The 114,399-nt window shown below is 70.2% G+C and carries 100 protein-coding genes, 2 rRNA genes and 2 pseudogenes (2 of these 104 cut by a window edge); 43 read left to right on the forward strand and 61 right to left on the reverse strand.

Annotated elements, in window-relative coordinates:
• The 7 genes from C8E96_RS27110 to kdd form a co-directional block, all read right to left on the reverse strand.
• Nucleotides 1-804 carry the 5' portion of an AMP-binding protein gene (locus C8E96_RS27110; protein ID WP_091369897.1) on the reverse strand. The gene continues 1,293 nt to the left of window position 1, outside the view, so only the first 804 of its 2,097 coding nucleotides appear in the window; its start codon is at nt 802-804; its stop codon lies off the left edge, out of view.
• Between the two features lie 254 nt (nt 805-1,058).
• The gene (locus C8E96_RS27115; protein ID WP_091369900.1) at nt 1,059-3,134 is read right to left on the reverse strand and encodes an AMP-binding protein; all 2,076 of its coding nucleotides are present in this window, start codon (nt 3,132-3,134) and stop codon (nt 1,059-1,061) included.
• 130 nt (nt 3,135-3,264) lie between these two features.
• Entirely contained in the window at nt 3,265-3,651 is a 387-nt protein-coding gene (kal, locus tag C8E96_RS27120; RefSeq protein ID WP_091369901.1) for a 3-aminobutyryl-CoA ammonia lyase, read from the reverse strand.
• Complete coding sequence (kamE, locus tag C8E96_RS27125; protein ID WP_228769648.1) at nt 3,648-4,430, reverse strand: lysine 5,6-aminomutase subunit beta; 783 nt, start codon at nt 4,428-4,430, stop codon at nt 3,648-3,650. Before kamE ends, kal begins: the two co-directional genes overlap by 4 nt.
• Entirely contained in the window at nt 4,427-6,013 is a 1,587-nt protein-coding gene (kamD, locus tag C8E96_RS27130) for a lysine 5,6-aminomutase subunit alpha (protein ID WP_176926714.1), read from the reverse strand. Before kamD ends, kamE begins: the two co-directional genes overlap by 4 nt.
• Complete coding sequence (locus C8E96_RS27135) at nt 6,010-7,617, reverse strand: amidohydrolase (RefSeq protein WP_091369903.1); 1,608 nt, start codon at nt 7,615-7,617, stop codon at nt 6,010-6,012. Before C8E96_RS27135 ends, kamD begins: the two co-directional genes overlap by 4 nt.
• Before the next feature lie 2 nt (nt 7,618-7,619).
• Nucleotides 7,620-8,657, reverse strand: coding sequence for an L-erythro-3,5-diaminohexanoate dehydrogenase (gene kdd / locus C8E96_RS27140; RefSeq protein ID WP_228769649.1), 1,038 nt, complete (start codon nt 8,655-8,657; stop codon nt 7,620-7,622).
• A 78-nt stretch (nt 8,658-8,735) separates the two neighbouring features.
• Between kdd and C8E96_RS27145 the strand changes: the two genes are divergently transcribed.
• The 5 genes from C8E96_RS27145 to C8E96_RS27165 all read left to right on the forward strand — a co-directional run bounded on the left by C8E96_RS27145 (nt 8,736) and on the right by C8E96_RS27165 (nt 14,408).
• Complete coding sequence (locus C8E96_RS27145; protein ID WP_228769650.1) at nt 8,736-10,181, forward strand: KamA family radical SAM protein; 1,446 nt, start codon at nt 8,736-8,738, stop codon at nt 10,179-10,181.
• Between the two features lie 61 nt (nt 10,182-10,242).
• On the forward strand, nt 10,243-10,581 hold the full coding sequence (locus C8E96_RS27150) for a hypothetical protein (protein WP_091369907.1): 339 nt from the start codon (nt 10,243-10,245) through the stop codon (nt 10,579-10,581).
• 131 nt (nt 10,582-10,712) lie between these two features.
• Complete coding sequence (locus tag C8E96_RS27155; RefSeq protein ID WP_228769651.1) at nt 10,713-12,149, forward strand: S28 family serine protease; 1,437 nt, start codon at nt 10,713-10,715, stop codon at nt 12,147-12,149.
• A 341-nt stretch (nt 12,150-12,490) separates the two neighbouring features.
• Complete coding sequence (locus C8E96_RS27160; RefSeq protein ID WP_133794815.1) at nt 12,491-13,405, forward strand: hypothetical protein; 915 nt, start codon at nt 12,491-12,493, stop codon at nt 13,403-13,405.
• 28 nt (nt 13,406-13,433) lie between these two features.
• Nucleotides 13,434-14,408, forward strand: a complete 975-nt coding sequence (locus tag C8E96_RS27165; RefSeq protein ID WP_133794817.1) for a hypothetical protein — start codon at nt 13,434-13,436, stop codon at nt 14,406-14,408.
• 9 nt (nt 14,409-14,417) lie between these two features.
• On the opposite strand, the gene C8E96_RS27170 is transcribed toward C8E96_RS27165, so the two are convergent.
• Nucleotides 14,418-14,825: a winged helix-turn-helix transcriptional regulator gene (locus tag C8E96_RS27170; RefSeq protein ID WP_091369916.1), complete on the reverse strand. Its 408-nt coding sequence runs from the start codon at nt 14,823-14,825 to the stop codon at nt 14,418-14,420.
• 107 nt (nt 14,826-14,932) lie between these two features.
• Between C8E96_RS27170 and C8E96_RS27175 the strand changes: the two genes are divergently transcribed.
• Complete coding sequence (locus C8E96_RS27175) at nt 14,933-15,835, forward strand: alcohol dehydrogenase catalytic domain-containing protein (protein ID WP_091369918.1); 903 nt, start codon at nt 14,933-14,935, stop codon at nt 15,833-15,835.
• 51 nt (nt 15,836-15,886) lie between these two features.
• Here the strand turns inward: C8E96_RS27175 and C8E96_RS27180 are convergent, their stop codons facing one another.
• Nucleotides 15,887-16,351: a MarR family winged helix-turn-helix transcriptional regulator gene (locus C8E96_RS27180; protein ID WP_228769652.1), complete on the reverse strand. Its 465-nt coding sequence runs from the start codon at nt 16,349-16,351 to the stop codon at nt 15,887-15,889.
• A complete protein-coding gene (locus C8E96_RS27185) occupies nt 16,348-16,968 on the reverse strand; it encodes a DJ-1/PfpI family protein (RefSeq protein ID WP_091369921.1) in 621 nt (206 codons plus the stop codon). The genes C8E96_RS27180 and C8E96_RS27185 overlap by 4 nt, the downstream gene beginning before the upstream one ends.
• 63 nt (nt 16,969-17,031) lie before the next feature.
• Here C8E96_RS27185 and C8E96_RS27190 point away from each other — a divergent pair, with 63 nt between their 5' ends.
• The 3 genes from C8E96_RS27190 (at nt 17,032) to C8E96_RS27200 (ending at nt 19,357) form a co-directional block, all read left to right on the forward strand.
• Entirely contained in the window at nt 17,032-18,081 is a 1,050-nt protein-coding gene (locus C8E96_RS27190; RefSeq protein ID WP_091369923.1) for a GDSL-type esterase/lipase family protein, read from the forward strand.
• Nucleotides 18,082-18,116: 35 nt separating this feature from the next.
• Entirely contained in the window at nt 18,117-18,620 is a 504-nt protein-coding gene (locus tag C8E96_RS27195) for a hypothetical protein (protein ID WP_091369925.1), read from the forward strand.
• Between the two features lie 287 nt (nt 18,621-18,907).
• Complete coding sequence (locus tag C8E96_RS27200; RefSeq protein ID WP_091369927.1) at nt 18,908-19,357, forward strand: GNAT family N-acetyltransferase; 450 nt, start codon at nt 18,908-18,910, stop codon at nt 19,355-19,357.
• Here C8E96_RS27200 and C8E96_RS27205 read toward each other — a convergent pair.
• The 4 genes from C8E96_RS27205 to C8E96_RS27220 form a co-directional block, all read right to left on the reverse strand.
• The gene (locus C8E96_RS27205; protein ID WP_091369930.1) at nt 19,343-19,801 is read right to left on the reverse strand and encodes an Lrp/AsnC family transcriptional regulator; all 459 of its coding nucleotides are present in this window, start codon (nt 19,799-19,801) and stop codon (nt 19,343-19,345) included. The two genes, C8E96_RS27200 and C8E96_RS27205, sit on opposite strands and share 15 nt — an antisense overlap.
• On the reverse strand, nt 19,798-20,928 hold the full coding sequence (locus tag C8E96_RS27210; protein WP_091369932.1) for a M24 family metallopeptidase: 1,131 nt from the start codon (nt 20,926-20,928) through the stop codon (nt 19,798-19,800). The genes C8E96_RS27205 and C8E96_RS27210 overlap by 4 nt, the downstream gene beginning before the upstream one ends.
• Nucleotides 20,929-20,999: 71 nt before the next feature.
• The gene (locus C8E96_RS27215) at nt 21,000-22,256 is read right to left on the reverse strand and encodes an MFS transporter (RefSeq protein ID WP_091369934.1); all 1,257 of its coding nucleotides are present in this window, start codon (nt 22,254-22,256) and stop codon (nt 21,000-21,002) included.
• The gene (locus tag C8E96_RS27220) at nt 22,253-22,819 is read right to left on the reverse strand and encodes an ArsR/SmtB family transcription factor (protein WP_091369936.1); all 567 of its coding nucleotides are present in this window, start codon (nt 22,817-22,819) and stop codon (nt 22,253-22,255) included. Before C8E96_RS27220 ends, C8E96_RS27215 begins: the two co-directional genes overlap by 4 nt.
• Before the next feature lie 73 nt (nt 22,820-22,892).
• Between C8E96_RS27220 and C8E96_RS27225 the strand changes: the two genes are divergently transcribed.
• Nucleotides 22,893-23,825: a 5'-3' exonuclease gene (locus C8E96_RS27225; protein ID WP_091370225.1), complete on the forward strand. Its 933-nt coding sequence runs from the start codon at nt 22,893-22,895 to the stop codon at nt 23,823-23,825.
• Here the strand turns inward: C8E96_RS27225 and C8E96_RS27230 are convergent.
• The 9 genes from C8E96_RS27230 to C8E96_RS27270 form a co-directional block, all read right to left on the reverse strand.
• Nucleotides 23,809-24,402 carry a class I SAM-dependent methyltransferase gene (locus C8E96_RS27230; protein WP_091369938.1) on the reverse strand — a complete coding sequence of 198 codons (594 nt, stop codon included), beginning with the start codon at nt 24,400-24,402 and terminating at the stop codon, nt 23,809-23,811. The genes C8E96_RS27225 and C8E96_RS27230 overlap by 17 nt on opposite strands.
• A gap of 135 nt (nt 24,403-24,537) precedes the next feature.
• The gene (locus tag C8E96_RS27235) at nt 24,538-25,233 is read right to left on the reverse strand and encodes a DUF4333 domain-containing protein (RefSeq protein WP_091369940.1); all 696 of its coding nucleotides are present in this window, start codon (nt 25,231-25,233) and stop codon (nt 24,538-24,540) included.
• An 861-nt stretch (nt 25,234-26,094) separates the two neighbouring features.
• Nucleotides 26,095-28,869: a DEAD/DEAH box helicase gene (locus tag C8E96_RS27240; RefSeq protein ID WP_091369942.1), complete on the reverse strand. Its 2,775-nt coding sequence runs from the start codon at nt 28,867-28,869 to the stop codon at nt 26,095-26,097.
• Nucleotides 28,870-28,934: 65 nt separating this feature from the next.
• Nucleotides 28,935-29,819, reverse strand: a complete 885-nt coding sequence (locus C8E96_RS27245; RefSeq protein WP_091369944.1) for a diacylglycerol/lipid kinase family protein — start codon at nt 29,817-29,819, stop codon at nt 28,935-28,937.
• Between the two features lie 35 nt (nt 29,820-29,854).
• On the reverse strand, nt 29,855-30,730 hold the full coding sequence (tatC, locus tag C8E96_RS27250; RefSeq protein ID WP_091369946.1) for a twin-arginine translocase subunit TatC: 876 nt from the start codon (nt 30,728-30,730) through the stop codon (nt 29,855-29,857).
• Nucleotides 30,731-30,831: 101 nt separating this feature from the next.
• Entirely contained in the window at nt 30,832-31,134 is a 303-nt protein-coding gene (gene tatA, locus C8E96_RS27255; RefSeq protein ID WP_091369948.1) for a Sec-independent protein translocase subunit TatA, read from the reverse strand.
• A 15-nt stretch (nt 31,135-31,149) separates the two neighbouring features.
• Nucleotides 31,150-31,380: a bacteriophage holin gene (locus C8E96_RS27260; protein WP_091369950.1), complete on the reverse strand. Its 231-nt coding sequence runs from the start codon at nt 31,378-31,380 to the stop codon at nt 31,150-31,152.
• Nucleotides 31,381-31,431: 51 nt separating this feature from the next.
• A complete protein-coding gene (locus tag C8E96_RS27265; RefSeq protein WP_091369952.1) occupies nt 31,432-32,406 on the reverse strand; it encodes a helix-turn-helix transcriptional regulator in 975 nt (324 codons plus the stop codon).
• Nucleotides 32,403-33,380 (reverse strand): helix-turn-helix transcriptional regulator, encoded by a 978-nt coding sequence (locus tag C8E96_RS27270; protein WP_091369954.1) that lies wholly within the window; start codon nt 33,378-33,380, stop codon nt 32,403-32,405. The genes C8E96_RS27265 and C8E96_RS27270 overlap by 4 nt, the downstream gene beginning before the upstream one ends.
• Before the next feature lie 207 nt (nt 33,381-33,587).
• Between C8E96_RS27270 and C8E96_RS27275 the strand changes: the two genes are divergently transcribed.
• The gene (locus tag C8E96_RS27275) at nt 33,588-34,028 is read left to right on the forward strand and encodes a carboxymuconolactone decarboxylase family protein (RefSeq protein ID WP_091369956.1); all 441 of its coding nucleotides are present in this window, start codon (nt 33,588-33,590) and stop codon (nt 34,026-34,028) included.
• Between the two features lie 10 nt (nt 34,029-34,038).
• Nucleotides 34,039-34,905 (forward strand): RNA polymerase sigma factor SigJ, encoded by an 867-nt coding sequence (gene sigJ / locus C8E96_RS27280; protein ID WP_091369958.1) that lies wholly within the window; start codon nt 34,039-34,041, stop codon nt 34,903-34,905.
• Here the strand turns inward: sigJ and C8E96_RS27285 are convergent.
• The 3 genes from C8E96_RS27285 to pafA are packed head-to-tail and all read right to left on the reverse strand — an operon-like array spanning nt 34,898 to nt 37,606.
• Nucleotides 34,898-35,590 carry a hypothetical protein gene (locus C8E96_RS27285; RefSeq protein WP_133794821.1) on the reverse strand — a complete coding sequence of 231 codons (693 nt, stop codon included), beginning with the start codon at nt 35,588-35,590 and terminating at the stop codon, nt 34,898-34,900. The two genes, sigJ and C8E96_RS27285, sit on opposite strands and share 8 nt — an antisense overlap.
• Nucleotides 35,591-35,642: 52 nt before the next feature.
• Nucleotides 35,643-36,206 carry a GNAT family N-acetyltransferase gene (locus C8E96_RS27290; protein WP_091370227.1) on the reverse strand — a complete coding sequence of 188 codons (564 nt, stop codon included), beginning with the start codon at nt 36,204-36,206 and terminating at the stop codon, nt 35,643-35,645.
• A gap of 41 nt (nt 36,207-36,247) precedes the next feature.
• Complete coding sequence (gene pafA, locus C8E96_RS27295) at nt 36,248-37,606, reverse strand: Pup--protein ligase (RefSeq protein WP_091369960.1); 1,359 nt, start codon at nt 37,604-37,606, stop codon at nt 36,248-36,250.
• A 147-nt stretch (nt 37,607-37,753) separates the two neighbouring features.
• On the opposite strand from pafA, the gene C8E96_RS27300 reads away from it, so the two are divergent.
• Nucleotides 37,754-39,241, forward strand: a complete 1,488-nt coding sequence (locus tag C8E96_RS27300) for a bifunctional phosphatase PAP2/diacylglycerol kinase family protein (RefSeq protein ID WP_091369962.1) — start codon at nt 37,754-37,756, stop codon at nt 39,239-39,241.
• A 10-nt stretch (nt 39,242-39,251) separates the two neighbouring features.
• On the forward strand, nt 39,252-40,079 hold the full coding sequence (locus tag C8E96_RS27305; RefSeq protein WP_091369963.1) for an MOSC domain-containing protein: 828 nt from the start codon (nt 39,252-39,254) through the stop codon (nt 40,077-40,079).
• Here the strand turns inward: C8E96_RS27305 and C8E96_RS27310 are convergent.
• The 6 genes from C8E96_RS27310 to dop form a co-directional block, all read right to left on the reverse strand.
• On the reverse strand, nt 40,076-41,062 hold the full coding sequence (locus tag C8E96_RS27310; protein WP_091369965.1) for a LysR family transcriptional regulator: 987 nt from the start codon (nt 41,060-41,062) through the stop codon (nt 40,076-40,078). The genes C8E96_RS27305 and C8E96_RS27310 overlap by 4 nt on opposite strands.
• A gap of 200 nt (nt 41,063-41,262) precedes the next feature.
• Nucleotides 41,263-44,202, reverse strand: coding sequence for a S8 family serine peptidase (locus C8E96_RS34435; RefSeq protein WP_166658136.1), 2,940 nt, complete (start codon nt 44,200-44,202; stop codon nt 41,263-41,265).
• 541 nt (nt 44,203-44,743) lie between these two features.
• The gene (gene prcA / locus C8E96_RS27320; protein WP_091369969.1) at nt 44,744-45,529 is read right to left on the reverse strand and encodes a proteasome subunit alpha; all 786 of its coding nucleotides are present in this window, start codon (nt 45,527-45,529) and stop codon (nt 44,744-44,746) included.
• Nucleotides 45,530-45,560: 31 nt separating this feature from the next.
• Nucleotides 45,561-46,418, reverse strand: a complete 858-nt coding sequence (prcB, locus tag C8E96_RS27325; RefSeq protein WP_091369971.1) for a proteasome subunit beta — start codon at nt 46,416-46,418, stop codon at nt 45,561-45,563.
• Between the two features lie 61 nt (nt 46,419-46,479).
• Nucleotides 46,480-46,674, reverse strand: coding sequence for a ubiquitin-like protein Pup (locus C8E96_RS27330; RefSeq protein WP_091369973.1), 195 nt, complete (start codon nt 46,672-46,674; stop codon nt 46,480-46,482).
• Between the two features lie 81 nt (nt 46,675-46,755).
• Nucleotides 46,756-48,261, reverse strand: a complete 1,506-nt coding sequence (gene dop / locus C8E96_RS27335; RefSeq protein ID WP_091369975.1) for a depupylase/deamidase Dop — start codon at nt 48,259-48,261, stop codon at nt 46,756-46,758.
• A gap of 84 nt (nt 48,262-48,345) precedes the next feature.
• Between dop and C8E96_RS27340 the strand changes: the two genes are divergently transcribed.
• Complete coding sequence (locus C8E96_RS27340; protein WP_091369977.1) at nt 48,346-48,855, forward strand: NUDIX hydrolase; 510 nt, start codon at nt 48,346-48,348, stop codon at nt 48,853-48,855.
• Here the strand turns inward: C8E96_RS27340 and C8E96_RS27345 are convergent.
• From C8E96_RS27345 to arc, 3 genes are all read right to left on the reverse strand, one after another.
• Complete coding sequence (locus tag C8E96_RS27345) at nt 48,852-49,535, reverse strand: hypothetical protein (RefSeq protein ID WP_133794823.1); 684 nt, start codon at nt 49,533-49,535, stop codon at nt 48,852-48,854. The two genes, C8E96_RS27340 and C8E96_RS27345, sit on opposite strands and share 4 nt — an antisense overlap.
• A 123-nt stretch (nt 49,536-49,658) precedes the next feature.
• Nucleotides 49,659-50,552 carry an aldo/keto reductase gene (locus C8E96_RS27350; RefSeq protein WP_091369981.1) on the reverse strand — a complete coding sequence of 298 codons (894 nt, stop codon included), beginning with the start codon at nt 50,550-50,552 and terminating at the stop codon, nt 49,659-49,661.
• Nucleotides 50,553-50,624: 72 nt separating this feature from the next.
• Entirely contained in the window at nt 50,625-52,463 is a 1,839-nt protein-coding gene (gene arc, locus C8E96_RS27355; RefSeq protein ID WP_091369982.1) for a proteasome ATPase, read from the reverse strand.
• 464 nt (nt 52,464-52,927) lie between these two features.
• Here arc and C8E96_RS27360 point away from each other — a divergent pair, with 464 nt between their 5' ends.
• Together C8E96_RS27360 and C8E96_RS33565 are read left to right on the forward strand one after the other, a co-directional pair.
• Nucleotides 52,928-53,587, forward strand: coding sequence for a flagellar basal body-associated FliL family protein (locus C8E96_RS27360; protein ID WP_091369985.1), 660 nt, complete (start codon nt 52,928-52,930; stop codon nt 53,585-53,587).
• 87 nt (nt 53,588-53,674) lie between these two features.
• Nucleotides 53,675-54,463 (forward strand): flagellar basal body-associated FliL family protein, encoded by a 789-nt coding sequence (locus C8E96_RS33565; RefSeq protein ID WP_091369987.1) that lies wholly within the window; start codon nt 53,675-53,677, stop codon nt 54,461-54,463.
• 63 nt (nt 54,464-54,526) lie between these two features.
• Here C8E96_RS33565 and C8E96_RS27370 read toward each other — a convergent pair whose 3' ends face one another.
• A complete protein-coding gene (locus tag C8E96_RS27370; RefSeq protein WP_091369989.1) occupies nt 54,527-55,360 on the reverse strand; it encodes a tRNA (adenine-N1)-methyltransferase in 834 nt (277 codons plus the stop codon).
• Between the two features lie 65 nt (nt 55,361-55,425).
• Nucleotides 55,426-56,550: a site-2 protease family protein gene (locus tag C8E96_RS27375; RefSeq protein WP_091369991.1), complete on the reverse strand. Its 1,125-nt coding sequence runs from the start codon at nt 56,548-56,550 to the stop codon at nt 55,426-55,428.
• A 125-nt stretch (nt 56,551-56,675) separates the two neighbouring features.
• Between C8E96_RS27375 and C8E96_RS27380 the strand changes: the two genes are divergently transcribed.
• Both C8E96_RS27380 and C8E96_RS27385 read left to right on the forward strand, forming a co-directional pair.
• A complete protein-coding gene (locus tag C8E96_RS27380) occupies nt 56,676-57,572 on the forward strand; it encodes a RecB family exonuclease (protein WP_091369994.1) in 897 nt (298 codons plus the stop codon).
• A 348-nt stretch (nt 57,573-57,920) separates the two neighbouring features.
• On the forward strand, nt 57,921-58,691 hold the full coding sequence (locus tag C8E96_RS27385) for a thioesterase family protein (protein ID WP_091369996.1): 771 nt from the start codon (nt 57,921-57,923) through the stop codon (nt 58,689-58,691).
• Here C8E96_RS27385 and hisG read toward each other — a convergent pair.
• The 3 genes from hisG to C8E96_RS27400 are packed head-to-tail and all read right to left on the reverse strand — an operon-like array spanning nt 58,688 to nt 60,315.
• Nucleotides 58,688-59,533, reverse strand: a complete 846-nt coding sequence (hisG, locus tag C8E96_RS27390) for an ATP phosphoribosyltransferase (RefSeq protein WP_091369998.1) — start codon at nt 59,531-59,533, stop codon at nt 58,688-58,690. The two genes, C8E96_RS27385 and hisG, sit on opposite strands and share 4 nt — an antisense overlap.
• A 42-nt stretch (nt 59,534-59,575) precedes the next feature.
• Nucleotides 59,576-59,839, reverse strand: coding sequence for a phosphoribosyl-ATP diphosphatase (locus tag C8E96_RS27395; protein ID WP_091370230.1), 264 nt, complete (start codon nt 59,837-59,839; stop codon nt 59,576-59,578).
• 53 nt (nt 59,840-59,892) lie between these two features.
• Entirely contained in the window at nt 59,893-60,315 is a 423-nt protein-coding gene (locus C8E96_RS27400) for a DUF3995 domain-containing protein (protein WP_091370001.1), read from the reverse strand.
• Nucleotides 60,316-60,377: 62 nt separating this feature from the next.
• Here C8E96_RS27400 and C8E96_RS34440 point away from each other — a divergent pair.
• Nucleotides 60,378-60,536, forward strand: a pseudogene (locus C8E96_RS34440) (TetR family transcriptional regulator); the annotation flags it as partial.
• Nucleotides 60,537-60,927: 391 nt separating this feature from the next.
• On the opposite strand, the gene C8E96_RS27410 reads toward C8E96_RS34440, so the two are convergent.
• Together C8E96_RS27410 and metH are read right to left on the reverse strand one after the other, a co-directional pair.
• Entirely contained in the window at nt 60,928-61,614 is a 687-nt protein-coding gene (locus tag C8E96_RS27410; RefSeq protein ID WP_228769653.1) for an HAD family hydrolase, read from the reverse strand.
• A gap of 11 nt (nt 61,615-61,625) precedes the next feature.
• The gene (gene metH / locus C8E96_RS27415; protein WP_091370004.1) at nt 61,626-65,171 is read right to left on the reverse strand and encodes a methionine synthase; all 3,546 of its coding nucleotides are present in this window, start codon (nt 65,169-65,171) and stop codon (nt 61,626-61,628) included.
• Nucleotides 65,172-65,244: 73 nt separating this feature from the next.
• Between metH and C8E96_RS27420 the strand changes: the two genes are divergently transcribed.
• Together C8E96_RS27420 and C8E96_RS27425 are read left to right on the forward strand one after the other, a co-directional pair.
• Nucleotides 65,245-66,147 (forward strand): PAC2 family protein, encoded by a 903-nt coding sequence (locus tag C8E96_RS27420; protein WP_091370006.1) that lies wholly within the window; start codon nt 65,245-65,247, stop codon nt 66,145-66,147.
• Nucleotides 66,148-66,426: 279 nt separating this feature from the next.
• The gene (locus C8E96_RS27425; RefSeq protein WP_091370234.1) at nt 66,427-67,542 is read left to right on the forward strand and encodes an MFS transporter; all 1,116 of its coding nucleotides are present in this window, start codon (nt 66,427-66,429) and stop codon (nt 67,540-67,542) included.
• Nucleotides 67,543-67,894: 352 nt separating this feature from the next.
• Here C8E96_RS27425 and mshC read toward each other — a convergent pair whose 3' ends face one another.
• A complete protein-coding gene (gene mshC, locus C8E96_RS27430; RefSeq protein ID WP_091370008.1) occupies nt 67,895-69,133 on the reverse strand; it encodes a cysteine--1-D-myo-inosityl 2-amino-2-deoxy-alpha-D-glucopyranoside ligase in 1,239 nt (412 codons plus the stop codon).
• 151 nt (nt 69,134-69,284) lie between these two features.
• Between mshC and C8E96_RS27435 the strand changes: the two genes are divergently transcribed.
• Entirely contained in the window at nt 69,285-70,481 is a 1,197-nt protein-coding gene (locus C8E96_RS27435) for a S8 family peptidase (RefSeq protein ID WP_091370010.1), read from the forward strand.
• The gene (locus tag C8E96_RS27440) at nt 70,478-70,735 is read left to right on the forward strand and encodes a hypothetical protein (RefSeq protein WP_091370012.1); all 258 of its coding nucleotides are present in this window, start codon (nt 70,478-70,480) and stop codon (nt 70,733-70,735) included. Before C8E96_RS27435 ends, C8E96_RS27440 begins: the two co-directional genes overlap by 4 nt.
• Here the strand turns inward: C8E96_RS27440 and C8E96_RS27445 are convergent.
• Together C8E96_RS27445 and C8E96_RS27450 are read right to left on the reverse strand one after the other, a co-directional pair.
• A complete protein-coding gene (locus tag C8E96_RS27445; protein ID WP_091370236.1) occupies nt 70,729-71,523 on the reverse strand; it encodes an ion transporter in 795 nt (264 codons plus the stop codon). The genes C8E96_RS27440 and C8E96_RS27445 overlap by 7 nt on opposite strands.
• A gap of 66 nt (nt 71,524-71,589) precedes the next feature.
• The gene (locus C8E96_RS27450) at nt 71,590-72,294 is read right to left on the reverse strand and encodes a flavodoxin family protein (protein WP_091370014.1); all 705 of its coding nucleotides are present in this window, start codon (nt 72,292-72,294) and stop codon (nt 71,590-71,592) included.
• A 255-nt stretch (nt 72,295-72,549) separates the two neighbouring features.
• On the opposite strand from C8E96_RS27450, the gene C8E96_RS27455 reads away from it, so the two are divergent.
• Nucleotides 72,550-73,455 (forward strand): sensor histidine kinase, encoded by a 906-nt coding sequence (locus tag C8E96_RS27455; RefSeq protein WP_091370017.1) that lies wholly within the window; start codon nt 72,550-72,552, stop codon nt 73,453-73,455.
• A 361-nt stretch (nt 73,456-73,816) separates the two neighbouring features.
• Here the strand turns inward: C8E96_RS27455 and C8E96_RS27460 are convergent, their stop codons facing one another.
• The 5 genes from C8E96_RS27460 to hrpA form a co-directional block, all read right to left on the reverse strand.
• Nucleotides 73,817-74,593, reverse strand: a complete 777-nt coding sequence (locus C8E96_RS27460) for an enoyl-CoA hydratase/isomerase family protein (protein ID WP_091370019.1) — start codon at nt 74,591-74,593, stop codon at nt 73,817-73,819.
• Complete coding sequence (locus C8E96_RS27465) at nt 74,590-75,948, reverse strand: hypothetical protein (RefSeq protein WP_091370021.1); 1,359 nt, start codon at nt 75,946-75,948, stop codon at nt 74,590-74,592. The genes C8E96_RS27460 and C8E96_RS27465 overlap by 4 nt, the downstream gene beginning before the upstream one ends.
• Nucleotides 75,945-77,381 (reverse strand): nSTAND1 domain-containing NTPase, encoded by a 1,437-nt coding sequence (locus C8E96_RS27470; protein WP_228769654.1) that lies wholly within the window; start codon nt 77,379-77,381, stop codon nt 75,945-75,947. Before C8E96_RS27470 ends, C8E96_RS27465 begins: the two co-directional genes overlap by 4 nt.
• Nucleotides 77,378-79,450 carry a CHAT domain-containing protein gene (locus C8E96_RS27475; protein ID WP_228769655.1) on the reverse strand — a complete coding sequence of 691 codons (2,073 nt, stop codon included), beginning with the start codon at nt 79,448-79,450 and terminating at the stop codon, nt 77,378-77,380. The genes C8E96_RS27470 and C8E96_RS27475 overlap by 4 nt, the downstream gene beginning before the upstream one ends.
• A 124-nt stretch (nt 79,451-79,574) precedes the next feature.
• Nucleotides 79,575-83,483, reverse strand: a complete 3,909-nt coding sequence (hrpA, locus tag C8E96_RS27480) for an ATP-dependent RNA helicase HrpA (RefSeq protein WP_091370023.1) — start codon at nt 83,481-83,483, stop codon at nt 79,575-79,577.
• 119 nt (nt 83,484-83,602) lie between these two features.
• On the opposite strand from hrpA, the gene C8E96_RS27485 reads away from it, so the two are divergent.
• The 8 genes from C8E96_RS27485 (at nt 83,603) to C8E96_RS27520 (ending at nt 92,520) form a co-directional block, all read left to right on the forward strand.
• Nucleotides 83,603-84,286: a response regulator transcription factor gene (locus C8E96_RS27485; protein ID WP_176926715.1), complete on the forward strand. Its 684-nt coding sequence runs from the start codon at nt 83,603-83,605 to the stop codon at nt 84,284-84,286.
• Nucleotides 84,283-85,323: a HAMP domain-containing sensor histidine kinase gene (locus C8E96_RS27490; RefSeq protein WP_091370027.1), complete on the forward strand. Its 1,041-nt coding sequence runs from the start codon at nt 84,283-84,285 to the stop codon at nt 85,321-85,323. Before C8E96_RS27485 ends, C8E96_RS27490 begins: the two co-directional genes overlap by 4 nt.
• Nucleotides 85,324-85,397: 74 nt before the next feature.
• On the forward strand, nt 85,398-87,107 hold the full coding sequence (locus C8E96_RS27495) for a DUF4153 domain-containing protein (RefSeq protein WP_091370029.1): 1,710 nt from the start codon (nt 85,398-85,400) through the stop codon (nt 87,105-87,107).
• Between the two features lie 50 nt (nt 87,108-87,157).
• Nucleotides 87,158-87,802 (forward strand): biliverdin-producing heme oxygenase, encoded by a 645-nt coding sequence (locus C8E96_RS27500; RefSeq protein ID WP_091370031.1) that lies wholly within the window; start codon nt 87,158-87,160, stop codon nt 87,800-87,802.
• Between the two features lie 72 nt (nt 87,803-87,874).
• Nucleotides 87,875-88,330, forward strand: coding sequence for a DUF6319 family protein (locus C8E96_RS27505; protein WP_091370033.1), 456 nt, complete (start codon nt 87,875-87,877; stop codon nt 88,328-88,330).
• A 220-nt stretch (nt 88,331-88,550) separates the two neighbouring features.
• Nucleotides 88,551-90,056 carry an FG-GAP-like repeat-containing protein gene (locus C8E96_RS27510; RefSeq protein WP_091370035.1) on the forward strand — a complete coding sequence of 502 codons (1,506 nt, stop codon included), beginning with the start codon at nt 88,551-88,553 and terminating at the stop codon, nt 90,054-90,056.
• A 320-nt stretch (nt 90,057-90,376) separates the two neighbouring features.
• Complete coding sequence (locus tag C8E96_RS27515) at nt 90,377-91,870, forward strand: SDR family oxidoreductase (RefSeq protein WP_091370037.1); 1,494 nt, start codon at nt 90,377-90,379, stop codon at nt 91,868-91,870.
• Nucleotides 91,871-91,938: 68 nt separating this feature from the next.
• Complete coding sequence (locus C8E96_RS27520) at nt 91,939-92,520, forward strand: hypothetical protein (RefSeq protein ID WP_133794825.1); 582 nt, start codon at nt 91,939-91,941, stop codon at nt 92,518-92,520.
• Nucleotide 92,521: 1 nt separating this feature from the next.
• Here C8E96_RS27520 and C8E96_RS27525 read toward each other — a convergent pair whose 3' ends face one another.
• Genes C8E96_RS27525 through C8E96_RS27535 form a run of 3 tightly spaced genes read right to left on the reverse strand, consistent with a single transcriptional unit; the run spans nt 92,522 to nt 95,710 of the window.
• Entirely contained in the window at nt 92,522-92,965 is a 444-nt protein-coding gene (locus C8E96_RS27525) for a response regulator (RefSeq protein ID WP_091370041.1), read from the reverse strand.
• The gene (locus C8E96_RS27530; RefSeq protein WP_091370043.1) at nt 92,958-94,535 is read right to left on the reverse strand and encodes a sensor histidine kinase; all 1,578 of its coding nucleotides are present in this window, start codon (nt 94,533-94,535) and stop codon (nt 92,958-92,960) included. Before C8E96_RS27530 ends, C8E96_RS27525 begins: the two co-directional genes overlap by 8 nt.
• A 2-nt stretch (nt 94,536-94,537) precedes the next feature.
• Complete coding sequence (locus tag C8E96_RS27535; protein ID WP_267463816.1) at nt 94,538-95,710, reverse strand: PP2C family protein-serine/threonine phosphatase; 1,173 nt, start codon at nt 95,708-95,710, stop codon at nt 94,538-94,540.
• A 129-nt stretch (nt 95,711-95,839) separates the two neighbouring features.
• Between C8E96_RS27535 and C8E96_RS27540 the strand changes: the two genes are divergently transcribed.
• Entirely contained in the window at nt 95,840-96,607 is a 768-nt protein-coding gene (locus C8E96_RS27540; protein ID WP_091370045.1) for an LmeA family phospholipid-binding protein, read from the forward strand.
• On the opposite strand, the gene C8E96_RS27545 is transcribed toward C8E96_RS27540, so the two are convergent.
• Genes C8E96_RS27545 through C8E96_RS27560 form a run of 4 tightly spaced genes read right to left on the reverse strand, consistent with a single transcriptional unit; the run spans nt 96,604 to nt 100,490 of the window.
• The gene (locus tag C8E96_RS27545) at nt 96,604-97,161 is read right to left on the reverse strand and encodes a GTP-binding protein (protein WP_091370047.1); all 558 of its coding nucleotides are present in this window, start codon (nt 97,159-97,161) and stop codon (nt 96,604-96,606) included. The two genes, C8E96_RS27540 and C8E96_RS27545, sit on opposite strands and share 4 nt — an antisense overlap.
• Nucleotides 97,162-97,173: 12 nt before the next feature.
• On the reverse strand, nt 97,174-97,545 hold the full coding sequence (locus tag C8E96_RS27550) for a DUF742 domain-containing protein (protein ID WP_091370049.1): 372 nt from the start codon (nt 97,543-97,545) through the stop codon (nt 97,174-97,176).
• Nucleotides 97,545-97,979, reverse strand: a complete 435-nt coding sequence (locus tag C8E96_RS27555) for a roadblock/LC7 domain-containing protein (protein WP_091370050.1) — start codon at nt 97,977-97,979, stop codon at nt 97,545-97,547. The genes C8E96_RS27550 and C8E96_RS27555 overlap by 1 nt, the downstream gene beginning before the upstream one ends.
• A gap of 24 nt (nt 97,980-98,003) precedes the next feature.
• The gene (locus tag C8E96_RS27560) at nt 98,004-100,490 is read right to left on the reverse strand and encodes a sensor histidine kinase (RefSeq protein ID WP_091370051.1); all 2,487 of its coding nucleotides are present in this window, start codon (nt 100,488-100,490) and stop codon (nt 98,004-98,006) included.
• A gap of 538 nt (nt 100,491-101,028) precedes the next feature.
• Here C8E96_RS27560 and C8E96_RS27565 point away from each other — a divergent pair.
• Complete coding sequence (locus tag C8E96_RS27565; RefSeq protein WP_091370052.1) at nt 101,029-102,879, forward strand: DNA/RNA non-specific endonuclease; 1,851 nt, start codon at nt 101,029-101,031, stop codon at nt 102,877-102,879.
• Here C8E96_RS27565 and C8E96_RS27570 read toward each other — a convergent pair.
• Both C8E96_RS27570 and C8E96_RS27575 read right to left on the reverse strand, forming a co-directional pair.
• Complete coding sequence (locus C8E96_RS27570; RefSeq protein WP_091370053.1) at nt 102,872-103,258, reverse strand: TIGR03618 family F420-dependent PPOX class oxidoreductase; 387 nt, start codon at nt 103,256-103,258, stop codon at nt 102,872-102,874. The two genes, C8E96_RS27565 and C8E96_RS27570, sit on opposite strands and share 8 nt — an antisense overlap.
• A gap of 13 nt (nt 103,259-103,271) precedes the next feature.
• Complete coding sequence (locus tag C8E96_RS27575; protein ID WP_091370054.1) at nt 103,272-104,195, reverse strand: sporulation protein; 924 nt, start codon at nt 104,193-104,195, stop codon at nt 103,272-103,274.
• A gap of 145 nt (nt 104,196-104,340) precedes the next feature.
• Here C8E96_RS27575 and C8E96_RS27580 point away from each other — a divergent pair, with 145 nt between their 5' ends.
• From C8E96_RS27580 to C8E96_RS34680, 8 genes and pseudogenes are all read left to right on the forward strand, one after another.
• A complete protein-coding gene (locus C8E96_RS27580) occupies nt 104,341-105,621 on the forward strand; it encodes a type III PLP-dependent enzyme domain-containing protein (protein ID WP_091370055.1) in 1,281 nt (426 codons plus the stop codon).
• Nucleotides 105,622-105,841: 220 nt separating this feature from the next.
• On the forward strand, nt 105,842-107,128 hold the full coding sequence (locus tag C8E96_RS27585; protein WP_091370056.1) for a sugar ABC transporter substrate-binding protein: 1,287 nt from the start codon (nt 105,842-105,844) through the stop codon (nt 107,126-107,128).
• A gap of 7 nt (nt 107,129-107,135) precedes the next feature.
• The gene (locus tag C8E96_RS27590) at nt 107,136-108,101 is read left to right on the forward strand and encodes a carbohydrate ABC transporter permease (protein WP_091370057.1); all 966 of its coding nucleotides are present in this window, start codon (nt 107,136-107,138) and stop codon (nt 108,099-108,101) included.
• Nucleotides 108,102-108,929: a carbohydrate ABC transporter permease gene (locus C8E96_RS27595; protein ID WP_091370058.1), complete on the forward strand. Its 828-nt coding sequence runs from the start codon at nt 108,102-108,104 to the stop codon at nt 108,927-108,929.
• The gene (locus C8E96_RS27600) at nt 108,929-110,404 is read left to right on the forward strand and encodes a glycoside hydrolase family 3 N-terminal domain-containing protein (protein WP_091370059.1); all 1,476 of its coding nucleotides are present in this window, start codon (nt 108,929-108,931) and stop codon (nt 110,402-110,404) included. Before C8E96_RS27595 ends, C8E96_RS27600 begins: the two co-directional genes overlap by 1 nt.
• A 116-nt stretch (nt 110,405-110,520) precedes the next feature.
• On the forward strand, nt 110,521-112,137 hold the full coding sequence (locus C8E96_RS27605; RefSeq protein ID WP_091370060.1) for a glycosyl hydrolase family 18 protein: 1,617 nt from the start codon (nt 110,521-110,523) through the stop codon (nt 112,135-112,137).
• A gap of 253 nt (nt 112,138-112,390) precedes the next feature.
• Nucleotides 112,391-113,203: pseudogene (locus tag C8E96_RS34510) on the forward strand (S1 family peptidase); the annotation flags it as partial.
• A 132-nt stretch (nt 113,204-113,335) separates the two neighbouring features.
• On the forward strand, nt 113,336-113,578 hold the full coding sequence (locus tag C8E96_RS34680) for a proprotein convertase P-domain-containing protein (RefSeq protein ID WP_407642685.1): 243 nt from the start codon (nt 113,336-113,338) through the stop codon (nt 113,576-113,578).
• Nucleotides 113,579-113,636: 58 nt separating this feature from the next.
• Here the strand turns inward: C8E96_RS34680 and rrf are convergent.
• Nucleotides 113,637-113,753: ribosomal RNA gene (gene rrf / locus C8E96_RS27615) — 5S ribosomal RNA — on the reverse strand.
• A gap of 107 nt (nt 113,754-113,860) precedes the next feature.
• Nucleotides 113,861-114,399: ribosomal RNA gene (locus C8E96_RS27620) — 23S ribosomal RNA — on the reverse strand (it continues 2,570 nt past the right edge of the window).

Genomic DNA, 114,399 nt, shown 5'->3' on the forward strand with positions numbered 1-114,399 from the left:
CTTGCCGCAGGCGATGGCGGACTCGACGATGCCCGCGTGGTTGCGGCACATCACCGCGACCCGGCGGCCGGACCGCACCCCGTACCCGGCCAGGCCGTGGGCCAGTTTCGTGGTGCGCCGGTCGATCTCGTCGAAGGTCAGCTCGCCGCGTTCGTCGATGATCGCGGACGCGCCCGGGGCGCCGCCCGCCGCGGCGAGGTAGCCGCCGACGATGGTCGGCCCCCAGCGCAGCAGCGCCCGCAGCTGGCGAAAGGACCGGTCCGGGCGACTGAGGGCGAACACCCCGGCGCGGATGAGGATGCGGGCGACCGTGGGCAGGGACTGGCCGCGGGCGGCCTGGTCGATGCGCGACGGCGAGCTGGTGACGGCCCGCCCGGCGAGGTGGTGGTCCACCATCGCCAGCGCGCGGCGCACCCGCCTGCGCACCCACATGCCGGTGACGACGGTGCCGGTGGTGAGCCCATCGGGTAGCGACAGGGTCACCCGGACCAGGGTGCGGCCGTGGTCGGCCGCTTCGAGTCGGATCGCCAGGTGCCCGCCCGCCCAGTGCGGGCTGACCAGCACGAGGTGTTCGGGGGGTCGGCGGACCAGGATCTCGACCTCGTCGGGGACCGGCTTGGCACCGTCGACGCTGAACATGACCTGGTACCGGGCGCGGCGACCGCCGTTGGCGGTGCCGACGCGGTCGGCGGCGGCGACCACGTCCGCGAATCGCGGATACAGCGCGGGCTCGCTGATGATGCCCCAGACCTGGTCCGGTGAATGGTCAAGCGTGTGCTCGATTTCGATGAGCTCGGTCGACAATGACCCTCCGTCATGCGCCTGCGCGATTCCTCGCTGCTACCACCTGCGTGTTTCCGGTAGTTATCAGCGGAGCGTCACCCGACACAAGCAGCGACTCGGCCATTCGGCCCAGTACTGATCACCGCCACCCTATTGGCGTAACCAGCGGTCCGAATGGCCGCTCGGGAGTTGTCACGCGCGACACAAACCGGCGGCGCGCGGTTGTCAGTTTCGCCGCCTACGGTGCGTGATTATCGCAGGCGGCGGCCCGGGCCTCAGGCGGTCAGGTCCTGATCGACGAGGAGCCGCTTGACAACCTTGCCGGTGGCGTTGCGGGGCACCCGCCGGACGAAGAACACGTCCCTGGGCACCGAGAACCGCTCCAGGTGGTCGTGCACGTAGTGCCGCACGTCGGTCGCGTCGAGCCGGGCCCCCGGCCGCAGCGCCACATACGCGACGAACCGCTGGCCGAACTCCCGGTCGGGCACCCCGACCACGGCCGCGTCGTCGACCTCGGCGAGCCCCATCAGCAGTTCCTCCACCGGCCGCGGGAAGACGTTCTCGCCGCCGGAGATGATCATGTCGTCGTCTCGGCCGCAGACGAACAGCCGGTCGTCCGCGTCGAGGTAGCCCCGGTCGCCGGTGACCATGAGGTCGGAGTGCATCTCGTTGCGGCTCCCGTTGGTGTAGCCCTCGAACAGCATCTCGTTGCCCACGCAGATGCTCCCGACGGCGCCGGGCGGCAGCGGCTTGCCGGACGGGTCGAGGATGCCCACGCGGGTGCCGACGGGGCACCGGCCCGCGGTGGTGGGGGCGGCGCGCAGGTCGGCCGGGTCGGCGATGCTCGCCCAGGAGACCTCGGTGGAGCCGTAGAAGTTGTAGAGGATGTCGCCGAAGGTGTCCATGAACTGGGTGACGAACGAGCCAGACATGGCCGAGCCGCTGCTGGCGACCACGCGCAGCGAGGACGTGTCGTAGCGGGCCCGGACGCGGGCGGGCAGGTCGAGGATGCGCTGCAGCATGATCGGCACGGCGAACATCGACGTGCAGCCCAGTTCGGCGATGGCACGCAGCGCGGACTCGGGGTCGAACCGGCGCTGCAGCACGAGCGTGGCCTGCAGCGGCATGCCCAGCTGCACCGCGGCCAGGCCCCAGGTGTGGAACAGCGGCGCCGGGATCAGCATCTTCTCGTGGAAGCGCAGCGGGATGCGCGAGTACACCGACGCGGCGGCGCTGAGCCCGGGCGGGTTGCGGCGGCGCGCGCCCTTGGGGACACCCGTGGTGCCCGACGTCATGACGATGATCTTGCTGGGTGTCGCGGGCGGGCGCGGCGGGGTCGACGCAGCGTCCTGGGTGATGGTGTCGGTGCTGACCTGCCCGGGCGCCGCGCTCCAGGTGGAGATCCACGGCAGCGAGGCGGGCAGGTTGTGGAACAGCGGGCCGAACTCGTCGTCGGCGAGCAGCGCGATCGGGCGGTGCACGTCGACGAGGTCGGCGATCTGGTCGGCGGAAAGCCCGGTGTTGACCATGAGCACGTCGGCGCCCAGCTTGCCGCAGGCGATGACCGCCTCGACGATCCCCGCGTGGTTGCGGCACATCAGCGCGACCCGGCGCCCGGGCCGGACCCCGTACTCGGCCAGGCCGTTGGCCAGCCGGGTGGTGCGCCGGTCGATCTCGTCGAAGCTCAGCTCGCCGCGCTCGTCGATGATCGCCGGGTGGTCGGGATTGGCCGCGGCGGCGGCCCGGTAGCCCCCGGCGAAGGTGGGGCCCCAGCGGGCCAGCGCGTTGAGCTGGCGGACCAGCCGGTCCGGCCTTCCAGGGGTGAACACCCCGGCGCGCGCCAGCGTGAGGGCGACGTTGAGCGCGGACTGGCTGCGGGAGGACTGGTCGATCCGCGTCGGCGAGCTGGTGACGGCCCGCCCCGCGAGGTGGTGGTCGATCACCGACAGGGCCTTGCGGACCCGTCTGCGCACCCAGGAGTTCGTCAGCACGGTCCCGGCGGTGATGCCCTCGGGGAGCGAGAGCATCACCTGCACGAGCGTGCGGCCGCGGGAGGCCGGTTCGAGACGGACAGTGAGGTGCCCGCCTTCCCAGCGCGGGCTGACGAGCACCAGGTGCTCGTGTGGGCGGTGGACGAGGATCTCCACCTCGTCGAGGACCGGCTTGGCCGAGCCCACGCTGAACCGCACCCGGAACTTCGCCCCGCGGCCCGGCGGGGTGGCGCCGAAGCGCTCGACCGCCGCGACCTCACGGGCGAAGCGCGGGTACAGCTCCAGATCACTCAGGACATCCCAGACTTGCTCGGGCGAATGATCGAGAGTCAGGTCCACCTCGACGAGCTCGGTCGGCATGGTCCTCCGTCATCACCCGACCTGAGCGACCCAGGCCACAACTGACAAGTGTGGGACCGGTTGTTATCAGCGAACGACTATTCGGCGCAAGCAACCGTTCATCCATTCGGCCCAAACACGTCAGTTTCTGTCACTGTCCGGGCACGACCACGGTGCCTTTCGCGCGCGTCGCCACAATCGGCGGATCGAGGACCTCGGCGGCCGAGTCGCCCCGCTCCGGCGCCGCCCGGCACACCACGCGGACCTCGAAGTCGAGGTCACGGGACCGGGTGCCGATCCGGGTGAGCGTCGCGGTCGCCTCGACGACGTCGCCCGCGCGGATCGGCGCGAGGAACTCGACCGCGTTGTAGCCCGCGAAGAGACCTTCGTCACCATCGGTGCGGATGCACATCTCGGTGGCCACGTCGCCGAAGAGCCCGAGGCCGTACGCGCCGTCGACGAGGCTGCCGCCGTAGTGGGCGTGCGAGTGCGGCACGTAGTTCCGGTGGGTGACGGTGAAGCCGACCTCGCGGGTCATGCGTGGTGTTCCTTTCGCTCGGAGATGGCGTGCACCAGGTAGCTGGCGACCTCGCCGGGGGTGGTGCCGCGGCCGAAGACGCGGTCGACGCCGAGTTCGGCGGCCATCAGCGGGTCGAAGCGGGGTCCGCCCGCGATGAGCAGCGGGCAGCGCTCCCCCATCGCCTCGCGGAACGCCGCCGACATCTCCTGGGTGTTGAGGATGTGCGCGTCACGCTGGGTGACGACCTGGGAGATCAGGACGGCGTCGGCCTTGTCGGCGCGGGCGGCCTTGACCAGTTCGGGGATGGACACCTGGGCGCCGAGGTTCACCACGCGCAGCTCGCGGTAGTACTCCAGGCCCTTCTCGCCGGCAAAGCCCTTGATGTTGAGGATCGCGTCGATGCCGACGGTGTGCGCGTCGGTGCCGATGCAGGCGCCGACGACGACCATCTTGCGTCGGAGGGTCTTCTTGATCGCCGAGTTGACGTCGCTGGGCGGGAGCAGTGGGTACTCGCGTTCGACGACCTTGACCGCGTCGAGGTCGACGATGTGCTGCACGGAGCCGTAGACGACGAAGAAGGTGAAGTCCTCGCCGATGGGGTGGCTGTGCACCACCATCGCCGGGTCCATGCCCATCTTGTTGGCCAGCTGCTGGGCGGCGCCGTCGGCGCGGGGGCCGAACGGGATGGGCAGGGTGAACGACATCTGCGCCATGCCGTCGCCGGTCGTGTCGCCGTAGGGGCGCACGTACCGCTTGGTCTTAGGTGTCGCGACCTTGGGATCTTCCGTCGTGGTCACTTGGTCGCTCCCTCGTCGAGCAGGGTGGTGGCGGGGTTGACGTAGCCGTCGGCCTTCTCGATGACGCCGTCGGCGCCCTTGCCCTTGTCGGCGGGCCGCTTCATCAGACCGAACGTGCCGTCGGCGATGGCGTTGAGCAGCCCGTCGTCGACGATCCGGTCCAGCAGGTCGACGGCCTCGCCGAGGACCTGGTGGGCGCGCTTGACGATCAGGCCGTCCGGGGCGGGCCGGAAGTCCTCGCGGAGGCTGCCCGCCGCGTCGAGGACATAGCGGACGTTGGCAAGGGCGAGGTCGCGGTCGGACAGGAACGGCGTCACGACGGCCTCGGTCATCATCCCGACCAACAGGATCGACTGACCGGTGAGCACCCCCGCGAGGTTGAAGAACCCGTCGAGGAGGTAGCCGTTGAAGACGTCGCCGGTCATGTGCTTGGTCGGCGGCATCCACTTGAGCGGCGCGTCGGGGAACAGTTCCCGGGCGAGCAGCGCGTGGGCGAGTTCGAGGCGGAACGAGTCGGGGACCTTCGGGTTGATCTCGAAGGCGTGCCCGAGGCCGAGGAGCTCGTCGGGCAGCCCGGCCTCGTGCGCGAAGTGCTCGTTGAGCAGCTGCGAGACGGTGACGGTGTGCGCGGCGTCGACGGCGTCGGCGGTGGTGAGGTAGTTGTCCTCGCCGGTGTTGATGATGATCCCGGCGCGCGCGTGGACCTGGCGGGAGAACCGCTGGTCGACGAAGGTGCGGATCGGGTTGATGTCGCGGAAGAGGATTCCGTACATCGAGTCGTTGAGCATCATGTCGAGCCGTTCCAGGCCCGCGAGCACCGCGATCTCGGGCATGCACAGGCCGGAGGCGTAGTTGGTGAGCCGCACGTAGCGGCCGACCTCCTTGGACACCTCGTCCAGCGCGGCCCGCATGATGCGGAAGTTCTCCTGGGTGGCGTAGGTGCCCGCGAACCCGTGGTGGGTGGCGCCTTCGGGCACGTAGTCCAGCAGCGACTGCCCGGTGGAGCGGATGACGGCGATGATGTCGGCGCCGGCGCGGGCGGCGTTGGCGGCCTGCACGACGTCCTCGTCGATGTCGCCGGTCGCCACGATCAGGTAGATCCAGGGGCGCCGCGGCGGGTCGCCGAGCTTGGTGACGAGCTTGTCGCGGTTGGCGCGGTTGCGGTCGACCGTGCGCAGGCCCTTGGCGACGGCGACCCGGGCGGCCTTGGCCGCCGAGGTGGCGGCGCGGCCGGTGGGGATCGTGAACTGGATCTGCCCGGCGGCGGTGGCCTCGGCCAGTTCGGTAAGGCTGCCGAGGTCGTGTTCGCGCAGCGCGTGGAACACCGGCAGCGTCACGCCGTGTTCGAGGCCGCAGTGCTCGCGGACGGTGTCGACGACCCGGTTGACCCAGGGCACGTCACCGGCGCGGTGGGTGGTGTCGGCCCCGGTGATCCCGGCCAGGCGCAGGGTCGCGCGTTCGACGGCGACCGTGGTGTGGGCGCGCGCGAGGTCGATGACCGGCGCGGCGGCCTTGGCGGCCAGGCCGCGCGCGGTGGCGACGACCTTGGGGTCAAGGTCCAGCAGGGCCTGAGTCTGGCTCACTGGTGGTGCTCCTCGCGGTGGTGGATTGTGCGACCGCGTAGGACGGTGCGCAGACAGACGGGAAGTTCGGCGCCGGGGTGCAGCGGCGGCAGGGCGGGCACGCGCGAACGCGGGTCCGTCGACCAGCGCTGCACGCGGGAGTCGGGGGTGGCGGTGACGAGTTCGGGGGCGTCCCAGATGGCGTAGGTGGCGGGGGCGCCGGGCTGCAGGGTCCCGGTGATCCCGTCGTCGACGCCCGCCGCGCGCCAGCCGCCCTTGGTGTGGGCGGTGAACGCGGCGCGGGCGGAGAGCCCGTGGCCGTCGGTGCGGTGGTGCACGGCGGCTTGGACGGTGGCCCAGGGGTCAACGCGGGTGACGGGGGCGTCGGAGCCCAGGGCGAGGATCACCCCTGCCGCGGCGAGCCGGGAGAACGGGTTGAGCGTGGTGCCGCGCTCGCCGAGCCGCTCGGTGTACATGCCGTCCGGTCCACCCCAGGCGGCGTCGAACAGGGGCTGCACGGAGGCGACGACACCCCATTGGCCGAGGCGCTCGGCCTGCTCGGCGGTGACCATCTCTAGGTGTTCGAGGCGGTGCCGGGAGCCGGCGAGGACTTCGCGGCCCACTGTCTTCTCGGCGATCGCGAAGCCGTCGATCACCTCGGCGACGGCGCTGTCGCCGATGACGTGGAACCCGGCCTGGATGCCCGCCTCGGTGCAGATCCGCAGGTGCTCGGCGATGGCGGGCGCGTCGAGGTAGAGCGCGCCGGTGGTGTCGGGGGCGTCGGTGTACGGGTGGCACAGGGCGGCGGTGCGGGAGCCGATGGCGCCGTCGACGAACAGGTCGCCCGCCAGGCCGCGCGCGCCGAGCCGGGCGGCGAGGTCTGCGGTCCCGCGCTCACCCCAGTAGCCGACGACCTCGGGACCGTCGTCGGTGCGGGCGAGGAGGTCGGCGAAGTCGTCGGTGCCCGAGATGTCGGGACCGGCGCACTCGTGGACCGACGCGATGCCCATGGACGCCGCGTGGCGCAGGAACGCGGTCTGCGCCTCGGCTCGCTGGGCCGGGGTGATCGCGGCTAGGGCGGCCCGGCGGACCCGGTGGTGGGCGTCGCGGCTGAGCGGGCCATCCTCGCTGAACCCGTCAGCGCCGCGCGCGTGCTCTAGCAGCGCCGAGGACACCAGCGCGGAGTGCACGTCGATGCGCGAGAGGTACACGGGCGCGCCCTGCGCGGCGGCGTCGAGTTCGGCGCGCGTGGGGTGTCGCTTTTCGGGCCAGGTCGTCTCGTCCCACCCGTGCCCCCAGACCAGCGCGGTGCCGGTGCGCTGGACGTGGGCGCGGACGGCGTCGAGACAGTCGGTGAGCGACGCGCACCCGGTCAGGTCCAGCCCCGTGCGCAGCAGCCCCGCCGAGGTGGCGTGCACGTGGGCGTCGACGAACGCGGGCGCGACGAAACCGCCGTCGAGTTCGACGGTCTCGTCGGCGCCTTCGTACATCGTGCGGCCGACGGAGTCCTGGCCGAGCCACACCACGACGCCGTCCTCGACGGCCATGGCGGTGGCGTGCGGGTCGGCCGGGGAGTGGATCTTTCCGCCGGTCAGCAGGGTGGTCCGGGGGTGCGCGGTCGTCATGGTCAAGCAGTCTGCCGTTCGCGCGACTCGAACAGGGCGCGCACCCCGGGCTCGGCGCGCAGCAGGTCGAGGGCGAACTCGGCGTGACCAGGCACGTAGCCGTTGCCGATGAGCATCCGCACGTCCGCGGCAAGCCCTTCGGCGCCGAGCGCGGCGGCGGCGAACGACGTGGCCATGGAGAAGAAGATGACCGTGCCGCCCTGGGCGGTGGCGAGGACGGCGCCGTGCTCGCAGCCGGGGACGTCGACGCACACCACGGTCACGTCGACGGGGGTGCCGACCGCTTCGGCGACGGCGAGCGGGTCACGGGCGTCGGCGATGACGACCTCGTCGGCCAGGCCCGCCGCACGCACGGCCTCGGCTTCGCGCTCGGTCGGGACGAGAGCGACGACGCGGCCCGCACCGGCGCGGCGCGCGGCGACCAGGGACAGCGAGCCGGACTTGCCGCCGCCGCCGAACACGCAGACCGACGCGCCTTCACCGGCGTCACGGACGACCCGGTCGGTCAAGGCGGGCGCGCCGCAGACGTCGAGCACGGACAGCGCGAGACCGTCGGGCAGGTCGTCGGGCAGGACCGCGGCGATGGAGCGGCCGAAGAGGACCGCGGTGCCGGTGCACGGGACCTGCTCGCCCTCGCCGTCCCAGCCTGCCAGGCCGTCGGTGATGCGCAGCGGGGTCAGGGTGAGCGAGACGAGGGTGGCGATCCGGTCGCCGACCTTGAGTCCCAGCGGTGAGTCGGGGCCGACCGCGGCGACGGTGCCCAGCAGCATGCCGCCGGACCCGGTGACCGGGTTCTGCATCTTGCCGCGCGCCTCGACGATGGCCAGGACGGCGGCGCGGACCGCTTCGCCAGTGCCGTGTTCTTCCCGGAGTTGCCGGTAGGAGGCGGCGTCGAGGTTGAGCGTCTCGACGGCGACGACGACCTCGTCGGCGCGCGGTGTCGGGTCGGGGTCGAGCCGTTGTGCCTGCTGGGGCAGCACCCCGGCCGGTTCGAGCACGCGGTGCAGCCCGTAGGGGGACACAGGGCGGGCTTCCGTCAAGGCGACCTCCGTAAGATTTACGTCGTTCGAGTCGTATGGCAGCATATCTTTACGCCACCCGAACGGCGAGGAGCACATATGACTGCCCTGCGTGTTGCAGAGCTGAAGCCGGAGACCCCGGCGACGACGGTGTCCGACGCGGTCCACCACGCCGGTGAACAGCCTTATGAGTACGTCCGGCGCGAGCTGGTCGAACCGGATTGGCGGCGGTTCCCAGGCTGGAAGACGGTCACCGAGGCCCAGTGGCGCGACGCCCAGTGGCAGCGGGTGAACTGCGTGAAGAACGCGCTGCAGCTGCGCAAGGTCGTCGGCGACCTGTTGTCGGAGTCGTTCTACGAGGAACTGGCCGCCGACCAGCAGCAGCTGGCGACGATGTCGATGCTGCTGCCGCCGCAGATGCTCAACACGATGGCGCCCACGGCGGAGACCACGACGCCGGAGTTCACCGAGGCGTTCTTCGCCGACCCGGTGCGCCGATACATGCTGCCCGTGCGGTCCGACCGCGACCCGCAGTGGCCGTCGCACCCGCACTCGGAGCGCGACTCGCTGCACGAGGCGGAGATGTGGGTGGTGGAGGGGCTGACCCACCGCTACCCGACGAAGGTCCTCGCGGAGATGCTCTCGACGTGCCCGCAGTACTGCGGCCACTGCACCCGGATGGACCTGGTCGGCAACTCCACCCCGCAGGTGGAGAAGCACAAGCTGACGTTGAAGCCGGTCGACCGCTACGACCAGATGATCGACTACCTCAAGCGCACCCCCGGTGTGCGGGACGTGGTCGTCTCCGGCGGCGACGTGGCGAACGTGCCGTGGAAGCAGCTCGAGCTGTTCCTGATGCGGCTGCTCGACATCGAGACCGTCCGTGACATCCGCCTCGCCACCAAGGCGCTCGCGGGGCTGCCGCAGCACTGGCTGCAGCCCAGCGTCGTCGAGGGCTTGGAGCGGGTGGCCCGCACGGCGGCCCGGCGCGGGGTGAACCTGGCGATCCACACCCACGTCAACCACGTGCAGTCGGTGACCCCGCTGGTGGCGGAGGCGGCGCGCACGGCGCTGGAGGTCGGCGTCCGCGACGTCCGCAACCAGGGTGTGCTGATGCGCGGGGTCAACGCGACCCCGGAAGCACTGCTGGACCTGTGCTTCGCGCTGCAGGGCGAGGCGAACATCCTGCCGTACTACTTCTACATGTGCGACATGATCCCCAACGCCGAACACTGGCGGGTCGCGGTGTGGGAAGCGCAGGAACTGCAGCACGCGATCATGGGCTACCTCCCCGGCTACGCCACCCCGCGGATCATCTGCGACGTGCCGTATGTGGGTAAGCGCTGGGTCCACCAACTCGCCGAATACGACCGCGAGCTGGGCATCTCGTACTGGACCAAGAACTACCGGGCGGGCACCGAGCGCATGGAGGCCGAGGAAGCCGCCGCGATCCTCAGCCGCCGCTACCCGTACTACGACCCCATCTCCACCCTCGGCGCCACGGGACAGCAGTTCTGGCGGGACAACCCGGAGCACCAGGCGTGAGCAGGCGCGCCCCGACCAGGTGAGGTCTGGTCGGGGCGCGCCCCGGGCCTAGGCTGATCGCGTGGAGCTGAGCGAACGCGAGTACTTCGCCGCCGTGGGAACGCGGCCGGGAATGTATGTGAGCCGTCCGTCCTTCCTGACGCTCAGCGCTTTCGTCACGGGATACGGCGAGTGCGCGGCCCGGCACGGGGCCGGCGCCCTGGACGGCTGGCGGGAGTGGCTGATCGCCCGCAGCGGCAAGCAGGATTCGCCCTCCATTTGGTGGGCCCTGGTGCTGGACATCGCCTTCCCCAATGGCTGGACCGATCCATCGGACCTCGGCCCGGCGGACGAAGCCCACGCCGTCGAAGCGTTGTTCGAACTGCTCGACGAGTTCCTGGCCCGCGTGAACACGGCCTGAGCCTGCCGAACGGACCGGGTCAATCGTCGGATGATCCTGCCGCACCTCTTTCGCTTGGCGACCCAGTGCGCAAGACTCGCGCAAACCTGCCGCCGAATCACGCGGCGAGATGACAAGAAGGAGATCAGGGCGTGCTCATCCGTAGAAGTCGGACGCTCGCGGCCACGTTGGTGGCGGCGGCGGCCATGGGTCTGATCGCGACCGGGGTCTCCCCCGTGACCGCGGCGCCCGTGGCGCAGAGCGCGGACATCGCCGATCAGCTTCGGGCGATCCCCGGGCTGACCGTGGTGTCCGAATCCGCTACCCCGCCCGCCGGGTACCGGTTCTTCATGCTCACCTACAACCAGCCGGTGGACCACCGCGACCCCTCGGGCCAGCGGTTCGAGCAGCGGTTCCAGCTGCTGCACAAGGCCACCGACCGGCCGATGATCCTGCACACCACCGGCTACAACATGCCGGCGAACGCGTTCCGCTCCGAGCCGACGCGGCTCGTCGACGGCAACCAGATCTCGGTGGAGCAGCGGTTCTTCAGCCCGAGCCGCCCGGACCCGGCCGACTGGGACGACCTGAACATCTGGCAGGCCGCCACGGATCACCACCGCCTCGTCGACGCGCTCGACGGCGTCTACGCGCAGAAGTGGATCTCCACCGGGGCCAGCAAGGGCGGCATGACCTCGGTCTACCACCGCCGCTTCTACCCCGGTGACGTCGACGGCGTCGTCGCCTACGTCGCACCGAACGACAAGATGAACCGGCTCGACGGCGCGTACGACAAATTCTTCGACACCGTCGGCTCCGACGCGGACTGCCGCGCCCGGCTCGACGGCGTGCAGCGGGAGGCGCTGACCAGGCGCCCCGAGATGCTGGAGAAGTACAAGGCGCACGCGGCGGCCGACGGGATGACCTTCAACCAGGTCTTCGGCGACATCGACAAGGCGTTCGAGATGGTCGTCCTCGACACCGCGTGGGCGTTCTGGCAGTACTCGAAGCAGGCGGACTGCGCGACGGTGCCCGCGGCGACGGCGACGACCGATGAACTCTACACCTTCATCGACAACGTCAGTGGCTTCTCGTTCTACTCCGACCAGGGGATCCTCCCCTACGCGCCGTATTTCCGGCAGGCCGCGACCCAGCTCGGCTGGCCGTCGCTGACCTTCGACCACCTCAAGGGCCTGACCAAGTACCCGGGGCTCTACCAGGCGAACTCGAGCCTGCCCGAGAACCTGCGGGCCCGGCATGACGCGTGGCCGATGCTCGACATCGATTCGTGGGTGCGGACCCGGTCGAGCGAGATGCTGTTCGTCTACGGCCAGAACGACCCGTGGGGTGCTGAGCCGTTCGTGCCCAGCGGCCGCGACTCGTTCACCTACACCGCGCCGGGCGCCAACCACGGGGCGAACATCGCCGCCCTGACCCCGACCGAGCGTGACGCCGCCACCGCGGCACTCCGTCGCTGGGCGGGCATCACGGTCCCGACCATGCAGTCCCCCCAGTCGGCCGACATCACCGTCCCCGAGGTCACCGACCTCGACCGCGCCGAACCCCGCAACATCCGCCGCCCCCTGTAACCCCAACACAAGAACGTGCCCCGGCAGGAACATGCCGGGGCTCGTTTTTTGCACCCTGACCAACCACGCTCGGTCGCGGTGACGTTTCGGGAGTCCCGCACGAACACGCCATCGAAGTTGGCAGTGTTCGTGCGGGACTCCCGAAACGTCACCATCAAAGCGACCGAGCCGCGCCGGCGGGCCGGCGCCATGCCACAGCGACCGAGCCGCGCCGCCGGAGGCGGCGCCATGTCACAGCGACCGAGCCGCGCCGCCGGAGGCGGTGCCAAAAATAGAGCCCACTAGGGTTCTGCGGCATGCGGTGGTTGTGGGTCGGCAGGGGCGGTGGGTCGGAGCCGAAGGTGGTTCGTGCCCCACGGTGGCCTGATGCGGCGCTCGCGGCCGCGGTCGCCGAGGCTGATGAGGGCAGGGTTCGGGCCGCTGGAACGGTTCTGGCCGAGTGCCGCACGGACGCCGAGTTGCGCGCTCACCGCGTCGACGTTCTCGCGGAGCGGCTCGTCGGGTTTGGTGAGCGGGTCCTCGACATCGGGGTGCAGGCGCGGGATTCGGACATGTTCTTGTTGGCGGGCGCGATCTTCACCAAGGAGGCGTGGGCGATCCGTGGCACCGGGTTGTCCGCCGCCGTGGGTGAGAAGCGGCTCCGGGTGTTCCACGCGCATCTGACGCAGGCGGTCGTGCCGCTGCGGCGCGCGGCTGATCTGCTCGCCGATGACCCGGTGCCGTGGTCGGAGATGTTCCCGGTGAGCCGCGGGCTGGAGTTCGACCGCGCCCACAAGGACCAGTTGTGGTCCGAAGTGGACAGACGGTCGCCGCTGCTGGTGTCGGCCAACGACAGCCGGGTGCAGACGCTGGCGCCGAAGTGGGGCAACGACGACGAGTCGGAGATGCTCACCTTCGCCCGTGAACGTGTGGCGATGGCCCCGAACGGCCACCCGGTGGTCGCGGTCCTGGTCTCGGCGGTGTTCGAGACGGCCGCGCACCACGACCGACGGGTCGGCAACGTCGGACGGTTCTGCCTCAAGTGGCGCGACGAGCTTGTCGAGGCGTCGGCCAAGCTGCTCGCGGGAACGCTGGCGCTGCCGCGCACCACGTGGGCGCACAACATGTTCGCGGCGATGTTCGTGGCGATGGGCGACTACGAGCACGCTGAGCCGCACCTGCGCGCGATGGACGGCCATGTGTCCCTCGCCGCCTGGGACTGGATCGGCGGCGAGCAGCGGTACCGCACGGCCGCGGCCCGCTTGAGCAACCCCTGACCGCTTGACGAAAGGACGCCCCACCCCCATGCCCTCAGCGCAGCCGCCCGTGACCTGGGATCGGGCGTGGCAGGACAGCGCGCTCTCGGCGGCGATCGCGGAGTTGGCCGAGTCGCGGCTGCGGCCGGTGGCCACCGTCCTCGCGGAGTGCCGTGACCGCCCCGAAGTCCGGTCGCTGCGGGTGGCGGTGCTGGCCGAGCGGCTCGTCGGGCGGGGCCGGGGCATCCTGGAACTGGCGGAGGACAACGACAATCCGGATCTGCTTGTCCTGGCGGGCACGATTTTCGTCCGCGAGGCACTGGTGATCGCGGGCGACGTGCCGATCACGGAGCTGCCCCGCGGGCGGGCGGCGGTGGCGCTGTCGTATCTGCGCAAGGCGGCGGACCCGCTCAACCGGGCGGCCGCGGCCCTGCCGAAGGACGCGGTCCCCGTGGACCACCTGCAGCTCGTCGGGTCGCTGCTGGAGGTCGACCGCGGCCGGGTCGACTCGGTGTGGGCGGAAGCCCAGCGGCGCTGCCCGACCCTGTTCTCCGCGCACCGCAACCGACTCGCGGTGCTGGCAGCGCGGGAGGACCAGTCGGAGATGCTCGCTTTCGCCCGCGGCTGCGTGGACCGGGCCCGCTCGGGTGACCCGCGGCTGTCGCTGATCGCGTCGGCCCACCTGGAGGTGGCGCGGCGGCTGGGGCGGGTGGCGAAGGACGCGGGCTGGAAGGAGCGGCAGGCCGCTTTCTCGGCGCGGTACGACCATCTCGCGCGCACCAGCCCGGCGGTCGCCGAGGTCGGCCGGGCCGCCGAGCGGTGGCTGCGCGGCCCGGTCGGACACCCGTTCGCCCTGGAGATCCACAACGTGTTCGCGGCGGTGTTCGCGCAGGCGGGGCAGACGGAGCTGGCCCGGCCGCACCTGCGGGCGATCGGCACCCGGTTGACGCCGGCGTGGACGATGGTGGACGGGGAAGCCGCCTACCGCAAGGCACTCAAGCGGCACCACCGGGCGGAGCGGTGACCGACAGCGTCAGTTCTGGCGGGCGTCGAAGTCGGAGCGGGCGCCGATGATCAGGTGGACGTGGGTGTCGGACCAGTCCTTGAGCTGTCGGACGATCTCCAGCAGCGAGCCGCCGAGGCCGGTCAGGGCGTAGTCGACGGTCACCGGCACGGTCGGGGTGACCGTGCGGGTGATCAGCCCGTCGCGTTCGAGGGTGCGCAGGGTCTGCGTGAGCATCTTCTGGCTGACCCCGGCGATCCGCCGGGCGATCTCGGAGTAGCGCATCGGCGAACCGTTGTCCCCCAAGGCACACAGCACCAGGGTGACCCACTTGTCGGCGAGCCGGTCGAGGACCTGCCTGCTCGCGCACGTGGCCAGGTAGGAGTCGAACTCGGCCTTGGCCAGGGCCCGGCGCTGCGCCGCGGTCATGGTCGGCATCGCACACCTCTTCGTGAGTTACGCACCTACAGGTGCCTACTTCCCAATGGAGAGCTACCTCCCGCAGGGTAGTCCCTGCACGGACACACCGACAGAGGGAGATTTCCATGCGAGCCGCCGTGATCACCGCGCCCGGGTCCCCGGACGCCATCGAGATCATCGACATCGCCACCCCCGAGCCCGGCGCGGGCGAGATCCGCGTCCGGGTCGCCGCCGCCGGGGTCAACCCCGTCGACCTGCAGACCCGGGCGGGCGCCTTCCACGACCTGGGCTGGATCACCCAGCCCGACCACGTCGGACTCGGCTGGGACGTCGCAGGCACCGTCACCGCGGTCGGCCCTGGTGCGGGCTTCGCCGTGGGCGACCGGGTCGCCGCGTTGTCCGAGGGCGTCGACCGAGCGTTGGGCACTTACGCGGAGGAGGTCGTCGTCCCCGCGGCCGCGGCGGCCGTGGTGCCCGACGGGCTGTCGCTGACCGACGCCGCCACGGTCCCGCTCAACGCGCTGACCGCCGCCCAGGCCCTGGACCTGCTTGGCGCGCCGGAAGGTCGGACACTGCTGGTCACGGGCGCGGCCGGAGGGGTCGGCGGCTACACGGTCGCGTTCGCCGCCGAGCGCGGGTGGCGGGTGACCGGCCTGGCCCGGTCGACCGACGCCGAGTTCGTCACCGCCGCGGGCGCGTCCGCGCTGATCACCGAACCGACCGGCGCCTACGACGCGGTTGTGGACGCGGCGGTCCTGGCCGACGCGGCGGTCGCCCTGACTCGCGACGGTGGCCACTACGTCGGCGTGATCCCGCCCGCGGTGCCCGATGGCGCGGGCCGGGTCCGGACGGAGGCAGTGATGGTCACCGCCGACAGCCCGACGCTGGCCAAGGCCCTCGCCGCGACCGCCGAGGGCACCCTGCCCGCCCGCGTCCACGCGGCGCTGCCCCTGGAGCAGGCCGCGCTCGCGCACAAGGCCGTGGCGGCAGGCGGCACCCGCGGCCGCCACCTGCTCATCCCGAACTGAGCCGACACCCGCGCGACCACACCCGAGTCCGTCGCGGGTGTGGTCGCGCCTTCAGACCTGGTTGGACTCGTCCTCCGCCAACGCCATTCCCAGTCGCCGCATCACTTCCGCTGTCGTTCGCAGTTCCGCGTCCGTGAACTGGGCGGCGACGCGGTTGGTGAAGGCGTGCTGGGCGGCGCCCATGCCGCGGATGGCCTTCCAGCCCGCCTCGCTGGGGCGGACCAGTTTCGCCCGGGCGTGGGCCGGGTTCGGCAGGTACTCGGCGAGTCCCTTGTCCACCAACAGATCCGCTGTTCGCTGGACGCTCTGTCTCGCCATGCCCATTTCGCGGGCGATGTCGGCGACCGAGCGCGGCTGGTCGAGGACGCCACCGAGCACCTGCCACCACGACGGGGTCAGGCCCTGCGGCCGGGAGATGTGTTCAGCCGCGCGAAGGAAGGCGCCGTTGAGGTGGAAGGTGCGCACGATGATGTCGGTCAGCGCGTCACCTCCCGGCGTGCGGGGTTCGGCGCTCACCCGACGGCCTCCATCAGCGCGAAGAACCACTTGGGGTCGCCGGTCGCGTTGAGCTGGTACCACGCCTCGAGCACGTCCGGCTCGTAGACGTCGAGCACCCGGAAGATCTCCCGGGCGAACTCCAGCGGGCTGGCCGCACCCGCGGTGATCAGCCCCTGGTCGACGACCGCGCGGTCGGGCAGGAACCGCGACTCCCCCTGGTACGCGTCCGCCATCGCCAGTTGCTGGGGCGCGTTTCCGGTGTGCGCGCGGGTGTCGAGCAGACCCGCCGCCGCGAGACCGACCGTGGCGCCGCAGATGGCGGCGACCGGGCTGCCCGCGTCGAGCCTGCGGGCCGCCGCCTCGGCGAACGCGGTGTGCTCGCCTTCGAGCCAGGAATCCGCGCCGGGCAACAACAGTAGGGCCGCGCCCTCGATGTCCGCGTCGGCGAGGGTGAGGTCGGGGGTCACGACGAGCCCGCCCATGGTGGTGATCGGCGCGGCCGTCTCCGCGACCGTGCACACCCGGAACTTCCCGGGCTCACGCTGGAACGCGGGGTTGTTGAGGCCCGCCGTGACGTAACCGATCTCCCAGTCCGCCAGGCCCGAATACACAGCTACAAGGATGTCCGAAGTCATGACAGTATCCTGTCATTTTGACAGTGTGCTGTCAAGGTTGATCGGCGGCTAGAATTGACGGTGATGCGACGGTTCCGATGGCCCGCGGCCGCCCTACTCCTGGTGGCGATCCTGATCGGCGGATTCGTCATGGTCGGCGGCGACCCGCCCCGCGCCCCGGCCCCGCCGACCGGTCCCCGGGTGCTCGTCGCCATGGGCGACTCCACGATCTCCGGGGAGTCCGCGGGCGACTACGAACCAGGCACCGACGGCGACGACGGCAACTGGTGCCACCGCTCCACCAAAGCCTCCATCCACCACACCGCCGTGCGCGCGGTCGCCGAGACGATCAACCTCGCCTGCTCCGGCGCCCCCTCGGCCCAGGTCGGCCTCGGCGAGACCCAGCAGTACACCGAGGGCTCCCAGGCCCGCAGGCTCGGCATCATCGCCCGGGGCAAGCGGGTGGTGGCGATCCTGCTTTCGGTCGGCGCCAACGACGATCCCGGCTTCGCCCGGGTGCTCGACGCGTGCGTCCAGGCCTGGTTCGACGAGGGCAAGCCGGGCTGCGCCGAGGCCAACCGCGACGAATGGCCGCGCCGGGTCGACGCGATGGTCCCCAAGGTCCTGGCCGCCATCGACGACATCCGCGAAGTCATGCACCAGGCCGGCTACCAGCCCACCGACTACCAGCTCGTCCTGCAGTCCTACGCCGCCCCGATCGGCCCCGACGCGCTCGCCTCGCTGCGCAACCTCAACGGCTGCCCGTTCCGCGAGGACGACCTGCGCTGGGTGCGCGAGACCGCGGTGCCGCTGATGACCGAGGGCGTGCGCCGCGTCGCCCGCGAGTCCGGGGTGCGCTTCCTCGACCTGTCGCGCGCCGCCGTCGGCCGCGAGGCGTGCTCCAGCGACGATCCCGCGCGGGAGTGGTTCAGCCGCCTCTCGGTCCGCTGGGCCGACCTGCGCGACGAGGCCCGCTCCACCCACGCGCTGCAGGAATCCTTCCACCCCAACGCGGCGGGCCATGCCGCGTTCGGCCGGTGCCTGGGCGAGTTCCTGGCCACCACCGACCGCGCCGCCGCCTGCCTGCCCGGCGCGACCGGTGACTTGCACGCAGCCACCAGCCTCGGCCCCTGACCGGAACCATCCACGGCCCGCCGCGTCCAACGGTCATGCGCGCGCTGCTGATCGCCCTGGTCCTCGTCCTGACGGCGGGTTGCTCAGGAGGACCACCGTCGGACCTGCCGGAGGACTTCGCGGGGACGTTCACCTACACAAAGGGCTCCGTGCCACCGAAGTACCACTACGAGTGGACGCTGACCTTCACCGCGACCGACGCCACCGTGGCCTGGCGGCCCGGCTATGACGAGGCGACACAGCCGTGGACCACCACGACCCCGATCACGGCTGAAGCCCGTGCCACGTTCTACCGGACCCTACGCGACGCGGGCGCCCTCCAAGCTACCTCGACGAACCGCGACGGCGGCGTCGGCGGCTCCACCGGGTCCCTCACCGTCACCGCCGACGGCGAGACCTACGGGTCCCCGCGCCTGGGCACCAACCGCGACAACCACGACCTCCTCGAAGCCATCCATGACGCCGCCGTGGACCTGCTGCCCGCCGCGGTGTGGGATGAGTTCGAACAGAGGCAGCAGGACTGGGGCGCAGGCTCCTGATCGAGCGCACCCTCGTGGTCGCCCTGATCCTTATGGTCGCCGGCTGCACCCCGGCAACGGCCGCGTCATTCCACCAGGGACTCAGACTGTCCCCTTGACCCACCGATGCCCGCGCCGGCATCGGCGGCCCTACCGGCCGGATCACCCTCACCGCCGACGGCGAAACATACGACACCGCCCACCTGGCGGGCGCCGGGCAGTCCTTGCTGCGCGCCGCACACGACGCCGCCGCGCGACTTCGCGGAAAGCGTTCGGCGGCTGACCGGCGGGCGCGGTACAACTCACCGGTGATCCCCGAAGAACTCGACCTCGCCGACGACGCCACCGCGACCGCCGTGCACACCGTCGGCCTGCGCTCCTACCGGGTGGAAGCCGACCTGATCGGGTTCGACGGCATCCCGCCGCTGCACGAGTCCCTTGAGGACATGCGAGCGCAACCCCTGCGCTGGCTGGGTTGCCGCGCCGACGGCGTGCCGGTCGCGTTCATCGCGTGGGCGCACACCGACGTCGTCGACATCGATCGGCTGTGCGTGGACCCGTCCTGGTTCCGCCGCGGCCTGGCGACGACCTTGTTGCGCGCGCTGCTCGACCGCACCGAAGGCGACGTCACCGTCTCCACCGGGGCCGACAACACGCCCGCGGTGTCGCTCTACCAGCGCGCCGGGTTCACCCGGACCGGCACCGTCGAACCCGTGCCGGGCCTCAGGATCGCCACTTTCCGGCTACAGCGCGGGTGAGCGGCCCTCGTACGGCGTGGACAGCACCACGGTCGTGCGAGTCGACACCTTCGCCGCCTCACGGATCTTGCGCAGCAGCTCCTCCAGCCCCGCGGGCGACGCGACCCGCACGAGGAGCACGTAGGAGTGGTCGCCCGCGACCGAGTAGCACGACTCGATCTCGCTGATGTGCACCAGCCGCTGCGGGTAGTCGTCGGGGGCGGCCGGGTCGATCGGCGTCAGCGAGATCAACGCGGTCAGCGGCAGCCCGATCGCCTCGGCGTCCAACCGCGCCGAGTAGCCGCGGATCACCGCGCGCTGCTCGAGCCTGCGCACCCGCTGGTGGACCGCGGACACGCTAAGCCCGACCCGCTCGGCGAGGTCGGTGAAGCTGCACCGCCCGTCGGCGGACAGCTCACGGACGATGGCCTTGTCGATCGGCTCCAACACATTCTCAGCGCTCATGCCGGAAACACCACCAAATCATGCGGCCTGGTGTTGACCGGCTCCACACCGTCGGCGGTGACGACCACGATGTCCTCGATCCGGGCGCCCCAGCGCCCCGGCTGGTAGATGCCCGGCTCGACGCTGAACGCCATGCCTTCCTCGAGCACCAACGGATTTCCGGCGACGATGTACGGGTGCTCGTGCACGTCGAGGCCGATGCCGTGGCCGGTGCGGTGGATGAAGAACTCCCCGAACCCGGCCTCGGCGATGATCTCGCGGCCCACGGCGTCGACCTGCTCCGCGGTCACCCCCGGCCGGATGAAGTCCACGGCGGCCCGCTGCGCCCGCTGCAGGACCGCGTACGTCTCGCGCACGTCGGCGTCGCGCGGCTCGCCGACGGCGTAGGTGCGGGTGCTGTCGGAGTTGTAGCCCTCGGCGATCGGGCCGCCGATGTCGACCACGACGACGTCCCCGGCCTCGATCACCCGGTCGGACAGGTCGTGGTGCGGGCTGGCGCCGTTGGGGCCGGAGCCGACGATCACGAACTCGGCCGCGACGTGTCCCTCTTCGACGATGGCGGCGGCGATGTCGGCGCCGACCTCCCGCTCGGTGCGGCCCGCGCGCAGCCACTCGCCCATCCGGGCGTGCACCCGGTCGATCGCCGCGCCCGCCTTGTGCAGCGCGTCGACCTCGGCGGCGTCCTTGCGCATGCGCAGCTCGCCGATCACCGGCCCGGCCAGCACCTGCCGCGCCGCCGGGAGGGCGTCGCGCAGCGCCAACACGTGCAGCGCGGGCAGCACGTCACCGACGGCGACCTGCCCGGCGTCGCCGAGGAGCCCGGCGACCAGCGCGTACGGGTCCTCCCCGTCGACCCAGGTCGCGACCCGCACGCCGAGGGCTTCGGTGGGCGCCGCGGCGTAGCCGGGCGCCTCCAGCTTCGGCACCACCAGCACGGCCTCGCCCGCGGTCACCACCAGGCAGCTCAGCCGCTCGAACGACTGCCCGGTCGCGCCGAGCAGGTAGGCCAGGTCCGTGCCGGGCGCGATCACCAGGGCGTCGACGCCCGCGGCGGCCGCGGCCGCGCGGGCCTTGTCGAGACGGGCCCGCAAGAGCGCCGGGTCAAGTGAGAGGGCGGTGGTGGACATGATCTGCAGCCTAGGCGCTGTCGGGTAAGTCCGGCGCGCGGGATCCGGGGACAGTGCCTGGTCCAGTGTGCCTACGGGGTCGGCGCGGCGGCAGGCACCGGGCCGGGCTCGGACTCGTGCGCGGACACCGGCGCCGCGTCCATCTCCCGCCATACCGGGAACACCGCCGGGCACACCGTCACCACCAGGTAGGTCACGCCCACCGCGACCAGAACCGGCCCCAGCCCGACCGCCTCGACCGCCACCCCCGCCAGGACCGCGCCCACCGGGCCCCCGACCAGCACGGCCGCGGTGGTCACGCCGATGACCATGGGCCGCACGTCGTCGGGCACACGGGCGAACTCGACCATGTTCAAGATGGGGTTGATCGCGCCGCACAGCACCCCGCCCACCCCCATCACGACCAGGATCGCCGTCAGCCCCGGCTCGGCCGCCATCACCAGGAACCGCGGGCCGCCCACGACAAGGAACGCCACCGTGTAGGTGATCCGCCGCGGCAGCCGCGCCCCGACCCACGCGTACAGCACGGTCCCCAGCATCGCTCCGCCGCCGAACACGCCGGAGATCAGTCCCAACGCGACACTGCTATGCAGCACATCGTTGGCGTAGACGGGAATCAGCACCGCAGCGGCGGCCATGTCCAGCAGGTTGGTGACCATGACCATCAGCAGGATCGCCACCATGAGCCGGTCCCCGCGCAGATACGCGAACCCGCGCCGCAGGCGCCCGAAGTAGCTGCCCTCGACCGCCTCCCCGGCGCCCACGTCGGGCACGGTGAGCCGGATCAGCAGCGCGGAGACGAGGAACGTGGCCGCGTCGACGTAGAGCACCCGCTGCGGCCCGAGGACGGCGATCAGCACGCCCGCCAGCGGCGCGCCGACCATCTTCGCGCCCCGGCTGACCCCGTCGTAGGCGCTGAGCACGCGCGTCGCGTTCGCCCCCGACAACGTGATCAGCGACGCCATCATCGACCAGCGGGCGGTCTCCCCCGGCGTCCTGGTGAGGCCGAGCAGACCCGCCAAGGCCAGCAGAAGCCCGAACGGCAGGCCCGCGGTGGCGAACAGCAGCGGAATCGAGGCCACAACGACCGCCGCGGCGAGGTCGGAGACGACGCTGCTGCGGCGCCTGCCGAGTCGGTCGATCACCGGCCCGCCCGCCAGCGCCGCGACGACCGCGCCCGCCACCTCGACACCGACGACCAGGCCGGTTCGGGCCGGGCTGCCGGTGGTCTGCAACACGAACCAGGGCACAGCCAGGAACGTCATCGTCGTGCCGCACACCGACAGCGCGTTCGCGACCAGCAGGGTGACCAGCGGGGACCGGCTCACTGGTCGGTCTCGATCGGGTAGGCCTGAAACTGCACCGCGAACGCCTGGTCGCCCTCGCCCGCGGGATGCCGGTAGCGCTCCACCACGGCCTCGATCTCGGCGAAGAACCGCCGCGCCTCGTCGGCGCCCATGGGCAGCAGCCAGTCCGACATCGACGACGTGTGCCGCCACGGCTCGTCCCAGGCGTGCCGGGACCGGACGAAGGCGATCGCGCGGTCGCGGTGGCCCTCGATGATGTGGCTCATGTAGGCCACGAGGGCGTCCTGCACCTCGGGGTCGTCCTCGGGCAGGGACCGCTCCCGCAACTCGGTGGAGTCCTGCGCGGCCCGCCACCACCGCTCACGCCGGTTCCCGCGCTCGGTGTCCTCCTCGATGAACCCGGCGTCGGCGAGTTGGCGCAGGTGCCAGCTGGTCGTCCCCGAGCTCTCGCCGAGGCGCTGCGCCAGCCCGGAGGCCGTCCCCGGGCCGTGGGTGCGCAGCAGCCCGAGCAGCCGGATGCGCATGGGGTGGGCGAGGACCTTCAGGCCCTCGACGTTGAGGTGGTGGAAAGTCGGCTGACCCATGACCCGAGCATAGATCGCAGAGACTTCTTTGCAAAGAAGTCTCTGCGATCGTTTTGTGGCAGGCTTGACCCTCGTGAGCGGACCCCTCGTGCTGTTGGACTCGGCAGGGCTGTACTTCCGGTCCTTCTACGCCCTCCCCGAGTCGATGACCTCCCCCGACGGCGTTCCCGTCAACGCGGTGCGCGGCTTCGCGGGGATGGTCGCCCAGATCATCACCGAACGCCGTCCCGCGCGGCTGGTGGCCTGCCTGGACGCCGATTGGCGGCCCGCGTTCCGCGTCGCCGCGATCCCCAGCTACAAGGCGCAGCGGGTGGCCGATCCGGCCAACAACATCGAGGAGGTCCCCGACACCCTCACCCCGCAGGTCCCGATCATCATCGAGCTGCTCGACGCGATGGGCCTGTGCATGGCCCAGGCCATCGGCTACGAGGCCGACGACGTCATCGGCACCCTCGCCGACCGCGAGACCGACGCGCCGGTCGAGATCATCACCGGCGACCGCGACCTGTTCCAGTGCGTCCGCGACGAGCCGACCCCCACCCGGGTGATCTACGTGGGCCGCGGCTGGTCGAAGGCCGAGGTCATCGGGCCGCTCGAACTCGCCCAGCGCTACGGACTGCCGCCCCGCGGCGACGCCTACGCCGACATGGCCGTCCTGCGCGGCGACCCGTCCGACGGCCTGCCCGGCATCGCGGGCATCGGCGAGAAGACGGCGGCGAAGCTGATCAGCAAGTTCGGCTCGCTCTCGGCCCTGGTGGCCGCCGCCGCCGACCCGTCCAGCGACGTCCCCCTGCGGGTCCGGACCGCGTTCGTCGCCGACGCCAAGTACCTTGCCGCCGCACCGAACGTCGTCGCCGTCGCCACCGACGCGCCGCTCGACATCCGGGGCGAGCAGAAGATGCCGACCGAGATCGCCGACCTGGAGCGGGTCCGCGAACTCCAGGAGCGCTGGGACCTCGGTGCCGCGGTCGACCGGCTGATCGCCGCGATCACCGGATCGCGGTGAACGCCACGATCGGCGGCCACGACGGCAGCCGGTCGGGCGTGCGCACCTGCTGGAACTCCCCGCGGGCCGTCTCCAGTACGTCGACGCCACTCCAGCCGGCGGCGCGTCGGTAGATCCAGCCCAGGACGCGGTTGAGACGGGTGTCGTCGGCCAGGCGCATGTCGATCACGAACAGCCTGCCGCCAGGCCGCAGGGCCGCCCGCGCGTTGGCGAGGGCGGCAGGCACGTCCGGGGTGGCGCTGACGGAGAACGCCGCCAGCACCGCGTCGAACCCCGACACGGCCAGCGTGGTGGCGTCGCCCTGACGGACCTCGACGTTGTCCCATCCGTGCTTGCGCACCATTTCGGCGGCGCGCGCGACCATCTCGGCGCTGTGATCGATCGCGAGCACGTACCCCCCAGGCCCGACGGCCTCGCGCAGAATCGGCAGATCGGGTCCGGCGCCGCAGCCGAGGTCGAGGACCCGATCGCCCTCGGACAGCTCCAGCGAGTCCCGCACCAAGCTGACGAACCGCGCGGATCGCGGCCAGCTCGTGCCGACCTTCGCGCGGCCCAACCAGTTCCACAACTTCGCCATGTCTTCCCCCAGTTCTCGTTCCAATGCAGTCGCATCGTATCACGATGCAATGCGACCGCATTGGAAACGGGGGGTGGAAACAGCTCGGGCGCGTGACCGGCTTGCGGTCACGCGCCCGAGAGCGAAAGTCAGGGACTACTTGTCGCTCGGCGGAGCGACCTCGTACTCGCCGTTCTCGTTGCGGACGGTGATGTTCACCGTGCGCTTCTCACCGGCGATGGTGGCCTCGCAGGTGAACTGGCTGTCCTTCTTGACCGCCTGGTCCGACGGGCAGGTGACCGACTCGACCTTCTCGATGTTGTACTTGTCGGTCAGGATCGACTTCACGCCCTCCTGCACGGCGGCCTGGTCGAAAACCTTGGTGACGAGGAAACCGGGCTTGAAGAAGCCCGTGACCGCGAACGCCCCCGCCAGAAGCACAAAAACGACGACGGCGATCCACAGACCGGTGCTGCTCTTCTTCTTCGCCGCGCCGGGGTATCCGCCGGGAGGCGGGTAGCCGCCCTGCTGGTGGGGCTGCTGCCCGTACGGCTGCTGCTGCTGGGGATAGCCACCCATGGGGTACTGCTGCGTGGGCTGCGGCTGCTGGCCGGGCTGGCCGTAGGGCTGCTGCTGCTCGCCACCGGGCGCGCCGTACGGCTGCTGTTCACCGCCGGGCTGGCCGTAGGGCTGCGGCTGCCCGTACGGCTGCTGCTGCGGGTACCCACCGCCCTGGGCGGGGAACCCGCCAGACGGAGTGCCGGGTGGTGTCGGACCGCCACTGTAGGGCGGCTGCGGCTGCCCCCACTGCTGCGGATCATTCCCACCGGACGGCCCGTAAGGGCTGCTCATGTCTCGCCTCCGCCTGAATCGAGGTCACGCGCCCAATGCCCGAACATCGAACACCTCTGGGCGCGATCCAACCACAGCCGGCCAGTCAACCCCAGCCTGGCCGGCGGCGTGTTCACCACACCGCAATGAGGTGGCAGCTGATCACACCAGTGCCTTGACCGCCACCTCACAGCCGATTCGCGCCGGCTCGTTCGCAGGCCGGTGGGCTTGGTGGCGGCTCGTTCGCGCACCGGTGGGCTTGGTCGCCAGGTCGTTCGTGCACCGGGCTTGGTCGCCAGGTCGTTCGTGCACCGGGCTTGGCCGCCGGGTCGTTCGCGCACCGGGCTCGGCCGCCAGGTCGTTCGCGCGCCGTTGGGCTTGGGCGTGGCCGCTTCGGGCTCGGGGGTGCGCTGACTGGGTTCTTGTGGGCGGGTGCCTGTTTGGGTGGTTCGCCTTGATTCGGGGACCCCTCGAAATGGGCCTGTGCGGGTTAAAAGGCGAGGTCAAAGGAACCTCACCCGCACCGCGAGTTTAGGCCCATTTCCCCCGAATCAAGGCGAACCACCCAAACAGGCCGTTGGGACCGGCCCGTCACCATCGCGGGGTGGTCCGGGCATGGTCGGCGCGTTGTTTCGACAGCACCCTGTCCGGCCGCGTTCGAAGTGATTCCGTTCGCTCTTCGACCTTTGGGGGACGTTCGTACGTTCGTCCGGCCCGTTCCACCGGCCTCGCTCCACCGGGACCCCGTCCACCGGCCCGTTCCCCCGGCCCCGTTCCACCGGCCTCGTTCCACCGGCCCCGTTCCACCGGCCACGTTCCACCGACCTCGCTCCACCGGGATCCGCCTCTGGCGAGGCCTCGTCGGGACTCCCCCTAGGCTCCCTAGGCGGCCGCCAATGCGACCACGCCTCGGCGGATTGCCTTCACCGCTTCACGGGCCGTGGCACCCACCGCGGAGCCTTCGCCCATGACGTCCCGGATTTGGTCCAGCAGGTCGATCACCTGACGGCACCACCGTACGAAGTCGCCCGCCGAGAGTTCCTGGCCGGCCGAGTCCGCGGCCGTGATCACCTTTTCCAGGGATTCGCCTCGGACCCACCGGTACACCGTCCAGGCGAAGCCAGGGTCGGGTTGGCGGGTCTTCTCCAGCCGGTGGTGGCGTTCGTCGCCCTCGAGCTCCGCCCACAGCTGGGCCGTCGCCTTGAGTGCGTCCTCGACGGCGCCTCCCGGGACCCGGGCCTCGATCGGGCCGTCGCGGCGGGCCTCGAAGACCAGGGACGACACCACCGCCGCCAACTCGGCCGGGTTCAGGCGGTCCCACACGCCGTTGCGGAGGCACTCCGCGGCCAGCAGGTCCGACTCGCTGTAGAGGCGGGCGAGGCGCTTGCCGTGTTCGGTGACCACCTGCTCGCCCTGCTTCTCCCCCGTACCGGGCGCCAGGTAGCCGCGTTCCACGAGCAGGCCGCGGATCCGGTCGAACGCGCGGGCCAGCGAGTGGGTTGTCGCCGCGACCTTGCGTTCCACCTGTTCGGTCTCGGAAAGCAACCGCTGATAGCGCTCCGCCCACCGGGCGTGGTTCTCCCGGTCGTCGCAGCCGTGGCATGGGTGTGCGCGCAGCGCGCGGCGGGCGGCCGCCAGGTCGGCGTCGTCGTCGACGCCGGTGCGGCGGCGGACCCGTGGGGGTAGCTCGATCCCGGCCGCGCGCAGGGTGGAGGCCAGGTCTCTGCGGGACCGCGGCGAGCGCACGTCCACCTGCTTGGGCAACCGGACCCGGCCGAGCACCGTCACCGGGTTCGGGAAGTCCGACACGGACAGCCTGCCCGCCCACCGGTCCTCGGTCACGACCAGCGGCCGCGGCTCGCCCATCGCGTCGAGACCCGGGTCGATCACGATCGCCAACCCGGACCGGCGGCCCGCGGGCACCGCGATCACATCGCCCTTGCGCAGTTGCTCCAGGGAGTGTGCCGCCTCGTTGCGCCGGGCCGCGCTGTTCTGCCGCGACAGCGCCTTCTCCCGGTCGGAGATCTGCTTGCGCAGCGCCGCGTACTGCGTGAAATCGCCCAAGTGGCAGGTCATCGACTCCGCGTACCCGGCCAGCGCCTCGCGATTGCGCTCGACCCGCCGCGACAGCCCGACCACCGAGCGGTCGGCCTGGAACTGCGCGAACGACTGCTCCAGGATCTCCCGGGCCTGCACCGCGCCCATCCGGTCGACCAGGTTGACCGCCATGTTGTAGCCCGGGCGGAACGACGACTTCAACGGATACGTCCGGGTCGAGGCCAGCCCGGCCACCTGCTTCGGGTCGAGCCCCGGCTGCCACACCACGACTGCGTGGCCCTCGACGTCGATCCCCCGGCGGCCAGCGCGGCCGGTGAGCTGGGTGTACTCGCCCGGGGTCAGCTCGACATGCGCCTCGCCGTTGTACTTGACCAGCTTCTCCAGCACGACCGTGCGCGCGGGCATGTTGATGCCCAGCGCCAGCGTCTCGGTCGCGAACACCGCCTTCACCAGGCCGCGCAGGAACAGCTCCTCCACGGTCTCCTTGAACGCGGGCAGCAGCCCGGCGTGGTGCCCGGCGAACCCGCGCTCCAACGCCTCTTTCCACTCCCAGAACCCGAGCACCGTCAGATCGGCGTCGGGCAGGTCGCGCGTCTTCGAGTCGACGATCCGGCGCACCTCGGCGATCTCGTCCTCGGAGTTGAGCCGCAGGCCCGACCGCACGCACTGCGACACGGCCGCCTCGCAGCCCGCGCGACTGAACACGAACACGATCGCGGGCAACAGACCTTGCGAGTCCAGCCGCTCGACGACCTCGACCCGGGACGGCGGCTTGAACCGCGGGCCACCGTTGCCGGAGCCCCGGCCGCCGCGGGAGCGCGGACCGTGCCACGGTGTGTGGTGACGGCCGATCTCGTCGGCGCGGCGCACCAGTTCCGGGTTGATCCGCAGCTCGATACCGCTGGGCTCGGACCCGGCGAACAGGTCGAGCATCCGGTTGCCGACCAGCATGTGCTGCCACAGCGGCACCGGCCGGTGCTCATCGACCACGACAGCCGTGTCGCCACGCACCGCCACGAGCCACTCGCCGAACTCCTCGGCGTTGGACACGGTGGCCGACAGCGACACCAAGTTCACCCATTCGGGCAGGTGCAGGATCACTTCCTCCCACACCGCCCCGCGGAACCGGTCGGCGAGGTAGTGGACTTCGTCCATCACCACGTAGCCGAGCCCCTCCAACGCCCCGGAGCGCGCGTAGAGCATGTTGCGCAGCACTTCGGTGGTCATCACGACCACGGGGGCGTTGCCGTTCACCGACGTGTCCCCGGTCAGCAGGCCGACCGACTTCGCGCCGTAGCGGGCCGTCAGGTCGGCGAACTTCTGGTTCGACAACGCCTTGATCGGCGTGGTGTAGAAGCATTTGCGGCCCTCGGACAGGGCCAGATGGACCGCGAACTCGCCGACCACCGTCTTGCCCGCGCCCGTGGGGGCGCACAGCAGGACACCGTGGCCCTCCTCCAACGCGGCACACGCGTCGGTCTGGAACGGGTCGAGTTCGAAGGACAGCTCGGCGGCGAACTCAGCCAGTTTCGGGCTGCGCGCGCGACGCCGGGAGGCGGCATACGCCTCAGCGGGGGTGCGGGATGAGCTTGCGGACACAACGCAAGGCTTTCACATCCGACCGACAGGCGTCGCCCGTTATCCACAGGGCACGCCGCGTGCCCTCAGCCGACGATCTCCAGAGCCCCCGGCACGCACTCGACGGCCTGGGGCAGCGGGCCGATGCGTTCACCGTCGGCATACGCGACCCAGCCGTTGTCCCCACCGACCGAAACCCGGCGCGCGCGCATCGTGCGCACCGCCGGGTGCTCCACGTGCTTTCCGGTGCGCAGGCTCGGCAGGATTCGGACGAGGTCGAGACGCGAGGCCTTGCCGACGATCGTCACGTCCAGCAGTCCGTCCGCCGGATCGGCGTCCGGGCACACCGGGATCCCCCCGCCGTAGTACGCCGTGTTGCCCACCGCCACCAGCGTCGCGTCCAGCTCGACGCGGCCGTCCTCGGTGTCGAGGACCAGCGGCTTGGGCCGCAGCGCCGCCAGCTCGGCCAGGATCGCCAGGTCGTAGCGGCGCGGCCCGTGCGGCCACCGCATCCGGTTGACCCGCTCGTTGACCGCCGAGTCGAACCCGGCGCACAGCACGCTGGCGAACCACTCGTCGCCGACGCGCCCCAGATCGATGCGCCTGCGCCGCCCCGCACCGATGGCCTCGACCAGTGAGTCCGCCGCGGCGAGCGACTCCATCGGGAACCCAAGAGCGCGCACGAGGTCGTTGCCGGTGCCCGCGGGCACCACGGCGAGCGGCACGTCGTGCTCGGCGCAGAACTGGACACCCTGGTGGGCCGACCCATCGCCGCCCAGGACGACCAGCAGGTCCAGGCCCGCGTCCCGGGCCCGGACCATCAGCGCCCGTGACTCCTCGATCGAGTTCGCCTCGACCATCGTCAGGTGGTCGACCGCCGTGCGGAGCTTCTCCGCGACGACGCCTGAGGCCCGACCCGCCGCACCATGACCGGATGCGGGATGAACCGCCAGCGCCGCCCGAATGCCCACGTACTCTCCCGTGCCCAAGGACCTGGCCCGGGTGGTCAGGTCACGTCGTCGAAGTCCTTGCCCAGATTCGCCACCGGCTTGCTGGGCTCGACCGGCTCGGGAGCGTAGTTCATCGGCGTGGCCTCGTCGTCGCTCAGCCCCGGGTCTTCGGCCGCTTCCCGCTTCGCCTTGCGCCGGTCGTGGATGCGGGTGATCTGCACGGCGAGTTCGAACAGCAGCCACATCGCCGCGGCCAGCACGACCATGGAGATTGGGTCGGTGCCCGGTGTCGCGAACGCGGCGAAGACGAAGAGCCCGAACACGATGCCGCGCCGCCACCGCTTCAGGTTCGCGTACGGGAGCATGCCGACCTGGTTGAGCATCACGATCAGCAGCGGCAGCTCGAAGCTCACGCCGAAGATCAGCAGCATCACCAGGACGAACGAGATGTACGACCCGGCGTCCAGCGCGGTGATGAACGCGGTTCCGCCGAACCCGACGAGCACGTCCAAGCCCTGCGGGATGACGACGAACGCGAGGACCGCACCGGCCGCGAAGAGGATCGACGCGAAGATCACGAAGGTGAACGCGAAACGGCGTTCCTTCGCGTAGAGGCCCGGGGTGATGAACGCCCACAGCTGGTAGAGCCACAGCGGCGCCGAGACGACCATGCCCGCGGCGATACCGACCTTGAACCGCACCATGAAGCCCTCGAAGGGCTGGCGCTGGAACAGCTGGCACTTGTCGTTGGGCGAGAACCGGGCGTCCGCGGGCAGCGCGCAGTACGGCTGCAGCAGGATCTGGCTCAGCGATGGGATGGGACCGAGCTGGACGTCCCACCAGATGAAGCCGAACACGCCCCCGAGCACGATGAAGAGAAGACCGAGACCGAGCCTGTTACGAAGGTCGTAAAGGTGGTCCTTCAGGGACATGGTGCCGTCGGGGTTGTGTCGGCGATTGCGGATCTTCCGCTTCTCGCGACGGCTTCCCTCCCGGCGGGGCGTATCACGCACCACCGTGCGAACCGATCCTCTCAGCTCGCGTTCTTGTGCGGCTGGCTCTTGTCGAGCTTGCTCTGCAGTTCATCGATCTGCTTCTGCAGCTGCTCGGGAGTCTGCTGAGGCGTGGCGGCGGGCAGCTGCTGCGGCTCCGGCTTCACGTCCGCGGTCGCCGTCGGCTCGGCTTCCTTGTCGTCAGCGCGCATGCCCTTGGTCTCCGCCTTGATGATGCGCATCGACTGTCCGAGCGAACGCGCCATCGCTGGCATCTTCTTCGCACCGAACAGAAGAATGATCACCACAGCGATGATGAGGATTTCCCACGGTCCTAGCGGCACGGCCGGCCTCCTGTCTCAACTTCGCCCTGTAGATGCTACGCGCCCGGCGGACCGCTTCCGATCGGCCAAAGCGACGCGCAACGCGGCCGAACGGGCCCTAAGCAGGCCCGATCCGTCGTCGAACGTCCCCTTGGCGGTTCCGATCGCGGTCCGCACCCGACCCAGCCCACGGACAACGCGGACCAGAAGGAACCCCAACAGCGCCAGCCCGAGCAGGACCAACGCCGCACTAGGCAAGTACGGCACGGGGCAACTCTACCGGGTCGCCGGTTGGCGACAGCGCACAATAGCCGACCATCAGGTTTCCGCCAGGTGATGATCCATCAGCCGCAAGGCCGCCACGGCCTGCGCGCGCAGTTCCCGGGCGAGCTCAGCCGGGCGCTCCACCGTGACCTCGCCGCCCAGGCCCAACAGCAGCCGCACCATCCACGAGGTGTCGGCGTAGCGCATCGTGACCCGCAGCCTGCCGCCGTCGAGTTCCTCGACGTCCTCCACCGGGTAATACTCCGACACCCAGCGCGCGTCCGGTTCCAGCACCAGACGGGCGACCGACTGGTCGGGGGCCGGGCGGAACAGGCCGGTGGAGACGTCGGTCGGCCGCGCGTACGGCGGCGGAGCGGCGGGCTCGTCCAGGACCTCGACCTCGTCGATGCGGTCGAGCCGGAACAGCCGGACCGCCTCGGCCCGCCTGCACCAGGCCTCCAGGTAGCCGCGACCCTCGACGATCAGCACCCGCATCGGGTCGACCGTCCGCTCGGAGATCTCGTCCTTGGAGGCGGTGTAGTAGGTCATCCGCAGGGCCCGACCCGCCTTGAGGGCGGACTGGACCGTCTCGCGGACCTTGACCGTCTCGGCGGCCTCCCGCACGCCGAGTCCGACCGCCACACCGGCGGGCTGTGCCTGGCCCGCGGCCATCTCGATCTTGGCGACGGTCCGCCGGATCGCGTCCGCGTCGGCCACACCGGGGGTGTCGGCCAGCGCGCGCAGGGCGACCAGCAGGGCGGTCGCTTCGGCGCCGGTGAGCCGCAGCGGCCTGCTCATGCCCGCGTCGAAGGTGACGGTGACGGTGTCCTCGTCGAACGAGATGTCGATCAGGTCGCCGGGGCCGTAGCCGGGCAGCCCGCACATCCAGAGCAGCTCCAAGTCCTTGCGCAGCTGCTTCGGCGTCACGTCGAAGTCGGCGGCGGCCTCGTCGATCGGGATGCCAGGCCGCGCGATCAGATACGGAACCAGCGCCAGCAGCCGCGGCAGCCGGTCTTGCGAAGCCGTCACAGCACGTCCCCCTCGGCGACAGCGACCAGGCGCTCCCGCACCGACTTGGCCAGCACCTCGGGCTCGAGCACGAGGACGTCGGCGCCGTATCCGGCGAGCCAGCCCGCGGCCGTGTCGGGCCAGCGCAGTTCGAGTTCCAGGACGTCTCCGGCGGTCCCGCGGATGTCGCGCTCGCCCACGACCTTCGCCCGGCGGCGCACCCCGGCGGCGCGACCGGAGGCCGCCCAGACCCGCACGGTGGACACCGAGGAGACCTCGCCGCCGGTGGTGGCGACGAACTGCATCAGGTCGACGTTCTCGGGCCTGCGCACCTGCCCGGGCTTGCCGATCTTGCGCACCTCGCCGACGATCCGGGAGAGCCGGAAGCAGCGGGGCGCGTTCCGGTCGCGGTCATGACCGACGACGTACCAGCGTCCACGCCACGAGACCACGCCCCAGGGTTCCAGGGTCCGCTCGCGCAGTTCGGCGGGCGAGGGCCTGCGGTAGTCGAAGGACACGACCTGCCCGGCCTGCACCGCCGCGAGCAGCGGGGTGAACGCGGGCTCGGAGGTGCGGACCTTCGACTCGACGATCGCGGGCGCGGCCTGGTCGACGTCGACCCCGGCGGCGCGCAGCTTGAGGAGGGCGCCGTGGGCGGCGCCGGTCAGTTCGGGGGAATCCCAGAGCCGCACGGCGAGCGCCACCGCGGCGGCCTCGTCGGGCTCGAGGTCGATCTCGCCCAGCTCGTAGTCCCGCCGCGCGATCCGGTAGCCGTCCACGGTGTCGAACACCGAGTTCCGGCCCACCTCCAGCGGGATCCCCAGGTCTCGCAACTCCGTCTTGTCCCGCTCGAAAGTGCGGAAGAACGCGTCGTCGGAAGGTGCGTCGGCGTAGCCGGGGACGATCCCCCGGATCCGCTCGGCGCTGAGGTACTGGCGGGTCGAGAGCAGGCACAGCACCAGGTTGACCAGTCGTTCGGCGCGTGCAACAGACACCCGCGCACCATAACGCGCCCACGGCCAGCGGGTTCACCCAACACACCGAACAGACGTGCGATCGGCTCTGCTACCACTCCCCCGAACGCCACACGGTCCTCTGCTCCCCCAGCAGCCCCAGTGAACTGGATCACAAGAGGGCTCGGATCGTCACGCCGCGCCAGGGCTGTGCCGTCTTTGCGGCGAGACCTCGAGAAAGGACTGCCCATGCAGCGCATCCAGTTGGACAAGCTCGCCCCCGAAGCTCACCGCAAGGTCGTGGACCTGTTCCTCTACAGCCAGGCGAACATCGAGACCCCACTGCTCAACCTGATCATGCTGCGGGCCTCGGTCGTCAACGGCTGCGCCTACTGCGTCGACATGCACACCCGGGACGCGCTCAAGGCCGGTGAGTCGGCGCAGCGGTTGTTCGCGGTGTCGGTGTGGAGTGAGTCGCCGTTCTTCAGCATGCAGGAGCGGGCCGCGCTCGCCCTGACCGACGCGGTGACGCTCATCGGGCAGGATGGCGTGCCGGATGACGTGTGGGACGGCGCGCGGGCGATCTGGTCGGAGAAGGAGGTGGCGGATCTCGTGATGGCGATCATCATGATCAACGCCTTCAACCGGATCGCGGCGAGCACCCGCAAGACGCCGGTCCTCGCCGACTGACAGGACACGTGTGACCACTTCGCTCGACACCGAGTTCGAGCGGCACCGGTCGGTGCTGCTCGGCATCTCCTACCGCATGCTCGGCTCGTTCGCCGACGCCGAGGATGTCGTTCAGGACGCGTGGATCCGCTGGGCGGGAGTGGACCACGACACGGTCTCCGACCCCCGGCGGTTCCTGATCACCATCGTGTCCCGGCTCGCGATCGACCGGATGCGCCTGGCACACCGCAAGCGGGAGACCTACGTCGGCCCCTGGCTGCCCGAGCCGGTCCGCACCGACCGCGAGGAACTCGGTCCGGCGGACACCGCCCAGCAGCGCGACACCCTGTCGGTCGCGACGCTGCGGCTGATGGAGCGGCTCTCGGCGCCGGAACGCGCGGTGTTCGTGCTGCGCGAGGCTTTCGAGCTGCCGTACGACGAGATCGGCGAAGTCCTGAGCCTGACCGCCGCCAACGCGCGCCAGCTGCACCGGCGCGCGGGCGCGCGGCTCACCGCCGACCGCGAGCGGTTCGCCACCGATCCGGGCGACCACCGCGACCTGGTCGACCGGTTCATCGAGGCCGCCCGCACGGGCGACCGGAACGCCCTGCAGGCGCTCTTCGCCCAGGACGTGACGATGTGGACCGACGGTGGCGGCAAGTCCCGCGCCGCGCTGCGCCCGGTGCGCGACGCCGACCGGGTCGCGCGCTTCCTCATGGGAGTGCTGGGCAAGTACGACGAGATCGACCTGACGGTCATCGAGGTCAACGGTCTGGCGGCGATGGTGCTGGTCCTCGGCGAGTACCGCCAGATCATCTCCCTGGAGATCTCCGACGGCCTGGTCACCGGCGTGCAGATGGTGAGCAACCCGGACAAGCTCACCCGCGCGCTCAGCTGATGACGCGCCCGTTGTTGCGGAACAGCGGGTTGCGCCGGAACGAGAGCAGCGCGTAGCCGCACAGCACGAAGAACCCCGCCGCGCCGCCGTACGCGAGCAGGCGCAGCCCGCCGGACATCGGCGACGTGGTCGCGGTGAGCACGACCGACAGCACCGTGGTGCCCAGACCCGTGCCGCACAGCAGTCCGGTGGCCAGGTGGTAGGCGGGCCGGGAGTGCAGGTTCATCTTCCAGCGGTTGCGGCCGCGGACCCAGCTCTCCCAGTGCAGCACGTCGGCCGGTGGCAGGTCCGACTCGCCCGCCACGGCGTCCGGCGCGCGCAGCTGGGCGTTGATCTTCTTCTCCAGGTCCCACAGGAACCACCTGGCCCGGCCCAGGCGCTGCACCTCGCCCCACCAGACGAACCAGACGAAGACCAGGAGCAGCGGAGCGAGGCTGAGGATTCCGGTGCGCAGCGCGAGGTTCTGCCAGCTGGCCAGCAGCCCGGTGTAGATCACCGCGATCGCGGCCAGCCCGTAGCTCATGACCGTCTGCTGGGTGGTCACGGCGGCGACCAGCTCGGCGCGGATCGAGTTGTACTCGTGCTGCATGAAGACCAGCCGTGCCTGGTCCCGCTGCGCGGCCAGGTCGGGCGCGGGCGGCGGCAGCGATGGCATGGCGGGTCTGCGTGGTCGCCAGAACGTCATGTGGGCTCACCGGCTGTCCCCATGCGATCAACGCTACGGATTCAGCGGCTGGTCATGGCCCGTTTTGGTGAAATTCGTCCCGGGTGATCCGCCACCGGACGTCCACCCCGTCCTCCCCCGACGTGATCGGCTCCTGGGGCGGCGAGGTGCGGGCGATCTCGGTGAACCCCAGCTTGCGCGGGATGGCTCCGCTGAGGGTGTTGGCCGTGTCGTGGACGATGTCGACGAACTCGATCCCGGGCAGCTCGAACGCGGCCTTGACCAGCAGGGACGTCGACTCGGTCGCGGCGCCGAGGCCGACGTAGGCCGGGTGCAGCCAGTAGCCGATCTCCAGGCCGCCCTCGCCGACCCGCGGCATCAGGCTGACCCGACCGGCGATCTCGCCGCCCACGGTGATGGCGTAGGTGAAGTCGGTGCCCGCCTCCCACTTCGCGTCCGTCTCGGCGATGTGCGCGCGCACGTCGTCGGGGTCGAACTCGCCCGCCGCCCAGGCCATCCACGGCCGCAGGTGGGGTATCGCCTCCTCCACGACGCGCACCATGTCCTCGACCTCGTCGGGTCGCAGGCGGCGCAGGACGACGATGTCACCGGTGAGCGTGGGCGAAGGGCGGATCATGCCGGAATCGTCCGACACGACCCGCCCTCCGGCCAACCGACTTACAGCGAGGCGATCAGCCGTTCCACGCGCTCGTCGACCGCGCGGAACGGGTCTTTGCACAGCACGGTGCGCTGCGCCTGGTCGTTGAGCTTGAGGTGCACCCAGTCGACGGTGAAGTCGCGTCCGGCCTGCTGGGCGGCGGCGATGAAGTCGCCGCGCAGCTTGGCGCGCGTGGTCTGCGGCGGGGTGTCCTTGGCGGCCTCGATCTCGCCGTCGTCGGTCACCCTGGCCACCAGGTCCTTGCGCTGCAGCAGGTCGAAGATGCCCCGGCCGCGGCGGATGTCGTGGTAGGCCAGGTCGAGCTGGGCGATGCGGGCGCTGGACAGGTCGAGGTTGTGCTTGGCCTGGTAGCGCTCGATGAGCCGGTGCTTGATCGCCCAGTCGATCTCGCGGTCGATCCGGCTGAGGTCCTGGGCCTCGACGGCGTCGAGCACCTTGCCCCACATGTCGACCACGCGCTGCGCCAGCGGGTCCGGCGAGCGGCGGGCGACGTGCTCGACCGCCTTGGAGTAGTACTCGCGCTGGATGTCGAGCGCGGAGGCCTCCCGGCCGCCCGCGAGCCGGACCAGCCTGGTGCCGGTGAGGTCGTGGCTGATCTCGCGGATGGCGCGGATCGGGTTGTCGAGGCTGAAGTCCCGGAACTGGACGCCGTCCTCGATCATCTCCAGCACCAGGTTGGCGGTGCCGACCTTGAGCAGCGTGGTGGACTCGGACATGTTCGAGTCGCCGACGATGACGTGCAGGCGCCGGTAGCGCTCGGCGTCGGCGTGCGGCTCGTCGCGGGTGTTGATGATCGGGCGGGACCTGGTCGTGGCGCTGGAGACGCCCTCCCAGATGTGCTCGGCGCGCTGCGAGAGGCAGTACACCGCGCCGCGCGGGGTCTGCAGGACCTTGCCCGCGCCGCAGATCAGCTGGCGGGTGACGAGGAACGGCAGCAGCACGTCGGCGATCCGGGAGAACTCGCCCGCCCTGGTGACCAGGAAGTTCTCGTGGCAGCCGTAGGAGTTGCCCGCGGAGTCGGTGTTGTTCTTGAACAGGAAGATGTCGCCGCCGATGCCCTCATCGGCGAGGCGGCGTTCGGCGTCGACGAGCAGGTCCTCCAGGATCCGCTCGCCTGCCTTGTCGTGGGTGACCAGTTGGACCAGGTCGTCGCACTCCGCCGTGGCGTACTCGGGGTGCGATCCGACATCCAGGTAGAGGCGTGACCCATTGCGCAGGAAGACGTTCGAGGAACGGCCCCACGACACCACGCGCCGAAACAAGTACCGCGCGACCTCGTCCGGCGACAGCCTGCGCTGTCCGTGGAACGTACAGGTCACGCCGAATTCGGTCTCGATTCCGAAGATCCGCCGCTGCATCCCCTAAGCCTAGGCGCAAAGACCGACAAGGACCGAGCGCCGTTCGGGGAAGGTCCACAAATTGTGTCGTCCGACTTCGGTCACCGAGTGTTCACCTGAGACGGACTGTCAAGCGGAGCACTGCGCCGTCCTGTTGAATCATCGATCATGTTGGGACGAATCCGCCGCCACTCGCTTCGCCAGGTCAACGAGGGCGACCAGGCGCTGGTCAGGCAGGTCGCGGCGCTGCCGCACACGCGGGCGGACCTTGGTCTCAAGCGGCTGTCCACCGCGGCCGACCACGGCAAGCTCTGGTTCTTGATCGCGGCGATCCTGGCCTCGGGCAAGGGCCAGACGCGGCGGGCGGCGGTGCGCGGGGTCGGGTCCATCGCGGTCGCCAGCCTGTCGGCGAACCTGGTCGCCAAGAACCTCTTCCCGCGCAGGCGGCCCGCCGCGGAGCTGCTGCCGCTGTACCGGCGGTTCGAGAAGCGGCCGACCAGCTCGTCGTTCCCGTCCGGGCACGCGGCCTCAGCGGTCGCGTTCACCACGGCGGTCGCGATGGAGAGCCCGCGCACGGCCATGGCGCTGGCGCCGCTGGCGGGCGCGGTGGCGTACTCGCGGGTGCACACCGGGGTGCACTGGCCCAGCGACATCGCCGCGGGCGCGGCGATCGGCGTCGGCGCGGCCTACGCGGTGCGGCACTGGTGGCCGGTGTCGGTGCAGGGGCCCGCGCACACCGCCCACGAGGCCAAGGTGGAGCCGCTGGTGGACGGCGAAGGGCTGCTGGTGCTGGTCAACCCGCACTCGGGGCTCGGCGAGGACCCGACCGAAGAGCTGCGCCTGCGTTGGCCGAAGGCGACGGTGGTCAACCCGGTCGCGGGCACCGATCTCATCGAGGACCTCTCCGACCAGGTCAAGAAGTCCACCGAGGAGATCCACGCGCTGGGCGTGGCGGGCGGTGACGGCACGGTCGCTGCGGTCGCCGCGGTCGCCGCCGAGTTCGGCCTGCCGCTGGTGCTGATCCCCTCGGGCACGCTGAACCACTTCGCCCGCGACATCGGCGTGGAGACCGCGGACGACGCCGGGGAGGCGGTCCGCGAGGGTCGCGGCGTCGAGATCGACCTCGCCGGTGTCAAGATCATCGAACGCGGCGGCGGCGAGCGGCACCGGTGGTTCGTCAACACCGCGAGTGTCGGCGGCTACCCGGAGATGGTGCGGGCCCGGGAGCAGCTCGAAGCCAAGGGCTGGCCGAAGTGGCCCGCGGGCGCGGTGGCGATGGTCCGCACGCTGCGGCACGCGCAGCCGATCCGGATGGCGCTCGACGGACGGCCGCACCTGGTGTGGTGGCTGTTCGTGGGCAACGGGACGTACGACCCGAAGGGCTTCGCGCCGACCCGGCGGCCCGCGCTGGACACCGGCCTGCTCGACGTCCGGTACCTGCGGGCCGACGTGCCGTTCTCCCGCGCGCGGTTCGTGCTCGCGATGCTGACCCGGACCCTGCACGCCAGCCACGTCTACCGCGAGCGCGACGTGCCGCAGCTGCGCGTCGACCTGCTCGACGGGCACCGCCGGGTCGCCACCGACGGCGAGGTCGGCCCGCTGGCGAACCGGTTCGAATTCGAATCACGCCCCCGGGCGCTGTGCGTCTACCGGTAGCGTCGCCCCCGTGGCGATCGTGACCGAGCTGAAGTGCTTCCCGATCAAGGGGTGCGCGGGCGTCGCACTCGCGGACGCGCTGATGACGCCCGCGGGCCTGGCGCATGACCGGACGTTCATGGTCATCGGCAAGGACGGCGTCTTCCGCAGCCAGCGCCGCTCCCCCAGGCTGGCGGTGGTCCAGCCGTCGGTGACCGCGGCGGGCGACCGGATCACGCTCCGGGCCACCGGCTTCACCGCGCTCGACGTCGAGGTCGACCTGACCCGCGCGCGGCGCGACGTGACCATGTTCGGCGACCCGTACCGGGGGATCGATCTCGGCGGCGAGGCCGCGGGCTGGCTCAGCGAGGTCCTGGGTGAGCCGGCGCGCCTGGTGCGGGTGCCGCCGGAGCACGACCGGGTGACCGACGGGCAGGTCCCGGGCACCTCGGGCTACGCCGACAGCTCCGCCGTGCACGTGCTCAGCCGCTCCACGCTGGCCGAGCTGAACACCCGGTTGGTGGTGGCGGGCGCCGACCCGGTGCCGCCCGACCGCTTCCGGGCGAACGTCGTCGTCGACGGCTGGGCGGAGCCGTCCACCGAGGACCGGCTGCGTCGGGTGCGGATCGGCGACTGCGACCTCGGCTACACCAAGCTCGCGATCCGCTGCGTGGTCACCACGGTGGACCAGGAGGCGGGGGTCAAGACCGGCCTGGAGCCGCTGCGCACCCTCGCCGGATACCGCCGAGCGGCTGCGGGCGGCGTCGCCTTCGGCGCGAAGTTCTCCGTCCTGCGCGCCGGCAAGCTCTCCGTCGGCGACGCACTGACCGTGGACGCCTGGGGCGAGTCGGAGTTCTAGCGCCGGAGCGCTCGGGTGGCTCCGTCCGCGGGGGCGTCCTTGTGCTCGGCCCACCAGGCCGCGAACAGCGGGTTGGTGTCGACCAGCTTCGAGTAGGCCTCCAGCAGCGACGTCGGCGCCTGCTCGGCCGCGCCCGCCAGGGTGCTCTCCTCGTGCCAGATCAGCACGATCTCGTGCCGCAGCGGGGTGCCGGCGATGTTGCGGATCACCAGGCCGTTGCCCTCGCGCGCGACCGGCTTGGCCAGGGTCACCGCACCGGCCTGGACCAGGGCGCGGGTGGTGGTCGAGTCGGAGACCTGGTGCTTGATCTTCGGGGTGAACCCGCTTCCCGCGCACGCGCGAAGCAGCGCGAGCTGTTCGGGGACCTCGCCGACCGGGGGCAGCACCCAGTTCTCGTCGGCGAGTTCGCGCAGGTCGATGTCGCCGACGCCCGCCAGGCGGTGGGTCTCGGACAGGGCCACGAACATGGGCGCGCTGAGCATCACCCGGCTGTGCAGCTGCGCGGGCAGCGGGGTGCGGAAACCGGGGTTCTCCTCGAGCACGGCGAAGTCGAGCTTGCCGTCGAGGACCTTGCGGGCCAGTTCCACCGGGTTGGAGTCGATGTCGATGGAGGTCTCGGCGTTGCCGAGGCGCTCGGCGATCGCGGTGGCGAACAGCGGGACGATGAGGCCGGGCGGACCGCCGACGCGGATCATGCCCGCGACCGTCACCGCCTGGGTGCGCTGCTTGATCCCGGCCATGAGCTCGTCGACGTCGGTGAGGACGAGCCGGGCGGCGGACAGGACGTAGCTGCCCAGGTCGGTCGGCACGACGCCGGTGCCGGAGCGGGCGAACAGCAGGCCGCCCACGCGGCGCTCGAGTCGTTGCAGCTGGGCGGTCAGCGCGGGTTGCGAAATCCCGAGTTGAACGGCGGCCTTGGACAGGCTGCCCGCGTCCGCGACAGCGATGATGACTCGAAGATGACGAAGTTCCAGCTCGTGCACACCAAAGTTATGCCCTCTGGCGCGGCATTATGCAAATCCCAGCTCGCCTGGTGGGAGACACCACACAATTCCTGGGAGCGGCGTGTAAAAACAGGTCCGGCGACGTCTACCCCTGACGTCGCCGAACCTGTTTATGACTCAACTATTGGTCACCGTGGCGCGGCCAGGTAGTGCTGACCGCGCCACGGTCGCTTTTCTCGCTACGACACGTTCAGTGCCGCGTCGTCGACCGCGAACGTCGTCTGCAGCGACGAGTCCTCGGTCATCAGCCAGCGCAGGCGAACCGTCTGCCCCTTGTAGGCCGAGAGGTCGTACGTCTTCTGGACGTAGGACGTGCTCTTGTTCAGGTTCGAGACGGTGCCGAGGGTGCCCAGCACCGTGCCCGAGCTGCTGAGGACCTGCAGCTGCAACTTGTCGTACTGGACCGACGTGGTGCTTTCCGCGGTGTCGATCCGGACCCAGTAGGAGGCGCTCGCGCTGGTGGCGGAGGCCGGGATGGTCACCTGCTGGTACAGGTTCTCCGAGGTGGTCCGGCCGTTGCCGCCGAAGTACGCCCAGAACGTTCCGCCATGGGTCGGGCGGGCGGTGGACGAGGTGATCACACCCGTGGTGCCGGTCCAGCCGGTGGTGCCGGACTCGAAGCCGGGGTTGGCCAGCAGCTGGTTGGGCTGCGTCGTCGTGGTGACGGTCCAGGTGAAGGCGGTGTTGCCGCTGCCACCCTTGCCGTCGGTGACGGTGACGGTCACGTTGGACGTGCCCGCCGCGGTCGGCGTACCGGAGATGAGGCCGTTGCTCGCACCGATGCTCAGGCCGGTCGGCAGACCCGACGCCGCGTAGGTCAGCGGGTCGTTGTTCGCGTCGGTGGCCTGGATCTGCAGGTTCACCGCGGTGTTGATCTGCGTGGACTTGTTGCCGGGGTTGGTGACGACCGGGTTGGCGTTGACGGGGGTGCCGGTGCCGAACTTGCCGTCCACCACGAGGGCGAACTTCTGCGGTCCCTGCGGGACGTTGTGGCCGCGAACCCGCACGGTCCACTCACCGGCGGCCGGGTTCTGGATGAAGACGTTCTCCAGGTTGTTGCGACGGTCCGCGGTGCCGCCGGTGTTCGACCAGCCACCGGCGAAGACGTTGCCGCGGTAGACGGTGCCGGTGGGCGAGACGACCTCGAGGTCAAGGTCGTTGACCAGGGTGACGGCGGCGCTGACGGCGGCTTCCTTGTCGGAGTACGCCATGGTGATCTTCAGCGGCTGACCGGCCTCGACGGTGTACTTCGTCTCGGAGACCCCGCCGGTGGCCAGGCCCGCGACGGCCTCGTCGACGAACTTCGCGGTGCCCGCGGTGGCCTTGTCCAGGTTCACCAGACCCCAGCCCTCGTGCATGTTCGGCACAGGCAGGTCGTTGTCGTTCGCGCCGTCACCGTTCTCGTCGAGCAGGTCGGTGGCGGAATTGACCATGGTGCCCTTGACCAGCGCCGCGCTGGCGTTGACGGTGTGCTTCTTGTTGTAGAAGTCGCGGACCACGGTGGCGCCACCGGCGGCCAGCGGGTTCGACATCGACGTGCCGCTGAAGTACTTGTAGTCGTCGTTCAGCGGGAAGCCGTAGCCGTCGACCTGCGGCGCGTTTGTCTTCGGGTTGTTGGCCGCGGCGCCGTCGTACTGCTGCTGGTGCTTGTCCGAGTAGCCGGACAGGATCCAGGAGCCGGGGGCCACGATGTCGGGCTTGATCCGGCCGTCGTCTGTCGGGCCGCGGCTGGAGAACGCGGTCACCTGCTGCGGGTTGCCGGTCTGCGGGTCGGACTTGATCGGCTCGGCCGGGTAGTCGTTGGGCCACCAGTCACCCCAGCTGGGGATGACGTTGACGCCGTTGACGTCCTTGCACGAGCGGTTGTTGAAGGTCGCCTGCTCCTTCGCGGTCTGCGGAAGGTAGGTCAGGGACACGTCGCACGGGGACTGCGCCTTGCCGTTCTCCGAGGCGCCGACCGTCAGCACGTTCTTGGCCGTGGCCGGGGCGCCGATGGAGTCGTTGTCGATGACACCGTCGCTGTTGGCGTCGGTGCCCGAGTTGCCCGCGCTGAAGGTGATCAGCATGTCGCGGTGGGTGTTGATGAAGCGGTCGGCATGCTGCGAGGTGTCGGTGTAGCCGCCGTTCGCGTCCGAGCCCCACGAGTTGGCGTGGATGCGCGCGCCGCCGTCATAGGCCTGCTGGAACAGCGTGGCCAGGTCGTCGGGCAGGCCGAGCAGGTAGTAGGCGTCCTCGTACTGCCCGGCGCACTGGCCGAACATGTCGACGTAGTCCTCGACGGCCTGGAAGACCAGGCGGGCGCCGTACGCTGCCGCCTTGCCGGTGCCGTCGGCCATGCCGTCGCCGACCACCGAGACCGCGACGTGCGTGCCGTGGCCACTGTCGACGTCCACCGCGCCGTCGGGCTGCACGTCCGCGCAGTTGGCGATGTCGGCACCCGCCCACGCGTGGACGGCCTGGATGCGGCTCGCGGGGATGTCGGGGTGCGCGGTGGCGGCGGTGCCGCCACCGAGGCCGGTGTCGGCGACCGCGACGGTCTGCGACGAGCCGTCGTAGCCGCGGGCGTTGGCCTGCGCCCCGCGCATGATCGTGCCCGCGGCGTGCTCGTTGTGCTTCTCCATGATGCGGAACTTGTCGACGAACGACACGTCCTCGATGCCGGCGATCTTGCTGGCCTGGCTCGGGTCGGCGGCGATCACCAGCGTGCCGTCGGCCGACTTGCTGACCACGGCGCCGGTGCCCTCGGCGGCGCGGCGGACCGAAGCCAGGTCGACACCGTTCTCGGCGCGGACCTTGTAGATGCCCGCCTTGCCCTCGTCGATCTTCGCCTTGGCGTCCTGCGAGACCTTCCACGCGGACTGGAAGCGACCCACGTAGTGCACACCGGAGAGCTTGCTCGCGCGCTGCGCCTGACCCGGGTTCATCCGTACCTTGAACGCGTTGTCCGGGATGTACTCGACGATCGTGGCGCCCAGGGCGGTCAGACCGGCCTTCCAGTCCTCGCGGACGGGGCCCTGGAACTGGACCAGGTAGCTGCCGCGCTCACTGGTGCCGAGCGCGCGGGCCTCGAGGCCGTGCGGGACGGCGGCCAGCGAACTCGGCAGGAATTCACCGGTCACCAGACGAATGGGAGCTTCTGCGGGCGATGCGGCGTTGGCGAGTCCGGGGACTGCGATAGCGGCACCGACCAGCACTGTCGAGACAGCGAGCGTGACGGCCCGTCGTCTCCGTGTGGCACCGAACATGGGTTGTCCTCACGATGCAGGAGTTGGGACACGACCTATCCGGCCTGCGGACGCCTAGCCCTCACTTGGGCGTCCACGATCCTCACGGTCGTCAGCCGGAATTGGTCGTTAGTGGACTATGACCCGCGTAATACCGGTTCGGCCTATCCCGGACACCCATAACATGCGTGCGAACAGGGGTTATCGCGTTGAGTTGACCTGCTTGTAACCGGCGGCGACCAGGCACACCGCCCTGATAGCCCAGCGTCTACCTGCGATCGGCCCACACCAGACCAGCATTGGTCCACCCGCGAGTCGCCCCGTCCAGCAAACGAGTCGCCCCTCCCGGCGACTGAGTTCGACGTTCGCGACTGGCGAATGTCGAACTCGCTTGCTGGAAGGGGCGACTCGTTTGCTGGAAGGGGCGACTCGCGGGTTACTCGGTGTCGGTGGGTGGGAGCTCTACGTCCTCGATCGGCTTCGCGGGGGACTCCGGGGCGGACTCCGCGGGGCGTTCGTCGGCCGGGAGCAGGGCGGTGAGGGCGGCTCCGGTGATGCGACGGAAGGCGCGGGTGGGCCTGCCGCGGTCGAGGACCGCCACCTCGAGCTTGTCGAGGGTGGTCTCCCCCGCCGTCTTCGCCGCGCTGTTCGCCGCACCAGCCCCCAAAGCCTTGAGGGCCAGGCGGACGGCGTCGCTCAGGGGGATGCCGTCGGTGAACGTCTCCTTGAGCAGGGCGGTGATCGGGTCGGTTTGGCCGCCCATCACCAGGAACTGCGGTTCATCGACGATGGAGCCGTCGTAGGTCAGGCGGTAGAGCTGGTCCTGGCGGGTGGTGGCACCCACCTCGGCGACGCAGATCTCGACCTCCATCGGCTTGACCTGCTCGGTGAAGATCGTGCCGAGGGTCTGGGCGTAGACGTTGGCCAGCTGCCTGGCCGAGACGTCGCGGCGGTCGTAGGAGTAGCCCCACAGGTCGACGTGGCGGATGCCGCCGCGGCGCAGGCTCTCGTACTCGCTGTAGCGGCCGGCGGCGGCGAAGCCGATGCGGTCGTAGATCTCCGAGACCTTGTGCAAGGTCGCCGAGGGGTTCTCGGCGACGAACAGCACGCCGTCGGCGTACTTCAGCGCGACGACGCTGCGGCCCCGGGCGATGCCCTTGCGGGCGTACTCCGAGCGGTCGCGCATCAGCTGCTCGGGCGAGGCGTACAACGGCATCGTCACGGGGCAGGCTCCTTAACTCGGCGGGTGGGGGTCAGCCGCGGGGGCGTTCGGACCGGTCGTTCACCACGGCTTCGGCCACAGCGGCCGCGTCCGCCTCCGACAGGCGCTGGGCGCCCTCGTCGGCGGTGATGGTGACGATGCTGGGGTAGATCCGGCGGGCCAAGTCCGGTCCGCCGGTGGCGGAATCGTCGTCGGCGGCGTCGAAAAGCGCCTCGACGGCAGCGCGCACAGCCGCCGCCTTGTCGCCCTCGGGGTCGTAGAGCTTCTTGAGCGCGGACTTGGCGAACATCGAGCCGGAGCCGATGGCGTGGAAGCCCGCGCGTTCCTCGTAGCGGCCGCCGGTGACGTCGAAGGACACGATCCGGCCCGCGGTGGCCGGGTCGTCGGCGTCGATGTCGTAGCCGACGAACAGCGGCAGCACCGCCAGGCCTGCCATGGCCACGTCGAGGTTGCCGCGGACCATGCTGGCCAGCTTGTTGGTCTTGCCGTCGAGCGAGAGGCCGACGCCCTCGATCTTCTCGTAGTGGCGCAGTTCGACCGTGTAGAGCCGAACCAGCTCCACCGCGAGACCGGCGGTGCCCGCGATGCCCACCGACGAGTACTCGTCGGTGACGTAGACCTTCTCGATGTCGCGCTGGGCGATCAGGTTGCCCGCGGTGGCCCGGCGGTCGCCCGCGATCAGCACGCCGCCGGAGAAGGTGACCGCCACGATGGTCGTGCCGTGCGGAATGTCCGCGCGGGTCACGGCGGGCGCGTCGGCGACACGCCGCCCGGGAAGGAGTTCGGGCGCCTGGGAGCGCAAAAAGTCGGTGAACGACGACGAACCGGCGGACAGGTGGGCAGGCGAGAGCGAGGCTCCTCGCGGCCCTCGGGACGAGGTGTGTTCCATGCCTTCTTTCAATTCCTCTGTCGGCGTCGCCGTGGGTTGGGCTGGTTACCGCGCGGGGGGCTTACTCGCCGCCCTTTTGCACGTACGCGCGGACGAAGTCCTCGGCGTTCTCCTCGAGGACGTCGTCGATCTCGTCGAGGATCGCGTCGGTGTCGTCGCCGAGCTTCTCGCGTCGTTCCTGACCCGCCGCGGTGGTGTCCTCGGCGCCGTCGTCGCCGTCACCGCCACCCTGCCGCTGTGTCTGCTCCTGGGACATTGAGACCTCCCGGTTGTCTGGCCTACTTGGAACATTACCCAGCCGGACCGACTTTCGTCGCCGTCCGCACCGGTGACAAGATCAGCGTTTCGTGCCGGTGAGCTTGTCGACCAGCTGTTCGGCGGTGTCCGCGGCGTCGAGCAGGTCCCCGACGTGGGCTTTGGTGCCACGCAACGGCTCAAGGGTCGGGATGCGCACCAGCGACTCCCTGCCAAGATCGAAGATGACCGAGTCCCACGATGCGGCCGCGATGGAGTTCGGGTAACGCTCCAGGCAGCGGCCGCGGAAGTAGGCGCGGGTGTCCGACGGCGGGGTGTAGACGGCCGCGCGGACCTCGTCCTCGGTCACCAGGCGCTTCATCGAGCCGCGGGCGACGAGACGGTTGTAGAGGCCCTTGTCGAGGCGCACATCGGAGTACTGCAGGTCGACCAGGTGCAGCCGCGGGGAGTTCCAGTTGAGGCCGTCGCGGGCCCGGAAGCCCTCCAGCAGCCGCAGCTTCGCGGGCCAGTCGAGCCGGTCGGCGCACTCCATCGGATCACGGGCGAGGGCGTCGAGGATCTCGCCCCAGGTGCGCAGCACGTCGTGGCCCACGGCGTCGGCCTCGATCCGGTCGACGTGCGCGGCGATCATCTCGTGGTAGGCGTTCTGCAGGTCGAGGCCGGTGAACTTGCGGCCGTTGGTCAGCTCCACGGTCGCCTTGAGCGTCGGGTCGTGGCTGAGCACGTGGACCGCGCGGACCGGGTCGGCGAGCTTGAGGTGGTCGAACCGGATGCCGGACTCGATCATGTCGAGGACCAGGGCGGTGGTGCCGACCTTGAGGTACGTCGAGGTCTCGGCCAGGTTCGCGTCGCCGATGATCACGTGCAGGCGGCGGTACTTGTCGGCGTCGGCGTGCGGCTCGTCGCGGGTGTTGATGATGCCGCGCTTGAGCGTGGTCTCCAGGCCGACCTCGACCTCGATGTAGTCCGCACGCTGGGAGAGCTGGAAGCCCGCCTCCTCCCCCGCGACACCGAGACCGACCCGGCCGGAGCCGCAGATGACCTGGCGCGAGGCGAAGAACGGGGTGAGGCCCGCGATGATCGACGTGAACGGGGTGTTGCGCGCCATCAGGTAGTTCTCGTGGGTGCCGTAGCTGGCGCCCTTGCCGTCGACGTTGTTCTTGTAGAGCTGCAGCCGCGGCTGGCCGGGAACGGTGGCCGCGCGCATCGCGGCCTCCTCCATCACCCGTTCGCCTGCCTTGTCCCAGATGACGGCGTCGCGCGCGTTGGTGACCTCGGGCGCGGAGTACTCCGGGTGGGCGTGGTCGACGTAGAGGCGCGCGCCGTTGGTGAGGATGACGTTGGCCGCGCCCAAGTCCTCGACGTCGGGGTCGGAGGGGGCCATTCCGGGCGCCCCCAGGTCGAACCCGCGCGCGTCGCGCAGCGGCGATTCCACCTCGTAGTCCCACCGCGCCCGGCGGGCCCGCGGGATGTCCGCCGCGGCCGCGTACGCCAGGACGACCTGGGTCGATGTCAACACCGGGTTGGCCGTCGGGTCGCCCGGCACGGAGATGCCGTACTCGACCTCGGTTCCCATGATCCGCCGCATGTCTTCCACCCTACGGGTCCGCACCGACGGCGCGGACGTGAGCCGCGCCGGGCATTGGTGCGAACTGGTGGGACGATCCACACCATGGGAGGCGACGAACTGGTGGCGATGTACTCGGCGGAGGGCGAGGTCGTGGGCTCCACGACCCGCCGCAGGATGCGCGCGGAGGGCTTGTGGCACGCCGCGAGCGCGATCCTCGTGCGCTCCGGCGACCGGGTCTATGTCCACCGCCGCACCGACGACAAGGACGTCTTCCCCGGCATGCACGACTGCTGGGCGGGCGGTGTGGTCGCGGCCGGTGAGACACCGTGGGACTGCGCGGAGCGGGAACTGGCTGAGGAACTGGGCATCACCGGAGTGCCGCTGGTGCCGTTGTTCACCGCGAGCGCCGACGTCGACGGCACCCGGATCCACCTGTTCGCCCACGAGGTGTGGTGGGACGGCGACATCGTCCTGCAGGAATCCGAGATCGCCTGGGGCGGCTGGATGACCTTCGCCGAGCTGCGGTCGAAGCTGGCGGACCCGTCGTGGCCGTTCGTCCCCGACGGCCGCATCGCCATCGAGGAGTTCTTCCGCCGCGAGCTCGACCGCTAGTCGCTCAGGCTGGTCAGCTTCCCGGCGGCGACCGGGGCCAGCCGCGCGATGGCGGCCTGGGCGCGGGCGAGGGTCGACGCCTCGACGGTGACGACGCTGAGCACGTCCGCCTTCGCCAGCGCCAGCGTGCAGGTCGGGCGGCGGGGGTTGGTGGCGCACCACGTGTGTCCGGCGTCGACGCCGGGCGGAACCGCCGTCTTGGCGGCGTCGTCGATCTCGTAGCGCAGGCCGTCGACGGTGAAGGTGCCGCAGTCGAGGGCATCCTTGAGGTCGTCGATGACCGATGATCCCGCAGCGTGGACGGCGACGTACTGGCGCAGCACGGAGCCGCTCGCGTACCGCCACGTGGTGGCGATGGCGTCCGTCGCGGACGGCAAGGGGGCGGCGCAGTCGGGCAGGGCGGTTTCGACCAGGGTCTTCGGGGCGCCGTCGGGCTGGACCTCTTCGGCTGCGAGGTCGATTGCTGTCAACGCGGCCGCAGCGGGGTCTGACGCGCGCCTGGTTGTCGTCGTCGTTGTTGTCGTGGTGCTTGTTGTGACCGGGCTCGGCGCGGCGGTCGTGGCCGCTTCCGAGGAAGGGTCGTCGTAGTACGTGTAGAGGTCGTTCGGGCGGTCAGAGCAAGCCGTGGCCAGGAGAACGGGGAGCACGGCGGCGCCAGCCAGCGCCTGCACACGACGCACGAGCGTCCCTTCGGGTGAGTGAAGTGTCGATCAAAACCTACCGGGGCCTGGGGCAGTTCGGCGGTTTGGGGTGGGTTGGCCTGCGCGGTCGCGGTGCCTGGTGCAGCCGTCGAGCGTTGGGTCTCAGGTCCAAGGCAGGTGGGATCTCGTTGCCCAGTATTCGGTGGGCGGTTCGCTGAGGTCGGGCAGGTTCGGCGGATCCAGGTCGGCGGCGCGCAGGTTGGAGGTGAGTTGGGCGGTGGTGACCGGGCCGATCAGGACCGCGTCCGCCCACGGTTGCGCCAGTGCGGCCGCCAGGGCGACGGCGTCGGGGGGTTCGGGGTGCGCGGCCAGGTCGGCGGGCGGTGTGACGGCGAGGCGGCCGTTGGCCAGGGCTTCCTTGATCGCGACGTGGGCGCCCGCGGCGTGGGCTTCGGTCAGGGCGGGGGCGGCCGACGGTTCCAGCAGGTTCCAGGTCGACTGGACGGCCGTGAAGATCGTCACTCCCCCGCGTTCCAGGGCCAAGCCTCGGCGAACAGCCTCCGCCTGGGCCGGGCCGGAGGTGGAGAAACCCAGCCGTTGCCCGGAATCCGCCAGTTCGGCGAGGGCGTCGAGGAGTGGTTCGTCGGTGAACAGTGGACTGTCCACGGTCAGTGAGTGCACCTGGTAGAGCGCGACCCGCGAACCGAGCAGCGCGCGGGTTTCGGACCACTGCGACCGGAACCGGGACAGCGTGTGTTCCTTGACCTCGTGGACCTTCGCGTCCATGCGCCAGTCGCCGACGTAGGTGTAGCCCCACTTGGACGACACGGTCACGTCCTCGTGGCCGCGGACGTCCAACCAACCGGCGAGGAACTCCTCGGCCCGGCCGTAGGACCGCGCGGTGTCCACGCGTCGGACGCCTGCGGTGTAGGCGGCGTCGAGGACGTCCCAGGTGGTCGAGCGGAGGGTCTCGACGTCGCGGTGGGTGGGTAGGTCGCGGCCGAGGTTGAGGTAGGCGGGCCTGCCCAGTGCGGCTAGGCCGAGGGTGAATCGCACCTGACGAGTATGCCCAGAGGCGCTGAACAAGCGGGTGGCCCCGAGCGTTCGCTCGGGGCCACCCGCTTGTCATCAGAGGTATTGGCCGGTGTTCGTGGCCGTGTCGATCGCCCGACCCGAATCCTGGTTCTTGCCGGTCACCAGGGTGCGGATGTAGACGATGCGCTCGCCCTTCTTGCCCGAGATCCGTGCCCAGTCGTCCGGGTTGGTCGTGTTGGGCAGGTCCTCGTTCTCGGCGAACTCGTCGACGATCGCGTCGAGCAGGTGCTGGACCCGCAGACCGCGCTGCTGGGTTTCCAGCACCGACTTGATCGCCGCCTTCTTGGACCGGTCGACGATGTTCTGGATCATCGCGCCGGAGTTGAAGTCGCGGAAGTAGAGCACTTCCTTGTCTCCGTTGGCGTAGGTGACCTCGAGGAAGCGGTTCTCCTCGGTCTCCTCGTACATGCGCTCGACGGTGTGCTGGATCATCGCGTCGAGGCAGGCGCGCTTGTCGCCCGCGAACTCCGCGAGATCCTCGTCGTGGATCGGAAGGGTGGTGGTGAGGTACTTGGAGAAGATGTCCTTCGCCGCCTCCGCGTCCGGCCGCTCGATCTTGATCTTCACGTCGAGCCTGCCGGGTCGCAGGATCGCCGGGTCGATCATGTCCTCACGGTTGGACGCGCCGATGACGATGACGTTCTCCAGGCCCTCCACGCCGTCGATCTCACTGAGCAACTGAGGCACGATCGTGGTCTCCACATCGGAGGACACGCCGCTGCCGCGGGTCCGGAAGATCGAGTCCATCTCATCGAAGAACACGATCACCGGCGTGCCTTCGGACGCCTTCTCACGCGCCCGCTGGAAGATCATCCGGATGTGCCGCTCGGTCTCGCCGACGAACTTGTTGAGCAGCTCCGGACCCTTGATGTTCAGGAAGTAGGACTTGGCTTCCGACGGCTGCGGCGCACCCGACGGGTCTTTGCTGGCCCGAGCCGCCGCGACCTGCTTGGCCAGGGAGTTCGCCACCGCTTTCGCGATGAGCGTCTTCCCGCAGCCGGGCGGGCCGTAGAGCAGCACGCCCTTGGGCGGCCGCAGCTCGTACTCGGCGAACAGGTCCTTGTGCAGGAAGGGCAGCTCCACGGCGTCGCGGATCTGCTCGATCTGCCGGAACAGGCCACCGATGTCGGAGTAGTCGACGTCCGGGACCTCCTCGAGCACGAGGTCCTCGACCTCGGCCTTGGGAACCCGTTCGTAGGCGTATCCGGATTTGGTGTCGACCAGCAGTGAGTCGCCTGCCTTGAGCGGGGAGTCCATCAGCGGATCGGCGAGCCAGACCACTCGCTCCTCGTCGGCGTGCCCGACGACGAGCGCACGGCTCGGCTTCTCCTCGTCGAGACCGGTGAGCAGCTCACGCAGCGTCGAGACCTCGCCGATGCGTTCGTAGCCACCGCCCTCGACCACGGTCAGTGCCTCGTTGAGCCGGACCGACTGGCCGCGGCGCAGTGTGTCCGCCTCGACCGCGGGCGAGACCGAGACCCGCATCCGCCGACCCGCCGTGAACACGTCGACGGTGCCGTCGTCGTGCACGGTCAGGAACACGCCGTAACCACTGGGTGGCTGGGCTAGTCGATCGACCTCCTCACGCAACGCGAGCAACTGGCTGCGCGCCTCACGCAGCGTGTCGACCAACTTGGCGTTGCGTTCAGTGAGCTGGCTCACTCGCTCCGACGCCTCGGCCAACCTTTGCTCGAGCAGCCGCGAATGCCGCGGCGATTCCGTCAGTTTCCGGCGCAGCAGGGAGACTTCCTCTTCAAGGAATCGGATCTGCGCGGCCTCCGAGCGCGACTCGCGCTCCTCTGGCTGGCCGGGCGTGTCACCGTGCTCATCGTCGGCTTCTTCTGGCCGACTGCCGGGACGATCGTGCTGCATGTCGGCACCTCCTCCCGAACTCGTACCTTCTACGGTACCGGCGATCACCGACAACAACAGAGCTTCCAGCTGTCGGAACCCGCGTGTCACACCTCAGCAATACCCACTCGGCGGCACTTGATCCACCAAGCCGGTCACTCGGAGGCCTGCCACCTCGCTACGTTGCGTCGGTGTATTACGCCAACCGCGCGCCACGTTGGCAACCCCATTTGGCCACCATGTGGACACTCCCACGTTGTCGCACCACCGGGTCCACTCCGGACGTGCGCAGCCGGGCGTTCCCGATTCGTCATCCGATCGCCGCCGGGCGGAGTCCGCGAGGTCCCGATACCACCGACGCGGGCGAATAGGGTGCCCATACCACGAGGGTCACCCTCACGGGATACCTTCCGATGGGAACGAGACGGCCCCCGAAGCCGTCTAGGGAACGTTGTCGAAACCGACACGAGGAGTCAGGGGCGAGCATGACCTACCCACCGCAGCAGCCCGGCCCATACGGCCCGCAGGGGCCGTACGGCCAGCAGCCTGACCCGTTCGCCGGGCAGACCGCGTACCAGGGCCTCGGTGGCTACCCCGGCGGCGGCGAGCCGCCCGCGCCGAAGAACACCGGCAAGATCGTGGCCATCGTGGCCATCGCGGTGCTGGTGCTCGGCGGCGGCGGAGCGGCCGCGTATTTCCTGACCAAGGGTGACGACAAGCCCTCGACGGCGGCTCCCGCGAGCTCGGAGTCGTCCAAGCCCGAGCCGTCGGAGTCCGACAAGCCCAAGCCGACGAAGTCCACCAAGCCCGGCACGGACACCGGCAACGCCGCCTCCCCCGAGGACATCGTCACCGCCTACATCGCCGCGTACGAGAAGAAGGACTTCTCCACGGTCACCGCCGAGGCGTGCGAGCCCTACAAGAAGAAGTACGGCACCGACACGAGCTCGCTCGAGGACAAGCTGAGCAAGTACGAGGTCAAGGGCACGGCGAAGGGCGACCCCGAGGTCAAGGGGTCCGTCGCCACCGCGGAGATCGACTTGGTGCTGACCCCGGAAACGGGCGAGCCCAAGCCCGCCCACATTCGCATCAAGATCGTCAAGGAAGACGGCGTGTGGCGGTTCTGTGGAGAAGAAACCGCCTGATCAGGCTCGTCCCCCGCAACGCCGCTCCACGAGCGGGCGATTTATCAACGAACGTTCCACCCAATAACCGAGGAGTCGGGTCCGGAGATGACCTACCCACCACAGCAGCCCGGCCCGTACGGCCAAGACCCGCAGGGTCAGCCCGACCCCTACGGCCAGCAGCAGCCCTATGGCCAGCCCGGTTACGGCCAGCAGCCGGGCCAGCAGCCCGCGTGGGGCCAGCCGCAGGGCTATGACCAGACCCAGCAGTACGGCCAGGTCCCCCAGGACCCGTACAACGCCCCGGATCCGTACTCCCAGCAGCAGCAACAGCAGTTCGGCGGGTACGGGCCGGGCGGTGTGCCGCCCAAGAGCAACACCGGCAAGATCGTGGCGATCGTCGCGATCGCGCTGCTCGTGCTCGGCGGCGCCGGGACCGGCGTGTACTTCCTGACCAAGGGCGACGACAAGCCGAGCACCACGGCCGGGACGGATTCGACCTCGTCGGCGAAGCCGAAGCCCACGACGACCGAGGAGGAGCCCACCGAGTCCTCCGAGGAGACGACCACCACCACGAAGAAGTCCTCCGGCGGCGGTGGCGCGGGCGGTGGCGGCGCGGACATCGCGGCGGCGGGCCAGAAGTACGCCGACGCGGTCAACGCCAAGGATGAGGCCGCGGCCAAGGCGCTGACCTGCGACGGGACCGACCCCGGGATCATGTACACCTCGGTCACCGACGGTGGCGCCGACGCCAAGGTGACGGTGGTCGGCGAGCCCACGCTCTACGGCGACGAGAACGGCAAGGTCGACACCGAGGTCGTGATCGGGGGCAGCTCGCCGATCAAGTTCCCGATCGTGTTCGAGAAGAAGTCCAAGGGCTGGTGCGTCTCGCTCTGACGCTTCCACGAGACCGGGTGGCCGGGGCGACAGCGCCCTGACCACCCGGTCTTTCGTTTGGACCTAGCCCTTGCTGGGGCGGCGCTGCGGCCGGGGGGCGACCACGCCGTCGGCGAGCCTGCGAGCGGTCAGCAGGAACGCGGTGTGCCCGATCATGCGGTGCTCGGGGCGCACGGCCAGGCCGACGACGTGCCACGGCCGGATGAGCGTCTCCCAGGCCTGCGGCTCGGTCCAGCAGGTCTGCTCGCGCAGCGCCTCGGTGACCTTCGACAGCTGGGTCGTGGTCGCCACGTAGACGACCAGCACGCCGCCGGGGATGAGGTTCTCCGCGACCACGCCGAGCTGCTCCCACGGGGCCAGCATGTCCAGGATGACCCGGTCGACCTCGCCGGAGTGCTCGGCCAGGTCGGACACGGTCAGCGTCCAGTTCTCGGGGTGCTCCCCGTAGAACTGGACCACGTTGCGCTCGGCGTGGTCGGCGTGGTCCTGGCGGATCTCATAGGACGTGACGCTGCCCGTGGGGCCGACCGCGCGCAGCAGCGAGCAGGTCAGCGCGCCGGAGCCCGCCCCGGCCTCGAGCACGCGCGCGCCCGGGAAGATGTCGCCCTGCATGACGATCTGGGCGGCGTCCTTCGGGTAGATCACCTGCGCGCCGCGCGGCATCGACAGCACGTAGTCCGACAGCAGCGGGCGCAGCGCCAGGTAGGACGTGCCCGCCGCGGAGCTGACCACGGAGCCCTCTGGCTGGCCGATGATGTCGTCGTGGGCGAGCGCACCACGGTGGGTGTGGTACTTCTCGCCCGTCTCGAGGACCAGGGTGTAGTGCCTGCCCTTGGGGTCGGTGAGCTGTACCCGGTCCCCTGCCTCGAAGGGACCGCTGACCTTGCGTGCCGACACCGACGCCTCGCTTCCGTCCTGCTGTGAACCAACGAGAGATGGTCGCAGAAGGTGAAGTCGGGCGGTCAGTCAACCCCTCGGTCGAGTGCGGCGCGGAGATCGTCACGGTGCAGCACGCCGCTCGGGCGGCCTTCGTCGTCGACCACGAGAAACTGCCAGGAGGCGGTCTGGTGGACGCGGTCGATGATGTCCTCGCCGGATTCGGCGGCCAGCAGCACCGACTCCGGGCGGATCGGCTCGGCGGCGAGTTCGGCGGGCGCGTGCGGCGAGCGCTCGGCGAGTTCGCGGGCGGCGATCTCGTCCAGCAGGCCCGCGGCGACCCCGTCGGCGCGCACGAGCACGACCCCGCGGCCCGCGGCGGCGCCGAGCGCGTCGGCGACCGGGCTCTCGGCGGGCAGTTGCAGAATGGGACGGACCAGGTCGCTGAGCCGCAGCCCCGCGGGCCAGGTCCGCTGCCGCTCGTGGGCCAGTTCGCCGCCCGCGCCCGCGCCGACGAACCACGCGGTCAGCAGGCACACGCCCAGCCGCAGCCAGCGGTCCGGCGCCTCGGTGGCCAGGCCCCACAGCGCCCACAGGACGAGCAGGGTCGCGACCGCCCAGCCGCCCACCACCGCGGCCCGGGTGCCCGCGCCACGCCTGCCGGTGAGTGCCCAGACACCCGCGCGCAGCATCCGGCCGCCGTCGAGGGGAAGACCGGGCAGCAGGTTGAACACGGCGACGGCGGCGTTGGCGAAAGCGCACTCCAGGACCAGCACCCACACCGGGCCGGACGCGGGCATCACCATGGCGGCGAGGCCGAACACGGCGGCGAGCAGCACCGACACGGCGGGCCCGGCGGCGGCGATCGCGCCTTCGTGGCCGGGTTTGCTGGGGGTGCGGACGATCTCCGACAGCCCGCCGAGCAGGAACAGCCGAAGCCTGCGCACGGGCAGACCGAGGCGCAGCGCGACCACGCAGTGTCCGAGTTCGTGCGCGAGCACCGAAAGCCCGAGCAGGACGGCGAAGGCGGTGGCCAGCAGCACCGAGGTGAGCATGGTCGCGCCGGGCAGCAGCCTGCCGACGAGCGGGGTGTAGAAGACGACCACGGCCGCCGCGCCGAGCCACCACGACGGCGCGAGGACGACCGGAACCCCGCTGTAGCGGAACAAGAGCAGGCCGCCGGGCGCGCGGGGTGCCGTGGTGCTCGCCATTGGGACACCTTAGGCCCGGCGGGTGTGGCCTCGTTGATCGCCACTGTGATCGCCTTCGTGATCCCCCACAGAACACGCTCGGCGTCCTCCCCGGAACTGTCGGTGCCCGACACTATGGTCTGGGCATGTTCTCCGGACCAGGAACGGAACCCGGCTCGACGCCCGACGCGGCGGCGGCGCCGCGGCGACCGGCGCTGTCACCGTCACGCGCGGGCGATTTCAAGCAATGCCCGCTGCTCTACCGGTTCCGCGCGGTGGACCGGCTGCCGGAGACACCGACGAAGGCGCAGGTCCGCGGCACGGTCGTGCACGCGGTCCTGGAACAGCTCTACGCGCTGCCCGCCGACGAGCGCCAGCCCGACCGGGCCCACGCGATGATCGCGCCGACGTGGGAGCGGTTGTCGGCGGAGGAGCCGGGGCTGACCGCGATCTTCGACGGCGAGAGCGTCGAGGAGCAGCTGGCGGCGTGGCTGGAGTCCGCGGGCGGGTTGGTCGACGGGTACTTCGAGCTGGAGGACCCGCGCAGGCTGCAGCCCGAGGCGTGCGAGCTGCTGGTCGAGACCGAGCTCGACTCGGGGGTCCTGCTGCGCGGCTACATCGACCGCCTCGACGTCGCGCCGACCGGCGAGATCCGGGTGGTCGACTACAAGACGGGCGTCGCGCCACGCGAGATCGGCGAGGCGAAGGCCTTGTTCCAGATGAAGTTCTACGCGCTGGCCCTGTGGCGGCTGCGGGGCGTGGTCCCCCGCCAGCTGCGGCTGATGTACCTGGCCGACCGCCAGTCCCTGGCCTACACCCCGGACGAAGCCGAGCTGTCCCGCTTCGAACGCACCCTCGACGCCATCTGGACCGCCATCCTCCGCGCCGCACCCACCGGCGACTTCCGGCCGAACAAGACGAAACTATGCGATTGGTGTTCCCACCAAGCGATCTGCCCCGCCTTCGGCGGCACCCCACCGGCGTATCCGGGCTGGCCGGAGCCGGACTCGGGGGACGAGACGATCTTGGAACGGGCCGACTGACCGACCGAGCGGCCTTTATGCCTGTTTTGGCTTTGGGTGGGGGTGCCTGTTTGGGTGGGCGGGGTGGTCAGGATCGCTGTACTTGTCGACTGGGGACTCACCCCGACGCCTGAGGCGAGGCCACCAACCCCACTGCAGCTTCGGGTGGTTGGGCTTTATTCGGGGCGGAGATGGCCCTACCCTCGCGGGGGCGGGGCTTCCCTTTCCCCACGCTCTTGACCCGCAGGGCCATCTCAGGGGTCCCCGAATCAAGCCCAACCACCCGAAGGTGCACACCACCCAAGCCCGCGGTGTGGACATGCGGAAGGTGCACCCACCACAACAACAGGCTGGCGGAACGAGGGGACGATGGCTTTCTACATTCCACTGGAAGACAACAGCTTCGAGTCCACAGAGCACACCGCAGGCCCCTGGTCCCCCGACAGCCAACACTTCGGCCCGCCGACCGCCCTGCTCGCGCGAGCCATGGAAGCCCTCCCCACAACGCAACCATCGATGATCGCCCGAATCACCGTGGAAATCCTCGGCCCCCTTCCACTCGCGACAGTCCACGTCCACGCGAGCGTCGAACGCCCAGGAAAGTCCGTCGAGCTTCTGGCAGCGGAATTGAGCACCAACGGCCGCGTGGTGGCGCGAGGACGAGCATGGCGAATGGCCACATCGGACTCTGAGTCAGTGCGCACCGAAGACGGCGAACCGTTGAAAGCGCCGGAGGAAGGCATCCTCCTGAGCAGGCCCGAAGGGTGGGGAGGCGGCTACCTCGACGCCATGGAGATGCGGGCGCTCAGTGGGTCGCTCGCGGACGCCGGTCCGGCCACGGTGTGGGCGCGGCAGCGGGTGGCGTTGGTCAAGGGTGAGGAGCCCACCGGTCTGCAGCGGCTGCTGACCCTCGCCGACTCCGGGAACGGCGTCTCAAGCCTGCTCGACCCACGCCGCTGGTACTTCATCAACACCGAGTTGACCGTCCACGTGCGCAGGCAGCCCGAGGGCGAGTGGATCGGCATGGACGCCCACACCGAGATCGGGGACCACGGCGTCGGGACGGCTTTCACCGTCCTGCACGACCGCCGCGGTCCCCTCGCCCGTGGTGCTCAGGCGCTGCTGATCAAGCCCCGTTAGAGCCTGCAGGCCCGGATGTCGGACGCGAGGACGGCCTTGGCGCCCAGCGCCGCGAGCCGGTCCATGATCGCGTTGACCTCCTTGCGCGGGACCATGGCGCGCACGGCGACCCAGTCCGCGCTGGCCAGCGGGGCCACCGTGGGCGATTCCAGGCCCGGGGTGATCTCGATGGCCGCCTTCAGCAGCGACTGGTGGCAGTCGTAGTCCAGCATCATGTACTGCTGGGCGAACACGACACCCTGCAGCCGCGCCGCGAGCTGGTCGCGGGCCGGTGAGGGCTCCGCGGTGGCCCGCTGCACAAGGATGGCCTCGGAGACACAGATCGCGTCGCCGAAGGCCACCAGGTTGTGCTGGCGCAGCGTGCGGCCCGAGCCGACCACGTCGGCGACCGCGTCGGCCAGGCCGAGCTGGATGGAGATCTCGACCGCCCCGTCGAGGCGGATGACGTCGGCGGTCACGCCGTGTCGGGCGAGGTCGTCGGTGACCAGGTTCGGGTAGGACGTGGCCAGCCGCTTGCCGTCGAGGTCGCCGATTTTCCAGTCGCGGCCCGCGGGCGCGGCGTAGCGGAAGGTGGAGCCGCCGAAGCCGAGCGCGAGCTTCTCCTCGACCGGCGCGCGGGAGTCGAGCGACAGGTCGCGGCCGGTGATGCCGAGGTCGAGCTCGCCGGACCCGACGTAGATCGCGATGTCCTTCGGCCGGAGGAAGAAGAACTCCACCTCGTTGGCCGGGTCGATGACCGTCAGGTCACGGGACTCGTGGCGCTGCCGGTAGCCGGCTTCGGTGAGCATCTCGGACGCGGCGACAGCCAGCGCCCCTTTGTTCGGTACTGCGACGCGCAGCATGGGGGAACTCCTGGGATCGAGGGTGCGGTGACGGCCTACCGGTCACAGATGTCGGTAGACGTCTTCCAGCGTCAGGCCCCGGCCGATCATCAGGACCTGCACCCGGTAGAGGAGTTGCGACACTTCCTCCGCCAGCTCGTCGTCGGTCTCGTGTTCGGCGGCGATCCATACCTCGCCCGCCTCTTCGAGAACCTTCTTGCCTTGCGCGTGCACACCGGCGTCCAGCGCCGCGACCGTTCCCGAGCCCTCAGGCCGGGTCTTCGCCCGTTCGCTGAGTTCGGCGAACAGTTCGTCGAACGTCTTCACGAGCGACGATCCTTCCATCCCCACCCGGGACGCAGGCAACAAGGGGACCGAGGTCACCCGGTCGTGCCCACCGCGACGGCCAGGCAGGCCCCGCCGAGCACCACGCAGAGCGGTGCGTACACCCGCAGATCCCAGTAGGTGAACTCGGTGTCCTTGCGCGCCGAAGTGATGAAACCGGCCACCCCGCGGAACAGGAGCACCGCGGCCACGGTCGCCGTGCCCACCGGCGTCGCCCACCGCGGACCGATCACGCCGACAATTCCCGCACGTGCCGCGACCAGGTAGGCCGCCGCGAACAGTGCGATCGCCACCAGCGCCGTCAGGAATCGATTCGGCAGATCGTCGGCCTCCACGCCCACCACTTTCCGGGCGAATTCCGCGCGCGTGCGCACCGGCCACGGGCTGAACATCCACACCACGTGCAAGCCCCCCACCAGCACCAACACGATCGCGGCGATACCTCCGAGCACCATCATGAGCTACTCCCCTCCGTCGTCCATACAGCACTGTATGGATTTCCGTACAGTACTGTACGGCCGTGACGAAGCCCAGACTGAGCCGTGCCGACTGGATCACAGCGGCGCTCGGCGCCCTGGCCACCGGCGGGGTGACAGCCGTCGCCGTCGACCCCATCGCCAACGCCCTCGGCGTGACCCGGGGCAGCTTCTACTGGCACTTCGAGAACCGGGCGGACCTGCTGCGCGCGGCCTTGGACTGGTGGGAGCACGAGGGCACCACGTCGGTCATCGAGCGCGTCGAACACATCACCGACCCGCACGAGCGGCTGCGCACGCTGTTCTTCGTGGCACTGTCGGAAGACCCGACCGAGGGCTTGGAGCCCGCGTTGGTGGCCCACGCGGATGACCCGATCGTGGCGCCGGTGTTGAACCGGGTGACCGCCCGCCGGATCGACTTCCTGACCCAGGCCTACACGGACGCGGGCCTACCACCCGAGCGCGCCCGCCTCCAGGCCGTGGTCACCTACTCCGCCTACGTGGGGTGGACGGAACTGCGCCGCGCGACACCCGACGCCGCCCCCGAGACGGTCGACGACCCGGTGGCGCTGCGGTATCTGATCGACACGATGGTCAACGCAGCGCGCGCAGAGCCTCCGGGCCGAACCCCACCAGGGAGTCCCGAAGCACCCGCCGCTCCCCCGCCGCCACCGGCACATCACACGGCACCACAACAACCAGACACCCGGCAGCGACCGCCGAAGCCGTCCCGGTAGGCGAATCCTCGACCGCCACACACCGCTCGGCGGAAACGCCCAGCAGCCGTGCGGCCTTCAAATAGGGCTCAGGCAACGGCTTGTTGAGCCCGTCGACCTCGTCCCCGCACACCGACACATCGAAGAACTCACGCCCGACCGTATCCAGCGCGACCTCGGCCAAAGCGCGTTCAGTCGAAGTGACCAATGCTGTGGGCACCCCCGAATCCCGCACGGACCGCAGCGCCTCCAGCGCACCGGGACGGAAAGTCGCCTTGGTGGCGAACAACTCCGCCATCCTCGAGTCCACATAGGCCACAGCGTCGCGGACCTGCTCCGCGGACGGCGAGATCCCCGCCGAGCCGAAGAGCAGGCCCATCGTCGTGGGGATGTTCGTGCCGACCATCGCGCGGCGGGTCTCGACGGACAGTGGTGCGCCGAGCTGTTCGCCGAGTTCGTAGAGCGGGACATCCCACAGCTTCTCGGAGTCGAGCAAGGTGCCGTCGAGATCCCAGAGCACGGCGGCGGGCAGGCCGTCCGAGTCCAGAGTGGACGGTCGAGTCACGAGATCCCCTGTCACGTGTTGAAGTACTTGGCTTCCGGGTGGTGCAGCACGATCGCGTCGGTCGACTGTTCCGGGTGGAGCTGGAACTCCTCCGACAGCTTGACGCCGATCCGCTCCGGGTCGAGCAGGTCGACGATCTTCGCGCGGTCCTCCAGGTTCGGGCACGCGCCGTAGCCCAGGGAGAACCGCGCACCCCGGTAGCCCAGCGAGAAGTAGTCGATGATGTCGGCCGGGTCCTCGTCGGCCACCGCCTTGCCGCCCGCGAACGTCAGCTCCTCGCGGATGCGCCGGTGCCAGTACTCCGCGAGCGCCTCCGCGAGCTGCACACCGAGGCCGTGGACCTCGAGGTAGTCCCGGTAGGCGTTCGCCGTGAACAGCTCGTTGGCGAAGTCCGCGATGGGCTGGCCCATCGTCACCAGGCTGAACCCGACGACGTCGACCACACCGGACTCGCGCGGGCGGAAGAAGTCGGCCAGGCAGAGCCTGCGTTCCTTGGGCTGGCGCGGGAAGGTGAACCGGGTGCGCTCCGGCGCGTCGACGGTCGGCTCGGTGAGGATCACCAGGTCGTCGCCTTCGGACACGCACGGGAAGTACCCGTAGACCACGGCCGCGTGCGCCAGGACGCCCTCCGTGGCGAGCCGGTCGAGCCAGTAGCGCAGCCGCGGGCGACCCTCGGTCTCGACCAGCTCCTCATAGGACGGTCCGGCACCGCCGCGCACGCCCTTGAGGCCCCACTGGCCCATGAAGGTGGCGCGCTCGTCGAGCATCGCCGAGTAGTCCGCGACCGGGACGCCCTTGATGATCCGGTTGCCCCAGAACGGCGGGTTCGGCACGGGGACGTCGGTGGACACATCGGACCGCGCGGGCTGCTCGACCTCTTCAGCCGCCTCTTTCGCCTTGCGCGCCTCGGCGATGCGCAGCGAACGCTCCCGGCGGGCCCGGCGTTCGGCGGCCTTGGCCTTCATGTCCTCGTCGACCAGCGGCGACTCGCCGCGCTTCGCGGCCATGATCGCGTCCATCAGCCGCAGGCCCTCGAAGGCGTCCCGCGCGTAGCGGACGTCGCCGAGGTACATGTCGGTGAGGTCGTTCTCCACGTAGGCGCGGGTCAGCGCCGCCCCGCCGAGCATCACCGGCCACTTGGCGGCGACGTTGCGGGAGTTCATCTCCTCCAGGTTCTCCTTCATGATCACCGTGGACTTGACGAGCAGGCCGGACATGCCGATGACGTCGGCCCGGTGTTCCTCGGCGGCGTCGAGGATGGTCGTGATGGGCTGCTTGATGCCCAGGTTCACCACGTCGTAGCCGTTGTTGGACAAGATGATGTCGACGAGGTTCTTGCCGATGTCGTGCACGTCGCCCTTGACCGTGGCGAGCACGATGCGGCCCTTGCCGTCGTCGTCGGACTTCTCCATGTGCGGCTCGAGGTGCGCGACAGCCGCCTTCATGACCTCGGCGGACTGCAGCACGAACGGCAGCTGCATCTGCCCGGACCCGAACAGCTCGCCGACGGTCTTCATCCCGGCGAGCAGCGTGTCGTTGATGATCTGCAGGGCGGGACGCTCCTTGAGCGCCTCGTCCAGGTCGGCGCCGAGGCCCTTGCGCTCGCCGTCGACGATGCGCCGCTCCAGCCGGTCGAACAGCGGCAGCGCCGCGAGTTCCTGGGCGCGGGTGGCCTTGGAGGAGGCCACGGTGGCGCCCTCGAACAGCTCCATCAGCTTCTGCAGCGGGTCGTAGCCCTCGCGGCGGCGGTCATAGACCAAGTCCAGCGCCACGGCCCGGCGCTCGTCCGGGATGCGGGCCATCGGGACGATCTTCGAGGCGTGCACGATCGCGGTGTCCAGGCCCGCCTGGACGCATTCGTGCAGGAACACGCTGTTGAGGACCTGGCGGGCGGCCGCGTTGAGCCCGAAGGACACGTTCGACACGCCCAGGGTCGTCTTGACCTCCGGGTAGCGCTGCTTGAGCTGCCGGATCGCCTCGATGGTCTCGATGGCGTCCTTGCGGACCTCTTCCTGACCGGTGGTGATCGGGAAGGTCAGGCAGTCCACGATGATGTCGCCGACGCGCATGCCCCAGTCGCCGACCAGGGCGTCGATCGTGCGCGCGGCGATGCGGACCTTGTCGACCGCGGTGCGGGCCTGGCCCTCCTCGTCGATGCACATGACGACGACGGCGGCGCCGTGCTCGCGGACCAGCTCCATCATCCGGTGGTAGCGCGACGTGGGGCCGTCGCCGTCCTCGAAGTTGACCGAGTTGACCGCGCAGCGGCCGCCCAGGCGCTCCAGGCCGGCGCGGATGACCTCGGGCTCGGTGGAGTCGAGCATGATCGGCAGCGTCGACGCGGTGGCCAGCCTGCCCGCCAGCTCGGCCATGTCGACGGCGCCGTCGCGGCCGACGTAGTCGACGCACAGGTCGAGCATGTGGGCGCCGTCGCGGGTCTGGGCGCGGGCGATCTCGATGCAGTCGTCGAACTTGCTGTTGAGCATGGCCTCGCGGAACGCCTTGGAGCCGTTGGCGTTGGTCCGCTCGCCGATGACCAGCACGGACGCGTCCTGCTGGAACGGCACCGCCTGGTAGAGCGACGACACGCCCGGCTCGGGGCGCGGCTTGCGGGGGGCCGGGGTCAGCTCGCGCACGGCGTCGACGACCTGGCGGATGTGCTCGCCGGTGGTGCCGCAACAGCCGCCGACGAGCCGGGTGCCGAAGTCGGTGACGAACGCGCTCAGCGCCACCGCGAGCTCGTCGGGCTTGAGCGGGTACACCGCGCCGTTCGGGCCGAGCTCGGGCAGGCCTGCGTTCGGCATCACCGAGAGCGGGATGCGGGCGTGCTTCGACAGCGTCCTGAGGTGCTCGCTCATCTCGGCAGGGCCGGTGGCGCAGTTGAGGCCGATCAGGTCGATGCCCAGCGGCTCCAGCGCGGTCAGCGCGGCGCCGATCTCCGTGCCGAGCAGCATGGTGCCGGTGGTCTCGACGGTGACCTGGGTGATGATCGGGACGATCCGGCCCTCGGCGGCCATGGCGCGCTTGGCGCCGATGATCGATGCCTTGGTCTGCAGCAGGTCCTGCGAGGTCTCCACGATGACGGCGTCGATCCCGCCGACCAGCATGCCGCGCACCTGTTCCTGATACGCGTCGCGCAGGGTCGCATAGGGAGCGTGGCCCAGCGTGGGGAGCTTGGTGCCCGGGCCGACCGAGCCCAGGACGAACCGCGGGTGCTCGGCGGTGCTGAACTCGTCGGCGACCTCGCGGGCCAGGCGGGCGCCGGACTCCGAGAGCTCGAAGATCCGCTCCGGGATGTCGTACTCGGCGAGGTTCGCGAGATTCGCCCCGAACGTGTTCGTCTCGACGGCGTCGGATCCGGCCTCGAAGTACTCGCGGTGGACCTGGCGCACGACGTCGGGGCGAGTGATGTTCAAGATCTCGTTGCAGCCCTCGAGACCCGCGAAGTCATCAAGTGTGAGGTCGACACCTTGCAGCATGGTGCCCATGGCCCCGTCCGCGACGAGGACACGGTCGTTGAGAGCTGCGATGAAGGGCGACACGACGCTATCCGGCATGTCGACCAGCCTACGATCTCCGTCCACCCGCACAGGGTCGTAGGCTTGCGCAGTGACAGATCCGGACCCGCACATGACTGCCGACGCAGAGCCCAAGGTCGAGCCGCAGGACCTCGTCGACCCCGTAATGGTGGCGGCGTTCGAGGGCTGGAATGACGCGGGAGACGCCGCGAGCACGGCAATCGAGCATTTGCAGCTCACTTGGGACGCCACGCCGCTGCTCGAGATCGACCCGGACGACTACTACGATTTCCAGGTGACGAGACCCACAGTCCGCATGGTGGAAGGGGTCACTCGTCGGGTGGAATGGCCGACAACACGCCTGTACGTGTGTCGTCCGCCGGGGTCCAACCGGGACGTGGTGCTCGTGCACGGCATCGAGCCGAACATGCGCTGGCGCAAGTTCTGCGCCGAGTTGCTCCAGCACGTCGACGATCTCAAGGTGAGCACCGTGGTGACCCTCGGGGCGCTCCTCGCCGACACCCCGCACACCCGGCCCGTCCCCGTGACCGGCACCGCCTACGACGCCAACTCGGCCGCCCAGTTCGGTCTCGAACGGTCCCGCTACGAGGGGCCGACCGGCATCGTCGGGGTGCTGCAGGACGCGTGTGTGCAGGTGGGGGTGCCCGCGATCTCCATTTGGGCGGCCGTCCCGCACTACGTGTCGCAGCCGCCGTCGCCCAAGGCCACGCTGGCGCTGCTGCACCGGGTCGAGGAGGTCCTCGACGTGGAGGTGCCGCTGGGCACGCTGCCGGAGCAGGCCGAGGAGTGGCAGCGGACCGTCAGTGAGATGGCGGAGGAGGACGAGGACGTCCGCAACTACGTCCGGGCCCTGGAGGAACGCGGCGACGCCGAGAACACCCTCAACGAGACCAGCGGCGACGCGATCGCCGCCGAGTTCGAGCGCTACCTGCGCAGGCGCAGGCCAGGCGGTTCGGGTCGGGGCACCTCGGGGCCTGGGCCGACTGGGGTGTGACCGACGACGAGTCGGGTGACGGCGGGCCACGACCGGCCCGCCCACCCGGCGCGAAGCTTTCGACCTGGGCTGCGCGGCTCATCGATTGGTCGCAAAGCAGCCGACTTCGGGCGGATTTGTGGCTCCATATCGGACAAAACGGGCCGACTGGGGCGCGTCGTGGCGGCTGTGGGAAGCGGTGCGGGATCACCGAAATGCCCGCGCCGAACACGCTGGCGGCCCCCTCATGACCGGGCGGGGTCGCGTGAGCGCCCACGTCCGAGACTCCGGCGGCCCGTGGTGACCGGGCGGGTTCGGGCGGCGGCGCTCTACGCGGGTGGATTTCTCGGGCCGTTCGCGGGGGCGGTGCCCACTTCGATGTTTCCCGAGCTCGGGGCCGAGTTCGGGGTGGCCGACCACACCGCCTCCCTCTCCCTCACCGCCTACCTCGTCCCGTTCGCGGCGCTGATGCTGTTCTCCGGGACGCTGGGCGCGAGGTGGGGCGCCGGGCGCAGTGTGCGGGTCGCCTACCTCGTTTATGTGGTTGCTTCCGTGGGCTGTGTGGTCGCCGGGTCGTTCGAGGTCTTCCTGGTGGCGCGGGCCGTGCAGGGCGGCGCCAACGCGTTCACCACTCCCCTGTTGCTCGCCGCCATCGGCGCGGTCACGCCCCGGGAGCGGCTGGGGCGGGCGCTCGGGCTGTTCGGGGCGCTGCAGGCGGCGGGCACGACGAGCGCGCCGCTGCTCGGCGGGCTCGCGGCCGAAGTGGACTGGGCGTGGGCGTTCGTCGCCGTCGGGGCCACGGCGGCGGTACTGGCGGTGGTGGGGCTGCCGTCGTCGCTGCGGGCGCCGTCCGGGGAGTCGCACCGGTTGCGGTCGGTGTGGCGGGCGGACGTGCTGCGGCCCGCCGCGGTCGCGCTGGTCGGGTGGGCGTGCCTGGGCGGGATGGCGTTCATGGTGGCGCTGCGGGCGGTCGACGAGTTCGGGTTGGGCGCGGCGCAGCGTGGGGCGCTGTTGACCGGGTTCGGCGTGTTCGGGCTGCTCAGCGCCCACGCGGTGGGGCGGTCGATCGACCGGCTGGGGCCACGGCGGGCGGTTGTGCTCGGGGCGGTGGCGGGCGCGGTGCCGGTGGTCCTGGTCGGGGTCCTGCCGTGGATCCCCGCGATGGCGGCGGTGTGGGCGCTGGCCGGGATGACGACCCAGTTCGTCCAGGTGGGACTCAACACGCTGATCTTGTCCGACCCGGGGCCGAACCGGGCGGGCGCGCTGTCGGTCGTGCTGGCGTTCCGCTTCTTCGGCGGCGCCGCGGCACCGCCCGCGTTCACCCCGATCTACCAGGCCGACCCGGTGGCGGGCTTCGTCATCCCGGCCGCGCTGCTGGTGCTGGTGGTGCCGCCCGCGATGCGCCGCCGCCGTTAGGCTCGCCGCACCGAAACCCCTCTTTTGGGGGATTGTTGATCTCGTACGACCTGACCTTCCGCCCCCTCGCCGATTCGGGCGGCTACTGATGTGGGGAATGTGCCTATGGCTCGGGCGTTTGAGCGGGCTGGGTATGTGAACTTTGAGCGGGCCCTTCACATGACTTGGGGCTAAGCCCTAAGCACGATCTTGTCGCTGGGTGCCCGTTCGGCCGCGAGGTCGCGGTGACGTTTCGGGGGTTTCGCACGAACACGCCATCGAAGTTGGCAGTGTTCGTGCGGGACCCCGAAACGTCACCATCAAAGCGACCGAGCCGCGCCACCAGGCGCCATGACACAGCGACCGAGCCAAATTACAGTTCGATCCCCAATAGGGCGTCGATCGCGGCCTTCGCCTCGGCGGGGGCGTTGTCCTCCGTGCCCTCGCCCAGCCTGGTCTGCTCCGCCCACGCGTCGATCGCGGCGATCGCGGCGGGGGTGTCCAGGTCGTTGGACAGGTGTTCGCGGATTTCGGCGATCAGGGGTGCGGCGTCGACGCCCTTGGCCGCGTTGACCGCTTCCCGCCAGCGGGCCATCCGCGTGACGGCCTCGTCGAGGACGTTCTGGGTCCAGGTGCGGTCTTCGCGGTAGTGGCCGGACAGCAGGCCCAGTCGCACCGCCATGATGTCGACGTTGTCGGCGCGCAGTCTTGAGACGAACACCAGGTTGCCGCGGGACTTGGACATTTTTTCGCCGTCCAGGCCGATCATCGCGGCGTGGGCGTAGTGCTGGGCGAAGGGGTTCCTGCCGGTCAGGGCCTCCGCGTGGGCGGCGCTGAACTCGTGGTGGGGGAAGATCAGGTCCGACCCGCCGCCCTGCAGGTCGAAGCCCATGCCCAGGCGGTTGAGGGCGATGGCGCTGCACTCGATGTGCCAGCCGGGCCTGCCCGGGCCCAGTTCGCTGTCCCAGCTCGGCTCGCCGGGCCGGGCGACGCGCCACAGGAGGGCGTCGAGGGGGTGGCGCTTGCCCTTGCGGTCCGGGTCTCCGCCGCGCTCGGCGAAGTACTTCGCCATGGTCTGCTCGTCGTAGCGGGACTCGGCGCCGAACTGGCCGCTTGCCTGGTGGTCGAAGTAGATGTCCGGGAACTCCGGGTCGTCGGCGTGGTAGGCCGCGCCGTTGGCCAGGAGCTTCGCCACGGCCTCGACGACCTCCGGGATCGCTTCGACGGCCCCGATGTACTCGCGCGGCGGCAGCACCCGCAGCGCGGTCATGTCCTCGCGGAACAGCGCCGTCTCCCGCATCCCCAGCACGACCCAGTCGTCCTGGTCGCGCTCGGCGCGCTCCAGCAGCGGGTCGTCGATGTCGGTGACGTTCTGGACGTAGTGCACCTGATGGCCGTTGTCCAGCCACACGCGGTGGACCAGGTCGAACGCGAGGTAGGTCGCCGCGTGCCCGAGGTGCGTGGCGTCGTACGGGGTGATCCCGCAGACGTACATGGTCGCGGTGGGCCCCGGGGTGGTCAGGCGGATCTCGCCCGCGCTGGTGTCGTGGAGCCGAAGCGGGCGCGGCGTGCCGGGCACCCGCGGCACCGGATGGGATTGCCAGGTCTGCATGACTCCGACATTAATCGCACCGACTTCGGCGACCGGGTGAATTCAGTGTGTGGACGGCCTGCGCAGTCAATTGTGTGACCTCCGTTACATACCCTGGTGGTGGGCCGATCACATAAGCAGGTGGGAGCACGCTGGGAGAGGGGCCGGGACCATGACGGAGCCGCAGGACACACCACAAGGCGGGACAACCGGACGCTATCTGGTGCTGATGGAGGACCACGCCGTCGAGGCGGTCGACGCGGGCACACGCCAGATGGGCGACGTGGCGGGAATCCGCGCCGCCAGCAACGCCGACACCGAGGACGCGGAAGTCGACTTCCAAGGCACCGAGGGGCTGGTGCTGCGCGAACTCGGCATCGCCATCGTCAACGCCGATCCCGACCAACTGGCCGCGCTGGACCGCGCGGCGCACGAGCCGGGCCCGCTGTCGCTGGTCGAGCCGGAGCGGCGGGTCTACGCGATCAGCGCCCTGCCCGCCGAGGAGCCGCTCGCGGTCGACGAGAGCCAGTTCACCTGGGGCATGCAGGCGGTACGCGCGCAGCTGAGCCAGGCGACCGGCGAGGGCATCCGGGTGGCCGTGCTCGACACCGGCTTCGACGTCAACCACGCCGACTTCGCCGGGCGCTCGGTCACGACCAGCTCGTTCATCCAGGGCGAGGACGTGCAGGACGGCCACGGCCACGGCACACACTGCATCGGCACCGCGTGCGGTCCGCGCGACCCGGCGGAGGGTCCCGGCTACGGCATGGCCTACAAGTCGGAGATCTTCGCGGGCAAGGTGCTGAGCAACCGCGGGTCCGGCACCGACGGCGGCATCCTCGCCGGCATCGCGTGGGCGATCACCAACGGCTGCCCGATCGTGTCGATGTCCCTGGGCGCCGCCACCCGCCCCGGCGACCCGTACTCCCGCACCTATGAGAGTGCAGCCAACCGCGCGATGGCGCAGGGGACGCTGATCATCGCGGCCGCGGGCAACGAGTCACGGCGGCAGAACGGCCGGATCAACCCGGTCGGCCACCCGGCGAACTGCCCGTCGATCATGGCGGTCGGCGCGGTGGACGTGAACATGGCGATGGCGTGGTTCTCGTGCGGCACGGTCGACGAGATCGGCCAGGTCGACATCGTCGGGCCGGGCGTGGACGTGTACTCGTCGTGGCCCGCTCCCCTGGGACACAACAGGATCAGCGGCACGAGCATGGCCACCCCGCACGTCGCGGGCGTGGCGGCGCTCATCGCCCAGGCGACCGGCGCGCGGGCGTGGGAGTTGTGGGCGAGACTGAGCCAGATCGCACGGCGGCTGCCGCTGCCGTCCACCGACGTGGGAGCGGGGCTGGTGCAGGCGCCATGAACGATGTCGACGAACCGCTCGAGCGGGTGATGGTGACCCTGGACGACGCCGGGCTGTCCCGGGTCGACGAGGTCGTGGCCGAACTCCGCCGGGCCGGGATGGACGTCGAGCAGATCATCGAGCCGGTGGGCACCATCACCGGCTCGGTGCCGCTCGACGCGCTGGACGCGGTGCAGGACGTGACCGGGGTGGACTTCGTGGAGCCGCAGGTCGCCGCGTTCCAGATCCCGGACCCGGACGACGACATTCAGTAGGCGCGTTTCGGGGCGTCCGCGGGGGCGAACTCGGGCAGGTCCTTGTGGGCGCCCTCGCGGACGGCCTGGCGGATCTGCTCGATGTTCTCGCGCAGCATGTCCGAGATCAGCTCGTCGGTGCGCGGGTCGGCGAGCATCTCCAGGACCACCCGCAGGGTCGCGTCGGTGACCGCGCCGACGATCTCGTCGTGGAACGGCAGCACCCGCAGCCTGCCCACCTGCCGGTCGTGTTTGAGCTTCTCCAGCACCATCTCCCGGATCTCCACCCGGTTCTCCTCCAGCGCGCCCGCGACGTTGCGGGCATAGTGGCCGGTGCGCAGGACGGAGACGACCTCTTCGAGCACGGCGACGGTGAGCGGTTTCTTGACCACGTCGATGAGCAGGCCGCCGAAGCGCCCCATGGCCCGGTGGGCGAGTTCCTCGCTGACCGAGCGGTCCACGGGCATGTGCAGCCGGGTCATGATCACCGCGATCCGCCACACCCGCAGCAGCCGGAACGCGCGGAACGCGAGGTGCGACACCGGGATCATGCCGACCACGTCGTACCAGTTGTGCCACAGGAACCGCCGGGTGAAGCCCGCCGTCCGCCAGCGCCAGAGGAACTCCACGGCGAACACCCCGCAGAGCGCCCAGTCGATCCGGGTGATGAGGGTGGCGACGTCGGGTGCGGGCTTCCAGAACGTCCGGTAGGTCAGCAGGCCGACGGCGAACAGCGCCAGCAGCAGCATCAGCCAGTCGTCCAGACTGACCCGATGCTTCTTCGGCGAACCCGCCAGTGAGATGACCATGACCACAAACATGTCACGGTGGGCGCGCGCTGACCACTCGCCCCTCCTGAACCGGGCCGGGAAGTCCTAGCGGTATTCGGGGTTGTGGAAGTCGAAGCGGGCGCCCGCGTCCCACTTGGTGCGCTGGTTGCCCTGAGCGGGGAAGCCGCCTGCGTCGCGCAGCATGCGGGCCAGGTGCATGAGGTTCCACGTCATGAAGGTGGTGTTGCGGTTGGTGAAGTCGTTCTCCGGGCCGCCCGAGCCCTTGTCCAAATAGGAGGGTCCGGGGCCCGCTTCACCGATCCAGCCCGCGTCGGCCTGCGGCGGGATGGCGTAGCCGATGTGCTGCAGGCTGTAGAGGATGTTCTGCGCGCAGTGCTTGATGCCGTCCTCGTTGCCGGTGATCAGGCAGCCCGCGACCCGGCCGTAGTAGGCGTACTGGCCGACGTCGTTGAGGACGCCGGACAGGGCGTAGAGGCGTTCGATCACCCGTTTGGTGACCGAGCTGTTGTCGCCGAGCCAGATCGGTCCGGCGATGACCAGGATGTCGGCGGCCATCACCCGCTCGGTGAGCGCGGGCCACTCGTCGGTGGCCCAGCCGTGCTCGGTCATGTCCGGGTAGACCCCGGTGGCGATGTCGTGGTCGACCGCCCGGAACTGGTCGACCGACACCCCGTTGGTGGACATGATCCCGGCGCTGGCGTCGACGAGCCCTTGGGTGTGGCTCTGCTCGGGAGAGCGCTTGAGGGTGCAGTTGATGAACAGCGCGCGCAGGCCGTCGAAGTCCGTCACCGGCGTCTCTCCCTTTCACGTCGACGCCCCAGTGTCGCGCCCCCGGCCATGCCTCGCCGCTCGAGCCTCCCGCGAGTACTCTTCGCAATGCCTGGCGGGACGGGCAACTCACGTGCGCCCGTCGCGTCCTGGGAGACAGGACGACGCCCGCATGGACCGGCCCGGAGGACGTGACAACCGCGTGAGCGAGCTTGCGAGCGAATCAATGTCACAGTGCCCACGCGAGTGGAGCCACCGAACCTGTGAGGTGGCGGCATGAGCGCACCCGGTTTCGCACACGAGGCTCTCGTGTACCGCGATGAGGCCGGCTACCTCGAGGGGACGAGCGCCTTCCTGCGCGCGGGCCTCGCCGCGGGGGAGGCGGTGTTCGCACTGGTCCGCCCCGCCGCCATCGACGGCCTCCGGGACGCCCTGGGCGACGACGCCGACCGCGTGCGGTTCCTCGACATGACCGAGGTCGGCCGCAACCCGGCCCGCATCATCCCGACCCTGCGCTCCCTGATCGCCGACGCGGGCGACCGGCCCGCACGGGCGGTCACCGAGCACACCTGGCCGGGCCGCAGCGAGGAGGAGACCGCCGAGACCCTGCTGCACGAGGCATTGGTCAACGTGGCCTTCGAGGACACCGACCTGCGCCTCCTGTGCCCCACGGACCCCGAGTTCCTGGCCGACGCCGAACACAGCCACCCGATTCTTGTCGAGGGCGACGATCGCAGGCAGAGCGACCGGTTCGACCCGAAACTGGCCGACATCGAGTTCGCGGGCGACCTCCCCGCTCCCGAAACGGTCTCGGATGTCGCCCACTTCAACCTCGACGACCTTCCGGAACTGCGCGACCTGGTCACCATTCGGGCCAGCGGCTTCGGGCTGCCGCGGGCCCGGGCATTGGACCTGACGCTGGCGACCAACGAGATCGTCACGAACAGCATCTGCCATGGCGGCGAACGCGGGACGCTGCGGGTGTGGGACGAAGAGGACGCGGTGGTGTGCGAGGTCAGTGACGGGGGGCAGATCACCGATCCGTTGGTGGGGCGGATCGTGCCGAGGCCTTCGGTTCCTGGTGGGCGTGGGGTGTGGCTGGCTAATCAGCTGTGCGATCTGGTGCGGATTCGGTCTACTGCTGTGGGGACTGTTGTGCGGTTGCACATGGCTAAGCCCTGAAGTCTCCGGGCGTTGCTGGCTTTGCTTCGACTGTGACGCCTGTTTGGGTGGTTCGCCTTGATTTGGGGACCCCGGAAATGGGCCTGCGCGGGTAAAGCGGGCAGGATAGGGAAACTGCCCCGCGCCGCGAAAGTTTAGGCCCATTTCACCCCAAATCAAGGCGAACCACCCAAACAGGCCGTTGGGATTGGCCCGTTGCGATAGGGGTGGGTTAGGCAGATCAAATCGATCAGTCAGTCTGCGATCAACGGGCCTGCGATCGGTCAGCCTGCGATCAACCGGGCCTGCGATCAGTCAGTCTGCCATCAGTCAGCCTGCGATCAATCGGGGCGTTTCTCGGGTCAATGGCGCGTTTGTCGGGTCAATCGGCGCGGCGGATCCAGCGGCCGCCTGAGTGTTGGACTCGGGACTGGCGCAGTGTTTCCAGGTAGTCGGCGATGTTGGAAAGGGCCTTGGGTGACTGCCACAGCGCCGTCACCTTCGGGTCGTCCACTCCCCTGGCCGCCTCGATCCGGGTGCGGGCTGGGCGGTGGAGCTGGCGCTTCGTCAGGGCGAATGCCGCCGGCGGGATTCGGGACAACGCGGTAGCGCGAGTCAGGGCTCGGTCGAGGAGATCGTCGGGTCCCACCACCTCATCGACCAATCCCACCGACCTCGCGGCCTCGGCGTCCAGCACCGCGCCTGTGTTGATCAACCGCTGGGCGTGGTGGCCGACTGCGTGGCGGATTATTTCCAAAGCCGCCACCGGGAACGGGACGCCGACCAGCAGTTCCGTGAGCCCGATCCGCCCGGCGGACATGATGCGGTAGTCCGCTGCGGCGGCGATGACGCAGCCGCCGGCGATCGCTGCCCCGCCGACGGCGGCGATGACCGGTCGTGGGCAGTCGAAGACGGCCAGGAACGCCTTGCTGAGAGCGGGCAGGAAATCGGCGACGTAGTTCGCCCCGCCCTCCACGACGCGGCGGAGGTCTACGCCCGCGCTGAAGGCCTGGCCCGCGCCGGTGATGATCAGGCCGTCGGCCACCAGGCTGCTGACGGTACGGCTGATGGCCTCGCACAGTTCGAGGTCGAGTGCGTTGACCTTGCCGTGGTCGATCCGCAGGACAGCTAGGTCGCCGTGCGCTTCGACGGTGATCATGGCCCCTTCCCGGCACCCAGCCGGACCGCCGGGTCTCCGAGAACAATGTAATTCCGCGCGTCGTTGTTGGCCGTCCAGAGCGCGGCCAGGGTCTCGTCGTCGATCTTGCGACCGAGTCGGCGCAGGGCGTCGAGGCGGGTGACCAGCTCGGTGGCGATGGCGGCGTAGCGCTGGTTCAGGTACTCCATCGCCGCCCCGAGGCGCTGCCCGGCCAGCAGGGCGCGCAGGGTGCTGGCCATGGTGGCGATCTGCGGGTCGACGCCCTTCCACAGGAACGAGCAGCTCCACACCCGGTCGACGTGGCCGACGAACCCGAGCACCCCGGCCGCCAGCAGCCGCTGCGGCAGGCGGGCGACGAACGCCCGGCCCGCGTCGTGGCCGCGGGGGAAGTCGGCCGCGGCGGGCGTCCCGGCGCCGTAGCAGGCGAAGGAGAACACCACGTCCGGTGTCGGCGTGCCGGTGACGTCGGCGCCCGCGAAGTACTGGTCGGCGGTCAGTGGCGCCGCCGCCATCGGTCCCGGCCAGTCCTGGCAGAGCAGGGCGCCCTGGATCTCGCGCATCTCCGGCTTCGCCGAGCCGATGCCGTGCGAGGCGGTGAACAGGACGCGGCCGGGGTGCGGTTCGGTGAGCAGGGCGGACAACCGGGCCTTGGTGGCCTGCTCGGCGACGTCGACCCCCACGGTGACCCCGTGGCCGGTCAGTTCGGTCCGAAGTGGCTCGATCAGCTTGGCCGCGCTCAGCGTGGTGGCGCGGTCGTCGGGGTTGCGCACGCCGAAGAGGTGGATGCCCGGCGAATCGAGCGCTGTGCCCTCCGACATACCCTCCGCCGCCAAGACGGCCTCGGCGTAGCGGGCGTAGTCGTCGAGGGTGTCGAAGTGCAGCCTGCCCACGGCGTACTGGACGTCGAGTTGGTACTGCAGGCTGAACGGCAGCTCGGCCGGGTCGCCCGCCAGCAGCAGGTAGTACGGCACCCGCGCGGGTTCGGCCGGACCGGGGCCAGCCCCATAGCGGCGCAGGAACGCGGCGTCGTCCTCCCCCGGCTCGACGACCAGCTCCCGGTACAGCGGGCCCGCCTGGGTGCGGCGCAGGTCCAGCAGCGGCCGCAGCGCGTCGAGCACCGGGCTCGCCGGGGTGGTGACCACCGCCCAGCCGACCGATGCCAGGTCCTGCGGGTCGAACCCGTACTGGGTGCCGAACGTCGGCTCCCGCGCCTGGTCACGCTTGCGCAGCGCGCGAACGTGCCGCTCCGGGGGGCTCTCGCCGCGCGCCAGGGCCGACAAGTCCTCCACGGTGTCGGGCGCGAACAGATACCCGCCGGTGTCCGCGTCGACGCCGTTGACCGGCAGCTCGGTCATGTCATCACAACCAGCAGCACCAAGAGCACCACGATCACCACCGCCTCGGCCGCGGCCAGCAGCGCGAGCCTGCTGGTGATCCCGCGCGCGCTCGCCAGTCCGGCCTCGTCGAAGGAGCGGACCAGGAACTCCCGTTCCACCTCCGCCAGCCCGGTCGCCGCGGGCCTGGGGGCCAGCCGAAGGGCGTCGCCGGTGAGCAGGAACGCGCTCTGCCGCTGGTTGCGGTGCCAGTCGTAGGCGGCGGCTTGCCAGGGTTCGAGGGTGGCGTGCCGCCACGCCTGGTTGGCGTCGATGACCGCGGTGATCAGCCGGTCGTGGGCCAGTTCGTACCAGGTCGTGCCCGCGCGGGTGTCCGCCCGGATCAGGTACGCGTCCTCCAGCGCGTCGAGCACCCGCACGCCGAGCTCACCCGGCACCGGCGGGTCGGTCGTCTGCGCCCGGAACCGGCGCGCGGTGATCAGCTCGTCCTCGAACCAGTCGCGCACCGCCCGCTGGTCGACCCCCAGCTCGCGCTCCAGCTCCATCAGGGCGCTGCCGTAGTAGCGGCTCAGCGCCCGGTCGATGTCGACACGCTCGACATCGCCGGTGCCGATCTCGTGGAAGTTCTCGCCGTGCGCGGCGGTGAGCCGCCACAGGGTGCGGCACACGACCTGCAGCTGGAATGGCTCCACATAAGGGGATCGCAACCAGTGGTCGGCGCCGTCGGGCCGGTCGACCCTGGCCCGGGCGAGCCGGTCGACCAGCTTCTCCGCCGCTCCCTCCACAAAGGACACACGTTGTTCGGCGGCCGGTCTGCGGACCGCGGCGAGTGCCTCGTCGTGGTCGAGGAAGTCGAGACGGAACCTTGCCCGCAGCCTGCCCGGCAGGAACCGCAGGTAGCGGTCGAACCCGCCCAGGTAGTCCTCGCGCACCGCCAGCAGCGCGAACAGGGCGCCGTCCGCCAGCGCCGCGCCGAGTTGGCGGAAGAACTCCTCTTTGGCATCACGGTCGGTCGGGTCCAGCGTGAGGATCTCCTCGAGCTGGTCGATCACCAGGACGCGGGCGGTGCCGTCGAGCAGCGGCGGCTCCAAGCGCTCGACGATCTCCCCGACGGTGAGGTCGTCAAGCCCGGGGGTCTCGGCGCCGAGCAGGTCCACGCCGATGCTGTGCACGTACCGGTTGCCGCGCGCAGGCACCGGCTTGTCGACGCGCGCCGGGGCAGTCGGCATGAAACCGTCGGAACGCAGCATTCGTGCGACGGCCGCCTGGATCAGCGACGTCTTGCCCGCCCCGGACGGCGCGTGCAGCAGCACGACCCGCTCGGCGATAACCAGGTCGGCGAGTTCCCGCGCGACGTGCTGGCGGTTCGGCAGGTGCTCGTCGCGGCGGAACGCGCGCGGCCCGACGTAGGGGTTCTCGGCGGGCAGCACGATCGGCGCCGTGTCGGCGGTCATGGCGCGTCGCCCCCGGCGTTGGCGCGCAGCTCGCGGAGGAAGTCCTTGGTGGCCGACCAGAACAGGCTGACCCGGTCCTCGCCGAAATACGACTCCAGGTACCGCTGGGCGGCCTCGGGTTCGATGGTCTGGCTCTCCGGGCGCACCTGCACGCCGACGTGGGTGTTGGCGCGCAGCCGGGAGCTGCCGCCGAAGCTCTTGATTCCCTGGAACACCACCCGGAAGTCCCAGTCGTCGAGCCGGTATCCCAGGAACATCAAGGAGTTCTTCATCAGCGACGCCGACACCGCGGGCGGGATCGACGGCCGCTGCTCGATCCACGCGGTGAGCCACTCGAAGTGGTCGTCCTCGGTCAGCACGACGGAGTCGGGATTGTCGAGCCTGCCGAACAGGTGGTACACCCAGGGTTTCGCGACGGTCGGCGGCTCCAGGGTGTGCGGGTCGACCTGCTCGACCGTGTCGTTCCACGGGAAGCACAGCGTGACCGGGTCCTTGGGCTGCTCGTTCGCGCGCAGCGCCTGCTGCAGCAGATCGGTCCACCCGGTGGTGACGTAGACCTTCACCGGCAGCGACGCGGCCGCCCGGTACGGCTCGTCCGGGTCGCGCTCGCGCAGCAGCCTGCCCAGTTCCAGGATCACCGGCTCGGGGTCGCTGCCTTCGAGGAGGTGCCGCGGGACCTCGGCGATCAGTTCGTGCCCGCCCGCCCGTCGGCGCTTCTCCCGAAGGTCGCTCATCAGGTAGTCGAGGAGGAACGCGCGGACCTCGCCGGGCGAGCGGCCGACCCGCAGGTACTGGGCGACCTGGGCGAAGTTGCCCTTCCCGGACGGCGCGATCGGCATCTGCCAGCGGCGCGCCCAGCGGCGGGCGATCTCCACCCGCGACCCGACGATGCCGTCGGCGAACCCGGGCCCCAGGACGGGGGTGAACCGGCCGGTGCGCATCATCAGCGCCAGCGAACTCCACGTCTCGCGGCCGACTTCGGTGCGGTAGTAGGTGCGCCCGGATCGCAGCCGGGAGAACAGCACCGGCACCCACCAGTCGGGCCGGTCCCGAACCGCGGCGCGGGCGATGGCGACGGCCCGGTCGACCACGCCGTCGTCGGCGAACTCGGCGAAGAACTTCTCCGCGAAGGTCTGCGCGGTGGTCATGGTGACGTCACCCTGCATCGCGATGACCGCGGCGATCCCGGCGCCCGCCAACCGCGGCCCCAGCCCGGCCAGGGCGCCGCCGTCGTCGGACGCGGTCCCGGTTCCCGCCGAGCGGCACGACATCAGGACCGCCAGCATCGGCTTGGTCTCCAGGTGCTGGAACGACTCGACGAGCCTGCGCGCGTCCACCGGGTCGGCCTTGCCGTCGGCGGCCTCCAGGAACAGCAGTGGCACGTCCTCGGTGAGTGCGCCGTGCGCGACCAGGTAGAGCACGTCGATCGGGTCGTCGCGGTCCCGCAGGCGGGCGGTGATCGCGGCCAGGGTCGCGGTGCCGTTCCCGCCGATGAACTCGGCGCGGTATCCCTTCAGCGCGTCGCGCGCCCGGTCCAGCTCGGCGGTGAGGTTCACCGGCGCGAGATCACGGCCGCCCGGGGCGTACTCCCCCACGTCGTTCGGCGCGGCCACCACGACGAGCGCGACCTGCTCGCTCGCCTTGCGCACCGGAATCGGGCGCCAGTCGGCACTGGAGAGATACCTGGAGAACAGCACCGTCGAGTTCGTGGCGATCGGGTGGTTCGACACGGGGTCGCGCAACAGCTCCCAGCGGACCGAGTGGAACCTCGACGGACCGTCCACGTGCAACCGGACGTGGACGGCCGCGGTGTGGGCGGCGGCCATCGCTTTCTCATAGAAGCGGGCGATCTCGGAGTTTCCGAACACCATCCGGGTCAGCGCCTCGGCGTAGGCGTCGTCGTCGTCGACGAGGTCGGCCAGTGCGGGCAGGTCGATCCGCAGCAGGTCGGGCGGGTGCTCCGGCCAGTCCACTGTGTCCACGCCGGTGTAGCGCAGGCTCACGTCGAACGCGTCCTGCTCCGAGTCGTACACCAGGCCGAACTCCAGGTCGGCATATTCGCCCGCCACGCCGGTCACCTCCGTCCCTACCTGGGAGAGGCGCGGACCAAGGCTTCAGATACGCACTCTTCAGATTCACCCTTTCGGCGCAACCGCACAAGGGGCCGTTCGAGTGTGTTTCGCCGGTCAGCGCCTACGGGATGAGCTGCTGGACGGCCTTGAGAATGCGCTTGTCGGAAATGGGACCCGCCGTGCCCAGCATCTGCGCGAAATAGCTGACCCGCAGTTCCTCGATCATCCACTGCACCTCGCGGGCCTTGGCCGAGTCGCGGGCCGCGGGACGGAGCTGGTTGAGCGCTTCGTGGTAGGCGTCCTCGAGGTCCTGAACCTGATGCATCCAGGAGGTATCACGGTCCGGGCGCTCGGGAAGCTTGTCCAGCCTGCGTTCGATCCCCCGCAGGTAGCGCTCCACATCGGACAACCGGGACAACCCGGTGGCGGTGATGAAGCCCGGGTAGATCAGCCCGGCGAGCTGCTCGCGGATATCGGCCAGGGCTTCGACGAAGATCGGGCCGGACGTGCGGTCCAGCCGGGCGCGCACGTCGGTCCACGCCATGACCACCTTGCGCGCGCCGTCGAGGACCTCGAGGGTGGCGCCGATCAGGCCGACGCGAACGTGCTCGCGCAGCTTCTCGAAGCCCGCCTCGGTCCAGGCCGGGCCGCCGCCGGAGGCGATCAGGTGGTCGGCGGCGCAGTCGACACAGTCGGCGAGCAGGGCCGGGACGCCGCCGTGCGGGTTGTGCGAGAGAGCGAGTTTCGCCTGGTTGGACAAGGTGCGCACGACCTGCTTGACCGGCGAGGGCACGCCCAGCAGCACCAGCCGCCGGGTGCCCAGCCACATCGCGTGCCGCTGGTCGGTCTCGGTGTCGAGCATCCGCACCGCGACGGTGTCGCCCTCGTCGACCAGCGCCGGGTAGGCGGTGACGACCAGGCCGTTCTGCTCGGTGCGCTGGACCTTGGGCAGCGTCCCGATCGTCCACGCGGTCAGGCCGCGCCGCTCCAGGTCGACCGACGCCGCCGCGAGCGACTGGCGCAGCTTGGACTTGAGCTGGTCTTTCAGCGCGATCAGGTCTTTGCCGGTGGCCAGGGTCTTCTCGCCGTCGACGACCTGGAACGTGGTCCGCAGGTGCGCCGGGACCGCGTCGATCTGCCAGGCGTCACGCGGGATGACCACCCCGGTCAGCTTGCGCAGTTCGCGGCCGACCGCCTCGGGCAGCGACTCCTCCTCCGCGCCGAGGCGGGCGACGACGGCCTTGGCGAAGTCCGGGACGGGGACGAAGTTGCGGCGCAGCGGCTTGGGCAGCGACCGGATCAGCGCGGTGACGATCTCCTCGCGCAAACCGGGGACCTGCAAGGAGAAACCGTCGCCGTGGAGCTGGTTGAGGACCGCGATCGGGACCTTCGCCGTGACACCGTCGTCGTTGCGGCCCGGCTCGAAGCGATAGGTCAGCGGCAGCGCGAGCCCGTGCTGCTGGAGCGTGTCCGGGAAGTCCTGCTCGTTGATGCCCTTGGCCGAATCATTGACCAGCATGGACTTCGAGTAGTTCAGCAGGTCCGGCTGCTCGTGCCGGGTCTTCTTCCACCAGGTGTCGAAATGCCGACCGGAGACGACCTCGGCCGGGATTCGCTGGTCGTAGAAGGCGAACAGTGTCTCCTCGTCGACCATGATGTCGCGGCGGCGGGCCCGGTGTTCGAGTTCCTCGACCTCGGCGAGCAGCTTGCGGTTGTCGTGGAAGAAGTGGTGCCGGGTCTGCCAGTCGCCCTCGACCAAGGCGTTGCGGATGAACAGGTCCCGCGACATCTCCGGGTCGATCCGGCCGTATTGGACTTTGCGGGACACCACGATCGGCAGCCCGAACAGGGTGACCCGCTCCATGGCGACCACGGAGCCCTGTTTGGCCTCCCAGTGCGGCTCGCTGTAGGTGCGCTTCACCAGGTGCTCGGCCATCGGCTCGACCCACTCCGGCTCTATGCGCGCCGCGATGCGGCCCCACAGCCGCGAGGTCTCGACCAGCTCGGCGGCCATCACCCAGCGCGGCGGCTTCTTCGCCAGCGTGGAGCCGGGGAAGATCGCGAACCGGGCGTTGCGGGCGCCGACGTAGTCCTTGCCATCTTTCGCCGCCGGGTCGCGGAAACCGATGTGGGACAACAGGCCCGACAACAGTGCCATGTGGACGTTGCGCGGTTCGGCTTGGGTGTCGTTCGGGGTGATGCCGAGCTGGCGGACCACCTGGCGCAGCTGGCTGTGGATGTCCTGCCACTCGCGGACCCGCAGGTAGTTCAGGAACTCCGCCTTGCACAGCCTGCGGAACCGGTTGCCCGACACCTCTTTCTGCTGCTCGCGCAGGTAGTTCCAGAGCGCGAGGTAGGTCATGAAGTCGGAGTCCGGGTCGGCGAAGCGGGCGTGCATCTGCTGCGCGGCCTGCTGCTTCTCCTGTGGACGCTCGCGCGGGTCCTGAATGGACAGGGCGGCGGCGATCACCATGACCTCGCTGACGCAGCCCGCCTTGTCCGCCTCGATCACCATGCGGGCCAGCCGCGGGTCGACCGGGAGCTGGGCGAGCTTGCGGCCCAGCGGGGTCAGCCGCTTGCGGGAGTCGGTCTCCGCCGGATTGATCGCGCCGAGTTCGTGCAGCAGGTTGACGCCGTCGGCGATGTGGCGCTTGTCCGGCGGCTCGATGAACGGGAAGTCCGCCATCTCGCCGAGGTCGGCGGCGTTCATCTGCAGGATGACCGACGCCAGGTTGGTGCGCAGGATCTCCGGGTCGGTGAACTCGGGGCGGGCGAGGAAGTCGTCCTCGCTGAACAGCCGGACGCAGATGCCGTCGCTGGTGCGGCCGCAGCGGCCCTTGCGCTGGTTCGCCGAGGCCTGCGACACCGGCTCGATCGGCAGTCGCTGCACCTTGAGCCGGTTGCTGTAGCGGGAGATGCGCGCGGTGCCGGGGTCGACGACGTACTTGATGCCCGGCACGGTCAGCGAGGTCTCGGCGACGTTGGTCGCGAGGACCACCCGGCGGTTGGAGTGCTGCTGGAACACCCGGTGCTGCTCGGCGCTGGAAAGCCGGGCGTAGAGCGGGAGGATCTCGGTGTTGCGCAGGTTCCTCGCGGCCAGCGCGTCGGCGGTGTCGCGGATCTCCCGCTCGCCGGAGAGGAAGACCAGGATGTCGCCCGGCCCCTCGGCGCACAGCTCGTCGACGGCGTCGAGGATGCCCTGGGTCTGGTCGCGGTCCGGGTCGGCGTCGGGGTCCTCGGGGTCGACCAGCGGGCGGTAGCGCACCTCGACCGGGAACGTGCGGCCGGAGACCTCGATGATCGGGGCGTCGCCGAAGTGCCGGGAGAAACGCTCCGGGTCGATCGTCGCCGAGGTGATGATCACCTTGAGGTCGGGGCGCTTGGGCAGCAGCCGGGACAGGTAGCCCAGCAGGAAGTCGATGTTGAGGCTGCGCTCGTGCGCCTCGTCGATGATCAGCGTGTCGTACTGGGTCAGGTCGCGGTCGTTCTGGATCTCGGCGAGCAGGATGCCGTCGGTCATGACCTTGACCAGGGTGCGCTCGCCGACCTGGTCGGTGAACCGGACCTTCCAGCCGATGCTCTCCCCCAGCGGCGTCCCCACCTCCTCGGCGACCCGCTCGGCCACGGTGCGCGCGGCGAGCCTGCGGGGCTGGGTGTGGCCGACCATTCCGGTGATGCCGCGGCCGAGTTCGAGGCAGATCTTCGGCAACTGGGTCGTCTTGCCGGAACCGGTCTCGCCGGCCACGATCACGACCTGGTGGTCCCGGATCGCTTCGAGGATGTCCGCCCGCCGCTGGCTGATCGGCAGTTCCTCGGGATATTTCAGCTTCGGCACCGAAGCCCGCCGCGCCGCCACCCGTTGCGCCGCGGTCTCGATCTCCGCGCCGAGCTTGGCCAACAGCGCCTGGCGCTTCTTCTCGTCGCGCATGCCGCGGAGCCCGTCGAGCCTGCGCCCCAGTCGGTGCTGGTCGCGCACCATCAGCTCGGGCAGGCGCTCACGCAGGTCGGAGAGAGAAGTGGCGGTGGTCATCGAGACACAAGCCTAGGCAATGCCGCGAGCGGGTTTCACCCGGTTATCCGATCGCTTCTCCACACAACGTTCACATCGTCCGCCACGGTCGCCCACAGGCTGTGCTTAGAGTCTGGGCCATGGGGACAAGGCGCCGGGTGTTGGTGGTCGAGGACGAGCAGACCATCGCGGAGTCCATAGCGGCACGTTTGCGGGCCGAGGGGTTCGAGGTGGACCTCGCCCACGATGGTCCCCTGGGGGTGGCCGTCGCGGCGCGGACGAAGCCTGATCTGGTGGTGCTCGACATCATGCTGCCCGGGTTCGACGGCCTTGAGGTGTGCCGACGCATCCAGGCCGAGCGCCCGGTGCCTGTCCTCATGCTCACCGCCCGCGACGACGAGACGGACCTGCTCGTCGGGCTCGCGGTCGGGGCGGACGACTACATGACCAAGCCGTTCTCCATCCGGGAGCTGGCCGCCCGTGTGCACGCCCTGCTGCGCCGGGTCGACCGGCAGGCCGAGCCCGAGGAGAACGCGGCGATCGTCGTCGGCGACCTGGAGGTCGACCCGGTGGAGCGGCGGGTGCGCCGGGCCGGTGTGGAGGCGCATCTGACGCCGATCGAGTTCGAGCTGATCGCCCACCTGGCCGCCCGGCCGCGGGCCGTGCACCCCCGGGAGCGGCTGCTGGCCGAGATCTGGGGCTGGGGCGACGCGGCGGGGACCCGGACGGTCGACAGCCACATCAAGGCCCTGCGCCGCAAGCTGGGCGCCGACCTGATCCGCACCGTGCACGGTGTCGGCTACGCCTTGGAGATGCCGAGATGACCCTCCGCGAACGCGGCGCGGCGCTGCTGGAACTGCTGCCCCGACCACTGGACCCGGTGCGGTCCATCAAGGTCAAGCTGGGCATCCTGCTCATCGCCTCGGGCGCGGTCGCGTTGGCCTACTTCTGGTACATGATCGGCTGGCTGCCCACGGTCACCTCGATCACCGCCATCACCGGGGCGCTGGTCACCTCGCAGATCCTCGCCCACGGCATGACCCGGCCACTGCGGGAGATGACCGCCGCGGCCCGTGCCATGGCGCAGGGCGACTACTCGCGGCGGGTCCGGGTGACCGCCCGCGACGAAGTCGGCGAGCTGGGGCGGGCGTTCAACCAGATGAGCGCCGACCTGGAGGCCGCCGACCGGCAGCGCCGCGAGCTGATCGCCAACGTCTCCCACGAGCTGCGCACCCCGATCGCCGCGCTCCGGGCCGTCCTGGAGAACGTGGTCGACGGGGTCAGCGCCGCCGACCCCGACACCATGCGCACGGCACTCACCCAGGCCGAGCGGCTCGGCAAGCTGGTCGCCGAGCTGCTGGACCTGTCCCGCATCGACGCGGGCGTGCACACCCTGACCAGGGAGACCGTCGAGATCGCCCCGCTGCTCGCGGAGGTCGTCGCCGAAGCCGAGGTCAACGCGGCCGCGGCGAGCCGGAACGTGCGGTTCGTGACGTCGGTCGAGCCCGCGGCGGCCACGGTGACCGCCGACCGGGAACGGCTGCACCAGGTCCTGGTGAACCTCATCGACAACGCCGTGCGCCACGGCCCCGCCGACGGTGAGGTGCGCGTGCTCGCGGTCACCACCAGCCGCGGCCTGACGCTGGAGGTCCGCGACCAGGGGCCGGGGATCGCCCGGCCGGAGCGGGACCTGGTGTTCCGCCGCTTCACCCGGGGCGAACGCGCGACCGGCGGCGGCACCGGCCTCGGCCTGGCGATCGCCCGCTGGGTCGTGGAACTGCACGGCGGCACCATCGCCGTCGTCGACCCGACCCCCACCATGCGCGGCGGCTGCCGCATCCGGATCACCCTGCCCGCTTAGGGCCTGCTTAGACCCAAGCCATTCGACCGGAACGAGGCCGTTCCGGTGGTTCGCCCTGCCCACTTGGAGAAACCATGACCGAATCGACGCCCGAATCCGATCGCCCGGACCCCGCTGAGGAGTTCTCGGAGCCCTTGGCGGTGGAGACCGAGGCCGAGTGGAATGAAGACGACGAACTGGATGACGACGACGCCGACCCCCACTCCGAGGACGAGGACGAGGACGACCCTGATGACTCGGAGGACGGGGACCAGGACGAGCAGGCGCGGGTGACGCCCGTCGTGGTGGCACCGATGACCCCGCTGTCGCCGAGCGGGCGCCTGGCCCAGCCGATCCAACCCTCGTTCTTCGAGGAGTTCTGGCCGATCACGACCCCGGCCGCACCTCGCCGGGCGCTGCTCGCGGCCGTTCTCGCCGCCGTGTTCGCCGCCTTCATGATCAACCTGGACCGCCAGGGCGTCGGCTGGTTCATCGGCGGCGCGGGCGTGGCGGGGGCGCTGTTCGTGATCGCCGACGAGGCGAAGGGGCGGTTACGGGTGCCGTGGCTGCTCGCCGCGCTGGCTCTGCTGGCCGTGGGCACGATCCGGGCATCGGACTGGCTCTTCGCGCTCTGCGTGCTGACCGCCTGTGTGGCGGGCTCCTTGGCCGCGGCGGGCGGAAAGTCGGTGCGGGCGTTGGCTTTCGGGGCGGCGGCGGTGTCCGTGGCGGCGCTGCGCGCCATGCCGTGGGCGGCGGCGGGGTTGCGCGCCGTGCGCAAGGGTGGTGAGTCGACGCCGCGGATCGCCCGGTCGGTGCTCATCGCGGTCGTGCTGCTCGTGGTGTTCGGGACGCTGCTGGGCAGCGCCGACGCGGCCTTCGCCGAACTGCTCGACGGACTCGTCCCCGACCTGGAGGCGGGTCGGATCACGCAATGGGTGTTCCTGTTCGTCCTTGTCGGGCTCGCCACCCTGGGCGCGGCGTTCCTGCTGGCCAACCCCGCACACGTGGACACGATGCCCGCGACCGACCGCAAACGCGTACGCCTTGTCGAGTGGACGCTGCCCGTCGCGGTCCTGGTGCTGCTGTTCGCCGCTTTCGTCGCGGTCCAGCTGACCGTGCTGTTCGGCGGCAGCGAGTACGTGATGAAGACCGCCGACCTCACCTACGCGAACTACGCCCGGTCCGGTTTCTGGCAGTTGCTCGCGGTCACCCTGCTCACGCTCGTGGTCCTCGGCGTCGCCGCCCGGGTCGCCCCGACCGAGACCGCGGCTGAGCGGCAGTGGCTGCGGTTCCTGCTCGGCGCACTCGCCGGGCTGACCCTCGTCATCGTCCTCTCGGCGCTGAGCAGGATGTGGACCTACCAGGAGACCTACGGGTTCACGGTGCTGCGGCTGCTCGTCGGGTTCTGCGAGATCTGGCTCGGCCTGGTCTACGTGATGGTGCTGGTGGCGGGCGTGCGACTGCGGGCGGACTGGGTGCCGCGCGCCGTGCTCGGCACCGCCATGGCGTTGCTGGTGGGGCTGGCCGTGCTCAATCCGGACCGGTTCATCGCCGAGCAAAACCTGGAGCGGTACGCCGAGACCGGCAAGATCGACGAGTACTACCTCTCGCGCCTTTCCGCCGACGCCGTGCCCGCGCTGGTCAACCTGCCCGCACCGATGCGGTCGTGCGCGTTGCGGGGGTACGCCCACGAGCTGTCCATCCACCCTGACGGGCCGCTGGAATGGAACCTCGGCCGCGCCCAGGCCAGGGCCGCTCTGGCCGGGATTGCCCCGGTCGTGTGCGATTGGAGCAGCTACCGGTGATCACCCGCTAGCCTGGGGGCAGTGGCCGATACCGGCGAAAGGGACCCGCGATGTCCGAGGAAATCCCGTTCTCGCAGGAACTTCGACTCGCGACCAGAGAAGGTCACGACCGCGCGCAGGAATCGGCGTACATCGTCGCCCTGCTCGCGGGCGACCTGAGCCAGGCGGGCTACGCGGCCCTCGCCGTGCAGCATTACTTCATCTACGACGCCCTCGAGTCGGCGGCGACGGCGATGCGCGAGGACCCGGTGGCGGGCCCGTTCGTCATCGACGCCCTGCGCCGGATGCCCGGCCTGGTCGACGACCTCGAGGCGCTGCTGGGACCGGACTGGCGCGCCCGGATCCGGCCCGCCGCCGCCACGGCCGAGTACGTCGACCGGGTCGCGGCGGTGTCCGGTGAGTCCACCCGGTTCGTCGCCCACCAGTACACGCGGTACCTGGGCGACATCGCGGGCGGGCAGGTCATCCGCAACCGGCTGCGCACGCAGCACGGCATCCGGGCCCGCTTCTACGATTTCGACGAACTCGGCCCGGCCCCGGTGTTCCGCGACAAGTACCGCGCCCTGCTGGACTCCGCCCCCTGGTCGGCGGCGCAGCGGGCCGACCTGATCAGCGAGGCCCAGGTCGCGTTCGAGCTGAACACGGCAGTGTTCGAGGAACTCGCGGAGGACCTGGACCGGTACCTGGTGGCCTGACCCCGGCGATCACGCCGGTACGAACGGGTGTTCTAATTTGACCGTTCCACCTGGCGACGTAAGAGGGAGTCGATGGTGTCCACCGAGACCACCGAGACCGAAGCTGTGCCCGAGTCCGTTGTTTCCGAAGCCCCCGAGGTCACCGAGATTTCCGAGGTTTCCGAGGCCACCGCGCCTGAGCCCGCCGCGGCTCCCGCGAAGGCACCGGCGGCCAAGAAGCCCAAGGCCCCGCGGGTGGCGAGCACCGCGAAGAAGACTCGGACCGTGGAGCTGACCCTCACGGTCACCGGCACCGCCGAGGGCGAGTGGCAGGCCGAGCTCTCCCAGGGCGGCAAGCGGATGATGCAGGGCGTGTCCGTCCCCGCCACCGCCGTGTCGCGGGCGGCGGCCGAACTGCACGAAGACATCTCCAAGGCGATCGAGACGGTCCTGGACGCTGCGCGCGAGCAGCACCGGGCCCGGATGGAGGAGCTGGAGGCGGAGCTTTCGAAGGTGAAGGCGGCGCTGGCGGAGTTGCAGGAAGGCTGATCGCGAGAACGCTGATGGGCCCGGACCGCTGGTTCGGGCCCATTTTCGTCTCTCACAGCGGGTGATCGCCCGACCCTTGTGTTGTTCACACAAAGTGGTCGCCGGCGTCCCGCCGGAGCAAACATTGGTCCAAGTAGACGTCTTGTTACCCGAAACGGACCATGCCTGGCGCGCGATGGGCGAGATGCACGAACACTCCCCGCCACGAAGGTAGGCCCTGATGAGACCCAGGCATGTCCGCGCCCGTTCGATCGCGATCATCGGGTGCGCCGTCGCGGTGATAGTCGTGCCGAGCCTGCCCGCCCAGGCCGCCAACCCGATCACCTTCGCACCCCACGTCGACTATCCGACGGGGGTTCGGCCGGAGGCGGTCGTGTCCGCCGACTTCAACTCCGACGGCAAGCCCGACCTGGCCACCGCCGACCGCTTCGACTGGGAGTTCTCGATCCTGCTGGGGGCGGGCGCGGGGACGTTCGCCCCGCGGATCGGCGTGCTCTCCGGACCGGAGCCGACCGGCGTCGTCGCGGGCGACTTCAACGGCGACGGCAAAGTCGACCTCGCGGCGAGCATCAACTCCGCCGTGTCGGTCCTGCTCGGCAACGGCGACGGGACGTTCGGCACGAGGTCGGAGTACCCGTCGACCTCCGGAGCGGAGGCCTTGGCGACCGCCGACGTCAACGGCGACAGCAAGGCCGACCTGGTGACCAGCAGGCCGACCGGGGTCACGGTCCACCTGGGCACCGGAACCGGTGCGTTCGGCGCGCCCACGGACTACGCGGCCAGTGGCTATTCCCGGGGCATCGTCCTGCACGACCTCACCGGCGACGACATCATCGACATCGCCGTGGTGGGCCTGTCCGGCAACGCGGTGAATGTCCTGCCGGGCCAGGGCGCGGGCGCGTTCGGCGGGGCCATCGCGTTCCCCGCGGGCAGCCAGCCCATCGACGTGGCCGCGGGCGACTTCAACGCCGACGGCGTCGTCGACCTGGTCACCGCCGACTACGGCAGCGGCACCAGCTCGATCCTGCTCGGCCTGCCCGGCGGCGCTTTCGGCGCGCCGACCTCGCTGCCCATCGGGCCGGAGCCGTTCGCGGTGGCCGTGTCCGACCTCGACATGGACGGTGACCACGACATCGCCGTGTCCGTCGCCCAAGCGCACCACGTCGCGGTCTTCGGCAACGGCGACGGCACGTTCACGCCCGCCACCACGCTGGGCACCTCGACGACGCCGACCGACCTGATCGCCGCCGACGTCAACACCGACGACCGCCCCGACCTGGTCACCACGAGCCGAACCTCGCGCGCTGTCTCGGTGCTGCTGAACCAGACGGTCCCGATGACCGCCGACATCGGCGTGAAGCTGACCGCCAAGCCGCGGCTGGCGATCCTGAAGCCGTACCTCGAGTTCAGCCTGACCATCACCAACTCCGGGCCCGACCCGGTCCGGAACGGGACGGTCACCTCGACCATCCCGCAAGGCCTGACCGGGGTCGCGGGCCCGCACTGTGTGGCAGGCGCGGGCAAGGTCACCTGCAACGTGGGCAACCTCGCGGTCGGCGCGTCGACCACCCGCAAGTTCACCACGCCGGTGAGCGCACTGACCACGGGGAACTTCACCATCACCGCGACCCGCACGGCGAGCTTCCCCGCCGATCCCAACGCCTCCAACGACACCAGCCAGGCCACGTGTCTCGTGGTCGGCGTCGTGCTGGCCACCTGCCGCTGACGCTGACGACAGGGTGGAAGTGCCGTCGCGGTGACGACACTTCCACCCTCCTCGTCCAGGCCGAGGTGGTCGGACGTGCGGGCCAGGCCAACCCGCCAGCCGGACCCCGCCCGTCCAGGCGCGGTGGTCAGCACATCCGCGCCAAGCCGACCCGCCACCCCGACTCCATCTCCCACGTCCCCACAGGACTCCATCCGATATCTTGATAGGTGTATCCAACTAGCCCATCTCTGAAAGCTCGAAAAGCAGGCGGCCCGCCACCGCCGCGACCGCGGCTTCTACAGTTGTCGTGACGAAAGTGCGATGCGGAGCGGCGGGACATGACTGCGATTCAGGACGAAACGGTCGACGAGGCGCAGGCCGAGGACGGCTTCGACGAGGGGATCGACGTCCCCGGCATCGCCCCCGAACGGCTTCAGGCCTGTCTCGACGTCCTGGCCGAGGTCGACCAGCTCCCCACCGAACACCCCGACGCCGTGGCCGTCCGCCGGGCGACCGCGCGCATCTTCAAGTCCGTCCGCCTGCGCCGCCGCGCCGCCAAGCGGGCCGCGGTCACCGAGGCCGACAAGGCCGTCACCGAGGCCACCGCCACCGGCTCACCCGCCCGCATCGACGACGAGACCCAGGGCATCCCGCTGGTCTCCAACACCGTGGGCGCCAGCGCGGGCACCCTCCTGCGCGCCCGCTCCTGCTACACCTGCAAACAGCGCTACCACGTCGTCGACGCGTTCTACCACCAGCTCTGCCCGCCCTGCGCCGAGCTGAACCGGGGCCGCCGCGACGCGCGGACCGACCTGACCGGGCGTCGGGCGCTGCTGACCGGCGGGCGGGCGAAGATCGGCATGTACATCGCCCTGCGCCTGCTGCGCGACGGCGCGCACACCACCATCACCACCCGCTTCCCGCACGACGCCGTGCGGCGGTTCGCCGGGATGCCCGACAGCGCGGACTGGCTGCACCGGCTGCGCGTCGTCGGCATCGACCTGCGCGACCCGGCGCAGGTGGTGGCACTCGCCGACACCGTCGCCGCGCAGGGGCCGCTCGACATCCTGATCAACAACGCCGCCCAGACCGTCCGGCGTTCGGCGGGGTCGTACTCGCTGCTCGCCGAGGCCGAGTCCGCTCCCCTGCCCTCGGGCCCGCTGCCCGAGATGCTGAGCCTGGGCCGCACCGGCGACGCGCACCCGGCGGCGCTCGCCGGGGCCATCGAGCCGCACACCAACGACCTGCACCCGGTGACCGCGCTCGCGCTGACCGCGGGTTCGGCGTCGCCGGAGCGGATCGCCGACAACACCGCCATCGACGCGGGTGGGCTGGTGCCCGACCTGCACCCGGTGAACAGCTGGACCCAGCGGGTGCACGAGGTCGACGCGATGGAGCTGCTGGAAGTGCAGCTGTGCAACCAGACCGCGCCGTTCATCCTGATCAGCAGGCTGCGCTCGGCGATGGCCGCGGCGACCGCGCGACGCAAGTACGTGGTCAACGTGTCCGCGATGGAGGGTCAGTTCAGCCGCGCCTACAAGGGGCCCGGCCACCCGCACACCAACATGGCCAAGGCCGCGCTGAACATGCTGACGCGCACCAGCGCGCAGGAGATGCTGATCGACGGCATCCTGATGACCGCCGTCGACACCGGCTGGATCACCGACGAACGCCCGCACCCGACCAAGATGCGCTTGGCCGAAGAAGGTTTCCACGCCCCGCTGGACCTCGTCGACGGCGCCGCACGGGTCTACGATCCGATCGTGCGCGGCGAACAAGGCGAGGACATCTACGGCTGCTTCCTCAAGGATTACGAGCCCGCGGCCTGGTAGGCGCCCGCAACCTCCGGCGACTCCGCACGTCTGTCTGTTCACGACAGAGAGAACGGGTGGGGATCACGATGAACGGCACCACAGCACGAAGACTGACCGGCCTGCTGGCGGTCGCCGCCTTCACCGCGGTCGGCTGCACCAGTGTCCAGACCAGCGACGCGCAGGGCGGCCGGGACACCACCACGACGCCGCCGCCCACGGAGACGGTCACGGTCACCGCGTCCGACGCCGCGAAGCCGGACGGCGGCAGCGCCAAAACCACGACCCGCGCGACGCCCCCGCGCACGACGACCCACCACCCGACCACGACCACCGCCCACCCGCCGACCGGCGCGGCGATCGTGAGCTTCACCGTGGTCCAGAAGCCGTCGTGCCCGATCAACGGAACCCCGGAGGCGCCCTTCAACAAGCCGGGCGTCCCGGTCATCATCGCCTGGAAGATCACCGGCGCGCCCGGCGCGGCGATCGCGGTGGACAACCCGACCCTCTACGGCGCCTACGGCAAGGACTACCCGGCGAGCGGGCAGCTGGAGCTGAGCTTCCCGTGCTCGGGCACGACCGGCCAGACCACGCACAAGTACACCGTGTGGCCCAAGGACGTGAAGACCGTCTCGAAGACCCTGACGGTGAGCGCGCAGAACAACCCGTGAGCTACTTCGGCAGCTTGACCACGGTCACGAAGAACTCGTCGATCTTGCGGATGACCTCGATGAACCGGTCGAAGTCGACGGGCTTGGCGACGTAGGCGTTGGCGTGCAGCTCGTAGCTGCGCAGGATGTCTTCCTCCGCCTCCGAGGTGGTCAGCACGACCACCGGGATCCTCCGCAGCGTCGCGTCGGACTTGATCTCGGCCAGCACCTGGCGGCCGTCGAAGCGCGGGAGGTTCAGGTCGAGCAGGATCAGGTCCGGGCGCGGCGCCTCGGCGTAATCGCCCTCGCGGCGCAGGAACTGCAGCGCCTGCTCGCCGTCGCGCACCACGTGCAGCGAGTTGTGGATCTTGAAGTGTTCGAACGCCTCGCGGGTCATGAGGATGTCGCCGTCGTCGTCCTCGACCAGCAGGACCTCGATCACGTTCAACAGGGTCGGGTCACTCACTAGCTTCCTCGGTTTTCTCGTGGGGATCGTGCACGGGGAGGGTGAACCGGACTGTGGTACCCACAGCGCCCGGTGCACCCGGTTTCTCTTCCGTGTCGATCCAGATCCTGCCACCGTGATATTCGATGATCTTGCGGCACATGGCCAGGCCGATCCCGGTGCCCTCATAGGCTTCCTTGGCGTGCAGCCGCTGGAAGATCACGAACACCCGCTCGGCGTACTCGGGCGCGATGCCGATTCCGTTGTCGCTGACCGAGAACTCCCAGTCCTCGTCCTTGCGCTCGGCGTCGATCCGCACCCGCGGCGGGTCCTCGCCGCGGAACTTCACCGCGTTGCCGATGAGGTTCTGGAACACCCCGGCGAGCAGCGCGCGCTCCCCCACCACGGTGGGCAGCGGGCCGATCTCGATCTTGGCGTCGGATTCCTCGATCAGCTCGGCCAGGTTTCCCTTCGCCTGGTCGACCAGGTCGGCGCACTCGATCTCGACCTGCGGGGTCGGGTGCCGCCCGACCCGGCTGAACGCGAGCAGGTCGTTGATCAGCACCTGCATCCGCTTGGCGCCGTCGACGGCGAACCCGATGTACTGGTCGGCCCGCTCGTCGAGCTGCCCCTTGTAGCGGCGTTCGAGCAGCTGGCAGAAGCTGGCGACCTTGCGCAGCGGCTCCTGCAGGTCGTGGGAGGCGACGTAGGCGAACTGCTCCAGCTCCGCGTTGGAGCGGGCCAGGTCCTCGGTGCGCACGTCGAGTTCGGCGTTGACCTCGCGCTGGGCGGCGAGGTCGGTGACGATCCGCCTGCGCATCTGGTCGACGTCGCCGGAGAGCTCGATGACCTCCTTGGGTCCGCCGGTGACCCGGACCTCGTGCTGGAAGTCGCCGTCGGCGACCCGCCGCACCGCGGTGGCGAGCCTGCCGATGGGCCCGACGACGGCCTGCCGCATGGCGAGCATGGCGGCGAGGAACACCAGCAGCAGCGTGATGGCGATGGCCGTGCAGACCTGCACGACGTAGTCGGCGGCCTCGGCCAGCGCCTGCCTGCCCTCGGCGCGCGCGGTGTCGAGCCGCAGGCCCAGCGTGCTGAGGGCGCCGCGAACCGGGGCGAACCGCTCGGCGCCGCCGACGAGGGAGCCTTCCTTGCCGGTGGTCTCGTACTGGCGGATGTTCGGCTCGGCGTACTCGGTCCGCCACCGCTCGGTCTCCGCGGTGACGGTGTCGACGGTCGCGGCGATCTCCGGCAGGCCGTCGAGCAGGGGTCGCAGCCGCTGCGTCGCGTCACGCTGGACCTGCGCGGCCTCGTGGTAGGAGTCGAGGAAGGCCCGTTCGCCGGTGACCGTGTAGCCACCCGCGCCCGCCCGCTGGTCCTGCGCGGCCGCCTCGATCCGCTGGGCCTGGTGGATGGCGGGGTCGATCTTGTCCACCAGGCGTTCGCGGGCGTCGCCCAGGTTCATGATCGCCAACGCGACCGCGACGACCGCGCCGGTGAGGACGGCGACCAGCAGCGTGATCGCCACGGTCAGCCAGCGGCGCAGCGCCCACTGGGAGGTGGACCATCGGGGGGCGAGGGTGTCGGTCATCCTCACCTGACCCGGGTGATCAGCAGGGTGGCGACGTCGTCGACGAGGTCGCCGTCGTTGAGCACGCACACGTCGCGGACCAGGTCGTCGAGCACGGTGCGCTGCCACCCCGGCCCGGCGGAGGCCGCGGCGCACACCATCTGCACGAGCCGGTCGGCGCCCAGGCGTTCGGCGGAGTCGTCGACCCGGCCCTCGATGAGCCCGTCGGTGTACATCAGCACCGACCAGTCGTCGCCGAGGTCGATGGTCGCGGGCACCCAGTTCGCGCCGGGCAGCACGCCGAGCGGCACCCCGACGGGGGCGCTGAGCAGGGTGGACTTGTTGTCCGCCCACAGCACCGGCGGCGGGTGGCCCGCCAGGTGGAGCCGGGCGGTGCGCCGGTCGGGCGCCACCGAGAGCATGGACGCGGTGGCGAACAGGCCGTCGAGGTGGCGCTCGTGCACCAGGACGCGCTGCATGGTGTCGAGGACCTCGGGCACGGGCCGCCCGGCGATCACCATGGCGCGCCACGCCACGCGCAGGCACACGCCCAGCGCGGCCTCGTCGGGGCCGTGGCCGCACACATCGCCGACGATGGCGTGCACGGTGCCGTCGTCGGTTTCGACGACGTCGTAGAAGTCGCCGCCGAGCAGCATCCGCTCCCGGCCCGCGGCGTAGCGGGTCTGCACGTGCAGCGCGTCGTCGTTGAGCACCGGAGTGGGCAGCAGCCCGCGTTCGAGGCGGCCCTTCTCCATGGCGAGCAGCCGCTCGTCGCGCAACTGCCGGTGGACTTCCTCACTGCGGGCCCGCTCGACCGCGTAGCGCAGCACCCGGGCCAGCAGGTCGCCGTCGACCTGCCCCTTGACCAGGTAGTCCTGGGCGCCCGCGGCCACCGCCGCCACCCCCTGGCCCGCGTCGGCCAGCCCGGTGAGGACGACCAGCGCGGTCTTGTCGTCGGCCTCTTTGAGCTCGCGCACCGCCTGCAGCCCACTGGCGTCGGGCAGCCCGAGGTCGAGCAGGACACAGTCCTGCCCGGCCAGCAGCGGCTTCGCTGCGGTGAGCGACACTGCCCTGGTCAGCCGAATCGGCGCGTCGACCTCGGCCAGCAATTCCTCCACCAACATCGCGTCACCCGCGTCGTCCTCCACCAGCAGGACCCGTATGAGCTGCCGCGATGGCTCTCTATCTGCAACCAAGTCGACTCCATGACGTGCGCCATCCCCGGCAAATGATGTTAGCCGGGCTCACCGACCCTGCCGGATGAGCGCCGCATCGTGGACAGGCCCACCGGGGCGGCGCGGGCGCGGGTGGGTCATAGTGGAGCCGTGAGCGAGGGGTGGCTGCCGGTCCGCGGCCTGGAGGCCGTGTTCGCGGCTGGCCGGGCGCTGCTGCCGTCGGTGCCCACAACCCCCGCGGGTGTCCTGGAAACAGCCGTCCGAGTCGCGGCCCAACGCCTGCGCGGCAAGCGGGTCACCGTCCGCACCGCGGACCAGGACGTCCCCATGACGGTCGTGGACCTGGCCTGCACGGGCGACACGTTCCGCCTGGCCCAGGGCCGCATCGACGAGGCGACGTTCGAGGCGAGGGACCTCGGCTGGCCGCCGCTGGCACTGGAGCGGCTCGTGGTGACGGTCCGCGACCTGCGTTTCGCCGGCCCGCTCTCCACCACCGTGACGGCCGAGTCGGTCCAACTCGACGTGACCATCACCGCGGAGACCCTGCTGGCCGAGATCGCCGAGACCCGACCGGACCTGGGAGTGCGCTTCGGCTCGGTCCTGCTGGTCTCCCGCAAGCCGTGGCCCGGAGAGCTTGAGGTGGCCCCGGAAGTCGAGGACGGTGTGGCCCGCCTGCGCCCGGTGGCACTGTGGCTGGCGGGCCGGAGACTGCCACTGCCCACCCGGCTCGCGCCGTTCCGCGTCCCCCTGCCCGAACTCCCGCGAGGGCTCACCCTCACCTCGGTGACGACGTCGGAGGAGGGCGTCCGCCTCCGCGGCGAAGCCCAGGACTGGCGCGACAAACTGTCGAGCACGCCACTCGCGGAGATGGTCGGACTGCTCGCCACGGCGGCGCAAACCCTGACGGTCGGTCGCTAGACCCCAGCCAGCTGATCCATCGTGTACTGCACCAACTCGATCAGCACTTCCTTGCTGGACTCCCGATCCCGCACATCACAGCTCACGATGGGCACATTCGGATCAAGATCCAAAGCCTGCCGGACCTGGGCATCGGTATGCGGAAATCCGCCCTCGAACCGATTCACCGCCACCACGAACGGAATGTTCCGATTCTCGAAGAAGTCGATCGACGGAAAGCTGGAATCCAACCGCCGCGTGTCCACCAGGACGACAGCCCCGAGCGCCCCGACAGCCAGCTCATCCCACATGAACCAGAACCGGTTCTGCCCAGGCGTCCCGAACAGGTACAGCACCACCCGCGGGCTGATCGTGATGCGGCCGAAGTCCAAGGCGACCGTCGTCGTCTCCTTGCCCTCGATGCCCGCCATGTCGTCGACCCCGACACCCGCCTCCGTCAGCACCTCCTCGGTGCGCAGTGGCGGGATCTCGCTGACCGAGTTGACCATGGTGGTCTTCCCGACGCCGAATCCGCCCGCGACCACGATCTTGACCGCGGTGGGGATGATCCCCATGTCACTCAAGTGTCAGATCCTCCGAATACCATCGAGCACCGCTTGCAGGAACTTCGTGTCGACGATGTCCGAGGTTTGGAACGGCGCGCCCGCCACCACATCTCCCAGCTCGAGCAGGTCGCTGATCAGAATCTTCGCCACGACGAGGGGGATGTTCAGGTAGGCCGCGATCTCGGCCACCGACAGCGGCCGCTCGCACAGGTCGACGATCTCCTGGTGCTCAGGCGTGAGCTGGGAAAGGTCCGACCGGTTGCGGGAGGCGCGGATCTGGGTGACCAGGTTGAGATTCGGCGCGCCCGGCCGGGTCCGGCCCCGCGTCATCGCGTAGGGCCGGATCAGCGGGCCCGCCGCCTCGTCGAACCACCAGTCGCGGTCCCCCGCCATCAGGACGGCCGTCGACCCGGCAGCACCGCGGGCTGCCCCACCCTCGGCGCCGACGCCAGATGCGCCCCTACCCGCTTGACCAGCATGTTCATCTCGTAGGCGATCATGCCGACGTCGGCGTCCTCCTCGCCGAGCACGGCGAGGCAGGCACCCCGGCCCGCGGCGGTCACGAAGAGGAACGCGTGGTCCATCTCCACGATCGTCTGCCGCACCTGGCCACCGCCGAACTGTCTGCCGGTCCCGCGGGCCAGGCTCTGGAACGCCGAGGCCATCGCGGACAGGTGTTCGGAGTCGTCCTTGGACAGGTCTTCCGACCGGCCAAGGAGCAACCCATCCGCGGAGAGCACGACGGAGTGGCGGATTCCGACGACCCTGCGAACCAGGTCGTCCAAAAGCCAGTTGAGCTGGCGGTCCTGGCCGATCTTGTCGTTCACCTGGTGCTGTCCTCCCTCTCTCAATCAGCTGTCTCTTGGCTCGACCGGCGGGTCGGCTCTGCGCGCGTCCCGCGTTCCCCGTTGGAACGCCGACATGGTGTCGCGCACCCGTTCCGGGGAGTGCTCGCGTTCCGGCAGGTCCTCGGCGGGCGGTTCGTCGCGCAGCTGGGGCGCGAGGTTCTGCTGCCGTTTCCTCCTGGGCAGCGGTGGGCCCGTCTCGTCATGCCCACCACCCGCACGGTTCTCGTTCACCTTCCGCGACTCCCCGACCTCGACGTTGGCTCGGTCGATGCCGGCGCCGCCCAGCGCCGCGGCGAAGTCGGTTCCGAGGTCGGTGATCTGCCCGCGGAACCCCTGCCGTGGCACCGTTTCCGGTGATTCGTCGTCGTGCATCGGCCAGTGGGCGCCGTCGTCGACGGCGCCCGCCGAATCCGACCACATCCAGTCGATGCTTGTCATCGGCGGTTCGAACGGTGTTCCCGCGGGCTCCGGCGCCCGCGCGTTGCGCTCGACGTGCTGGCGGGGCCGGGGGCCGGGATTGCCCGACTCGTCGTCCACCGCCTCGACCACGATGTCCGATGGCAGGAATACCAGCGCCACGGTGCCGCCGTACGGGGATTCGCGCAGTTCGACCCGGATGGACCGGCGGGCGGCCAGCCGGGCCACCACGAACAGCCCGAGGCGCGACTCGCCGCGCAGCGCCATGGCGTCGAACTCGGGCGGGTAGGCGAGCATCTGGTTGGCCTGCTCGCGGTCCTCGGTGGTCATGCCGAGGCCGTGGTCCTCGATCTCGACGACAACGCCGCCGGAGACCTGGCTGGTGTAGACGTCGACCTGGGAGCGCGGCGGCGAGAACGATGCCGCGTTGTCGACCAGTTCGGCGACGAGGTGGATGGTGTCGGCCACCGCGACGCCCTGCAGCGCGACGTCGGGCACCTGCTGGACGCGGACCCGCACGTACTGCTCGGTCTCGGCGACCGCGGCGCGCAGGATGTCGAGCAGCCGCACCGGCCTGCGCCACTGCCGTCCGGGCTGCTCACCCGCGAGGATGATCAGGTTCTCGGCGTTGCGACGGGCGCGGGTGGCCAGGTGGTCGAGCTGGAACAGCGCGTCGAGGTGTTCGGGGTTCTCCTCTTCGCGCTCGATCTTGTCGAGGATCTTGAGCTGGCGGTGGACCAGGCCCTGGTGGCGGTGGGCGATGCCGAGGAAGACCCGGTTGACGCCTTCGCGGGCCTGGCTCTCCTTCACCGCGGCGGCGATCGCGGTGTACTGCGCGGCGTTGAACGCGTCGGCGACCTGACCGATCTCGTCGGTGCCGTAGTCCAGCGGCGGCACCTCGGCCCCGACGTCGACCCGGGCGCCCTGGCGCAGCCGGTCGACGATGTCGGGCAGCCGCTCGTGGGCCAGCCGCAGCGAGTCGTTCTTGAGCCCCTCGAGCCGGGTGACCAGCGCCTTGTCGACGAGTCTTCGAGCGATCCAGGTGGCCACCGCCATGCCCGCGATCACCGTCAGCAGGGCGATGAGACTGCCGATGAGCCCGGTGGCGAACCGCTTGTCCGCCCGTTCGATGACCACCGCGACCGCGCCCGCGACCTGCTGGGTGGACAGCTTGATCAGGTCCTCGGCGCCCGCGGTGCTGACGGTCGTCCACTCCTGCGCGGAGACGGGCGGCGGGGGCGGCGGGTTGCGTCGGTCTTTGGTCTCCACGCGGGGGCCCGCGGTGATGAGCGCGTTCTCCGCGACGACGAGCCGCTGCCACATCGGGGTCGCGGCGAGCCGCTCGTAGGCGGTCTTCAGCGGTTCGACGCCGAGGGCGGCCTGGGTGAGCAACGTGGTGCGGTAGGACCCGACCAGGGTCACGAAGGCGACGTGCTGCTCCGGGGTGAAGCCCTCCGCCGCGATCGCCACCTCGCCGAGCGAGCCCGCGCGCGACATCCGGTCGCCGACCCGGATGGTGTCGATCATCGTCAGGGTCGACTCGACCATGCCCGCGTCCGGCAGGGCCCTGGCCTGCGTCTCGAACACGGCGAGGCCCGCGTCGATCAGGCCGTTGTAGTACTCGAAGACCTGGTTGCGGTCGGCGCCGCCGCGCTCGACCTCGACGCGCCGCTGCGGCAGGGCGCTGACCGCCTCGATGAAGCTCCGCAGCCGCGCGTCGATCTCCGGGGTGGTGCTGCCGGGCATCTGGTCGATGGCGGTGGTGAAGTCGCGCAGGGCCAGGTCGGTCGTCTGCTGCTGGGTCGCGAGGGTGGGCAGGTCCGGGGTGCCCGCGTTCAGCGCGGCGATCGTGGCCTGCCGTTCACGCTGCAGCGCGGCGAGCGTGTTCACCGCCGGGATGGACCCGCCTTTGACCGCGGCGGCGGTGTCGCGGATGAAGATGCCGTCGAACACGGTGTAGGTGGAGAACACCGCCCACATGGCCAACAGGATCAGCGCGGGAACGAGGACGACACCGGTGAGGCGGGACCGGATGGACGTGCTCTTGGCCTGCGCACCGCTCTTCCGCTTCACAGCTCTCCACAACGTCGGGCCGACGGCGTGATCGACGCCGGTGGTGCCGCGACCTGATCACTCAGCATCACGGCGCGCTCGCTTCGGCTGTGGCCGAGTCGCCCCAGGCGGATTTCCGGCTGACGCGCCCCTGCCGCGCGCCTACCCCTCGCACCTGTCGGCTCCCCATCCACAGCGGTTCAGCAGTGTCACTGTCGCCCGTTGTCCCGCCGCGTTCCCCGGTCGTGATCGCCCCACGGAGTGATAGTCGACGTTTTACAAGATCAACGGCACTCAGAGCAAACGATCACACGCGGTACGCGAGGGAGAGAGTAGCGGTTCACTCGATCGTGAAAATGGCGACCCCTTGACTATCTCCGCTCACCGGACACGTCCGTCCGATAGGGCAAAGATCGGATCTCCATAGGGTGGCCAAAAGGGTAATAAAACGATGGCGCGGCTACGGAGTGACAACAGGCCCTTGCCCAGCGCCACCAATCGAGGGGAAGGTCTGATCACCCATCCGTGAGCCGGTTAACGGCGTGACGAAGGACTCCCCATGGGCGCCAAGAAGACCGACGGCAGCGAGCCGGGCGACTCCCTTTTCCCCGCCCTGCGCGCGTTCATCCGCGCCCGCGGATCGGACTACCTCAAAGACCCGAACATCTCCTCGATCGGCATCGGCTACAAGGTCCGCGGCCGCAGGCAGACCAAAGAGGTCTCGATCCAGTTCACCGTCGCGGCCAAAGCCGAGCCCGAGGAACTCGAGGCGCTCGGCACCACGATGCTGCCGCCGTCGATCACCGTCAACGGGGTCGAGGTGCCCACCGATGTGCTGGAACGGGTCTACCAGGTCGAGTTCCGGGTGGTCGCCGAGTCCGACCCGAACGCGCGCAAAGTCCGGATCGACCCGGTCCGGCCAGGGGTCAGCGTCGGCCACCCGAGCATCACCTGCGGCACGATCGGCGCGATCGTCTACGACGCCGAGACCGGCAAACCCTGCGTGCTGAGCAACTGGCACGTGCTGCATGGCAACAGCGGCGCGCTCGGCGACGTCGTCGTGCAGCCGGGCACCCACGACGACAACCGCACCGCCCAGAACCACCTGGGGCCGCTGCTGCGGTCGTACCTGGGGATCGCGGGCGACGGCGCCATCGCCGCGATCGAGGGGCGCGGGATCGACGCCGCCCAGCTCGACCTCGACGTCGTGGTCGACGAACTCGGCGAGCCGGAGCTGGGCGACAAGGTGGTCAAGGGCGGGCGCACGACCGGTGTCACCCACGGCGTCGTGCGGCGGATCGACACGATCGCGAAAATCAACTACGGCGGGACCAAGGGAATCATCGAGGTCGGCTGCTTCGAGATCGGCGTGGACACCGCGAAACGCCCGGTCGACGGCGAGATCAGCAGCGGCGGCGACTCCGGGGCGGCCTGGGTCTTCAAGGCGGCGAACGGGCGGCCGGGCAAGGTACTGGCCGGGCTGCACTTCGCGGGCGAGGGCGGTGGCGACCCGGACGAGCACGCGCTGGCCTGCCTGCCCCGCTCGATCTTCGAGAAGCTCGGCGTCACCCTCGTCCGGCCGGAGGCCGGGGTCGCGGTCGGGGGCTTCGACCCGGGGTTCCTGAGCGTGCCGCTGGCCGTGCCGGAGTTGGACCCGGCGGTGCGCGACGACGCGGTCGCCGTGGACGGGTCGACCCGGGTCGACTACACCCATTTCTCGCTCACCATGAGCCGGACACGGAAATTCGCCTACTGGGTGGCGTGGAATGTCGACGGCGGCGGACTGAAGAAGATCAGTCGCACCGGAATTCCATTTGTGAAAGATCCTCGGCTGCCGGCCGGAGTTCAGGCCGGGGACGAGCTGTATCGGGACAATCGGCTCGATCGGGGACATCTCGCCCGCCGGGCCGACCTTCTCTGGGGCTCGCTCGACGAAGCGCGTCAGGCCAATCGCGACTCGTTCTTCTTCACCAACATCACCCCGCAGATGGACGACTTCAATCAGAGCGCGCGAAATGGCCTGTGGGGGCGGTTGGAGGACGCGGTCTTCGCCGATGTCGATGTCGACGACCTGAAGGTCAGCATCTTCGGCGGGCCGGTGTTCGGCGCCGACGACCGGGTCTTTCGGAGCGTGGCGATCCCGCGGGAGTTCTGGAAGGTGATCGCGTTCGTCGAGGGCGGGACGCTGCGGGCCAGCGCGTTCCTGCTGACCCAGAACCTCGACCAGCTCGAAACCCTGGACCTGGACGAGTTCCGCGTGTACCAGGTGTCGGTAGCCGACCTCGAGGCCCGCACGAGCGTGCGGCTGCCCGACGCGGTCCGCGCCGCGGACACCGTGCCGGTCCGACCCGAGGCAGCGGGACCGCCCGCGCCGCTCTCGAGCCTGTCGGACATCGTCTGGGTTACTTGACCGTTCCCAGGACTTTGGCAATCGCGATCTCGATGACGACCCTGCGTGGGTTGACTCGTGGGGTCTTGTAGCGCTGCGCGTAGCGGTTTTCCGCGTCGGCGACGGCGGCGGCGTCCTGGACGACGACCGCCTGTCCCTCCACAGTGGACCACCGGCGGCCGTCCACTTGACACAGGGCGGCGGGCGCGCTGCCCGCCTTGAGGATGTGGCGCACCTTCGCGGAGTCGCCGGAGGTGATCACCCGCGCGACCCCGCGCTCGAAGTCCATGGTCGCCCCGACCGGCACCACGTGTGGCGTGCCGTCGGGGCGGACCGTGGTCAGCGTGCAGAGATGGCGTTCCCGCCAGAACGTCTCGAACTCATCGGATACCGGTGGCACCCGCCAAGCCTAATCAGCCCTCGTCACCGAAGAACGACTCGCCGACCTCTTCGAAGACCTCGCCGAGGACCATGCCGCCGACGAGACCCGCGGCCAGCCCACCGACCATGCCCATGCCGCCGCCGCCGTGGTGGCCACCGTGATGACCGCCGCCATGGAAACCGTGGGCCGGACGCCGGGACGAGACCTCGGAGAGCCACTGGGAGATCAGCGCGGTCCAGTCGGTGCGCTCGGCCTCGTCGTGGGTGACGTGGAAGCGGCCGAACGCGTCGCCGCCGGAGGAGAACATGCCGGGCCTGCGGTCGGCCTCGAGGACCACGGCCATGCCCGCCGGGTCGGCGACGAAGGTCAGCTCGACCTGGCTGATGCCGCGCGCCAGCTCACGCGGCGGGTGGAACTCGATCTCCTGGAAGAACGGCAGCCGCTGGTCGACACCGTGGATGCGGCCGTGCTCGAGGTCCGCGGAGCGGAAGTGGAAGCCGAGCCGGGAGAACGCCTCCAGGACCGCGGCCTGCGAGGGCAGCGGCACGATGTGCAGGGCGTCGAGGTCGCCCTTGTCGACGGCCTTGGCGACGGCCAGTTCGGTGCGCAGGCCCAGGTTCATGCCGTGCAGGTGGTGGCCGAAGACCTCGGTGACCGGCGCTTCCCACGGGACCGGCATCCGAAACGGGACCACAGTGCTCTGGCCCGCGGCCAGCGGGAACCGGCCGGACACGACGTTGCGGTCGAACTCGACGACGGCCGCGCCGCCCTCGCTGCGCTCGACCCTGGTGACCAGCGACAGCGCGATGTAGTCGATGTCGCTGGGCGCGTCGCCACCGGTCATCCGCACCTCGCCGACGATCTCGCCGCCGGGGTACACGCGGGACTCCGTCAGCACCGTGTCGACCGTCGGGCCGCCGACACCGAGCGCGCGCAGCATCTTCTTGAACACCATCAGGTAGTTCTCTCCTTCACAGCGGGGCCGTCCACCGTCAAACGGGTCGCGCCGGGCGCGCGTTCCCGAGTCTCGCCATCCTTGACGCACCGGCCGCGGAAAGGTTCCCTGCGGTACGCCGAACATCGAGTGAGCGGAGAGCAACATGATCGCATCGCCCGCCCGACTCGATCGGGCGACCGTCGACCGCCTGGGCGAGGAGCGACTCGACTGGCGGTTCAAGTCGGTGCCGGACGCGCTGTTCGGGCTGACCGTCGCCGAGGCGGTCGAGCGGCGACCGGACCTGTTCGACTTCGTCGGGCCGGTCGTCGCGCTCGACGGTCCCGCCCTCGACCACAACCTGGCCACCATGGCGGCGTGGACCGCCGAGCGCGGGCTGCTGCTCGCCCCGCACGGCAAGACGACCATGGCGCCGTCGTTGTTCGCCCGCCAGCTCGACCACGGAGCGTGGGCGATCACCGCGGCCACCGCCGGACAGTTGCGGGTCTACCGGGCGTTCGGCGTCAGCCGGGTCGTGCTGGCCAACGAGTTCCTCGACCCAGCGGGCCTGCGGTGGCTGGCCGCCGAACTGGACGGCGACCCGGGCTTCGAGTTCACCTGCTGGGTCGACTCGGTGCGCGGCGTGGAGCTGATGACCGAGGCGTGGACCGGCGCCCGGCCGGTCGACGTGCTGGTGGAGGTCGGCGTCCCCGGCGGGCGCACCGGGGCGCGCGATCTCGACACGGCCCGGGCGGTCGCGGCGGCCATCGTGGCCAGCCCGGCGCTGCGGCTGGCCGGGGTCGGCGGCTACGAGGCCCCGGCGTCGGCCGACGCGAGCCCGGCCGGGCTGGACGCAGTCGCCGCCTACCTCGACCGGTTGCGGGCGACGGTGCGCGAGCTGTCATTCGAGACCGAGCAGGTCATCGTCACCGCCGGTGGCAGCGCGTTCTTCGACTTGGTGGCCGACGCGCTGAGCGCGCCGTGGCCGGTCCCGGTGCTGCCCGTGCTGCGCTGCGGCACCTATCTCACCCATGACGACGGCTTCTACCGGGAGATCTCCCCGCTCGGCGACCACCCCCGCGTGTCCGGTCCCCCGCTGCGCTCGGCCCTGCGCGCGTGGGCGCAGGTCGTCTCCCGGCCGGAACCCGGTCTGGCGCTGCTCGCCGCGGGCAAACGGGACCTGCCCTACGACCTGGGCCTGCCCGTGCCCCGGCTGCGGCGAACGCCCACGGGCGTGACCGCGCTGACCGGTTGCGCGGTGACGGCGCTCAACGACCAACACGCCTTCCTCCGGGCCGACGCCGGCGCCCACCTGGCCGTCGACGTGGGCGACTGGGTGGGCCTGGGCCTGTCGCATCCGTGCACGACGTTCGACAAGTGGAGCCTGCTGCCGGTGACCGCCGCGGACGGCCGCACGGTCACCGGGTTCGTCCGCACGTTCTTCTGATCCCCGCAGGCCACCCTCCCCCGCGTGATGGAAAGTCGGTATGCCCGCTGCCCTGGCGCGGGCGGCGGCGGGACCGCATCGTGTGCGAAAACCATTCATTTCGTGACATGAATGTCTTGACACATCGTTGTGAGCAGGACCACCCTTACCGCAATGGTCTAAACCACTCAGCACTACCGCCGCCCCGCGTCCCTGGGGCGGCGCTCGGAAGGCGGTTGTCGTGAGAACGTGGTCAAAGTCGGTCGCAGGAGCAGCAACAGTAGTGCTCGCACTATCCGGATGCGCGGGTTCGGGAGGCACGGGCCAGTCGGCCGCGCCCGCCGGTCCCCGCACGCTGACCGTGTGGCTGATGAACGGTTCGGCGCCGGACAAGCTGACCGACGCCCTGCACAAGGAGTTCCAGGAGTCCCACAAGGACGTCACGGTCAAGTACGAGGTCCAGCAGTGGAACGGGATCCAGGACAAGCTGACCACCGCGTTAGCGGGCAATGACGCGCCCGACATCATCGAGATCGGCAACACCCAGGCGCCGAAGTTCGCCAAGGCGGGCGCGCTCGTGGACCTCACCGCGGAAGCCTCCGACTTCAACAAGGACCAGTGGCTCACCAGCCTCAAGGACTCCGGCTCGTGGGACGGCAAGCAGTACGCCGTGCCGTTCTACGCGGCGAACCGCCTGGTCCTCTACCGCAAGGACATGTTCGAGCAGGCGGGCATCACCGCGCCGCCCACGTCGCGGCAGGAGTGGCTCGACGCGATCACCAAGCTGCGCGCCAAGTTCGGCTCCGACCCGGAGTTCCAGGCGCTCTACCTGCCCGGCCAGAACTGGTACACCCTGCTGTCGTTCATCTACGACGAGGGCGGCGACATCGCCAAGCGCGACGGCACCAAGTTCACCGCGAGCCTCGACACCCCGGAGGCCAAGGCGGGCCTGGAGTTCTACAAGCAGCTGCAGGAGGCCTCGGGCACCAAGGCGCCCAAGGACACCGACGAGCAGACGCCCGAGCAGGCCGGGATCTACGGCAAGGGCAAGGTCGCGATGATGATCGCGCTGCCGTGGGAGCTCGCCACCGCGGCCAAGGGCGACCCGACCCTGACCGACAAGTCCTCGGCGTTCCCGATCCCCTCGAAGAAGTCCGGCACCACGGCGCCGGTGTTCCAGGGCGGCTCGAACCTGGCCATCCCGGCCAAGAGCCAGGACCAGGACCTCGCCAAGGACTACCTCAAGCTGATGACCAGCTCGAAGTACCAGTCCCAGTTCGCGGGCGCGGGCATGATCCCCGGCACGTCCACCGATGTCGCCGGGCTCGAAAAGGACCCGGTGACCGCGGCCATGGCCAAGGCGTCGCGCAACGGCCGCGCCGTGCCCGCCACTCCGGGCTGGGCCACCATCGAGGCCGGTCAGAACCCGCTCAAGGACATGCTGACCGCGTTCCTCACCGGGGCGAAGTCGATCGACGCCGCGACCGCCGACGCCAACACGGCGCTGAACAAGGCATTCGCGGGCTGATCGTCCGATGACCGCTCCCACTGTGAACCCCTTGCGGCCCGCGGAGGCACCCCCGCGGGCCGCGAGGCCCCAGCGCCGCTTCACCGCGCAGCGGGCCGCGCCCTACCTGATGCTGGCTCCGGCGGTGGTCATCCTCGTGGCCCTGCTGGGCTGGCCCGCCCTGCAGGTCCTCGGGATCAGCTTCCGCAGGCTCGACCTGGGCGAGCTGATCCGCGGCGAGATCGTGTGGGTCGGCTTCGACAACTACCGGGAAGTGTTGTCCGACCCCGAGTTCTGGGTCATCGGACTGCGCACGGTGTTGTTCACCGGGGCGTGTGTCCTGGCGACAGTCGGGATCGGACTGGGGATCGCGGTCCTCATGCGACACCTCGACGCACCGGTCCGCATCGCCCTGCAGGTCGCCCTGGTGCTCGCGTGGGCGACGCCGATCATCGCGACCACCACGGTGTTCCAGTGGATGTTCGACCAGCAGTACGGGATCTTGAACAAGACGTTGGTGGCCCTGGGTTTCGACGGTTTCGCGGGCTACTCCTGGTTCACCAGCGGGGTCAGCACGCTCAGCGTCATCGGGCTGCTGATCCTGTGGCAGGCCGTGCCGTTCGTCGCGTTCACGCTCTACGCGGGGCTGCTCGGCGCCTCGAAGGACCTCTATGAGGCGGCGAGCATCGACGGCGCCACCCCGTTGCAGGCGTTCCGCGCGGTCAGCTGGCCCGCGGTGCGGCCGCTGCTGACGATGGTCACGTTCCTCTCGGTGCTCTGGGACTTCAAGGTGTTCACCCAGATCTGGGCCCTCAAGCAGGGCGGCCCCGACGGGGAGAGCACCACGCTGCCGGTCCTGCTCTACCTCAAGGGCATCTCCGGCAGCCACTTCGGCGTCGCGTCCGCGGTGGCGGTGCTGATGCTGCTGATCCTGGTCGGCGTGACCTGGCGGTACATGCGCCTGCTGGTGCGATCACAGGAGACGGAGCTGTAGATGAAGACGCGATCCCAGCGCATGGCGCTCTCCGCGGCCGGACTCGTCGTCGCGCTGCTGTTCTTCTTCCCCACCTACTGGATGCTCACCACCGCGCTCAAGAAGCCCGGCGACATCCTCTCCACCGACTACGACCTGATCCCCTTCTCGGCCACTGTGGACAACTTCACCACGGCGATCACCAAGCCGGGCTTCACGACCTTCCTGACCAACAGCCTCATCGTCACCCTCGGCGCGGTCGCGTGCGCGCTCGTCGCCGGCCTCCTGGCGGCGGTTCCGCTGGCCCGCATGCGGTTCAGCGGCCGCCGCGGGTTCGTGCTGCTGGTGCTCGTCGCCCAGCTCGCGCCGCTGGAGGCGCTGTTCGTGCCGATGTACCTGATCATGCGCGACGCGAACCTGCTCGACACGCTGCCGTCGCTTCTGCTGGTGTACATGGCTTTCACGCTGCCGTTCACCATCTGGACGCTGCGCGGGTTCGTCAAGGGAATCCCGATCGAGCTGGAGGAGGCCGCGATGGTCGACGGATGCGGGCGCTGGGGCGTGTTCCGGCGGGTCACCCTGCCGCTGCTCGGCCCGGGCCTGGTGGCCACGTCGGTGTTCGGGTTCGTCACCGCGTGGAACGAGTTCCTCTACGCCCTGGTGTTCATGCGCGACCAGTCCAAGCAGACGCTTCCGGTGTGGCTCTCGTCCTTCCGGACCGCGTTCGGCACCGACTGGGGCGGCATCATGGCCGCGTCGGTGATCTACGCGCTGCCCGCGCTGGTGTTCTTCATGCTGGTGCAGCGCAAGCTCGTCGCGGGCACGACCGCCGGGGCGGTGAAGGGCTGATGGACACCCTGCACCAGCTCGCACACGCCGTGCTGCTGCCCGGGTTCGCGGGCACGACCGCGCCGGACTGGCTGCGCGGCCGCATCGCCGAGGGGCTCGGCGGCGTGGTCTTCTTCGGCCGCAACATCGTCGACGACGAGCAGGTCGGCGCGCTCAGCGCGGCGCTGCGGGCCGAACGCGACGACGTCGTGATCGGCATCGACGAGGAGGGCGGCGACGTCACCCGACTCGACGCCGCTGTCGGCAGCAGGCTCCCCGGCGGGCTCGCCCTCGCCGCCGCGGGAGACCTCACCCTCACCGCCGAGGTCGGTCTGGCGCTCGGCGCCCGGCTGGCCCGGTGCGGGGTGACGCTGAACCTGGCGCCCTGCGCGGATCTCTCGCTCACCCAGGACGATCCCATCATCGGTGTCCGCGCGTTCGGCTCGGACCCCTCGGCGGCCGCCGCGCACGTGGCCGCGACCGTGCGTGGCATGCAGCGTTCGGGAGTCGCGGCTTGCGCCAAGCACTTCCCCGGCCACGGCGCGGCGACCGCCGACTCCCACCTGACCCTGCCCGTGCTGCCGCGCACCCCCGAGGAACTGGCCTGCACCGAGCTGGTCCCGTTCCGCGCCGCGATCGACGCGGGCGTCCGGGCGATCATGTCCGGGCACCTCGTGGTGCCCGCGTGGGGACCAGAACCGGCCACCACCAACGAGATCGCCATCGGCAAGGTGCTGCGCGGCGACCTCGGGTTCACCGGGACGGTCGTCACCGACGCCATCGAGATGGGCGCGGTCGCGGGCACCCTCGGCGACGCGGCCGGTCTGCGGGAGGCCGCGGTCCGCGCGCTCGCCGCGGGCGCGGACGCGCTGTGCGTCGGCGGCGACACCGCCGACGCCGAGGCCGTCACCGCGCTGGTGGAGCGGATCGTCCAAGCGGTCCGGGACGGGGTCCTGACCGAGGAGCGGCTCGCCGAGGCGGCGGCCCGCACCCGGGCGCTCGGCGCACCGGCCTCGGCGATCACCGGGGTCCGCGACGAACTCGACCTGGGCCTGGCGGTGGCGCGCAAAGCTTTGCGCGCCACCGAGATCCCCGCGCTGGGGTCCGCTCCGCTGGTGGTCGACGTCGAGGTGGCGCCGACCATCGCCGCAGGCCCGGTGGCGTGGGGACTGGCTCCGCACCTGGCCGAACTCCTGCCCGGCGCGGTGCCCGTCGCACCGGCCGAGCTAGGTGACCTGGTCGACCTGGCGTCCAAAGTGGTCATCGTGACCACCCGCGACGCGCACCGGCACCCCGTCGCCCGCGAGCTGGTTCGGCGGCTGGTCGAGGCGTCGGCGATCGTGGTGCACGTCGAGACCGGGGTCCCCGGTCCCGGTCTCGGCGCCGCCGCCCGGATCGACACGCACAGCGGTTCGTGGTCGAGCCTGCGGGCCGCGGCCGAACTCCTCGCCTTCCGCGACGGACGGCTCAGACCCCTGGCTGCCGCCTCGCGGTAGTCCCCACACGTCCCTCCGCACCCGCATCGCGGAGTGGTCGCCGGCAGTGCCTGAGCCCGCGCGCCCATCAGGTTTGGCCGGTTCGTTCACATCCCTGCTCTCGATTGAGGTGAACTATGTCCAAATTCCGATGGCATCTCACCGCGGCCTTAGTCGCGGCGGCGACCGTGACGGCGGCACTCGTCGCCGCACCCGCCAGCGGCGCCGCGACACCGACAGCGGAGTTCGTGAAGACCTCCGACTGGGGAAGCGGTTGGGAGGCCAAGTACACGATCCGCAACGGCGGTTCGTCGACGCTCACGAGCTGGACGGTGGCGTTCGACCTGCCTGCGGGCACGACGATCTCGTCGTCCTGGGACGCCACCCGCAGCCAGTCCGGGAACCGGCACACGTTCAAGAACCTGTCGTGGAACGGTTCCATCGCCCCCGGTGGCACCGCGTCCTTCGGCTTCGTCGCGGCGGGCCCTGGGTCGCCGTCGGGGTGCACGCTCAACGGTGCGCCCTGTGGTGGCGGCACCCCGCCGACCAGCACCACCAACCCGACAACCACGACCAACCCCACGACCACGACCACGCGGCCGACAACAACCACAACGACACCCACCACGACGACTCCCCCGCCGCCGCCGGGCTCGAAGGTGATCGGCTACTTCGCGCAGTGGGGCGTCTACGGGCGCAACTACCACGTGAAGAACATCGTCACGAGCGGGTCGGCCTCGAAGCTGACGCACATCAACTACGCGTTCGGCAATGTCCAGAATGGACAGTGCACGATCGGCGACAGCTACGCCGACTATGACAAGGCGTACACGGCCGCCGACAGCGTCGACGGTGTGGCCGACACCTGGGACCAGCCGCTGCGCGGCAGCTTCAACCAGCTGCGCAAGCTGAAGAAGGCGTACCCGCACATCAAGGTCATCTGGTCGTTCGGCGGCTGGACCTGGTCCGGCGGCTTCGGCCAGGCCGCGCAGAACCCGGCGGCGTTCGCGGAATCCTGCTACAAGCTGGTCGAGGACCCGCGCTGGGCCGACGTGTTCGACGGCATCGACATCGACTGGGAGTACCCGAACGCCTGCGGTCTCACCTGTGACACCAGCGGTCCGGCGTCGTTCAAGAACCTGATGAGCGCCCTGCGCGGCCGGTTCGGCTCCTCGAACCTGCTGACCGCGGCGATCACCGCGGACGGCTCGTCCGGCGGCAAGATCGACGCCGCCGACTACGGCGGCGCGGCGCAGTACGTGGACTGGTACATGCCGATGACGTACGACTTCTTCGGCGCGTGGGCGGCTCAGGGGCCGACCGCGCCGCACTCGCCGCTGACGTCGTACTCGGGCATTCCGCAGCAGGGCTTCAACTCCGACGCGGCGATCCAGAAGCTGAAGTCGAAGGGCGTTCCGGCGTCGAAACTGTTGCTGGGCATCGGTTTCTACGGTCGCGGCTGGACCGGGGTCACCCAGTCGGCCCCGGGCGGTTCGGCCACCGGCGCGGCGGCGGGAACCTACGAGCAGGGCATCGAGGACTACAAGGTCCTCAAGACCAAGTGCCCGGCCAACGGCACCATCGCGGGCACGGCGTACGCGCATTGCGGCACCAACTGGTGGAGCTACGACACCCCGGCCACCATCGCGGGCAAGAAGGGCTACGCCGGGCAACAGGGTCTCGGCGGGATGTTCTTCTGGGAGCTGTCCGGTGACACCACGAACGGAGAACTGATCACCGCGATCCGCGGCTGATCTCGCACGATTCCCGGTCTTCCGACTGGGACGAGTCGGAATGGGCGGCTGCCCCGGGTTTCCCCGGGGCAGCCGTTCTTATTCACGGAATACCGGAATAACTGGGGACAGTCTGGTAAATGGCCGCAACTTCTCCGGCGGTCCAACGGGTTGTCAAGAAGGTGTTCGGCTGGGCACGATCAGTGAACCTGCACCAACGACTCGTCGGTCGCTCCTCCCCTGCACGAGCGGGGTGGCCGCGGAAGGAACCATTGTGAGAAGTGCTCTCTTTGGCGTGCCCGGAAAAGCGGGGCTGCTCGCGGTCGGCGTGCTCGCGGCGCTGGCCACCTCGGCGGGCCCGTCGGTCGCGGCGCCGCCGCCGACCGAGCCGGGCGACGTCAGCCCCATGGTCGTCGGGGGTTCCCCGGCGGCGAAGGGCGAGTTCCCGTGGATGGTCCGGCTGTCGATGGGCTGCGGCGGTGCCATGTACTCCGAGCAGCTGGTGCTCACCGCGGCGCACTGTGTCAGCGGGACCGGCAACAACACCGGCATCACCGCGAGCTACGGCATGGTCGATCTCCAGGACTCCACCGCGGTCAAGCGGACGTCCACCTATGTCTACAAGAACCCTGGCTATGGCACGTCCGCGGGCGGCGACTGGGCATTTGTGAAGCTGGCCAGCCCGATCACCGGGGCCGCGCTGCTGCCCATCGCCAAGACCAAGGACTACGACACCGGCACGTTCACCATCGCCGGGTGGGGTGACACCTCCGAGGGCGGCAACGCCTCCCGGTACCTGCTCAAGGCGCAGGTCCCGTTCGTCGACGACACGACCTGCAAGAACTCGAGTTCGTACTACTCGGACCTGATCTTCAACGCCGAGCTGTGCGCGGGTTACACCCAGGGCGGCACCGACACGTGCCAGGGCGACTCGGGTGGCCCGATGTTCCGGCGCGACGGCAACAACGCGTGGATCCAGGTCGGCATCGTCAGCCACGGCGAAGGCTGCGCCAGGGCGAACGCCCCGGGTGTCTACACCGAGGTGAGTTCGTTCGCGTCGGCCATCGAGGCCAAGGCGAAGGAGCTCGGTGGCGGTGACACGCCCCCGCCCACGGGAAAGGTCTTCGAGAACACCAACAACGTCAACATCCCGGACGCGGGCACCGCGGTCACCAGCTCGGTCACGGTCAGCGGTATCAGCGGGAATGCCCCGGCCACCCTGCAGGTAGGCGTCGACATCAAGCACACGTGGCGCGGTGACCTCGTCATCGACCTGGTGGCCCCGGACGGCTCGACCTACCGGATGAAGAGCTCCAGCTCGAACGACTCGGCTGACAACGTCATCACCACGTACACCGTCAACGCGTCCACCGAGGTCGCCAACGGCACCTGGAAGCTCAAGGTCCAGGACGTCGCCCGCTACGACACCGGCTACATCGACTCCTGGAAGCTGACCTTCTAACAGCAAAATGCCCCGGTATTCATGATTTCTCATGAATACCGGGGCATTCGCAACTTTTGTCCGGCGGCGTCCTACTCTCCCACACCCTCACGAGTGCAGTACCATCGGCGCTGGCAGGCTTAGCTTCCGGGTTCGGGATGGGACCGGGCGTTTCCCTGCCGCTATGACCGCCGTAACTCTATGAAACTATCAACCATTCGACCCACACCCAGGACACCTGTGGTGTCGGGGGTGTGGGGTGGTTGGTGTCTCAGACACCGCACAGTGGATGCGTAGCATGTTTGTAGCAAGCCCTCGGCCTATTAGTACCGGTCAACTCCACCCATTACTGGGCTTCCATTTCCGGCCTATCAACCCAGTGGTCTGCTGGGGGCCTTAACCCCTCAAAGGGGGTGGGAGACCTCATCTTGGAACAGGCTTCCCGCTTAGATGCCTTCAGCGGTTATCCCTTCCGAACGTAGCCAACCAGCCATGCCCCTGGCGGGACAACTGGCACACCAGAGGTTCGTCCGTCCCGGTCCTCTCGTACTAGGGACAGCCTTCCTCAAGTCTCCTGCGCGCGCGGCGGATAGGGACCGAACTGTCTCACGACGTTCTAAACCCAGCTCGCGTACCGCTTTAATGGGCGAACAGCCCAACCCTTGGGACCTACTCCAGCCCCAGGATGCGACGAGCCGACATCGAGGTGCCAAACCATGCCGTCGATATGGACTCTTGGGCAAGATCAGCCTGTTATCCCCGGGGTACCTTTTATCCGTTGAGCGACGCCGCTTCCACCAGCCAGCGCCGGATCACTAGTCCCGACTTTCGTCCCTGCTCGA

The sequence above is a fragment of the Actinokineospora alba genome, assembly GCF_004362515.1.
GTDB lineage: Bacteria > Actinomycetota > Actinomycetes > Mycobacteriales > Pseudonocardiaceae > Actinokineospora > Actinokineospora alba.

What these genes read in the sequence shown, in the direction of transcription:
- C8E96_RS27385 (WP_091369996.1), top strand. Translation starts at nt 57,921, where the DNA reads ATGGCTTTCTACATTCCACTGGAAGACAACAGCTTCGAGTCCACAGAG.
- C8E96_RS27145 (WP_228769650.1), top strand. Translation starts at nt 8,736, where the DNA reads ATGACTGCCCTGCGTGTTGCAGAGCTGAAGCCGGAGACCCCGGCGACG.
- C8E96_RS27190 (WP_091369923.1), top strand. Translation starts at nt 17,032, where the DNA reads ATGCGACGGTTCCGATGGCCCGCGGCCGCCCTACTCCTGGTGGCGATC.
- dop (WP_091369975.1), bottom strand. Translation starts at nt 48,261, where the DNA reads ATGCGGCGGATCATGGGAACCGAGGTCGAGTACGGCATCTCCGTGCCG.
- C8E96_RS27195 (WP_091369925.1), top strand. Translation starts at nt 18,117, where the DNA reads ATGCGCGCGCTGCTGATCGCCCTGGTCCTCGTCCTGACGGCGGGTTGC.
- C8E96_RS27575 (WP_091370054.1), bottom strand. Translation starts at nt 104,195, where the DNA reads ATGGTGTTCAAGAAGATGCTGCGCGCGCTCGGTGTCGGCGGCCCGACG.
- tatC (WP_091369946.1), bottom strand. Translation starts at nt 30,730, where the DNA reads ATGTCCCTGAAGGACCACCTTTACGACCTTCGTAACAGGCTCGGTCTC.
- C8E96_RS27460 (WP_091370019.1), bottom strand. Translation starts at nt 74,593, where the DNA reads ATGATCACCGTCGAAGCGCACGGCGACCTAGCTGTCCTGCGGATCGAC.
- arc (WP_091369982.1), bottom strand. Translation starts at nt 52,463, where the DNA reads ATGCAGCACGATCGTCCCGGCAGTCGGCCAGAAGAAGCCGACGATGAG.
- C8E96_RS27205 (WP_091369930.1), bottom strand. Translation starts at nt 19,801, where the DNA reads ATGAGCGCTGAGAATGTGTTGGAGCCGATCGACAAGGCCATCGTCCGT.
- C8E96_RS27550 (WP_091370049.1), bottom strand. Translation starts at nt 97,545, where the DNA reads ATGGCGGGGGACCGCGACTGGTGGTTCGACGAGGCGGCGGGCCCGCTG.
- C8E96_RS27445 (WP_091370236.1), bottom strand. Translation starts at nt 71,523, where the DNA reads ATGGTCATCTCACTGGCGGGTTCGCCGAAGAAGCATCGGGTCAGTCTG.
- C8E96_RS27175 (WP_091369918.1), top strand. Translation starts at nt 14,933, where the DNA reads ATGCGAGCCGCCGTGATCACCGCGCCCGGGTCCCCGGACGCCATCGAG.
- C8E96_RS33565 (WP_091369987.1), top strand. Translation starts at nt 53,675, where the DNA reads ATGACCTACCCACCACAGCAGCCCGGCCCGTACGGCCAAGACCCGCAG.
- C8E96_RS27520 (WP_133794825.1), top strand. Translation starts at nt 91,939, where the DNA reads ATGAACGGCACCACAGCACGAAGACTGACCGGCCTGCTGGCGGTCGCC.
- C8E96_RS27210 (WP_091369932.1), bottom strand. Translation starts at nt 20,928, where the DNA reads ATGTCCACCACCGCCCTCTCACTTGACCCGGCGCTCTTGCGGGCCCGT.
- C8E96_RS27590 (WP_091370057.1), top strand. Translation starts at nt 107,136, where the DNA reads ATGACCGCTCCCACTGTGAACCCCTTGCGGCCCGCGGAGGCACCCCCG.
- C8E96_RS27275 (WP_091369956.1), top strand. Translation starts at nt 33,588, where the DNA reads ATGCAGCGCATCCAGTTGGACAAGCTCGCCCCCGAAGCTCACCGCAAG.
- kal (WP_091369901.1), bottom strand. Translation starts at nt 3,651, where the DNA reads ATGACCCGCGAGGTCGGCTTCACCGTCACCCACCGGAACTACGTGCCG.
- mshC (WP_091370008.1), bottom strand. Translation starts at nt 69,133, where the DNA reads ATGCAGACCTGGCAATCCCATCCGGTGCCGCGGGTGCCCGGCACGCCG.
- C8E96_RS27495 (WP_091370029.1), top strand. Translation starts at nt 85,398, where the DNA reads ATGACCGAATCGACGCCCGAATCCGATCGCCCGGACCCCGCTGAGGAG.
- C8E96_RS27595 (WP_091370058.1), top strand. Translation starts at nt 108,102, where the DNA reads ATGAAGACGCGATCCCAGCGCATGGCGCTCTCCGCGGCCGGACTCGTC.
- C8E96_RS27490 (WP_091370027.1), top strand. Translation starts at nt 84,283, where the DNA reads ATGACCCTCCGCGAACGCGGCGCGGCGCTGCTGGAACTGCTGCCCCGA.
- C8E96_RS27220 (WP_091369936.1), bottom strand. Translation starts at nt 22,819, where the DNA reads ATGGGTCAGCCGACTTTCCACCACCTCAACGTCGAGGGCCTGAAGGTC.
- C8E96_RS27510 (WP_091370035.1), top strand. Translation starts at nt 88,551, where the DNA reads ATGAGACCCAGGCATGTCCGCGCCCGTTCGATCGCGATCATCGGGTGC.
- C8E96_RS27600 (WP_091370059.1), top strand. Translation starts at nt 108,929, where the DNA reads ATGGACACCCTGCACCAGCTCGCACACGCCGTGCTGCTGCCCGGGTTC.
- C8E96_RS27135 (WP_091369903.1), bottom strand. Translation starts at nt 7,617, where the DNA reads ATGACGACCGCGCACCCCCGGACCACCCTGCTGACCGGCGGAAAGATC.
- C8E96_RS27170 (WP_091369916.1), bottom strand. Translation starts at nt 14,825, where the DNA reads ATGCCGACCATGACCGCGGCGCAGCGCCGGGCCCTGGCCAAGGCCGAG.
- C8E96_RS27485 (WP_176926715.1), top strand. Translation starts at nt 83,603, where the DNA reads ATGGGGACAAGGCGCCGGGTGTTGGTGGTCGAGGACGAGCAGACCATC.
- C8E96_RS27300 (WP_091369962.1), top strand. Translation starts at nt 37,754, where the DNA reads ATGTTGGGACGAATCCGCCGCCACTCGCTTCGCCAGGTCAACGAGGGC.
- C8E96_RS27285 (WP_133794821.1), bottom strand. Translation starts at nt 35,590, where the DNA reads ATGACGTTCTGGCGACCACGCAGACCCGCCATGCCATCGCTGCCGCCG.
- C8E96_RS27515 (WP_091370037.1), top strand. Translation starts at nt 90,377, where the DNA reads ATGACTGCGATTCAGGACGAAACGGTCGACGAGGCGCAGGCCGAGGAC.
- C8E96_RS27530 (WP_091370043.1), bottom strand. Translation starts at nt 94,535, where the DNA reads ATGACCGACACCCTCGCCCCCCGATGGTCCACCTCCCAGTGGGCGCTG.
- C8E96_RS27455 (WP_091370017.1), top strand. Translation starts at nt 72,550, where the DNA reads ATGAGCGCACCCGGTTTCGCACACGAGGCTCTCGTGTACCGCGATGAG.
- metH (WP_091370004.1), bottom strand. Translation starts at nt 65,171, where the DNA reads ATGCCGGATAGCGTCGTGTCGCCCTTCATCGCAGCTCTCAACGACCGT.
- C8E96_RS27380 (WP_091369994.1), top strand. Translation starts at nt 56,676, where the DNA reads ATGTTCTCCGGACCAGGAACGGAACCCGGCTCGACGCCCGACGCGGCG.
- pafA (WP_091369960.1), bottom strand. Translation starts at nt 37,606, where the DNA reads ATGCAGCGGCGGATCTTCGGAATCGAGACCGAATTCGGCGTGACCTGT.
- C8E96_RS27500 (WP_091370031.1), top strand. Translation starts at nt 87,158, where the DNA reads ATGTCCGAGGAAATCCCGTTCTCGCAGGAACTTCGACTCGCGACCAGA.
- C8E96_RS27115 (WP_091369900.1), bottom strand. Translation starts at nt 3,134, where the DNA reads ATGCCGACCGAGCTCGTCGAGGTGGACCTGACTCTCGATCATTCGCCC.
- C8E96_RS27235 (WP_091369940.1), bottom strand. Translation starts at nt 25,233, where the DNA reads ATGAGCAGCCCTTACGGGCCGTCCGGTGGGAATGATCCGCAGCAGTGG.
- C8E96_RS27375 (WP_091369991.1), bottom strand. Translation starts at nt 56,550, where the DNA reads ATGGCGAGCACCACGGCACCCCGCGCGCCCGGCGGCCTGCTCTTGTTC.
- C8E96_RS27330 (WP_091369973.1), bottom strand. Translation starts at nt 46,674, where the DNA reads ATGTCCCAGGAGCAGACACAGCGGCAGGGTGGCGGTGACGGCGACGAC.
- hrpA (WP_091370023.1), bottom strand. Translation starts at nt 83,483, where the DNA reads ATGACCACCGCCACTTCTCTCTCCGACCTGCGTGAGCGCCTGCCCGAG.
- C8E96_RS27465 (WP_091370021.1), bottom strand. Translation starts at nt 75,948, where the DNA reads ATGACCGAGCTGCCGGTCAACGGCGTCGACGCGGACACCGGCGGGTAT.
- prcB (WP_091369971.1), bottom strand. Translation starts at nt 46,418, where the DNA reads ATGGAACACACCTCGTCCCGAGGGCCGCGAGGAGCCTCGCTCTCGCCT.
- C8E96_RS27340 (WP_091369977.1), top strand. Translation starts at nt 48,346, where the DNA reads ATGGGAGGCGACGAACTGGTGGCGATGTACTCGGCGGAGGGCGAGGTC.
- C8E96_RS27440 (WP_091370012.1), top strand. Translation starts at nt 70,478, where the DNA reads ATGAACGATGTCGACGAACCGCTCGAGCGGGTGATGGTGACCCTGGAC.
- C8E96_RS27505 (WP_091370033.1), top strand. Translation starts at nt 87,875, where the DNA reads ATGGTGTCCACCGAGACCACCGAGACCGAAGCTGTGCCCGAGTCCGTT.
- C8E96_RS27545 (WP_091370047.1), bottom strand. Translation starts at nt 97,161, where the DNA reads ATGGGGATCATCCCCACCGCGGTCAAGATCGTGGTCGCGGGCGGATTC.
- C8E96_RS27400 (WP_091370001.1), bottom strand. Translation starts at nt 60,315, where the DNA reads ATGATGGTGCTCGGAGGTATCGCCGCGATCGTGTTGGTGCTGGTGGGG.
- C8E96_RS27435 (WP_091370010.1), top strand. Translation starts at nt 69,285, where the DNA reads ATGACGGAGCCGCAGGACACACCACAAGGCGGGACAACCGGACGCTAT.
- C8E96_RS27470 (WP_228769654.1), bottom strand. Translation starts at nt 77,381, where the DNA reads ATGACCGCCGACACGGCGCCGATCGTGCTGCCCGCCGAGAACCCCTAC.
- C8E96_RS27565 (WP_091370052.1), top strand. Translation starts at nt 101,029, where the DNA reads ATGGGCGCCAAGAAGACCGACGGCAGCGAGCCGGGCGACTCCCTTTTC.
- C8E96_RS27165 (WP_133794817.1), top strand. Translation starts at nt 13,434, where the DNA reads ATGCCCTCAGCGCAGCCGCCCGTGACCTGGGATCGGGCGTGGCAGGAC.
- C8E96_RS27230 (WP_091369938.1), bottom strand. Translation starts at nt 24,402, where the DNA reads ATGGCGAAGTTGTGGAACTGGTTGGGCCGCGCGAAGGTCGGCACGAGC.
- C8E96_RS27605 (WP_091370060.1), top strand. Translation starts at nt 110,521, where the DNA reads ATGTCCAAATTCCGATGGCATCTCACCGCGGCCTTAGTCGCGGCGGCG.
- C8E96_RS27290 (WP_091370227.1), bottom strand. Translation starts at nt 36,206, where the DNA reads ATGATCCGCCCTTCGCCCACGCTCACCGGTGACATCGTCGTCCTGCGC.
- hisG (WP_091369998.1), bottom strand. Translation starts at nt 59,533, where the DNA reads ATGCTGCGCGTCGCAGTACCGAACAAAGGGGCGCTGGCTGTCGCCGCG.
- C8E96_RS27360 (WP_091369985.1), top strand. Translation starts at nt 52,928, where the DNA reads ATGACCTACCCACCGCAGCAGCCCGGCCCATACGGCCCGCAGGGGCCG.
- C8E96_RS27185 (WP_091369921.1), bottom strand. Translation starts at nt 16,968, where the DNA reads ATGACTTCGGACATCCTTGTAGCTGTGTATTCGGGCCTGGCGGACTGG.
- C8E96_RS27580 (WP_091370055.1), top strand. Translation starts at nt 104,341, where the DNA reads ATGATCGCATCGCCCGCCCGACTCGATCGGGCGACCGTCGACCGCCTG.
- C8E96_RS27420 (WP_091370006.1), top strand. Translation starts at nt 65,245, where the DNA reads ATGACTGCCGACGCAGAGCCCAAGGTCGAGCCGCAGGACCTCGTCGAC.